Source organism: Streptomyces griseosporeus (assembly GCF_014656055.1).
GTDB classification, from domain to species: Bacteria; Actinomycetota; Actinomycetes; order Streptomycetales; family Streptomycetaceae; genus Streptomyces; species Streptomyces griseosporeus.
In genome coordinates this window covers 370,482-485,173 of the sequence record NZ_BNBR01000003.1, presented here as the reverse complement: position 1 = coordinate 485,173, position 114,692 = coordinate 370,482, and the positions used below count along the sequence as shown (strand labels likewise).

The following is a 114,692-nucleotide window of genomic DNA, read 5'->3' as shown; positions in this document are numbered from 1 at the left end:
GACGAGACCGTGCCCGAGCCGCTGCCCGGACACGTCACCGAACTCGTCAAGGAGTACAAGGCACTCGCCACCAGCTGGCTGAAGAAGCGCGGCGCCTGGCAGGTCGTGGACCGCGTCCAGGCCATCGACGACGTCTCCGCGCTCGCCGACAACTCCGGCTACTCGCCCTTCCTCACCACCGACCAGAAGGTGGCCCTGCTGGAGACCGCCGACCCGGTCGCCCGCCTCCGGCTCGCCACCCAGCAGCTGCGCGACCACCTCGCCGAGCAGGAGGTCGCCGAGACCATCGCCAAGGACGTCCAGGAAGGCGTCGACAAGCAGCAGCGCGAGTTCCTGCTGCGCCGTCAGCTGGAGGCCGTCCGCAAGGAGTTGCGCGAGCTGAACGGCGAGCAGGAGGGCGAGGAGTCCGACGACTACCGCGCCCGCGTCGAGGCCGCCGACCTGCCCGAGAAGGTCCGCGAGGCCGCCCTCAAGGAGGTCGACAAGCTGGAGCGCGCCTCCGACGCCTCACCCGAGGGCTCCTGGATCCGCACCTGGCTCGACACGGTCCTGGAGATGCCGTGGAACGAGCGCACCGAGGACGCCTACGACATCCAGGGCGCCAAGGCCGTCCTCGACGCCGAACACGCCGGCCTGGAGGACGTCAAGGAGCGCATCACCGAGTACCTGGCCGTGCGCAAGCGCCGCGCCGACCGCGGCCTCGGCGTGATCGGCGGCCGCCGCGGCGGTGCCGTACTCGCCCTGGTCGGTCCCCCTGGTGTCGGAAAGACCAGTCTGGGGGAGAGTGTCGCCCACGCCATGGGCCGCAAGTTCGTCCGCGTCGCGCTCGGCGGCGTCCGCGACGAGGCCGAGATCCGCGGCCACCGCCGTACCTACGTCGGCGCGCTGCCCGGCCGGATCGTCCGCGCCGTCAAGGAGGCCGGGTCGATGAACCCCGTCGTCCTCCTCGACGAGATCGACAAGGTCGGCTCCGACTTCCGCGGCGACCCCGCCGCCGCCCTCCTGGAGGTCCTGGACCCGGCGCAGAACCACACCTTCCGCGACCACTACCTGGAGGTCGAACTCGACCTCTCCGACGTCGTCTTCCTCGCCACCGCCAACGTCCTGGAGGCCATCCCGGAGGCGCTCGCCGACCGTATGGAGATCGTCCGCCTCGACGGCTACACCGAGGACGAGAAGATCGTCATCGCCCGCGACCACCTGCTCCCGCGCCAGCTGGAGCGGGCCGGCCTCGGCAGGGACGAGGTCACCATCGACGAGGGCGCCCTGCGCAAGCTCGCCGGCGAGTACACCCGCGAGGCCGGCGTGCGCACCCTGGAGCGGTCCGTCGCCCGGCTCCTGCGCAAGGTGGCGGCCAAGCACGAACTGGGCGAGCAGGAGCTGCCGTTCACCGTCACCGCCGACCACCTGCGCGACCTCATCGGCCGGCCGCACCACGTGCCCGAGTCCGCCCAGGACCCGGCCGAGCGCCGCACCTCGGTGCCCGGCGTGGCCACCGGCCTCGCGGTCACCGGCGCGGGCGGCGACGTGCTCTACGTCGAGGCGTCCCTGGCCGACCCGGAGACCGGCGCGGCGGGCCTGACCCTGACCGGGCAGCTCGGCGACGTGATGAAGGAGAGCGCGCAGATCGCCCTGTCCTTCCTGCGCAGCCACGGCGCCGAACTGGAGCTGCCCGTCGGCGACCTGAAGGACCGGGGCGTGCACATCCACTTCCCGGCGGGCGCAGTCCCCAAGGACGGCCCCAGCGCCGGCATCACCATGACGACCGCCCTGGCCTCGCTGCTCTCCGGCCGCCTGGTCCGCACCGACGTGGCGATGACCGGCGAGGTCTCGCTGACCGGCCGCGTGCTGCCCATCGGCGGCGTGAAGCAGAAGCTGCTCGCCGCCCACCGCGCCGGGGTCACCACGGTGATCATCCCCAAGCGCAACGAACCCGACCTGGACGACGTCCCCGCCGAGGTCCTGGACAAGCTCGACGTCCACACCGTCACCGACGTCCGCCAGGTCCTGGAACTGGCCCTCGCACCGGCGACGAACGAGGCGCCGGCGGAGGTTCCCGTGGCGGCGTGACGGACGCCATGGGGTGAGAGAAGGCCCGGGTCTCCCGCTGGGGAGCCCCGGGCCTTCCGCATGGGTGCGCCTGTGGATGAACCGATAGAATTCAGGCGTGACAGGGCAGGTGGGCCGCCCCTCCGCGCTCATCGGGATCGGGACGGAGATCGCCGGCTACCGCGTCGAGCGCGAGCTGGGCCGCGGCGGCATGGCCGTCGTCTACTGCGCCGCCGACCTCCGCCTCGGCCGCACCGTCGCCCTCAAGCTGCTCGCCCCCGAGTACACCCGCAACGACGCCTTCCGCCGCCGTTTCGCCCACGAGTCCCGGGTCGCCGCGAGCATCGAGCACCCCCACATCGTCCCGGTCTTCGAGGCCGGCGAGGCGGACGGCGTGCTGTACATCGCCATGTGCTACGTCCACGGGCTGGACCTCAGCGCCCTGCTCGACCGGGACGGACCGCTGCCCGTGCCGACCGTGCTGCGCATCGCCGCCCAGCTGGCGTCCGCGCTCGACGCGGCCCACGCGCACGAACTGGTCCACCGGGACGTCAAGCCCGGCAACGTCCTGGTCGCCAAGGGCATCGACAGCGACCACCCCGAGCACGTCTACCTCACCGACTTCGGACTGGCGAAGAAGTCCCTGTCGCTCACCGGGTTCACCACGGCCGGCGAGTTCGTCGGCACCCTCGACTACGTGGCCCCGGAGCGCATCGCGGGCCGTCCCGTCGACGGCCGGTCCGACCTCTACAGCCTCGCCTGCGTCGTCCACGAGCTGCTCACGGGCGCCCCGCCGTTCCAGCGCGAGGACGCCATGGACCTGCTCTGGGCGCACCAGTACGACCCGCCGCCCGCCCTCACCGCCGCCCGGCCGGACATTCCCGAGGCCGCCGACGAGGTGCTGCTGACGGCGCTGGCCAAGCTCCCCGACGACCGCCACGACTCCTGTCTGGAGTTCGTGGCCGCCCTGCGCGCCGCCACGGACGGCGCCGGTCCCCGCGGCCGCACCCCGACCGTCGTGGACTCCCGCGTCGCCGGTATCGCCCCGGCTCCCGCCCGGGTGCCCGAGCCGCCCGACTGGGCCGGGCCCGTGCTGCGCGGCCGCTTGTAACCCGCTGCCCTTCCTGTCGTCAAGTCCCGAGTCCTCGGAACGTGACCCTGTCGTCGCGTTCCGGCCTACTTGAAGCACGGGCCGAACCGGAAAGACCGGACAACGAAAAGGCCCCTCGGAAAGTAGGAGAGAAATCATGACCGGTATCGACGACAAGCGTTACGAGAACGGCGAGGAAATCCGCACCCGTCGTCCGAGGCGCGGAATCCGTATCGCGACGATCGTGGCGTCGACCGTGGTGGGGGCCGGAGGTGTGGTTCTGCCGGCGGCGGGAATGGCCTCGGCGACCTCGATGCCCGATTCCGCGGCGGTGACGATGGTCGCCACCCACAGCAAGCACGACCACGGTCACCACCACTGGCACAAGCACTGCTGGAAGCACTGGCACAAGAAGCACGGCCACTGGGAGAAGCACTGGCACTGCAAGTGGTACAAGGACGGCGGTCACGACCACGACCACGACCACTGGAACGACCACCACGACCACTGGAACGACGACTGGGACCACGACCACGGCAAGCACGACCACCACAAGAAGGACGACCACAAGAAGGACGACCACAAGAAGGACGACCACAAGAAGGACGACCCGAAGAAGGACGACCCCAAGAAGGACCCGAAGAAGGACGACCCGAAGAAGGACGACCCGAAGAAGGACGACCCGAAGAAGGACGACCCCAAGAAGGACGACCCCAAGAAGGACCCCAAGAAGGAGGAGCCCAAGAAGGGCGGTGACGGCGGAGCCGGCGGCGCGGGTGGCGTCAAGGGCGGCGACGGCGGCAAGGGCGGCAAGGGCAAGGACGAAGGCGGCAAGGGCGGCACCGGCGGTACCGGTGGCGTTCAGGGCGGCGACGGCGGTAAGGGCGGCGACGGCGGCAAGACCGGCGGCGACGGCGGCACGGGTGGTGCCGGTGGCGTCAAGGGTGGCGACGGCGGGACCGGCGGTACCGGCGGGACGACCGGCGGCGACGGCGGCACCGGTGGTGCCGGTGGCGTTCAGGGCGGCGACGGCGGCAAGGGCGGCACCGGCGGGACCACCGGCGGCGACGGCGGTGCCGGTGGCACCGGTGGCGTCGTGGGCGGCGACGGCGGCGACGGCGGCGACGCGGTCTGATCCGCGGCGGCGGGGGTGAGGGCCCGCACGGTCCTCACCCCCGCCGCTCCTTCCCACTCCGAGGAGCACCCCATGAGCACCACCCCCCTCTGGAAGATCTGGCGCCGCTCGCTCGCCCTCGCCGCCGCTGCGGTGGCGGTCTCCGCCGGCATCTCCTGCACCCCGGGCGCGGGGGCGGACGCCGGGCCGGACCACCGGACGCCCACCACGGCCACCGGGTCCGCGCAGCCCGCGCAGGGCACGGCCGGCACCTCCGAGTGCGGCACCGGCGGTGCCGGCGGCAAGGGCGGGGACAGCGGCGAGAACGGCAGCCCCGGAAAGCCGGGAGAGCCCGGAAAGTCCGGCACCCACGACTGCACCCGCTACAGCGACCTGCCGGACAAGCCCAAGGGCGAACTCACCCTGGCCGACAAGGTGCGGGTCGTCCTGGTCCTTCTCAACGGCGGCGCCACCGAGGCGCAGATAGCCGAGAAATACGACATGCCGAAATCCGAGGTCGGGTCCTGGAAAAAGGCCTATCTCGAAAAAGACTGGTCCGTCCTGGCAGGCAACTGATTCTCATGGAGACTCCGATGGAAAAGAACGCTCGTCCCTCCGCCCGTAAGAACACTCTGGCCGCCGCGGCGGTCTCCCTGTTCCTCGCCGTCGGCGGCGTTCTGATACCGGCGGGCGCGGTGCTCGCGGCGCCGACGGCTCACGGCCAGGTCCAGGAGCACGCGAAGCACGACGAGAAGAAGGACGACAAGAAGAACGACAAGAAGAACGACCACAAGAAGCACGACCACAAGAAGCACGAGGAAAAGAAGGATCACAAGGGACGCCATCACCACCGGAAACACCACCACCATCACCACCGTCACCACCACGGCGACGACGATTACTGTCAGCGCGGCGACGGCGGGAACGGCGGCAAGGGCGGCAACGGCACGGGCACCACCCCGCCGGTGTGCACGGAGCCCGGCCAGAGCGGCACCGGCGGCGCCGGCGGACGTGGCGGCCGGGGCAAGTGCGGCGGCCAGAACGGCCGGGACGGTCAGAACGGCACCGGCAGCGGCGGCGGCAACGGAAACCACTGCCCCGACGACCACGCCCCCGACTCCTCGACCCCGGAGAAGCCCTCGACGCCGGACAAGCCCTCGACCCCGGACAAGCCGCGGAAGCCGGGCGACCCGGACTCGAAGGGCTCGACGGACTCGACCGACTCGAAGGGCTCCACGGACTCGAAGGGCTCGACGGACTCCGGCAAGACCGATTCCACGGACCCGAAGGACTCTACGGACCCGAAGGACTCCACGGACCCGAAGGACTCCGGCAAGACCGACCCGGGCAAGACCGACTCCACCGGCACGACCGATTCCTCCGGGTCCTCCGGATCCACCGGGTCCACCGGAACGACCGGCACACCCCCGACCCCCGACCCGCAGGCGCCCCCCGCGGGCGGACACCCCGATGACGTGGTCGTCAAGTAAGGAGCCCACCGACCCGCCGCCCCGCCGTCCCTCCCCCGGCGGGGCGGCGCGCTGCCGTCACAGGCCCAGGCCCAGGCCCAGGGCTCCCAGGGCGCCCGGCCCCGACAGGGACTGTTCCGCCCAGACCGTCTTGCCGACCCGGTCGTGCCGGGTGCCCCAGCGGTCGGCCAGCTGGGCCACCAGCAGCAGGCCGCGCCCGCCCTCGTCGAAGATGCGGGCGCGCCGCATGTGCGGGGTGGTGCCGCTGGAGTCGTAGACCTCGCTGACCAGGGTGTCGTCCTGGTGGATGAGGCGGAGCCGGACGGGCGGGCGGCCGTAGCGGATGGCGTTGGTGACCAGCTCGCTGACGACCATCTCGGTGACGAAGGCGGCGTCGTCCAGCCCCCAGCTGGTCAGCTGCTCGGCGGCGGCGCGGCGGGCGCGGGAGACGATCGCCGGGTCGCTCTCCAGGTCCCAGGAGGCCACCCGGTCCTCGTGCAGGGCGCGGGTGCGGGCGACGAGCAGGGCGATGTCGTCGTCGGGGCGGTGGCTCAGCAGCTCGGCGAGGACCCGGTCGCAGACGGAGTCGAGTGAGGTGGCGGGCCGGCCGAGCGCGGCGAACAGCTTGTCCAGCGCCACGTCGATGTCGTGGTCGCGGGCCTCCAGCAGCCCGTCGGTGTAGAGGGCGAGCAGGCTGCCCTCGGGCAGTTCGGTCTCGAACACCTCGAAGGGCAGCCCGCCGAGCCCCAGGGGCGGTCCGGCGGGCACGTCGAGGAAGCGGACCGAGCCGTCGGGGGTGACGACGGCGGGCGGCGGATGGCCGGCCCGGGCCATGCTGCACCGGCGCGAGACGGGGTCGTAGACGGCGTACAGGCAGGTGGTGCCGATGCCGCCGGCGGTCTCGGCCGCCGGGTCCCCGCTGCCCTCGTCGGCGGCCAGGCGCAGCACGAGGTCGTCGAGGTGGGTGAGCAGCTCGTCGGCGGGCAGGTCGACGTCGGCGAGGGTGCGCACGGCGGTGCGCAGCCGGCCCATGGTGGCGGAGGCGCGGATGCCGTGGCCGACGACGTCGCCGACGACGAGGGCCACCCGGGCCGCGGACAGCGGGATCACGTCGAACCAGTCGCCGCCCACGCCGGCCCGGGTGGCCGCGGGCAGATAGCGGGTGGCGATCTCCAGGGCCGCCTGGTCGGGCAGGGTGTGCGGGAGCAGGCTGCGCTGCAGGGCCATCGTGGTGGTGCGGGACCAGGAGGAGCCGCGGGCCTTGTGCAGGGCGCCGGCGGCGCGTGCCGTGAGGTCCTCGGCGAGCCGCAGCTCCTGCGGGCCGAAGGGCTCCTGGCGGCGGTGGCGGCCGAAGAGGGCGACGCCGAGCCGGTTCCCCTCGGCGAGCAGCGGTACCACCATCAGGGACCGGGTGCCGTAGGCGCGCAGCCAGGCGGCGCCCGGGTCGCTCTCCGCCCAGGCGGCGACGGCCGGGTCGGTGGTGTCGTAGAGGACGGGACTTCCCGTGGCCAGGCACTCCGCGGGGGGCGACCCGGGTTCGTAGGCGGTCATCTCGCCCGCCGCGGCGCCGGGCGCGCGGCCGCCGTCGCCGGGGAGCGCCCGTACGGCGGCCCGGCGCAGCACGAGCATGCCGCCGGGCCCCGGGTCGGTGTGGCCCGCGGGCCGGGGGGAGTCGAGCAGGTCCACGGCGACGTAGTCGGCGAGGCCAGGCACGGTGTCCTCGGCGAGTTCCTGCGCGGCGCGGCCCGGGTCGTCGGTGCCGTCGCCGCGGGTGCCGGTGCCGCCGGGCCGGGACAGCACCCGCGCGGCGGTGTCCTGGTTCCAGGGGCGGACTGCGGAGTCCTGGGCGCGCCGGGGGGCGGTGAGGCAGACGGCCCGTACCCGCCCGGAGCCGTCCTTGAGCGGGGTGAGGACGGTGGGCCGGCCCAGTTCGGGGGAGAGGCGGGCCGCCGTCTCCGTGGGCTCGCCGCTCGCCACGGCCAGCCGCAGCTGCCGGCCGATCTCCTCGCCGGCGGCCCCGGGCGCGATGTCCGGCAGGGCCAGCCCGCGCATGGCCGCCTCCGGCAGGGACAGCGCCCGCTCCATCCGCCGGTTGGCGCGCAGCAGGCGCAGGTCGGTGCCGAAGACCGCGAGCGTGTAGGGGGACTGGGTGAAGGCCCACTCGGCGACCGGTTCCCGCCCGTCGTCCGGCGGCCCCTCGGGTACGGCGGTCACGACGAGCCAGTCGGCGGCCCCCTGCTCGGGGGTGCGGCGGTGGGCGAGGAGCCGCAGCTCCATGCGGCGTCCGTCCCGGTGGCGCAGGACCACGCTGCCGTGCCAGCGCCGCCGCCCGGCCAGGGCGCGCGCGGCGCCTTCCGGGCTGCCGGCCAGCAGTTCCGCGGCCGGCCGGCCGACGACCGCCGGGGCCTCGTGGCCGAGCAGCTGCCGGGCGCCCTCGCTCCATCCGGTCAGCACGCCCCGCTCGTCGATGGTGGCGGTCGCCGTGTACGTCACAGGACCAGCATCGTCCCGGGCGGCACGGAGCACCAACGCAGCGGCGGCCGCCGGAAGAATCTTGGCGCCGATGCAACCGGAGTCCGGCATTCCGGCGTGAAGGGGAGCACCTGCACTTATCCGGGCATTACGCCCGGTCAGTGGCGGGAGCCAGCAAAAACCGATCAGCGACAGGAGCCGGAGAACGTCCCATGTGGGTCAGCGCCCTTTCCCGAACCGAAGCACCCGTCCCCGCGCCGCGGCAGGAGCTGTCCCCGCGCGAGCTCGAGACGCTGCGGCACATCGCGGCCGGACGCACCTACCTGCAGACGGCCCGCGCGATGGGCGTCTCCCCGCACACGGTCGACACCTACCTGCGCCGCATCCGCGCCAAGCTCGGCCTCGCCGGCACGGCCGAGCTGACCCGCGTGGCGATCGCCCTGGGCCTGTGACACGCACGGCCGCCCCCGGGGGGAGCGGCCGTGCGGTGGGACGCCGTGCGTCAGCCGAGGGCGAGCGCCTGGAGGCGGTCGTAGGCCCCGTTGAACTTGTCGTGGTCGCCGACCGTCGGGCCGGAGGAGGTGTACTGCCACATCGTGTAGTACGCCCACCCGGCGGGCAGCTCGCCCACGTCGGTGGCGTAGCGGGCGATCCACAGCGGGTTGTACGAGGCGAAGCCGCCGTAGTTGCCGGTGCACTGCTTCCACCAGCTCGTCGCCGTGTAGATCACGGCGTCCCGGCCGGTGCGCGCCTTGTACTGGTTCAGGAAGTCACGGATCCAGGTGACCATCCCGCTCTGCGTCTTGCCGTAGCAGGCGGCCCCGTACGGGTTCCACTCGATGTCGAGCGCGCCCGGCAGCGTCTTGCCGTCCCCGGACCAGCCGCCGCCGTGGTCCACGAAGTAGTTGGCCTGCGTGGCGCCGCTGGTGGTGTCCGGGGTGGCGAAGTGGTACGAGCCGCGGATCATGCCGACGTTGTACGAGCCGTTGTACTGCTGGGCGAAGTAGGGGTTCGTGTAGTACGTCCCCTCCGTGGCCTTCACATAGGCCCACTTCACGCCGCTGCCCCACAGCGTGGACCAGGCGACGTTGCCCTGGTGGCCGGAGACGTCGACGCCCTCCGTCTGGGTGGCGTCGCCGGGGACGGGCGTGCCGGCCTGGCCGTCGTGCGCCAGGACGCCCATGCCCATGTAGGCGGAGCCGCGGGCCGGGGTGTCGGCGGCCCGGGCGGGCAGGGCGGACGAGAGCGCCGCGAGCAGGGCCGCGACGGCGGTGAGAGCGAGGCGGGCGCGGGGGAGCCGGCGGGGGGAGCCGGGTCTGTGCACGGGCATGACGTGCCTCCGGAAGCGTTGGTGGGGAACGCTGGTCGACGTGCTGCACGGGGCCCACGGCGATACTGGCGTGGGCATGCCATTCACTTTCCTGGTGAAGAAGCTACGCACGTAGACCCGCCGGCGGAAGGGGGGCTGGGAGCCGCCGTTGGTCTAGCCCTGCGAAATACTGGCGGAGCTGCGGAGATGACGGCGGCCGAAGGAAACTTTCAGGATCGGGAAACCGGATCAGGGGACTGACGTGCACGAGGACCAGAACGGCGGCGGACAGCGGGGCGAACGCCCCGCGCCGCCGAGTGGTGTGGACCAGGAATTCCTGGCGCTGGAACGCGAGTTGACGGTGTTCCTGCGGCGGGCCCGGGCCAACCAGGGCGAGATGGCCCGCGAGGTCCATCCGGACCTGGAGTCGGCGGCGTACGGCCTGCTCGTACGGCTCGACGAGTGCGGCCGTCAGCGCGCCACCGAGCTGGCCGCCTACATCGGCGTCGGCAAGGCCACCATGTCCCGCCAGCTGCGCGCCCTGGAGGAACTGGGCCTGGTGGCCCGCGAGCCCGACCCGGCGGACGGCCGCGCCTGGCTGGTCCACCTCACGGAGGAGGGCCACCGCCGCGTCGGCCGCGTCCGCGACGCCCGCCGCGCGCGGTACGTCAGCAAGCTCTCCCACTGGGACCGGCGGGAGGTCGCGGAACTGGCGCGGCTGCTGAACCAGTTGAACCGGGGGATGGAACAGAGGTGAGCTGACCTCTGCCGGGCGGTCAGGGGAGCTTGTCCTGGAAGGGGGCCAGGTCTCGGGCGGCGGCGAGCATACGGGCGGCCTCCTCGCGGACGTCCTCACTCCGGTCGCTGTCGATCCGTTCCCTGAGGAGCCGCAGGGTGTCCGGGTGCCCCGGCCAGGCGAAGGCGAGGATGCGGGCGGCGGCGATCCGCACCTCGGCCGCCACATCGCCGCTGAGCCGTCCGCCGACGAAGACGGCGGCCTCGTCGGTGGTGACCTCCCAGGCGTAGTGCTGCAGCGCGGTGGTGCGGATGCCGGGGTCGGGGTCGTGGAGCGCGCGGTCGCGGTACAGCTCGGGGAGGTCGGGGGTGGCGGGCCAGTGTTCGCCGAGCAGGTCCAGGGCGGCGGCCCGGACCTCCGCCCGCGCGTCGTGCACGGCGCGGTCGAGGACCGTGGGGCGGGTGCCGGGGTCGTCGGGCCAGTGCCGGGTCAGCAGGGTGAGCACAAAGGGGACGGCCCCGAAGTCCTCGTCGGCGCACACGGCGCGGACGAGCAGGTGGGTGCCCGGCTGATCGGCCCAGTGGGTGGCCAGCAACTGGAGTGCCGTCTGGCGCGTGCCGCCGGCGGTGCTGTCGTCGGCGGCCAGCTCATGGACGAGGCGATGCGTGGCCTGCGGTTTCATCCGCTGCTCGACCAGATGCCGCAGGGCCTCGTCGCGCGTGGCGGCATCGGTCGTGGCGGCGACCTTCCACAGCAGGGCGGCCGTGTCCGGGTGGTCGGGCCAGTGCTGGACGAGCAGACCGAGCGCCACGTGCTGGACGTACCAGTGCCTGTCGTGGACGAGGCGGTCGCGTACCAACTCCCGTGTGCCGGTGTCCTTCGCGCGGAGCTGCACGAGGAGTTGCAGGGCTCTGGCGCGGACGTCCTCGTCCTCGTCGTCCACCGCCCGGGACCTCAGCAGCGCGGCCGTCCGCTCGTCGTCGGGCCAGTGAAGGGTGAGGAAGGTGAGAGCACCGTCCTTGACGGCGACATGGGCGTCGGCGACGGCGCGGCTCCGGAGGAACGCACCGGTGTCCTCATCCTCCGCCCAGTGCCGCGCGAGCAGTTGCAGGGCGGTGTACCGCAGCGTCCAGTCCTCGTCCTCGACCGCCAGCCGGCGGACCATCGGGCGCGCCCGGGGGCTCGGAGGGTCCTGGTCGGCCTGATGGCGCAGGACCGTGCGGCGCACGCCCACGTCGGGGTCCGCAGCGGCCCGCTCCCACAGGGCGTCGGTCAGCTCGGGCGCCAGGAAGCGCAGGGCCGTGACCCGCACCAGCGCGCTGCCGTCCCGCACCGCGAGGTCATGGCAGGTCGCCGTCGTCTCCGGGTCCTGCGACCAGTGATCGGTCAGCACCCCGAGAGCGGCACCCCGCACGGCATCGTCCTCGTCCTGGGACAGCGCCCGGCGGACCAGGGCAAGCGTCTCTGGTGCGCTGCACCAGTGCCGGGCCAGCATCCCCAGGGCGGCTTCGCGCGCCCTTGGATCGGGGTCCTCGACGACGGCCTTGCGTACGAGCGCCTGTGTCTCCGGAAGGTCGGCCCACCGCTCGGCCAGCAGCTCCAGACAAGTGGCCCGTACCGGCGTGTCAGGGTCCGTCGCGGCGCGCTCGGCCAGCAGGTCGCGTACGCCCGGATCACCGGGCCGGCGCTCGGCCAGCAGACGGAGGGCGGCCGAGCGGACGGGGGAGGCCGGGGCGTGCCGCGCCAGTGCCGTCGGCAGCTCGGGAGCGTCGTACAGCTCGCAGGCCAGCGGGGCCGCCGCCATGGGCCGGCTGCCCCGGCGGAACTGCCCTCTGACGTGGAACCAGCGCAGGAGGTGGCAGCGGCCCCGCCAATGCTCGGGGAAGGTCGCCAGGGCGGGCCGGACGGCGGCGAGTTCGGCGACGCCGCCCGTCGATCCGTACCGCTCCAGGTAGTGGACGAGCCGGTCGACCGCCACCCGGCTCTGCCGGTCCAGCACCGCGATGCGCCGCACCTCGGCCAGCGCCCGCACCGCGAGCACCAGCAGTCCGGGCATCCACCGGGGGGACCGCGCGTCCCTCTCCAGCAACGCGTCCACCGCCCTCCCCGCCACCCCCACACTGATCTGCCGCTCCAGCAACCCCACCAGCAGCAACAGCACCTCGTGCCAGTTCGGGTCCTCGGCGCGGCGGACGAAGACCTGGTCGATCAGCTCGTCCTCCGTCCACTCCCGGGCCGCGTACCGCTGCGCGATGTCGATCGCCGCCAGGTACTCCAGAAACGCCCGGTGCACGAAGCCGTACACCTCGCCGCCGAACCGGCTCAGGATGAAGTTCCGCTCCTCGAACTGCCGCTTCATCTCCCGCGCCGCCACCGTCGCCTCCGGCAGCGGCAGCCCCCAGATCTCCCGGAGGTACTCCTTGAACACCTCCTCCAGCTCCGTGCCGTGGATCCGGTTGCCCGCGATGCCGCCCTCGCCGTCCTGCATCCGCCGGGCCAGCAGCCGCAGCAGCTCACGGCGGTCCTCGTCGTCCAGGTGCCGCAGCACCTCCGTCTCCGCCGTCGGCTTGAGGAGCTTCGCCTCCTGGTCCCAACGGGCCGTCAGGACGCGCACCGCGTGGTCGTACACGCCCTGCCGGTCACGCGGCAGCTCCTGCCGGCGGCCGATGATCGCGAGGATCGTCAGCAGCAGCGGATTGCCCGCCAGTTCACGCACCGGACGGGAGTGCGCGACCGCCGCCGTGATCCGCCCGGACAGCCGATCGCACTCCGCCGGATCACCCCCGCACACCGTGCCGTACCAGCGCCGCGCGAACTCGCCGATCTGCTCCCGCGTCAGGTCCTGGATCATGTGGTGCCCGAAGCCCGCACCGTCCAGCACCGCCCCCCGGTACCCGATCACCCGCGAGGTGACGATGATCCGCGCCCCGCCGTACCGCCCGGCGAAGCCCGCGATACGGCGGCTCACCTCGTCCCGCACCGCCGGGTCGAAGATCTCGTCCAGGCCGTCGAAGACCACCAGCACCCTGCCGTCCGTCAGGCACCTGCGCAGCACCTCCGACGGCACCGACATGCTCTCCATCCGGTGCAGATGGTCGAGGAAGTCCTCGAACGTCCGCTCCCGCCACCGCGGTTCCGCGTACTTGCGCAGCTCCACCACCACCGGCAGCCACCCCGCCAGCCGGGCCAGCTCGGCGGGCGGCCTCCCGGAGGTCAGGCCCAGCGCGAGATAGCGGCCCAGGGTCGACTTGCCCGCGCCCGGGTCGCCCAGCAGCACCAGCCGCCCGCACTTCGGGTCCGTGACGACGTCCAGCAGCGGCACCGGCGGGCGGTCCAGATAGGCCTGCCGCAGTCGCTCCAGCGCCTCCCTGCGCACCCCCGGCGGCAGCTCCTCGTCGGCCGGCAGATCACCGCTGAGCAGCAGCCGCTTGCGCAGCTCGGGCGGCAGCTCGGGCGGCGGCGGGTCCGCCCGCAGCAGCGGCGGCACGAACACCTCCCGCAACCGCACCGCCGGATGGCCGTCGCCCACGTCGCTCGGTATCAGCACCTCCAGGTCCAGCCGGCCGTAGCGCTGGCGCACCTGCGCCGCGTACGCGCCGATCGCCTCCGCGACCTCCCGCGGAGTCAGCGGCGCGCGGCCGTCGCCGGTCACCTCGAACCGCTGCACCAGCTGCTGGATGTACGTCACCGTGCTGTGCGGGCCGACGGCACTGCCGACCACGTCGCCCCCGACGCCGTACGCCTCCGCGCCGCGCACCCTGACGTCCACCGCCCCGGCCGTCTCCGTCCCCTCCGGCCGCGGCCGCCGCTTCAGCCAGGCGAACAGACTCACCGCGCACCGCCCCCGAGCACTGCCATGCGCCTGCCCCCTCAGCCGGCGTCTCGTCCCTCCGTCATACCGGAAGGCACTGACACCCGCCCCCGTTGTTCACAACTCCACGTACACCACCGTCGCGTCGTCGTGCGTCTTGCTGCGCCCCAGGAACACCCGCCGCCCCGCGTCGTCCGCCCGTTCCAGCGCCCGCACCCGGTCCACCAGGGCCCGCGCCCCCTCCTTGGCGATCAGGGTGAGGCAGTCCGCCCAGTCGCCCTCGCGGAATTTCTCCACCCAGCGGCCCGCCCCGTCCGTCAGCGCCGCCAGCGCGCGCACCTCGGCACGCGGCACCGAACCCGTCACCGCCAGGGCGGCCACGGACGGGTCGGCCGCGGCCGTGAAGAACCCGCCCTCCCTGTTGCGCAGGGTCGCGTCGATGACGTCGTCGCTCACCAGGGCCGACGGCGGCAGCAGCGCGAGCCGGTCGTCGAGGACCGGCGTGACCGTGCCGTCCGGGGACTCCAGCAGCAGGGCCGAGTCGGACAGCACCAGGTACTCCACCGACTCCGCCGACCAGCGGGCCACGACCACGGTTGCCTGCGGCGTGCGAGCGTGAGAAAGGTCACAGGTTCCCGCGTGCAGCTGAGCGGTACGGGCGATGGCGCGGGCAAGAGCGTCGGACAGGGGAACATCCGGGAGTGAAACGGTCAGTTCGGTCAGCGCGCCCCCGAGGCGAGCGGTGTACCAGGGGACCGAATGCAGACACCCCGTGCCGCCCCGCGGCGGCGTCACCCCGTCCAGGACCACCAGTGATCCACCCCGTCCGGAAGCGGGAACTCCGACACTCGCGAAGTCCTCGTTGTCGCGGTCGCGGCCGCCGGGCTCCGAGACAAGTTCCGTACGCATCCGGCCAGTCTGCACGACCCCTTCACATGCTCCGCAAACGGCTGGCAAACGTCGCGCCATCGCCGCACCCGCACAGGCCGGGCGCCGGGTTTGGGAGGGAATGGCGCACTCCGGGAAGCGGTGGCGGCGAATACTGCCAAAGCCCGCCGCCGACGTCCAACCGGCCCGCCGCGCAAGGCCGCTGCACGCGCCAGAGGAACTTGCCCGCCAACTCCCCTCCGATGTTCACTCCTTCGGGTGGCGGGTCAGGTGATGCGCGACCAGTGCCCACCGGCACTGGGAGGGTCGGAAACCGTACCAGGTGTGCACAGGGACTGACAGTGCGTCACCTGGGTCCATGGGTACACGAGTCAGGAATGCGAGCACCGGTGCAGAAGACGCGGCCTCGGCGCACAGGCAAGCAGTCGGCCTCCGAGGGGAGCGCGGAGCGCCCACCCGTCGGCAAGGGCCGCCCGACCCATGTGCGCAACCGGCTGATCGTCGCCGTCGCCGTGGTGGCCGCCGCCATCGCCGGCGCCGGCGCGCCCTCCGTGCTGGCCGCCTCCGGCCGGCTGAAGGACTCCCAGGATCTGGTCACGCTGGCCGAGCGCACCCAGGACGCGCTCGTGCTCGCCCACGCCCTCGCCGACGAACGCGACGACGTCACCTCGTACGTCGCCGCCGGCCGCCCCCGCGCCAAGGCACCCGACGAGCAGCGCAGCGCCCGCGTCGACCGCCAGATCGAGGAACTGCGCGCCGACACCGACCTGCCGGCCGCGCTGCGCCAGGACCTCGACGGCATCGCCGCCGTCCGCCGCGCCGCCCTCACCGGCAAGGACGGCCCCGTCGAAGCGCACCGGGCCTACACCGCCACCATCACCGAGCTGCACCGCCTCGCCGAGCAGCTCGCCGAACGGACGCCGTCCCGGGCCGGCTCCGGCGCCCACACCCTCGCCGAGCTGGACACGGCCGTCCAGCAGGCCGCCGCCGCCCGCGGCCTGCTCGTCGCCGCGCTGAACGTGCCGACCACCACCGAGACCGAGATCGACCCGATCACCGGCCTGCCGGAAGAGGTCACCGGCTCCTCCGACGCCGACACCAAGGCCCGCGGCGCGCTCACCGCCGCAGCCCAGCAGGCCCGGCTGCGCTCCGACGCCGCGCTCGCCGACTTCCACGAGAACGGCCCCCGCACGGCCGTCTCCTCCTACGACGCCACGGTCACCGGACCCGAGGTCGGCACCGCCGACCGCTACCTGGCCGGCCTCACCGACCAGCCCACCCTCGACGAGGACGAACTCGGCACCAGCGCCAAGAAGGTCGACGCCGCGCTCTCCGCCCGCGTCGACCTCATGCGCGGCGCCGAGGCCGCCCTCTACGACCACCGCGTCAAGGAACTCGAGCAACTGCGCGACGACGACGTCACCGCGCTGGAGATCCGCATCGCCGTACTCGGCGCGCTGATGCTGCTCGCCGTCGGCATCGCCACCGGCATGGCCCGCAGCCTCACCCGCCCGCTCGCCGTCCTCCGCCTCGGCTCGGCCCGCCTCGCGCAGGCCGAGGACCCGGCCGCCGAGGAGCCGGTCAAGTTCACCGGCCGCAACGACGAGTTCGCCCAGGTCGTCCGCTCCGTCAACGCCCTGCACGCGCACGCCGCCGCCCTCGCCGAACGCGTCGCCACCCTGGAGGCCGACCGCAAGCACCTCGTCGGGCAGCGGCAGAAGATGGCCGACGCCCGCGAGGAACTGCGCGCCGAACTCGCCGAGTCCGCCGCACAGCTCCAGCGGCTGCGCGGCAGCATCGGCTCCACCTTCGTCAACCTCGCCCTGCGCACGCTCGGACTGGTCGAGCGCCAACTGGCCGTCATCGAGAGCCTGGAGGAGCGGGAGCAGGACCCCGACCGCCTCGCCACGCTGTTCAAGCTCGACCACTTCGCCACGGTCATGCGCCGGCACAGCGAGAACCTGCTGGTCCTCGCCGGCACCGAACACGTCCAGCAGCACGCGAACCCCGTACCGCTGGTCGACGTCGTCCGCGCGGCGGTCAGCGAGATCGAACGGTACGAGCGCGTCCGCATCGCCGCGCTGCCCCCGCACGCGCACGTGGCGGGCTTCGCCGCCGACGACCTCTCGCACCTGCTCGCCGAACTCATGGAGAACGCCACCGCGTTCTCCCCGCCCGACGTGCCCGTCGAGGTCTCCGGCTGGCTGCTGGAGAGCGGCGAGGTGATGCTCTCCGTCCAGGACGAGGGCATCGGCATGACCGACGACCGCCTCACCCGCCTCAACGCCCGCCTCGCCGACTTCGACCCGAACACGCCGTACGACCAGGAGGGCGAGGACGGACTCGGGCTCGGCCTGTACGTCGTGGCCCGCCTCGCCCACCGGTACGGCGTCCGCGTGCAGCTGCGCGAGCAGAAGCAGGGCGGGGTCGCCGCGGTCGTCGTCCTCCCGGCCACGCTCCTGGCCGACGCTGCGCCCGCCGCGGTGCCGCCGGCGTCCCCCGCCTCGGCCGCCACCCACACCTTCTCCCTCCCCGGCGCCGACGCCGAGGCCAACTCCAACGAACTCCCCGGCCGCCCCAAGAACACCGACCCGGTGGTGGCCCTCGCGGAGCGCGCGGTACGCGCGGCGGAGGCGGAGGACCGGCCGGGGGGTACGACGCCCCACCCGGCCGAGTCCGCGACCGAAGCCGAGGCCGAGGCGGCGCCCCAGGCCGAGGCCGAGGCGGTGGCCCAGGCCGATGCCGAGCCCGAGTCCCAGGCCGATGCCGAGCCCGAGTCCCAGGCCGCGACGCCGGGGCCGGGCCAGGCGGCCCCCGCCGCGGGGGAGCAGGCCCGGGAGCCGGGCCAGGTCGCCCCTGTCATGGGGGAGCAGGCCCCGGAGCCGGGCCAGGTCGCCCCCGCCATCGGCGAGCATGTCCCGGAGCGGGGCTCAGCCCCCGCCATCGGCGAGTACGCCCCGGAGCGGGGCCAGACCGCCCCCGCCATCGGCGAGCACGCCCCGGAGCCCGGCCAGGCCACCCCTGTCAGGGAGCAGCCGGCCCCGGACGACAGGGCGGAGGCGCCGCGGCAGGAGACCGCCCCCGCCTCCGCCGACGAGGCGGCGCGGGACCACACGCGCGTGGCGGAGGCGGCGCGGCCGGACGCACGGCCGCTGGAGACCCCCGCCGAGACCACCATGGAACTCCTGCTCCCGCAGCAGCCGACCGGCCCCGCACCCACGCCCCCGGCGGAGCCGGCCGGACACGCACCCACGCCCCCGGCCGAGCCGGCCGGACACGCACCCACGACCCCCGAGCCGACCGCTCCCACGGAGCCCCGGGCAGAGCCCACCGCTCCCTACGCACCCCCGGTCAGCGCCGACCGGGACGCCCCCTCTGGGGCACCCGCCGAGAGCGACACCGACGACGAACACCAGCGCACCCCCGACGACGGCGAGGACCAGCTCACCGCCAAGGGGCTGCCCAAGCGCACCCCGAGGATCACCGCACCGACCGCCCGGGCCCCGCGCCAGCGGACCGGATCAGTGGACGCCGACGCCCTGCGCCGCAGGCTCGGCGGCTTCCGCCAGGGGGCGGTGGCCGGCTACCGCGACGCGGAGGCCGAGATCGCCGAGCAGACCGCCCAGAACCAGGCACCGTACGCAGGACAGACACACGCCGAAGAAGACACGGGGGGCACAGTCGAGGAGGCAAGCAGTTGACCGCGCCCAGTACCTTCGGACTGAGCAGTGAAGCCCGCAATCTGCACTGGCTGCTGACCAACCTGGTCGAGGAGGTGCCGGGCATCCAGTCCGTGGCCGTCGTCTCGTCCGACGGCCTGCTGCTGCTCTCCTCCGACCCGGGCCGCAACGAGGAGGCCAGGACCCAGCAGCAGCGCACCGGCCCCCGGGGCTCCGCCGCCGACCTCGCCACCATCGTCTCCGGCATCGGCAGCCTCACCGTCGGCGCCGCGAAGCTCATGGAGTACGGCGGCGTCAAGCACACCATGGTCGCCATGGACGAGGGCAGCCTGTTCGTCATGTCGATCAGCGACGGCTCACTGCTCGGCGTCCACGGCTCCGCCGACTGCGACATGAGCGTCGTGGCCTACCACATGGCCCTGTTCGTCGGCCGGGCCGGCCACGTGCTCACCCCCGAACTCCGCAGCGAGCTGAGGAAATCCCTGGAGACCGAGTCGACCGCGGCGGGGAGCAGCCGATGAGCAGCAGCAACGGTTCTCCGGCGCCGAAGGCGACCCGGCTGCCCATGCGCGGCGCCGACCGCAAACCCGCCCGCGTCCGCCCCTACTCCCTCACCGGCGGCCGTACCCGTTTCGGCCACGTCCTCCTCGTCGAGACCTTCGTCGCGGCGCTGGACGCCCCGGAGGAGCGCAAGGAACTGACGAACGGTACGCTCGCCACCCGCGGGATGCCGGAGATGCGGGCCATCGTCGAACTGTGCCGCCGTATGCGCACGGTGGCCGAGATCGCCGCGCTGCTGAAGATGCCGCTCGGCGTGGTCCGCGTCCTGCTGAGCGACCTCGCGGACCAGGGAAAGATCCGTGTGTACGGCACCGGAACCGGCCATGGCACGGGCCGTCCGGACCGCGCGCTGCTGGAAAGGGTGCTGAGTGGACTCCGCCGTCTCTGACGCCGCAGGCGTCTCCCCACTCGTCGAGCCCGACGACGACCTGAAGGCCTGGCAGACGGACCGCACCCGGGCCCCCATCGCCACGAAGATCGTCGTGGCCGGAGGCTTCGGCGTCGGCAAGACCACGCTGGTCGGCTCCGTCTCGGAGATCACGCCCCTGCAGACGGAGGCGCTGATGACCGAGGCGAGCGAGGAGACCGACGACCTCACCGCCACGCCGGAGAAGCAGACCACCACCGTGGCCATGGACTTCGGTCGCATCACGCTCGACGACGACCTCGTGCTGTACCTGTTCGGCACGCCGGGCCAGCAGCGGTTCTGGTTCATGTGGGACGACCTGGTGCGCGGCGCGATCGGCGCCGTCGTCATGGCCGACACCCGCCGGCTGAAGGACTGCTTCCCCGCGCTCGACTACTTCGAGAGCTGCGGGCTGCCGTACGTCGTCGCGGTCAACCACTTCGACGGCAGTGAGCTGTTCGAACCCGAGGACGTCCGCGAGGCCCTCACGATTCCCCCGCACATACCTGTCATGATCATGGATGCGCGGCGCCGGATCTCGGTCATCGAGACCCTCCTCGCCCTCGTGGCCCACGCGCTCGAGGAGACCCCGGAGTAGTCCCCGAGCGGTCCCGAGTGGTCCCGGGTCCCGAGTGGTCCCGGGTCCCGAGCGGTCCCGAGCAGCCCCCTGTAGTTCACCTAGGAGACGTTCCGCATGCGGAAGATACTCGTCGTAGGGGCCGGCCAGTCCGGCCTCCAGCTCGCCCTCGGCCTCCAGTCGCACGGCTACGAGGTCACCCTGATGTCGAACCGGACCGCGGACGAGATCCGCTCCGGCCGGGTCATGTCCACGCAGTGCATGTTCGACACCGCCCTGCAGCACGAGCGCGATCTCCAGCTGAACTTCTGGGAGTCCCAGGCCCCGAAGATCGAGGGACTCGGCGTCTCGGTGGCGGCCCCCGGCTCCTGGGCCGAGGGCCCCGCGGCCCGCGCCATCGACTGGGTGGGCCGGCTCGACGGGTACGCACAGTCCGTCGACCAGCGCGTGAAGATGGCCGGCTGGATGGAGACCTTCGCCCAGCGCGGCGGCCAGCTCGTCATCCACGGCGCCGCCGTCTCCGACCTCGACTACTTCTCCCGTACCTACGACCTCGTCCTCGTCTCGGCCGGCAAGGGCGAGCTGGTGTCGATGTTCGAGCGGGACGCGGCGAAGTCCCCCTACAACGAGCCGCAGCGCGCCCTCGCCGTGGCCTACGTCCACGGCCTCGGCCCGCGCCCGGAGCACCCGGAGTACGACGCGGTCCGCTGCAACCTCGTGCCCGGCGTCGGCGAGCTGTTCGTGATGCCGACGTTCACCACCTCCGGCCGCGCCGACATCCTCTTCTGGGAGGGCATACCCGGCGGCCCGCTCGACGTCTTCAAGGGCGTCAAGGACCCGGCGGAGCACCTCTCCCTGACCCTGGAACTCATGGAGCGGTACACCCCCTGGGAGTACGCCCGCGCGACCAAGGTCGAGCTGACCGACGCCGGCGGCACGCTGTCCGGCCGCTACGCGCCCACCGTGCGCAAGCCCATCGGCCGGCTGCCCTCCGGCGGCCTCGTCCTCGGCGTGGCCGACGTCGTCGTCGCCAACGACCCGATCACCGGCCAGGGCTCCAACTCCGCGTCCAAGTGCGCCGCGGCCTACCTCGCCTCGATCCTGGAGCACGGGGACCGGCCCTTCGACGAGGCGTGGATGCAGGCCACCTTCGAGCGGTACTGGGCCACCGCGCAGCACGTCACCAAGTGGACCAACGCGATGCTGGCGCCGCCGCCCGAGCACATCCTCAACCTCATCGGCGCGGCCGGGCAGCTCCAGCCGGTGGCGGATCGGTTCGCCAACGGGTTCGACAACCCCGCCGACTTCGAGGAGTACTTCTACGAGCCGGAGAAGGCGGAGGCCTATCTGGCGTCCGTGGCGGGTGCCGGGGCCGGTGCCGGTGCCTGAGCGGGTGTAGGTGCCTGACCCGGTGCCGGCGCAGGCGCCGGTGACTTGGCCGGGGCGTGGCCGGTGGCGGGGGAGCTGTCCGGTCGTACCGCCCCGAGGATCGGGTAGGCCGCGATGGGGGAGCGTTTGATCCGCTCCCCCGTGCGCGGGGCCTGGATCACCGTCCCCCCGCCCGCGTAGATCGCCACGTGCGTCGCCTCCGGGAAGTACAGCACCAGATCCCCCGGGCGCAGCTCGCGCAGCGGAATGTGCGGCAGCCGCGCCCACTGCTCCTGGCTGGTGCGGGGGATGGGCGCCCCCGCCGCCGCCCACGCCTGTTCCGTCAGGCCCGAGCAGTCGTACGACGCCGGGCCCTCCGCGCCCCACTCGTACGGCTTCCCGAGCTGCCGCTCGGCATAGCGCAGCGCCCGGTCGCCCCGGTCGGAGGGCTTGGCGTCGTCGGCGGCCAGCGCCCCGGACGCGGTCAGCTTCCGCTGGGCCTCGTCGACCTCGGTGCGCTCCAGCTCGGCCAGCTCGGTGAGCTGGTCCGCGGTGAGCGAGGCGAGCAGCTCCTCCACCTCGTGCAACCGCCTCTGTACGTCGTCGCGCTGCTTCTTCTGCCGTGCGGCGAGCGTGAGCTGGTCGTCCAGCGCCTTGCGGGCCGCGCGCGCCAGGTCCCGGCTGCGGCGTTCGCCGGCCGTCAGCCGTGCCACCGTCTCGGCCCGCTCCCGGGCCACCCTGCCGATCACATGCCCCTCGTCCAGGGCCTGCTGGGGGTCGCGGGCCAGCAGCAGCCGTACGTACGGGGAGAGGGTGCCGGCGCTCTGGTACTGCTGCCGGGCCAGCCGCCCCGCGGCGCCCCGGCTGTCGTGCAGACCGAGGCGGGCGCGGGCGAGCGCGGCGTCGAGCCGGTCCGCCTCCGCGCGGCGTTTCTTCAGCTCCTCCTCGGTCGCGTTGTACGTCTCCGTGGCCCGCTCGGCCTCCCGGTACAGCCGCTGAAGGTCCGTCAGCAGCTGTGCCGTGGACCGTTCACCGCCGTCCGGCTGCGGTACGGCCGCGGCGGGGACGGCCGCGGACAGGGGCAGGAGTACGAGCTGGGCGGCCGTCGCTGCCGTGCAGACCAGACGTACGAGGCGGCCGGGCAAGCTTCCTGACACGTCATCACCTCCGGTGTGGGCGGTGGGTTCCGCTCCGCACCGTGAGCATCAGGGCGCCGGGCCGATCCCGCGCGGCGGGCGTGCGCGGTTCGGCGCAACCGTGTCACTCGTTCGGTTCGGTGGGCGCCGGCGTGCGCGACCAGGGCCACCTCGGGCCGCGATGCGTCTCGCCCTCCGGGTCGTACGCGTACTTCCACCCCTGGGGCAGGCCGAGCCGCTTGCTGTGCCCCCGGGGCACGCGGCGGTAGACCAGGACCGTCGGGGGGCCGCCGGCCGGGTCCGGGACGGGGATGCGGTACGTCTTCGGGGGGTGACCGGTCGGGCCCAGCAGGACGGGGAGGACACGGCCGTCCATGGGGCCGCCCTCGAAGGGGGTGTCTTCGCTCTTCACGTCATCAGTGTCGGTGGTCGGCCCGTGCCGGCGTTCACGGGCCGTCGGCCGTGGCCGACATGTCGGCGATCACCGCGGCCGTCTGGGGGTCGCGGGCGGCGGTCACACCGAGGACGGCGACGAACTGTTCCACCAGCCAGTCCCGCAGCTCGTCGGCCGGGGGCTGCTTGTCCTCGTCCAGCCAGATCAGCGACGCCGCCTCCACCGCTGTGATCCACATCCGTACGGTCATCCGGAGGCGGGGGCCGGGGGACGCGACCTGGAGGTGGCTGAGGATGTGCTCGGCGGCGGCACGGCGCACCCCGTCGACGATCGCGCTCGTCCGGGACGTCTCCACGACGCTGCCGCCCTGGAGGAGGGCGCTGAAGCCGGCGTCGTGCTGGTCGACGAAGGCCAGGTAGCGGTCGAGGGCGCGGGAGAGGCGGGGGAGGAGGGGGCCGGTGCGGGGCTCGTCGAAGCAGTGCTGGAGCTCTTCCGCGGCGGAGCGGAGGGCGGCCTCGTACAACTGCTGCTTGCCTCCGGGGAAGTAGCGGTACACGAGGGGGCGGGAGACGCCGGCCGCCTCCGCGACGTCGTCCAGGGAGACCTCTTCCGGCGCCCGGTGCGCGAACAGACCGAGGGCGGCGGCGAGCAGCTGACTGCGACGCTCCTCGACACTGAGGCGGCGGTAGGCGGGGGTGGGGGCGGAGGGGGCCATGCTGGGCAGGGTAGCCCGTGCGGGTGCCTGCGGCGGCCTGTGCGGGTGGGTGGGGGCTGGTCGCGCAGTTCCCCGCGCCCCTATATGCCTGGCGGCGGCCCGTTTCTGTGGGTGGGTGGCTGGTGTAGCGCCTACGGCAGGTGGTGGGGTCGGGGCCGCGCCGGGGGGTATCCGTCCTCGGTGCGCCGCTGGGTACGGTCAAATTCGTGCCGTCTGTTTCCGGCGCCCGCTGCGGGCGGACACCCCCCGACACGTCCCCTTCCCGCCGTCGGCGGCTCTCCCACTCAGCCGACTTAGCTGCGGGCAGTCGTGCCGCTGGGGCGGCACGGGTGGGCGCAGCGGCACCCCGTCGCGCCGGGTTGCGCCTCCCACCCCCGCCCAGCAGCAGTGCCGGGCACCTGTCATCCCGGCCTGTGCTCACGCCCCGTACACCCCAAGCCGCCCGCAGGGGCTACGCCAGCAACCCCGACGACTTCCACAGCCGTCGCCCGACACCCCGCAGGACACCGATGTCGTCCAGGAAGTCCGTCAACCGCTTCGCACCGTTCTGCATGACCTCCCGCCGATGCCCGCTCGCCTTCACCTGCGCCATCGCCTCCCGCTTGTCCAGCCCCACGTTCGTGTACACCTCGGGGTTGATGAAGGCGACGGAGAAGACCCGGGCGAACTCACCGGACGTCACGCGCGTGAACTCCTGCGACCACTTCGGCGCGGTCAGCATCTGGCGGCGCAGCTCCTCACGGGCGTACCGCACGTGCCGTGCCTCCTCCACGACGTGGATGCGCGTCACGCCCCGGATCAGCGGCTGCACCCGCTCGTCGGGGAAGGTCAGCCGCTGCATCCAGTCGAGGACCTCCTCACCGAGCAGCGTGGCGGTGAAGGAGCCCGGCGTCGTCGAGATCGTCTTGAACAGGCGGCCCAGGTTCTGGTGGACGCGGCTGACCGGGTACCACGGGGTCCCGCCCCGGGAGATCACCCGCGCGAACATCTTCGAGTGCCGGCACTCGTCCTCGATCTCGGTGAGCGCATAGCGGACGTGCGCGCTCGTCGCCGCCTTGTCGTAGATGTGGCGGACCAGCAGCTGCATCAGGATCAGCTCGAACCAGATGCCCAGCGAGGCCAGCGCCGCCGCCTCGTGCTGCGACAGCAGGATCCGCTGCTCCTCGCTCATCCGCTTCCACAACGGCGTGTCGTACAGCGACACCAGCTCCGGCGGCCAGAACCACTTGCCCTCCTCGAAGGGCGCGTCCCAGTCCAGTTCCTTGTCCGGGTCGAAGGAGTGCTTGGCGGAGGAGGCGAGGAGGCGTTCGGCCACCTGTTCGCGGTCCTTGAGCAGGCCGAGCGCGTCGCGCAACCCGTCCAGCGCGTCGGCTTCCGTCAGGGTCGTCATGGCTGATCCACCTCGTCGTACGGGGGAATGTCGGAAAGAGGCAAGTCCCTCGGGGCCCAGCGGGGTTACCCACCGGTCATCTCTCTTATGAGACTGCTTGTCAGCAAGACCGTCAATCCCCCGCGCGGGACTTTGTTGACCCGGGAAGCGGTGCGTGTGAGCCTGCGGGGCATGCCGACCTACGACCTGTACGCCGACCACCCCGGCGACCCCCACTGGGAGGTGCCCGCGAGCGGCGCGGCCCGCTTCGGGTGGGAGTACGACGACGGACGCGAGCGCCTCCTCGCCCTCTACCAGAAGGGCAAGGACAAACAGTGGGACGGCGCCCGGCGCATCGACTGGGACATCGAGGTCGATCCGTACGATCCGCTCGGCACGCCGGACGAGGCCATGTCCGTGTACGGGACCCGGTACTGGGACAAGTTCGGCGACCGGGAGCGGGCCGAGCTGCGCCGGCACTACGCCTCCTGGCAGTTCAGCCAGTTCCTGCACGGCGAGCAGGGCGCCATGATCTGCGCGGCGCGGATCGTGGAGTCCGTGCCGGACCTGGACGCGAAGTTCTACTCCGCCACCCAGGTCATGGACGAGGCCCGGCACGCCGAGATCTACGGCCGCTTCCTGCACGAGAAGATCGGCCTGCTCTACCCGATCAACGACAATCTGCAGGCCCTGCTCGGCGACACGCTGCGCGACAGCCGCTGGGACATGCCCTACCTAGGGATGCAGGTGCTCATCGAGGGACTGGCGCTGGCCGCCTTCGGCATGATCCGCGACACGACGAACAAACCGCTTCCGAAGCAGATCCTCGCCTACGTGATGCAGGACGAGGCCCGGCACGTCGCCTTCGGGCGGATGGCCCTGCGCGACTACTACCGCCAGCTCACCGACGCCGAACTGCGCGAGCGCGAGGAGTTCGTCATCGAGGGCTGCTACCTCATGCGCGACCGGCTGCGCGGCACCGAGGTCCTGGAGAACTTCGGCATACCCAAGGCGGACGCCGAGGCCCTCAGCGAGCAGTCCGAGTTCCTCGCCCTCTTCCGCAAGCTGCTCTTCTCGCGGATCGTGCCCTGCGTGAAGGACATCGGCCTGTGGGGACCGCGCCTGCAGAGCGCCTACGCCGACCTGGGCGTCTTCGAGCTGGGCGACTCCGACCTGGACCTGCTGATGACCCAGGACGAGGAGATCGCCGAGAAGCTGGACGCGGAGCGGTTCGCGGCGGAGGAGCGGGAGCGGGTGGCCGAGGTGGCCCAGGCCGTCGAGGCCGGTGCCGACGACTCCTGACCGGCCGCCCCGGCCGGGGCCGTCACGACCGCAGTACGGCCTCCATCACCGCCCGCGCGATCGGCGCCGCGTCCCCGCCGCCGCTGATCTCCCCCCGGTCGGCGGCGGCGTCCTCCACCACGACCGCCACCGCCACCGACGGCTCCACGTCCCCAGCGCCCTTCGCCCAGGAGACGAACCAGGCGTACGGCGTCCCGGAGTTGCCCAGCCCGTGCTGCGCGGTGCCCGTCTTGCCACCCACGACCGCGCCAGGGATCGCCGCGTTGGTGCCCGTGCCCTCGCGCACGACGTCCGTCATCAGTTCGCGCAGGCGGTACGCGGTGGAGGGGTACATGACCTGCCGGGCGGGGCGGGAGCCGGCCGCGCCCACCGTGGCGCCGTTCGCCCGCGTGGTCCGCTCCACCAGGTACGGCGCCCGCAGCTGGCCGCCGTTGGCGACCGCCGCCGCCACCATCGCCATCTGCAGCGGCGTCGCACGGGTGTTGTACTGCCCGATCGACGACAGCGCCAGCTGCGCCTTGTCCACGCTGGTGTCGAAGGTGCTCTGCGCGACCGAGAACGGGATCCGTACGCCCGTGTCGTTGAAGCCGAAGCTCTGGGCCGTCGCCACCATCGCCTCCGCCCCCACCCGGACGCCCAGCTTCGCGAACACCGTGTTGCACGACCACATGAACGCGTCCCGCAGCGGCGCGTCCGCGCAGCCCTCGCCCTCGTTGGTCAGGCTCGTCGTCGTCCCCGGCAGCCGGTACGGGTCCGGCGAGTCGGTCGGCGCGTCCAGGTCCGTGACCACGCCGGCGTCCAGCGCCGCCGCCGCGGTGACCACCTTGAACGTCGACCCCGGCGGATACGTCTGCCGCACCGCCCGGTTCAGCATCGGCTTGTCCGGGTCCGCGTTCAGCCGCGCCCACGCCCGCTCCACCGACCGCCCGTTGCCCGACAGCAGCGACGGGTCGTACGACGGCGCCGACACCAGCGCCAGGATGCGGCCCGTCGCCGGCTCGATCGCGGCCACCGCGCCCTTGCGGCCCGCCAGCCCCGCGTACGCCGCCCGCTGCGCGGCCCGGTTCAGCGTCGTGACCACGTCACCGCCGGCGGCCCGGCCCCGGGTCAGGTCGTTCAGCAGCGGGAACGCCGTCAGCAGCGGGTCGGTGCCGGCGAGCACCCCGTCCTCGGTGTGCTCCAGCAGCGTCGTGCCGTAGACCTGCGAGGCGAAGCCGGTGACCGGCGCGTACAACGGGCCGTCGGTGTAGGTGCGCTCGTAACGCAGCTGCTCGCCGGTGTCCTTCGAGCCGGTGACCGGCCGGCCGTCGACCAGGATGTCGCCGCGGGGCTGGCCGTAGCGGGCGATGGTGGGGCGCCGGTTGGCCGGGTTGTCGTCGTAGGAGCCGGACTGCACGACCTGCACCCGGGCCGCGTTGACCAGCAGCGCGGCCAGCAGCAGGGCGCAGAAGACGGCGGCGTAGCGGATGTACCGGGTCACGGGGCCACCTGCCCGTCGTACTGGCGGCGGGCCGAGTGGCTGACCCGGATCAGCAGCGCGACGATCGCCCAGTTGGTGACCACGGAGGAGCCGCCCTGCGCGAGGAACGGCATCGCCATGCCGGTCAGCGGGATCAGCCCAGTGACGCCCCCCGCGATGACGAACACCTGCAACGCGATGATCGACGCCAGTCCGACCGCGAGCAGTCGGCCGAACGGCTCGCGCAGCGACAGGCCCGCCCGGTAGCCACGCTCCACCAGCAGCCCGTACAGCAGGAAGATCGCCGACAGCCCCGCCAGGCCCAGCTCCTCACCGGCCGTGGCCAGGATGAAGTCCGACTTCGCGGCGAACCCGATGAGGACCGAGTGGCCGAGCCCCAGACCGGTGCCGAGCATCCCGCCCGCGGCGAACGCGAACAGCGACTGCGCCAGCTGGTTGGGTCCCTGACCCGCCTCGATGGACGCGAAGGGGTGCAGCCAGTCCTCCACGCGCGCGTGCACATGCGGTTCCAGCCGTCCGACGGCGACCGCGCCGAGCGCGGCGAGCAGCAGGCCGACGGCGATCCAGCCGGTGCGCCCGGTGGCGACGTAGAGGAGCACGACGAACAGCCCGAAGAAGAGCAGCGAGGTGCCGAGGTCCCGCTCCAGGACCAGCACACCGACGCTCACCAGCCACACGGTGACGATCGGGCCGAGCACCCGCCCCGTCGGCAGCTGCACCCCCCACACCCTGCGGCCCGCGTAGGCCAGCGCGTTGCGGTTGGCGGCCAGGTAGGCGGCGAAGAAGACGGCGAGCAGCACCTTCGCGAACTCGCCCGGCTGGATGGAGAACCCGGCGATCCGGATCCAGATCCGGGCACCGTTGACGGCCGGGAAGAGGATCGGCAGCGTCAGCAGGGCGAGCGCGGCGGCCACGCACACATAGCTGTAGCGTTGCAGGACGCGGTGATCGCGCAGCGCGGCGACGACGAACGCGAACAGCGCCACGCCGAGCGCCGACCACACCAGCTGCGTGGGCGCGGCCCGGTCGTTCGGGGTCTCCAGGTCCAGCCGGTAGATGAGCACCAGCCCCAGCCCGTTGAGCAGCACCGCGATCGGCAGCAGCAGCGGATCGGCGTACGGCGCCCGCCACCGCACGGCCAGATGGGCGAGCAGCGCGAGCAGACCGAGCCCGGCGCCGTAACCGAAGGCGCCGGGCGGGAGGGTGCCGGTGCGGGCGAGACCGACGGCGCAGTAGCCGCACACCGACAGCAGCACGGCGACGACGAGGAGCGCGAGTTCGACGCCACGGCGCCGGGGGAGGCGGACCGCGGGAGCGGGGGCGTCGGCCGCCGCGACGGCGGTTCGGGTTCCGGCCTTGGTCATGTCCGGAACTTACCCAAATGTCTCAGCACCAGCGGGGTTCCGCACCGAGGGTGCGGATGTAGAAGGCCGAGCCCCACGCCCAGGTGCCGTCGGTGAGCAGGTACCAGCGGCGGTCGCCGTTGACGCTCTGGCCCTGCGTCTGGCAGAAGATGTTCACGACCTCACCGCGGTGGGCGGTACGGATGACCTGGCTCCCGCGGTTGGGCGCACTGCGCAGCAGCAGCGTGCTCGCGGTGACGACGCCCCGGGAAGTACGGGAGTTGCCGTGCTCGCCGTGCTCGCTGTTCTGTCCGTGCTCCTTCCACTCCCCTCCCTCGCCCCCGCCGCCGCCCCCTTGGAACTGGCCGGCCTGGGAGTCCTGGCCAGCCTGGGAGGCCTGGGGGTCGCTGCCCCACTCGTCGTCCGCAACGGCGGGAGTGACGAGAACGGCACCGACCAGGGCACCACCGGCACCGGCTATGGCAAGACGCGTGAGGACGGAGCGCAGGGACATGGCGTTACCTCCAGGAGGGGGCAGAGGTGTCAAAGCTGACTAATCGCCACATTAGGGGTGGGGGTTGGGGTGTGCGCGTGGCGTTGGGCCATCGGGGGTGGGGAGGGTGGAGCGGTGACGGGGTGGGGGGAGTGCTGACGGGGGTGCAGGGGGCGGAGCCCCCGCTGGGGTCCGGGGCGGAGCCCCGTGGCGGTGCCTCTTTTTCCGACCGAGTCGGGTGGGTGGGTGGGAAACGGGGGGTGCAGGGGGCGAAGCCCCCGCGGGGGGTCCGGGGCGGAGCCCCGTGGCGGTGCCTGTTGGGCCGACCGAGACGGGCGGGCGGGTGGGAAACACGGGGTCCGGGGCGAAGCCCCGCGACGGCACCTCCACCGACGGCACCCCACCGACCGCGCCCCCTCACCCCCCGTCAACCGCCGGCGCCTCCACAGGCAACGTAAGCCGAGCAACCGCACCCCCATCAGCAGCGTTGGCAAACGTCAGCCGCGCCCCCAACACCTCCGCCTGCCCCACGGCGATGGTCAGCCCCAGCCCATGCCCCTTCGCCCCACCCTCCGTACGGAACCGCTGCGGCCCGTGCGCGACGAGATACTCCGGATACCCGTCCCCATGGTCCCGCACGGTCACCGAGGGCCCGTCCACGGTCACCACCACCGGCCCCCGCCCATGCCGGTGCGCGTTGGCGACGAGATTGCCGAGCACCCGCTCCAGCCGACGCCGATCGGTCTCGACCCGCGCGTCACGCACGACGACGACCTCCGTCCGGGTCCCCGACGCCCGTACCACCCGCTCGGCCAGCGCCCCCAGCTCCTCGCTGTCCACGTCCAGCCGTTCCCGCCCGGTGTCCAGCCGGGAGATCTCCAGCAGGTCCTCGGTGAGGGTGCGCAGCGCCGCGACCCGGTCGCGCACCAGCTCCGTCGGCCGCCCCGGCGGCAGCAGCTCGGCCGCGGCGTGCAGCCCGGTCAGCGGCGTACGCAGCTCGTGGGCCACGTCCGCGGTGAACCGCTGCTCGGCGAGCAGCTTGCTCTGCAGCGAGGAGGCCATGGAGTCCAGCGCGGCGGCCACGGCGGCCACCTCGTCCTGCGGCCGGTCGGGATCCCGGGTCCGCGGATCGTCCACCCGGGCGTCGAGGTCACCGCCGCTGATCCGCCGCGCGACCTGCGCGGTGGCGTGCAGCCGCCGGGTCACCCGGGTCACCGCGAACGCCCCCACGAGCAGCGTCGCCCCGATCGCGAGGGCCGAGGACCACAGGATGGCGCTGTCCAGGGCCTCGATGGTGCGGGCCTGCTGGGCGTAGTCGACGTGGACGGCGATGGTCCGTCCGTGGTCCACCGGGCCGGCCGCCCACATGACGGGCCGTCCGCGGTGCTCGGCGACGACCGTGCCCCGGTCCCCGCCCACGGCCAGCGCCCGCAGGGACGCGGGCAGCCCGGGGGGATCGATGCCGGAGCCGGGAAAGAGGGGGTCGCCGGCCTCGTACGCCTCCGTGGCGTCCGCCAGCCGGTCCAGCGCGAGCTCGCGGGCCTGCCCGACGGTCTGGTCGGTCACCTGCACATGGACCAGTACGCCGAGCAGCGCGGCGAGCGCACAGCACATGACCGTGATGAACAGCGCCGCCTTGGCCGCGAGCGTCCCGGCCCACTGGGGCAGCGCGGGCCGTCTCACTGCGCCCCCGAAGCGCTGGACGACGCAGACCCGGAAACGCCGGCCGAACCCGACGGCGACGGCGACGGCGAAGGCGACGGCGACGGCGACCGAGAAGGCACCCGAGACGGCCCCCCGGTCCGCAGCATCTCGTCATGCGTGAGCAGCATGGTCTTCTGATCGGGATCCCACGTCCACTGCAGCCGGTAGTCGTACCCGGCGACATCCGACGGCGACCGGATGATCAGCGACCGCCCGGCCAGCTCGACCGCGCTCACCGCGTCGTCCCAGCTCATGACCAGCACCAGCCGGTGCTTCTCGACGGTGTACACGCGCACCGCCGTCAGCGGCCCGGGCAGCAGCCGGAACCCCAGCGCCAGCTCGTCGTGCCCGTCCCCGGTCAGGTCCCGGTAGTACGGCGTCAGCACCGGACACCGGCTCCGTTCACCGCCCGCCCCGCAGTCGGCCATCCGCGCGGCCGTCTCCCGGTACTGCGCCTTCGCCCCCCGGTAGTCCTTGGGGTGCGCCGCGATCTCGGCGCGGACGACGGCGACGGGGTCGACCCGGTGGATGTCGTCCCCGGGCACCGCGACCCCCTTGACCGCCTCGTGCTTGACCTCGTCGATGTCGAAGGCGGGCGTGGAGGCGGGCGGCAGCGACGGCCACAGCCGGACCGGCCCGTTCGCGGTCGGCGTCGCCCCGGCCCCGCGCAGCTCGCCGGTGTCACCGCAGGCCGTGGCGGTCGCCAGCAGCCCGGCGACGGCCAGGACGGCGAGAGCGGCACGCGAACGTCGGCTGCGGGGCACGGGGCTCCTGTGGTTCGTGGGGTACGACGGCCCCGTACACGATATTCGTAGGTAAGTCCTTTTTGCTGACCGACCGCGGCAGGCCCACCCCGACCGGCTGGTCGACGAAGCGGCCGACAGACCGACCGACCGGGCGACCGGTGGACCGACCGGCTGGCGAACCTACTCCGCCAGCTCCTCCAGCAGCCGCGCCGTCGGCAGCCCGGCCCGCAGGTACGCCACGAACAGCTCGTTGTGCAGGGCCCACGGCGAGCGACGGGACCGTATCAGCCGGATCGCCTCGTCGGGCGCGTGCCCCCGCCGGATCAGCGCGTGCGCGACGACCAGCGCCGACCGGTTGTACCCGTGCCAGCAGCGCACGAGCACCCGCCGCCCGCCGTCCAGCGCCTCGCACGCCGCCTCCGCGAGCCGGATCACGCCCGCCAGCTGGGTGCCGTCCAGCGGCCCGTCCGGGATGGGCCACACCTGGTGCTCCACCCCCGGGTCCGGCCCGTGCCCCGGCAGCCGCAGCAGCGTCTGCACCAGCTCGAACTCGTCCCGGACCACCGCGAACTCCACCTGCCCCGTGCGCCCCCGGAACTGGTGCCCGCCCATCCACAGGCCGGGCACGATCTCGTCCCAGGGACTGTCCGGGGCCGGTACGTCGGGTTGCTTCCTGCGGGTACGCAACCGCGCCTCCCCAACCGCCCGCCGCCGGCCACTGCGAAGCCCTCGAAGCCGCTCGAAGCCGTGCGACCTCCCTCGAAGTCCTCGAAGTCCTCAAAGTACTCGAAGCGCCTCGAAGTCCTTCCAAAGGTAGCCGCCTTCTTGCCCGTGCAGCACCCCGCCTGTTCCCATGGTCGAGGGGTGATGGTGCATGAGCCGACTGCGCGTCATACCGACCTGGCGGCACGGCCGCGAACGGCTGTACGTCTGCCGCACCGACGGCGGGAACGTCGCCTGGTACGACCGGGAGACCGCCCGGGTGAACCTGCTCAGCGAGGACCAGCGCGAGGAGGTGATGGCGGCGCTCGACCCCTTCCTCACCGGGCAGGTCACCGTGGGCCCGCCGCCCGTGCCGACCCCGGCGGAGCTGGCGCTGCTCGCCCTCCACCCGGACGACGACCTGGCGCCCAACCGCCCCGGCGAGGCCCTGCTCGTCGCCCTCGACCGCGACCCGGGCCCCGCCCACCGGCTGCGCCCCGACCCGCGCCGCCGCGCCCTCGCGGCCGAGCAGACCGTGGGGGAGGCCCTGGACGGGCTGGACGGCGCTGGCTGGCACGCCCTGCACTCCCTGCCGCTCCCGGGCGGCGACCGCATCCACCATCTGCTGATCGGCCCCGGCGGCCTGTTCGCCGTACACGCGCTGTACGCCCGTAAGCAGCGGGTCCGGGTCGCCGACCCCCTGGTGACGCTGGGCCGCCGCGAGGCCGGACCCCTGCTGCGCCGCGTCCGCGCCGACGCGGACCGCGCCTCCTACGCCCTGACCGCCGAGGTCCACCCGGTCCTGGCCCTGGTCGGCCCGGCGGACATCGGGTTCACCGCGCCGCCGCGCGAGGTCCGCGTCCTGCCCGACACGGACCTGCCGGCCTTGAGCCGCCTGGGCGGCGTACTGAAACCGGCGGACGTGGAGGCCCTGCACGGCATGGCCCGCGACCGGCACACCTGGGCGCGCCTCTGAGGCCACGGCACACCTCGCCGCGCCTCTGAGGCCACGGCCCGCCTGCGCGAGCCGGCCTACGGCAGCCGCCCCGCCCGCCCCTCGTCCAGCAGCGGCGCCAGCAGATCGCCGTAGTCCTGCAGCCGGGGGGCGAGGTCGGGCGCGGTGAAGGTCAGCTGGGCCGCGTCCCGGCAGTCCTCGATCTCCTCCCAGGTCACCGGCGCGGACACCCAGGGCCGGACGCGGGCGCGCAGCGTGTAGGGCGCGGCCGTGGTCTTGCGGGCCGCGTTCTGGCTCCAGTCGACGAAGACCTTCCCGGGCCGCAGGCTGCGCGTCATACGGTGCAGCGCGAGCCGCGGCATGGCCTTCTCCGCCTCCACCGCGAGCCGTTTGGCGTACTCCGACACCTGTTCGGAGGACGAGCCGCGCACCGCCGCCAGCAGGTGCAGCCCCTTGGACCCGGAGGTCTTCGCGTACGCCTCGATCCCGTCCGCCGCCAGCCGCTCCCGCAGCCACAGCGCGACCTCGCAGCACTCCACGACGGTCGCGGGCGCGCCCGGGTCGAGGTCGAAGACGATCCGGTCGGCCAGGTCCTGCGCCTGCACCACCCACTGGTGGGTGTGGAACTCGGTGACCAGGTTCGCCGCCCACATCAGGCTCGGCAGATCCTGGACGCACACCATCCGCGCCACCCCCGCCACCCGCCCCACCTCGGCGGTCGTGACCCAGTCGGGCGTACCCGGCGGAACGTTCTTGGCGAAGAACACCTGCCCGTCCGGGCCGTCCGGATAGCGCAGGAAGGAAACGGGCCGATCCCGCAGGTGGGGCAGGAGTGCCCCGGCGGTGGTGGCGTAGTAGTGCAGCACCTCGCCCTTGGTGAACCCGGTCGCCGGATACAGCACCTTCTCCAGGTTGCTCAGAGCGATCCGTCGCCCCTCCACCTCTGTGATCGGCGTCATACGATGAGAATCCCATGGAAGTCGTAACAAAACGGGACGAACCGACCGAAAGGATGTGCACGTGAGATCCATATGGAACGGCGCCATCTCGTTCGGCCTGGTCAGCATCCCGATCAAGCTCGTCAACGCCACCGAGAGCCACTCCATCTCCTTCCGCCAGATCCACACGGAGGACGGCGGCCGCATCCGCTACCGCAAGTTCTGCGAGCTGGAGGACCGCGAGGTCACCCAGTCGGAGATCGGCAAGGGGTACGAGGACGCGGACGGCTCGATCATCCCGATCACCGACGAGGACCTGTCCAGGCTGCCGCTGCCCACCGCGAAGACGATCGAGATCGTCGCCTTCGTGCCGGCCGACCGGATCGACCCGCTCCAGATGGACGCCGCGTACTACCTCGCCGCGAGCGGCGCGCCCGCAGCGAAGCCGTACACCCTGCTGCGCGAGGCCCTCAAACGCAGCAACAGGGTGGCGATCGCCAAGTACGCGCTGCGCGGCCGCGAGCGCCTCGGCATGCTGCGGGTGGTCGGCGACGCCATCGCCATGCACGGCCTGCTCTGGCCCGACGAGGTCCGCTCCCCGGAGGGCGTCGCCCCCGACGCCGGTGTCACCGTCCGGGACAAGGAGCTGGACCTGGCGGACGCCCTGATGGACACGCTCGGCGAGGTCGACCTGGACGACCTGCACGACGAGTACCGGGAGGCGGTGGAGGAGGTCATCGCCGCGAAGGTCGCAGGCCACGCCCCGCCCGAGGCCCCCGAGCCCGCCACGGGCGGCAAGGTCCTGGACCTGATGGCCGCCCTGGAGAACAGCGTCCGAGCGGCCCAGGAGTCCCGCGGCGAGACGGCGGGCGCCACCACGGCGGCCGCGAAGAAGACGCCCGCGAAGAAGACGGCGGCGTCGGAGAAGAAGCCGGCGGCGAAGAGCGCGGCGAAGAAGACCCCGGCGAAGACGACGGCCAAGAGCACGGCGAAGAAGTCGACGACGAAGAAGACGGCGGCTTCGGCGAAGAAGACGGCGCCCCGCAAACGCTCCGCCTGACCACCGAGTCCGGTCCCGGACCGAACTCGGCGATCGTCACACCCGCCGCAGCGCCAGTACGGCGTTGTGCCCGCCGAACCCGAAGGAGTTGCTGAGCACGAGATCCCCGTCGTCCGGCAGCTCCCGGGGCCCGCCGGTCACGACCTCCACCCCCAGCTCCCGTATGTCGTCGTCGACCTCCGCGCAGCCCACGGTCGGCGGGATCAGCCGGCGGTGCAGCGTGAGGACGGCGGCGACCGCCTCCACCCCGCCCGCGGCGCCCTGCAGATGCCCGAGGTGCCCCTTGAGCGCGGTCACCGGAACGGCCCGCTCCCCGAACACCCCGCGCAGCGCGGCGGCCTCGGCGAGATCGCCCTCGGTGGTGGCGGTGGCGTGCGCGTTGACGTGGACGACGTCCACGAGATGCCCGCCGGCGTCCCGCACCGCTCCGCGCAGCGCCCTCGCCACTCCCTTCCCGCTCGGATCCGGCGCCGCCATGTGATGCGCGTCGGCGGACAGCCCCCACCCCGCGGCCTCGCAGTAGATCCGCGCCCCCCGGGCCAGCGCGTGCTCCTCGGCCTCCAGCACGAGCACGCCGGCCCCCTCCCCGTTCACGAACCCGTCCCGGTCCTTGGCGAACGGCCGCGACGGCGACAGCGCGCCCTCGACCCCGTGCTGCGACAACGCCCGCATGGCGGCGAAGGAGGCCATGATCGCCGGAGTGACGACCGCCTCGGCGCCCCCGGCGAGGGCGACGTCGACCCGCCCGTACCGGATCCGGTCGATGGCCTCCCCGATCGCCTCGGTACCGGAGGCGCAGGCACTGGTCACGGTCCGCGCCTCGCCGGTGATGTGCAGGTCGAGAGAGACCTGGGAGGCGGCCTGGGACGGCACGGTCATGGGCGTGGTGAGCGGCGGCACACCCCGCGGCCCCCGCTCCCGCAGCCGCCGGTCCCCGCCCACGAGCACGGAGGCGTCCCCGAGAATGGCCCCGAGACTCACCCCGACCCGCTCGGGCGCAACGCCGGCAGCCTCGGTCCCACCCGCCTCGAACCCGGCGTCCCCCCAGGCCTCCCGAGCCGCGAGCACGGCGAACTGCGCGGCCCGGTTCATCCGCCGAGCGGCGGTACGGTCCAGCAACGAGACGGGATCCACGGGAACGGTCCCCGCCACCCGCACCGGCAGCCCCTCGAACTCTTCCCCCTCCAACTCCCGTATCCCATGCCGCCCTTCAACGAGCCCCTCCCACAACTCCCCGACGCCCACGCCCAGCGGCGTGACGGCCCCGAGCCCGGTGACGACGACCCGCCGCGCCCGCGGCACGGACGCCCCGCCGGCGTCGGGCCGCGGCAGATACCGCACGACGACCCCGTCCTCCTCGGCCCGCCGAGCCCACTCCCGCACATCACCGTCGGATGCAGATCCCGCATCACTCCCATCGAGATCCCGGTGCCACACCCCCCACCGCCGCACGTACGTCACCTCGACGGCACCCGGGTCGACGACCCGAAGCACACGCACCCGATCCCCGTCCCGGAACGTCACCGCCGCCAACTCCTCCGTCTCCAGCAGCGGAACACTCTCCGGATCGACCCGCCGCCCCCCGACGACGACCCGCTCCTCCCGCCCGACAACGAGCTCCCGCTCGGACCCCCCGAGCACGGGCCGGTACACCACCCGAATCGCCTCGGGCGACTCGGGAACGGTGTGCACGACCACATACCACCGCGACAGCTCGGCGTCCTCGGCGGACAGGGCGAGCAGATCACCGGGCACGACTTCCCCGGCACTGACGGCATGAGGACGGATCGGCACTTCGGGAACAGGGAACGAAGAGGACATACCTGACAGCCTCCTTGAGGCCCGAACGGTCACACAGCGGACGAACCGAGTGAACCGACCAAACCAGAAAAACGCCACGGTTGAACAAACAACCTGTCCGATATAGCCCGAACTGTCCGGGGAGCGGCTTTCCTGACACCCACTCAACCCCGATAAACAAGCCCACACTTACCCATGAGTCGCATTTCCTGTGCAAAAGGTCACGTCGGGACGCTTCTGACCCGAATGAAGGAGCCCTCTGGAACCGGCGGAAACGCCGCTGAGGCACCACGTCTAAGCGTTGTGCGACGCAGCTGCTAACTGACCCCGTCGCCCGATCCGCTGCGCTCGCGGGATCCGGCGCCCACACGGTGGCGCGGCACTACTTCTCACCCATGGCGCACGACGCAACCTGATGAGGGACTTCCGGTACGGACGCCTCCTGGCACGAGGTCCGGAATCCGGAAGCGGGGGGCGACGCACCCTGACTCCCGACTCACCTTCCGCGGCGAGTCGTTCACGATGATCCGCAAACACCAAGGCGCCAATGGCGCCTGCGATGCGCTACGTCTGCTTTCTGACCAGTTCGCATGCTGCGAGGGAAGATCTGTCAGGCGAACTCGTACCCCGGCCACTCGCCTGATGCCCCGAGTGTGACGAGGGCGTGTCCGCGGTGCAGACGACATGGCGCAACGGCCGCCGGGTAGGCAAGTACAAGCAGCAGTACGACTACCGCTGCCCCAACACCGCCTAACGCCACGCCTTGGTGGAGCCGTACGTGCGCCCGGCCGCGTCCATCATCGACTGGCGGAACCTGGGGGTGCGGATCGGCGACCGACCCGCGCACGGACTGCGGCCGCTCCCGGCGAACAGAGTCAAGCGCATCCGAGCCAGGCTCAGCCTGCTCGGCAGTGAGCGGATGCTGCTTGCAGTCAACCATTGCGGACACGACGGCCGCGCCTGCCCGCCGACAGCGCCCCGCTCGCCGCCCGCACCCTGAGCATCGGGGATGGGGTGCTGGTTCCGCCAGGCGGGACGTGCAGCCGACACACACGGGTGAGCCGATGCGGACCCAGCTGGCCAACCCCAAGGGATTCGAGGCCCTGCTGACTCCGCCGCAGGCCGATGACTCGTTCAGCGTCACCCTGCGCCGCAACGCCACCGCCCGCACGGCCTCCACCTCGGTCGACACGGTCACCGGGCAGGGACGGTATCACTGGCTGGTCATCTCCTACCGCATCGCAGGCACCAAGTCGGCCGGCGAGCCGCTGCACACACTCGGCACGAAGGACTCCGCTGCCCTGCGATGGGCTAGCTGCTGTGACACTGGCTCTGGTGGAGCAGGTACCGAAAATGCCGCTGCCGGAGGCGTTGCGTCTCTCCTTTCGGTGGGCGGTCATTCCAAAGAACGCCGAGCTTGACCCGCCGGAGTAACTTGAAGACGCCTACGGGTGATCTCCAAAAAGCCCCGTCTCCTCGGTGGAAGATCTGAAGATTCTTCGTGATCTTCAGTATCGGATCTCCAACAAACTCGATCTCGATGGCGTCCCTGCAGCGGGGGAAACCACCCTCGGCGTTGGCGCGCGTTCAACACCGCAGTTGAACACGCCATCGAGCGCAAACTTTGAAGAAGAACCCACTCACCGCCATCAAGAGGGTGAGGAGTTCTTCATCGGACCGTGTGGATCCCCATCTTCTCGTGAACAAGACGCCGACTGCTCAACTCCTCGCTGTGGTCTCCTACGTCCGGACATGGGACCGCAAGAAGGGCTGGCGCCTCGTGGGCTTCTACGCGGTCATGTACTTCGCGGCCCTCCGCCCGAGTGAGGCTGCAGGTCTCAAGAAGACGGATTGCTTCCTCCCAAAGAACGGGTGGGGCGTTCTGACACTCCACGAGACGAACCCTGTATCGGGCAAGCAGTGGACGGACAGCGGAGAGCGCCACGATAAGCGTGGCCTCAAGTCGAGGGAGGCCACGGAAGACCGGCCAATCCCGATCTCCCCACCACTCGTGGCCATGCTCCGCGCTCATCTGAAGGAGTTCGGTACAGCCAAGGACGGGCGGTTCTTCAAGATGGAGCGGGGCGGTCTCGTGGTCAGCAGCACCTATTGACGGGTATGGCGGGACGCTCGCGGGTATGCCCTTCCGTCGGAACTCCAGGCAAAAACAGCGGCAGCGGATACGTACAAGCGTCGCCGTCGCGGATTCAATACAGCCATGGAGTACGCGATTCAGGAGGGATACCTAGAAAGGAATCCGCTGGCGGGAGTGAAGCGGCCCACCTCTAATGGGGGCGATGCCGTCGATCCGCGGGTCCTGGTCAATGAGTTGCAGGGAAGGCAGCTACTTACGGCCGTCTCGTATGTCGGCTCCGTGCACCGCAACCGGGGGCGGCGCCTTGTGGCGTTCTTCGGCTGCATCCTGTACGCGGCGATGCGTCCGGCAGAAGTGGTCGGTCTCAGGCTCTCTGACTGCCATCTCCCCGAAAAGGGATGGGGGACACTCACTCTCTGGGAGACCCGCCCGATCTCCGGCAAGAAATGGACCGACTCAGGCGAGCGGCACGATACGCGGGGGTTGAAGTCACGGGAGCCTGGCACGGACCGGCCGGTGCCGATTCCGCCCGTGCTCGTGGCGATGCTCCGAGCACACCTGAAGGAGTTCGGCACCGCCAAAGACGGGCGGCTCTTCCCCAACGAACGGGGGGACCTGCTCGGCACCTCTAGCTACTGGCGCGTGTGGCAGGAGGCCAGGCCACTGGCTCTCCCACCAGACAAGGTGGCCTCTCCCTTGGCGCGAAAGCCCTATCACCTCCGGGCCACATGTATCACCAACTGGCTTCGTGCCGGGCTCCCTGTAGCCGAGGTTGCCCGGCGCGCCGGCAACTCCCCGGAGGTCATCCACCGTCGCTACGCGGGCTGTATCGACGATAGCGAGGAGGAGAACAACAAGAAGATCGAAGCAGCTATGGGATGGAGGTAGCTCGTGTGCATGGGTGAGCGATCTTGTATCGCTCACCCATCGGGCATTTATGGCATCAATTATTTGGATGTGCCCTTTTGAGGTCCAGCACGAAAAGTGACCATGAGAGTGACTTTCGCCTCTTTCTTTCCCTTATCCAGTCCAGGGCGGAAATAGAACCAGAGGCTACACTCCCGAGTGGGGGATGGATGGAGTTCCCGATCGTGCCGACGGCGATGCTTCCGGCCGTGAAAATCTTGCTCCTACCTACAAGGTACCTTTCTAGAACATCGCGAGCATGTTTCTCAGCCAGGGAAGATACTTCCGCGGCCAATCTCTGACCGTCTCCTTCTGGTTGCTCGGCTGTGGCTAGGAACTGTCGGAACTCTTTGATGTTCGGGTGGCTTCTCAGGTCTTCAAGGCTTTCGTGGTAGCTACCTTGCGGCCCGAGGTATGTAATGGATCGAACGGGGCTAAGAAATTCGACCGCGTCCCGGTGCCACCACAGTAGGCCGCCCTTTTCTCTAGGGCTCGATCCATCAGGAGACAGAAAAGCTGATGTGACGGTATTGCTGACTACATCAATCGGTTGACCATTTGCAGATCCCAGACTATCTGCTAGAGCGAGTGCCATGCCAGCGTCCACGAACGCATTCCCGACTCCCCATGAGCTATGGCCCAGATATTGGCCCCCTAGAGAAGTCCCTCGATTGTGATGATCTGGGATTAGTTCGAAATTCGCCGCGCTCATGATTTCGTCAAGCCTGGAACTTGCGCGTGGAGCCTCTGGGATAGGCTGATCGTTTTCGTTGAGGGCCTCGATGTATTGGTTCGCTGCCACGAGGCAGCGCTGTGTTAGGGCAGGATCATCCTCGATGAATTTCACATAAGGAAGGCTTTGCATGTCGACTGGGCAGAGGTCCCGTGTAAGGAACCAAACCTCGTCGTAGCACAGGAGCAGCCCTGTGGTGTTCTCAAGTATTGGGTTTGGCTGGAAGCCCTGGGAGTGATTGGGGAGCGGGACGGTAGACAGATTTGCGTAATCGAAGCCTATCGGGCCGGAAAGGCCTACCAAAGCACGCTTCATGGTTCCCCCCAGGGGTGCTGACGTCCGTCGGTGTGAACATATCGGACAGGCGTGGGGTGGGGGGCGCTTCGACGGGGTTCGCGGCAGTGGTGGACGTCGACCAGCCTTGGGTCACACGCTCCTCACACGCGATCAGAGCGAACCAACGACAAAGAGCGGGACCCAGTGAGACTGGTTCCCGCTCTTCATGCTTGGCATCTGCGCTGGTCAACCGCATCATCGTGCTGGTTGAGGCGAAGTGCCCCCGGCAGGATTCGAACCTGCGCACACGGCTCCGGAGGCCGTTGCTCTATCCCCTGAGCTACGGGGGCGTGTCGGTCGCGGTGTTCGCGGCGACGGGTAGAACCCTACCAGCTCTTTCGGGGTGGTCATCAACGGGTTTCCCGGCGGGTCACCGCCCTCCTCGGCGAGGGCGGCGGCTCGGCGGGCGGCCGCCGTCAGCGCGCCTCCTCGGCGAGGCCGCGCCAGGTGGGCCGCCGGGTCAGCACGCGTTGCGCCCCGTTCCCGGCCGCCCGGGGCAGCATGGGGTGCGACTGCTCCGGCCGCTCGGGTCAGCACGTGGCGCAGCTTGTCCCCCCGGAGGGTGGAAGTGGGGAAAACCCGGACGCGATGGCCGGTGCCGACCTACTCTCGAGTTGTGCCAGGCGCTTCGGGCCGGGTTCTTGTTGTGGACGACAACAAGGTGATCCGGCAGCTGATCAGGGTCAATCTCGAGCTCGAGGGGCTCGAGGTCGTGACCGCGGCCGATGGTGCCGAGTGTCTGGATGTCGTGCATCAGGTGCGGCCCGACGTGGTGACCCTCGATGTCGTCATGCCCCGTCTGGACGGGCTGCGGACCGCTGCCGAGCTGCGTTCCGACCCGCGGACCCGTGATCTCCCGGTCGCCATCGTCAGCGCTTGTACGCCGTACGAGCTCGACGCCGGGCTCGACGTCGGCGTCGACGCCTTCCTCTCCAAGCCCTTCGAGCCGGCCGAACTTGTACGGGTCGTCCGGCAGTTGATCGAGCGGGGGAGGGAAGAGCGCGGGCCCGGGATCGAGGGCCGTGAAGACGGTGACACCGAGGGCTCCGGCTCCGGCGATCCTGGCCTCGACGCCGGGACCGGCCCCGCCGCCGGGGACGAGGAGCCCGCCGGACGCGCCGGGGGATAGCCGGCGCTCGGCCCGCCTTCCGTCGCACCCCCCGTCCACATCCCGGGACCCCACCGAAACCGGCTCGCCTACCCACCCCCTACCTCCCCTACGCTTGTCCCGTGACCCCCGTCGAGCTCTCCCGCACCGTGCTGCACGCCGTGCGTCGCGCTGTCGACGAGGGGGAGCTGCGCGTGAGCGTTCCTGAGCGGGCCGTCGTCACCGTGCCGGGGCCCGGGGGATGCGGCGACTACGCCACCAACATCGCCCTCCAGCTCGCCCGCCCCGCCGGACAGCCCCCGCGCCGCGTCGCCGAGGTCATTCGTACCCGGCTCGCCCAGGCCGACGGTGTCGCCGGCGTCGAGATCACCGGGCCCGGGTTCCTCAACATCCGCCTCGCCGGTGCGACAGCGGCGGAGCTCGTCGCGCGGATCCTGCGTGAAGGGCTCGCCTACGGCCACGGCGACGCCCTCGCCGGCCAGGTCCTCGTGCTGCGCGTGCCGTACGAGATCCGCGCCGAAGTCGTCGCCGACGCCGTCGCTCGCATCGCCCGTTCCCAGGGCGCCCGCGCCGACGTCGAGCATGAGCCTGGGCCGCGCCGCAGCATGCGCCCCGCCCCCGCCCCCGCCGACGTCGAGCACGGTCACGGGCCGCCCGTGAACCTGCGCCCCACCATCGACGCCCCCGTCGAACACGACCCCGCCCCCCGGGTGACCCAGGCGACCCAGGTCACCCAGGTCACCCAGGTCACCCAGGTCACCCTCCGCCCCACCCCCACCCCCACCGACCCCACCCCCCTAGGCCCCGACGCCGCCCGCTGGGCCCTGCTTCACCCCGCCCCGCACGACCGCCCCCGGATCGGCGACGAGCACCTCGTGCAGCGGGAGAGCAATCCCCTCTTCCGCGTCCGGTACGCCCACGCCCGTACCCGCGCCCTGCACCGCAACGCCGCCGATCTCGGGTTCGACAGTCGGCCCGATGCCCTCAGCGACGAGGAACCGGTTCTGCTGCGGCTCCTCGCCGACCACCCCCGCATCCTCACCGCCGCGGCCACCCACCGCGCCCCCGACCGGCTCGCCCGGCACCTCGTCACCGTCGCGGATGCCGTCCTGCCGTTCCTGCCCACCGTGCTGCCGCGCGGTGCGGAGAAACCCTCGGCCGCCCACCGTGCCCGGCTCGCCCTCGCCGAAGCCGCCGGGACGGTGCTGGCCGGCGGCCTGACCCTGCTCGGCATCGACGCACCCGACCACCTCTGAGAAAGCCCACGAAGAGACATGAGCCGTTCCGCACACCCCGCCGGGCCCCGTCACGCCGACGTCCTCCCCGAGGGCCACTACTCCGCCCCGCCCGCGGACCTGAACGCCCTCGACGCCAAGGTGTGGTCCCAGACCGTCAGCCGTGACGAGGACGGTGTCGTGACCGTCGGCGGGATCTCCGTCACCGACCTCGCCGAGCAGTACGGCACCCCCGCCTACATCCTCGACGAGACCGACTTCCGGGCCCGTGCAAGGGCCTGGCGCACGGCCTTCGGCACCGACGCCGACGTCTTCTACGCCGGGAAGGCGTTCCTTTCCCGTGCCGTCGTGCGCTGGCTGCATGAGGAGGGGCTCAATCTCGATGTGTGCTCCGGTGGCGAGCTCGCCACCGCGCTGTCCGCCGGCATGCCCGCCGACCGCATCGCCTTCCACGGCAACAACAAGTCCACGGAAGAGATCCGGCGGGCCGTCGAGGCCGGGGTCGGGCGGATCGTCCTCGACTCCTTCCAGGAGATCGTGCGCGTGGCCCACATCGCGCAGGAGCTGGGCACCCGCCAGCGCGTGCAGATCCGCATCACCGTCGGCGTCGAGGCCCACACCCACGAGTTCATCGCCACCGCGCACGAAGACCAGAAGTTCGGGATTCCGCTGGCCGGGGGGCAGGCCGCCGAGGCCGTGCGGCGGGCGCTGCAGCTCGACGGGATCGAGCTGATCGGGATCCACTCCCACATCGGGTCGCAGATCTTCGACATGTCCGGGTTCGAGGTTGCCGCCCATCGCGTGGTCGGGCTGCTGAAGGACATCCGGGACGAGCACGGCGTCGAGCTGCCCGAGATCGACCTCGGCGGCGGGCTCGGGATCGCGTACACCAGTGACGACGACCCGCGCGAGCCGCACGAGATCGCCAAGGCGCTCACCGAGATCGTCACCCGGGAGTGCGAGGCCGCCCGGCTGACGACCCCGCGCATCTCCGTCGAGCCCGGGCGGGCGATCGTCGGGCCCACCGCCTTCACGCTGTACGAGGTCGGCACCGTCAAGGCCCTCGACGGGCTGCGCACCTACGTCTCCGTCGACGGCGGCATGTCGGACAACATCCGCACCGCGCTGTACGACGCCGAGTACAGCGTCGCCCTCGTCTCCCGCTCCTCCGACGCCGCGCCGATGCTCTCCCGTGTCGTCGGCAAGCACTGCGAGAGCGGCGACATCGTCGTGCGGGACGCGTTCCTGCCGGCCGACCTGGCACCGGGTGACCTCATCGCCGTACCGGCGACCGGGGCGTACTGCCGGTCCATGGCCAGCAACTACAACCACGTGCTGCGCCCGCCGGTCGTCGCGGTCAGGGACGGCGAGGCCCGGGTGATCGTCCGCCGCGAGACCGAGGAGGACCTGCTGCGGCTCGATGTCGGGTGAAGTACCGCACAGCGGGACAGGCGGAAGATCTCCTGTCTTTCCCCGCGAGATAATGAAATAGACGTCTCACCATCCGGACCGAGGGCAGAAACTCCGGTCCGGTGAGTGAGACTGGTCCAACCGTAGAGGGTATGAGGAAACGAGGTCGGATGATGCGTACGCGTCCGCTGAAGGTGGCGCTGCTGGGCTGTGGAGTGGTCGGCTCAGAGGTGGCGCGCATCATGACGACGCACGCCGACGACCTCACGGCCAGGATCGGCGCCCCCGTCGAGCTGGCGGGCGTGGCGGTACGGCGGCCCGACCGGGTCCGCGAGGGCATCGACCCGAGCCTCGTCACCACCGACGCCACCGCCCTCGTCAAACGCGGCGACATCGACGTCGTGGTCGAGGTCATCGGCGGCATCGAGCCCGCCCGCACCCTCATCACCACCGCCTTCGAGCACGGTGCGTCCGTGGTCTCCGCCAACAAGGCCCTGCTCGCCCAGGACGGGGCCGCCCTGCACGCCGCGGCGGAGGAGCACGGCCGGGACCTCTACTACGAGGCCGCCGTCGCCGGGGCCATTCCGCTGATCCGGCCGCTGCGCGAGTCCCTCGCCGGCGACAAGATCAACCGGGTGATGGGCATCGTCAACGGCACGACCAACTTCATCCTCGACAAGATGGACTCCACCGGCGCCGGCTACCAGGAGGCGCTCGACGAGGCCACCGCGCTCGGGTACGCCGAGGCCGACCCGACCGCCGACGTCGAGGGCTTCGACGCCGCCGCCAAGGCCGCCATCCTCGCCGGGATCGCCTTCCACACGCGCGTGCGCTTCGACGACGTCTACCGCGAGGGCATGACCGAGGTCACGGCCGCCGACTTCGCCTCGGCGAAGGAGATGGGCTGCACCATCAAGCTCCTCGCGATCTGCGAGCGCGCCGAGGACGGCGGGTCCGTCACCGCGCGCGTGCACCCCGCGATGATCCCCCTCAGCCACCCGCTCGCCTCCGTGCGCGGTGCCTACAACGCCGTCTTCGTCGAGTCCGACGCGGCCGGCCAGCTCATGTTCTACGGCCCTGGCGCGGGCGGCTCGCCCACCGCCTCGGCCGTGCTCGGCGACCTCGTCGCCGTGTGCCGCAACCGGCTCAGCGGGGCAACGGGGCCCGGCGAGTCGGCGTACGCCGCCCTGCCCGTGTCGCCGATGGGTGACGTCGTCACCCGGTACCACATCAGCCTGGACGTGGCCGACAAACCGGGCGTGCTCGCCCAGGTCGCCACCGTCTTCGCCGAGCACGGCGTGTCCATCGACACCGTGCGCCAGCAGGGCAAGGACGGCGAGGCCTCCCTCGTCGTCGTCACCCACCGCGCGTCCGACGCCGCCCTCACCGGGACCGTCGAGGCGCTGCGCAAGCTCGACACCGTGCGGGGTGTCGCCAGCATCATGCGGGTTGAAGGAGAGTAACCAGCAATGACCCACCAGTGGCGCGGAATCATCGAGGAGTACCGGGACCGGCTGCCGGTGTCCGACACCACGCCGGTCGTCACCCTCCGCGAGGGCGGTACGCCGCTCGTGCCCGCGCAGGTGCTCTCCGAGCGCACGGGCTGCGAGGTCCACCTGAAGGTGGAGGGCGCCAACCCGACCGGGTCCTTCAAGGACCGCGGTATGACGATGGCGATCAGCAAGGCCAAGGAGGAGGGCGCGAAGGCCGTCATCTGCGCCTCCACCGGCAACACCTCCGCCTCCGCGGCGGCCTACGGCGTGCGCGCCGGCATGGTCTCGGCCGTGCTTGTCCCGCAGGGCAAGATCGCGCTCGGCAAGATGGGCCAGGCCCTCGTGCACGGCGCGAAGATCCTGCAGGTCGACGGCAACTTCGACGACTGCCTCACCCTGGCCCGCGCGCTGAGCGACAACTACCCCGTCGCGCTGGTCAATTCGGTCAACCCGGTGCGGATCGAGGGCCAGAAGACGGCCGCGTTCGAGATCGTGGACATGCTGGGCGACGCGCCCGACATCCATGTCCTGCCGGTCGGCAACGCGGGCAACATCACCGCGTACTGGAAGGGCTACCGCGAGTACGCCGCCGACGGCGTGTCCTCCAGGACCCCCCGGATGTGGGGCTTCCAGGCCTCCGGCAGCGCCCCGATCGTGCGCGGCGAGGTCGTCAAGGACCCGTCCACCATCGCCACCGCCATCCGCATCGGCAACCCGGCCTCCTGGCAGTTCGCCCTGGCCGCGCGCGACGAATCCGGCGGCGCCATCGACGAGGTGACGGACCGTGAGATCCTGCGCGCCTACCGCCTGTTGGCCTCGCAGGAGGGCGTCTTCGTCGAGCCCGCCTCCGCCGCCTCCGTCGCCGGTCTGCTGAAGGCCGCCGAGCAGGGCAAGGTCGACCCGGGCCAGCGCATCGTCTGCACCGTCACCGGCAACGGCCTGAAGGACCCCGACTGGGCCGTCGCCGGCGCCCCGCAGCCGGTCACCGTCCCGGTCGACGCGGCCACCGCGGCCGAGCGGCTGGGCCTGGTGTAGACGGCCGTAAGCGGTCTGGTGCAGGCGGCCGTATCCGGTCCGGTGCACACGGCCGCGTCCGGTCGCGTAAACCGACCCTCACCTGGGGAAGTTCCCTACGGAGGGTGCACAGGGGGCTTGCGACACGCATCGTGCGCCTCCTGTGCGCCCTATGTCGCCACAGAACCTTCCTTCGATAGGCTGTACTGAACCCGCCCGCCGCATATGCCGCCCCCGGCGCATGCCGCAGTGCCGCGTCGACCGCGCGGCCGAGGGTCTCAGGCACGTATCGACTGTCATTCGACAATCACGCAGCTCAAGGAGAGTCATCGAGCGATGGCCGGTCCAGCGTTCCGCGCCGCCGCCGTCCGGGTGCGCGTCCCCGCCACCAGCGCCAACCTCGGCCCGGGCTTCGACGCCCTCGGCCTCGCGCTGGGGCTGTACGACGACGTCGTCGTCCGGGTGGCCGACTCCGGGCTGCACATCGACATCGCGGGTGAGGGCAGCGAGACCCTCCCGCGCGACGAGAAGCACCTCCTCGTCCGCTCCCTGCGCACCGCCTTCGACGCCCTCGGCGGCCAGCCCCGCGGCCTGGAGATCGTCTGCGCCAACCGCATCCCGCACGGCCGCGGCCTCGGCTCCTCCTCCGCCGCCATCTGCGCCGGCATCGTCGCCGCCCGGGCGGTGACCATAGGCGGCGAGTCCAAGCTCGACGACACCGCGCTGCTGGAACTGGCCACCGAGATCGAGGGCCACCCGGACAACGTGGCCCCGTGCCTGCTCGGCGGCTTCACCATCGCCTGGATGGAGAACGGCGCGGCCCGCGCCATCCGGCTCGACCCCGCCGATTCCATCGTTCCGGTGGTTTTCGTGCCCGGGAAGCCGGTCCTGACCGAGACCGCCCGCGGCCTGCTCCCGCGCACCGTCCCGCACGTCGACGCCGCCGCCAACGCCGGCCGCGCCGCCCTGCTCGTCGAGGCCCTGACCAGGAGCCCCGAGCTGCTGCTGCCGGCCACCGAGGACCGCCTGCACCAGGAGTACCGCGCCCCCGCCATGCCGGAGAGCGCCGCGCTGGTGGAGCGACTGCGGGCGGACGGCATCCCCGCGGTCATCTCCGGAGCCGGACCCACGGTCATGGCGCTGGTCGACGCGGCGTCCGCCGACAAGGTGGAGGCCCTGGCGGGCGAGGACTGGGCCGCCAACCGGCTGGGCCTGGACCTTCGGGGAGCGAGCGTGCTCCCGCTGGCGACCTGACACACGGTTGCCGGATTTGGAGAGGGGGAATGTTTGTTGGATCCGGTAGTGTTAATCTCAAGTCTGCACCCGACCCCACCATGGCGAGGTGCCTCGTGTCCCCGTCCGGGACAGACATTCTTCCGGGAGCTCCCCACGCCGCACTGTGTTCCGTACGTCGTACCTGGGCAGTACGCCGTATGCGGGCGCTGAGCGGGCCGGTGGGCACGCTCCGGAATCGGTGCGACCACGCCACGTGACACCGGGTGCCACGGCACGTCGAGGAAGCGCCATCACCAGTTATCTCTTCCGCCGCTTAGGCGGACCACCGCCCCGGCACGGTCCACAAGGATGGGACCGAAGCCGGACAGCACAACCGGTCGCCGAGCCAGACAGGCCGACGTCCGCTCCAGGGAAGGACCCTTCGTGAGCGACACCACCGATCTGATGGGCGCACGTGTCGAGGAGACCGCTGCCGCGCCCGCCACGGACGCCTCCGCGCCTGCCACCGGTGCCGGCTCCCGGCGGCGCCGCGGTACCGGCCTCGAGGGCATGGTGCTGGCCGAGCTGCAGCAGGTCGCCTCCGGCCTCGGCATCAGGGGCACGGCGCGGATGCGCAAGAGCCAGCTGATCGAGGTCATCAAGGAAGCGCAGGCCGGAGGGGGTGCCGCCCCGGCGAAGGCCGAGGCCGCCACCGACACCAAGCCGAAGCGCCGCGCCACCTCTCGGACGCGCACGGGTGACGAGACCCCCGCCGAGAAGAAGGCCGACAAGGGCGACAAGGCAGAGGCCCCCGCCGAGAAGGCGACGGCCCAGCAGCAGATCGAGATCCCCGGCCAGCCCGCCGCCTCCGACGACGCTCCGGGCGAGCGCCGTCGCCGTCGCGCCACCGCCGACGCCGGCAGCCCCTCCGCGGCCCCCGAGACGGTCGCCGCCGAGGCGAAGAACGAGCCGAAGGCCGAGAACCCGGCCCAGCAGTCGCAGCAGCAGGACGGCAAGTCCGAGTCCGGTGAGGGCGGCGAGGGCCGCCGCCGCGACCGCCGCGAGCGCGGCCGGGACCGTGACCGCGACCGCGACCGCGGGGACCGTGAGCGTGGGGACCGCGACCGCCGCGGCAAGGGCGACGACCAGCAGCAGGGCCAGCAGCGCGGTCAGCAGCAGGGCCAGCAGCAGGGCGGCGGCCGCCAGGACCGCCAGCAGCAGGACGACGACGACTTCGAGGGCGGCCGCCGCCGCGGCCGTGGCCGCTACCGCGACCGCCGGGGCCGCCGCGGCCGCGACGAGATCGCCTCCGAGCCGCAGATCAACGAGGACGACGTCCTGATCCCGGTCGCCGGCATCCTCGACATCCTCGACAACTACGCCTTCATCCGGACCTCCGGCTACCTGCCCGGCCCGAACGACGTGTACGTCTCCCTCGCCCAGGTCCGCAAGAACGGCCTGCGCAAGGGCGACCACATCACCGGTGCCGTCCGCCAGCCCAAGGAAGGCGAGCGCCGCGAGAAGTTCAACGCGCTGGTCCGCCTGGACTCCGTCAACGGCATGGCGCCCGAACACGGCCGCGGCCGCCCGGAGTTCAACAAGCTGACGCCGCTGTACCCGCAGGACCGCCTCCGCCTGGAGACGGACCCGGGCGTGCTCACCACCCGCATCATCGACCTCGTCTCGCCCATCGGTAAGGGCCAGCGCGGTCTGATCGTGGCCCCGCCGAAGACCGGCAAGACCATGATCATGCAGGCGATCGCCAACGCGATCACGCACAACAACCCCGAGTGCCACCTGATGGTCGTCCTCGTCGACGAGCGTCCGGAAGAGGTCACCGACATGCAGCGGTCGGTCAAGGGCGAGGTCATCTCCTCGACCTTCGACCGCCCGGCCGAGGACCACACCACCGTCGCCGAGCTGGCCATCGAGCGCGCCAAGCGCCTGGTGGAGCTGGGCCACGACGTGGTCGTGCTGCTCGACTCGATCACCCGCCTGGGCCGCGCCTACAACCTGGCCGCCCCGGCCTCCGGCCGCATCCTCTCCGGTGGTGTCGACTCGACCGCCCTGTACCCGCCGAAGCGCTTCTTCGGTGCGGCCCGCAACATCGAGGACGGCGGCTCGCTGACCATCCTCGCCACCGCCCTGGTGGACACCGGGTCCCGCATGGACGAGGTGATCTTCGAGGAGTTCAAGGGCACCGGCAACATGGAGCTCAAGCTCGACCGGAAGCTCGCCGACAAGCGCATCTTCCCGGCGGTGGACGTCGACGCGTCCGGCACCCGCAAGGAGGAGATCCTGCTCGGTGCCGAGGAACTGGGCATCGTGTGGAAGCTGCGCCGCGTCCTGCACGCGCTGGACCAGCAGCAGGCGATCGAGCTGCTTCTCGACAAGATGAAGCAGACGAAGTCGAACGTCGAGTTCCTGATGCAGATCCAGAAGACGACGCCGGCTCCGGGCAACGGAGACTGACCTCCGCCCGCAACCGTGTGAGGGCCGCCCCTTCCGAGGGGCGGCCCTTCGCGCGTTACCGGCGCCCTGGCGTTACCGGCGCGAGATCTTTCCCACAGGCGTCACCGTGCGCGACCACCCACGCACCGCCATGAATCACCAGGTGAGCGCCGTACGACGAGCCCCGTCGACCACCCATGGTGACCGGCTTTGTACACCTCGGCCACGGAGCGTTGTGCAACCCTTTCCCGAGTTTCCCCGTCTGACCCGTCGGGGTGACGATGAAACGGTACGGGTCCTTTCCGGACCGGGCCTGACCGTGACCGCAGGGGGTAACCGACCACCGACGAGCTGAGGAGACCATGTCCGCCGAGAGCACGCCGGAGCGTCCCGGCATACGGGGAACCGGCACCAGCGGCCCTCGCCGCGCCAAGGGCCGCCGCCGCAAGCCCCGCACCCGCAGCAAGGGCTTCCTCGTCGCGGCCTGGACCGCCGCGGGCATCGTCGTCCTGGGCGGCACCGGCGTCGGCTACGTCTACTTCAAGCTCAACGGCAACCTGCACAGCGTCGACATCAACCAGGCCCTCGGCACCGACCGGCCCGAGAAGGTCGACAACGGCTCGGAGAACATCCTGGTCCTCGGCTCCGACACCCGCTCCGGCACCAACCGGAAGCTGGGCGGCGGCGCCGACGACGGCAGCGCGCGCTCCGACACCGCGATGATCATCCACGTCTACGAGGGCCACAAGAAGGCCAGCGTGGTCTCCGTCCCGCGCGACACCCTCATCGACCGCCCCGCCTGCACCGACACCAAGGGCAACACGTACCCGGCGGCCCACGGCGTGATGTTCAACTCCGCCTACTCCACCGGCGGCGCGGCCTGCGCCGTGAAGACGGTCGAGACGCTCACCGGCATCCGCATGGACCACTACCTGGAGGTTGACTTCGCCGGCTTCCAGAAGCTCATCGACAAGCTCGGCGGCGTCAGCGTCACCACGACCAAGGACATCGACGACCCCGACAGCCACCTCAAGCTGAAAGCCGGCACCCACCGGCTGAACGGCGAGCAGGCCCTCGGCCTGGTCCGCACCCGGCACGGCGTCGGCGACGGCTCCGACCTCGGCCGCATCCAGCTCCAGCAGGCCTTCGTCAAGGCCCTCGTCGACCAGGTCAAGCACATCGGGGTCTTCACCAACCCCAAGAAGCTGTACGACCTCGCCGACACCGCCACCAAGGCCGTCACCACCGACTCCGACCTCGGCTCGGTGAACTCCCTGATGTCCTTCGCGGGCGGCCTCAAGGGCATCGGTGCCTCCGACATGCACATGGTGACCATGCCGGTGCAGTACGACCCCGCCGACCCCAACCGCGTCATCGTCGCCCGGGCCAAGGCCCAGCAGGTCTGGACCGCCCTGAAGAACGACCGGCCGATCCCCGCGGCGGCCACCGAGGGCACGGCCACCGGCGAGGCCAGGGGCGTGGTCAGCGGCTCCTGACGAGCCCGGCCGCCCCGGGAATAGATCATCCCGACCCCCGGTTTGGGGAGAAGGCGCCAGTCCTGGCAGACTGGTACGTCGGCCCCGGTTCACGCTTCCCGCATCCCGCGGCTGCGACCCGGAGCCCTCCCGATACCTAGGAGACACCTTGAAGCGCGACATCCACCCCGAGTACGTCGAGACGCAGGTCAGCTGCACCTGCGGCGCGTCGTTCACCACCCGTAGCACCATCGAGTCCGGCACCATCCGGGCCGAGGTGTGCTCCGAGTGCCACCCGTTCTACACGGGCAAGCAGAAGATCCTCGACACCGGTGGCCGTGTGGCCCGCTTCGAGGCCCGCTTCGGCAAGGCTGCCGCCGGCTCCAAGAAGTAGCGAGCCCCAATCCGCCGGTCCACGGCCGCGCCCCCGACCCCCGGGGGTGCGCCCTGGACCGGCGTTTTTGGTCGCACGCCCTTCCCCTTACACGCAGCCTTCCCACGCAGCAGCAGGAGCCCAAGATGTTCGAGGCCGTCGAGGAACTCGTCGCCGAGCACGCCGACCTGGAGAAGAAGCTCGCCGACCCGTCGGTCCACACCGACCAGGCGAACGCGCGCAAGCTGAACAAGCGCTACGCCGAGCTCACCCCGATCGTCACCACGTACCGCTCCTGGAAGCAGACCGGCGACGACATCGAGACCGCGCGTGAGTTCGCCGCCGACGACCCCGACTTCGTGGCCGAGGTCAAGGAGCTGGAGAAGCAGCGCGAGGAACTGACGGAGAAGCTCCGCCTCCTCCTCGTCCCGCGCGACCCCAGCGACGACAAGGACGTCATCCTGGAGATCAAGGCGGGCGCCGGCGGCGACGAGTCCGCGCTCTTCGCGGGCGACCTGCTGCGCATGTACCTGCGCTACGCCGAGCGCGTCGGCTGGAAGACCGAGATCATCGACGCCACCGAGTCGGAGCTGGGCGGCTACAAGGACGTCCAGGTCGCGGTGAAGGCCCGCGGGCAGATCGAGCCCGGCCAGGGCGTGTGGGCCCGCCTGAAGTACGAGGGCGGCGTGCACCGCGTCCAGCGCGTCCCCGCCACCGAGTCCCAGGGCCGTATCCACACCTCCGCCGCGGGCGTCCTGGTCACCCCGGAGGCCGAGGAGGTCGACGTGGAGATCAACCCCAACGACCTCCGCATCGACGTCTACCGCTCCTCGGGCCCCGGCGGCCAGTCCGTCAACACCACCGACTCCGCCGTGCGCATCACCCACCTGCCCACCGGCGTGGTCGCCTCCTGCCAGAACGAGAAGAGCCAGCTCCAGAACAAGGAGCAGGCGATGCGTATCCTGCGCTCCAGGCTGCTCGCGGCGGCGCAGGAGGAGGCGGAGCGGGAAGCCGCCGACGCCCGCCGCAGCCAGGTCCGCACGGTCGACCGCTCCGAGAAGATCCGCACGTACAACTACCCGGAGAACCGCATCTCGGACCACCGCGTCGGCTTCAAGGCGTACAACCTGGACCAGGTCCTCGACGGCGACCTCGACGCGGTGATCCAGGCCTGCGTCGACGCGGACTCGGCCGCCAAGCTCGCCGCCGCGTAAGCCGTCAGGCCCGTACGACGTACGACCAAGCACCGGAGGACTTGCGTGAACCTGCTGCTCGCGGAGGTGGCCCAGGCCACCCAGCGGCTCGCCGACGCCGGCGTGCCCTCGCCGCGCACCGACGCGGAGGAGCTCGCCGCGTTCGTGCACGGCGTGAAGCGGGGCGAGCTCCACTCCGTGCGGGACTCCGACTTCGACGCCCGGTACTGGGAGGTCATCGCCCGGCGTGAGCAGCGCGAGCCGCTCCAGCACATCACCGGCCGGGCCTTCTTCCGCTACCTGGAACTCCAGGTCGGCCCGGGCGTGTTCGTACCGCGCCCGGAGACGGAGTCCGTCGTCGGCTGGGCCATAGACGCCGTACGCGCCATGGACGTGGTCGAACCCTGCATCGTCGACCTGTGCACCGGCTCCGGGGCGATCGCCCTCGCCATGGCCCAGGAGGTCCCCCGCTCCCGCGTGTACGCGGTGGAACTCTCCGACGAGGCCCTGCACTGGACCCGCAAGAACATGGAGGGCTCCCGCGTCGAACTCCGCCAGGGCGACGCCCTGACGGCCTTCCCGGACCTCGACGGCCAGGTCGACCTGGTCATCTCCAACCCGCCGTACATCCCGCTCACCGAGTGGGAGTACGTCGCCCCCGAGGCCCGCGACTACGACCCGCAGCTGGCCCTCTTCTCCGGCGAGGACGGCCTCGACCTGATCCGGGGCCTGGAACGCACGGCACACCGGCTGCTGCGCCCCGGCGGGCTGGTCGTCATCGAGCACGCCGACACGCAGGGCGGGCAGGTCCCGTGGATCTTCACCGAGGAGAAGGGCTGGGCGGACGCGGCCGACCACCCCGACCTCAACAACCGGCCCCGGTTCGCCACGGCCCGCAAGGCGCTGCCGTGACCGCCCGCCCCACCACCACCCGCCCGAACGTGCACGAGGAGGCCCGCTAGCCATGGCACGGCGATACGACACCAACGACGCGACCGACCGCGTGACCGGTCTGCGTGAGGCAGCGTCCGCCGTCCGCCGTGGCGAGCTGGTGGTGCTGCCGACGGACACGGTGTACGGCATCGGCGCCGACGCCTTCTCCAAGGAGGCCGTCGGCGACCTGCTGGAGGCCAAGGGCCGGGGCCGCGCCATGCCCACGCCGGTCCTCATCGGCTCCCCGAACACGCTGCACGGCCTGGTCACCGACTTCTCCGAGCAGGCCTGGGAGCTGGTCGACGCGTTCTGGCCGGGCGCGCTGACCCTGGTCGCCCGGCACCAGCCGTCGCTGACCTGGGACCTGGGCGAGACCCGCGGCACGGTCGCCGTGCGCATGCCGCTGCACCCCGTCGCCATCGAGCTGCTCACCGAGGTCGGCCCGATGGCGGTCTCCTCCGCCAACCTGTCCGGGCACCCGGCGCCGGAGGACTGCGACGCCGCGCAGGACATGCTCGGCGACGCGGTCTCCGTCTACCTCGACGGCGGCCCGACCCCCGGCATCGTCCCGTCCTCGATCGTCGACGTCACCCGCGAGGTGCCGCTGCTGCTGCGGGAGGGCGCCCTGTCCGCCGAGGAGCTGCGGAAGGTCGTACCCGACCTCGAGGTGGCGAATTGACGGCCCCTGAAGCGGGGCGTGGCATAGGCAACGGGGAGAGCGCGGCGGAGATCACGACGACGTTCGTGGGTCTTCCGCGCGACACCTTCCGCATCCTCCACGTCAGCACCGGCAACGTGTGCCGCTCGCCCATCACCGAGCGGCTGACCCGCCATTTCGTGGCGCAGCGGCTCGGCATCCTGGGCCGCGGGCTGATCGTGGAGAGCGCGGGCACCTGGGGCCACGAGGGCGCGCCCATGGAAGCCCACGCGGAGACGGTGCTGTCGGACTTCGGCGCGGACGCCTCCGGCTTCGTCGGGCGTGAGCTGCTGGACGAGCACGTCATCACCGCCGACCTGGTCCTCACCGCGACCCGCGACCACCGGGCGCAGGTCATCTCGATGGGCCACTCGGCGGGCCTGCGCACCTTCACGCTGAAGGAGTTCACCCGCCTGGTCCGCGCGATCGACCCCGCCACGCTGCCGCCCCTGGAGGACGGCCTGGTCCCCCGCGCCCGCGCCCTGGTCCGCGCGGCGGCGGCTCTACGCGGGTGGCTGCTGGCGCCCACGGCGGAGGCGGACGAGGTGTACGACCCCTACGGCGCGCCGCTGACGTTCTTCCGCTCGATAGGCGAGGAGATACACGAGGCACTGGACCCCGTCGTCACGGCCCTGACAGGCGTCCCGGCGAGAACGTAACCCCGCGCCGGTTTTTCAGCCCCCGGCGTTGGTGCTGGCCGGGGGTGGAACGCGCAGCCCGGCGCTACGCGGGTGCCGCTGCGCCCACCCGTGCCGCCCCAGCGGCACGACTGCCCGCAGCTGAGTGGGCGTGCGGCTGCCCGCAGCAACCGAGTCGGGCCGCCGCAGGCATCAGGGGCGCGGGGAACTGCGCGACCAGCCCCCACCGGCCCGCACGCGCAAGACCACGGCACCGCGGGGAACTGCGCGACCAGCCCCCCACTCACCCGCACCACCACACCACCGCGCCCCAACCCCGCCCCGGGCCTACATTGGTGCTACGTCACCGTCGACGCCCCGCACAGCCGCCCGCCCGGAGTCCACCATGCCGGTCACCCGCATCCGTACGCCCGAGGCCGACGTCCTGCGCCGGCAGGACCCCGAGCTCGCCGACATCCTGCTCGGCGAGAGCGAGCGTCAGGCGAGCACGCTCCAGCTGATCGCCGCCGAGAACTTCACGTCCCCCGCCGTGCTGGCAGCCCTCGGCTCCCCCCTCGCCAACAAGTACGCCGAGGGCTACCCCGCCGCCCGCCACCACGGCGGCTGCGAGATCGTCGACGTCGCCGAACGCATCGCCATCGACCGGGCCAGGAGCCTCTTCGGCGCCGAGCACGCCAACGTGCAGCCGCACTCCGGCTCCTCCGCCGTCCTCGCCGCCTACGCCGCCCTGCTCCGCCCCGGCGACACCGTCCTCGCCCTCGGCCTGCCCCACGGCGGCCACCTCACCCACGGCTCCCCGGCCAACTTCTCCGGCCGCTGGTTCGACTTCGTCGGCTACGGCGTCGACGCCGAGACCGGCCTCATCGACCACGACCAGGTCCGCACCCTCGCCCGCACCCACCGCCCCAAGGCGATCGTCTGCGGCTCCATCGCCTACCCCCGCCACCTCGACTACGCCTTCTTCCGCGAGGTCGCGGACGAGACCGGCGCGTACCTCATCGCGGACGCCGCCCACCCCATCGGCCTCGTCGCGGGCGGGGCCGCGCCCAGCCCGGTGCCGTACGCCGACATCGTCTGCGCCACCACGCACAAGGTGCTGCGCGGCCCGCGCGGCGGCATGATCCTGTGCGGCGCGGAGCTGGCCGAGCGCGTGGACCGGGCGGTGTTCCCCTTCACGCAGGGCGGCGCCCAGATGCACACCATCGCCGCGAAGGCCGTCGCGTTCGGCGAGGCGGCAACTCCGGATTACCGGGCGTACACCCATCAGGTGGTCGCCAACGCGAAAGTCCTCGCCGCCGGTCTGGCGGCCGAAGGGCTGGTCGTCACCACCGGCGGCACCGACACCCACCTGATCACCGCCGACCCGTCACCCCTGGGCGTGGACGGCCGTACCGCCCGTGGCCGGCTGGCCGCCGCCGGACTGGTCCTGGACTGCTGCGCGCTGCCGCACGGCGAGACGCGCGGCCTGCGCCTGGGCACCGCGGCGCTGACCACGCAGGGGATGGGGGAGGAGGAGATGGCGTACGTCGCCGGGCTCCTCGCCCGGGTCCTGCGCGCCGACACCCAGCAGGGTCGCGCGGAGGCCCGCGAACTGGCGGGCCGCTTCCCGCCGTACCCCGACTGATCGGGGGTAGGCGCACGGACGTGACTGCCGCACCGACGTGACGGCCCGCACGCCACGCGCACAGCCACACGTGCAACCATCGTCGCTACCCGGATGTCCCTCACCGTATGCGTCCCACATGCGCGCAGTCGCTAGGGTGTGGGGCTGTGATGGCCAGCGAGACCTGTGGGGAAGCCCGTGCGTGAATACCTGCTGACGCTCTGCATCACGGCCGCGGTGACGTACCTGCTGACAGGGCCGGTACGGAAGTTCGCGATCGTGGCCGGGGCGATGCCGGAGATCCGGGCGCGGGACGTGCACCGGGAACCCACTCCGCGGCTCGGCGGGATCGCGATGTTCTTCGGCCTGTGCGCGGGCCTGCTGGTCGCGGACCATCTCACCAACCTCAACGAGGTGTTCGAGAAGTCCAACGAACCGCGGGCGCTGCTCTCGGGTGCCGCGCTGATCTGGCTGATCGGCGTGCTGGACGACAAGTTCGAGATCGACGCGCTCATCAAGCTCGGCGGGCAGATGATCGCCGCGGGCGTGATGGTCATGCAGGGTCTGACGATCCTGTGGCTGCCGATCCCGGGCGTCGGCAACTTCGCGCTGACCCAGTGGCAGGGCACGCTGCTGACGGTGGCGGTCGTCGTCATCACCATCAACGCGGTCAACTTCGTCGACGGCCTCGACGGCCTCGCGGCCGGCATGGTGTGCATCGCCGCGACGGCGTTCTTCCTGTACGCGTACCGGATCTGGTACTCGTACGGCATCGAGTCGGCCGCCCCGGCCACCCTGTTCTCGGCGATTCTGATCGGCATGTGCGTGGGCTTCCTGCCGCACAACATGCATCCGGCGCGGATCTTCATGGGCGACTCGGGCTCGATGCTGATCGGCCTGGTGCTCGCCGCGGGCGCGGTGTCGGTGACCGGGCAGGTCGACCCGGACGCGATGCGGCTGTTCGCCGGTTCGGAGAAGGAGGCCGTGCACCAGACGGTGCCGGTGTACATCCCGCTGCTGCTGCCGCTGACCATCATCGCGGTGCCGACGGCCGACTTCGTGCTGGCGATCGTACGGCGGACCTGGCGCGGTCAGTCGCCGTTCGCCGCGGACCGGGGGCATCTGCACCACCGGCTGCTGGAGATCGGCCACTCGCACAGCAGGGCCGTGCTGATCATGTACTTCTGGGCGGCGCTGATCGCGTTCGGGACGCTGGCGTACTCGGTGAACTCGGCGTCGATGTGGATCGTGCTGGGTGTGGTCGCGCTCAGCGCGATCGGGCTGGTGCTGCTTCTGCTGCCGCGGTTCACACCGCGGGCGCCGCGCTGGGCGGAGCGGTTCGTGCCGCCGCGCTACCGGCGCCGCAAGCCGGCCGCGGTGGCGCAGGAGGCCGCCGCGGCCGTCGAGGAGCCGCCCGCGATGGCCGGCGCGGCCGCGCCCGGGGCCAGTGCTGGTGCTGGTGCCCGGACGGTCAACGGAGCGACCGCTCTCGGCGCCCGTTCGAGCCGCCTGGACCGGCGTAAAGCGGGAACGTCGCGCTGACGGCAAGGTAAGAATCTGACTAGAGCATTGCCAAGTCGTGGGGGAACAAACCGCCCCTATACCAGACATAAGGGCGCGGTTTCTGCACAGACGCGCGCTGTCACTCTCATGTGTGACAGCGAGCACACCCAGCAGGTAAAGACTGCATCAAATAGTTTGTGATACCGTTCACGAGAACCCGGACAGAGCCGAGGGACCGTAGTGCGACGGTCCAGTGGCCGTGAGGTCTCCACCACTCAGACCGGGACTACGCTCGTCCATGACGACACCCTGCCCCCTGTGAAAGCGGAGTTGCCGCCATGCCGTCCAATGACGCCCGGAACCTTCTGCAGTGCGCCGTGCCCACGGCCGCTGCCGGTGTGGTCGCCGTCGCCGTCAGCGGTGCGGTGGCCGGCGGCAAGGGTGCGCTGGGAGCCGCCGTCGGCACGCTGATCGCCCTGCTGTTCATGGGGATCGGTCTCTACGTCCTGCAGTGGACGGCAAAAACGCTCCCGCAGCTGTTCCAGGCCATGGGGCTGATGCTCTATGTCGCCCAGCTCCTGCTGCTCCTGATCTTCGTCGCCGTCTTCAAGGGGACGTCGCTCTTCAACGCGAAGGCCTTCGCGGTCGCGCTCGTCGTGTCGACAGTCGTGTGGATGGCCGCCCAGGCGCGTGCGCACCTGAAGGCCAAGCTCTTCTACGTCGATCCGGACTCCTCGAAGAGTGACAAGCCCGAGAAGACGGGGCCGTCGACGTGAGGGGTAGGGGCGGGATAAAGAGCTGTGAGAACTCCTGCTATCGTCCGGTGCCAACTGCGGCATCGCGGGCGCGGGCATCTGAGCTGACGCCTGCTCGAACGCGAGGCTTGATGTCCCCCAGCCGCCCCCACATCCGTAACACCAGTCCGGTGCCGACCCGCGGCTGCGCGCCGCGCCGACACAACGAGGTTGCCGAACCCATGCGTCACGCCGAAGGAGCCCGCGGTGAGTGCTGACCCGACCCAGCTCGCCTTTGAGTGGGATTGCCGCATTCTGTCCGACAATGGCTGTGGCTTCCCGGCTCCGGGCCTGCACTCGTTCCTCTTCAAGCCGATCGCCACGGTCGGTGGCGTCGAGCTCAACAAGGTGATGCTGCTGGCGGCGATCACCACCGTCCTCGTCGTCGGCTTCTTCTGGGCGGCCTTCGGCAAGGCCAAGGTCGTGCCGGGCAAGCTGCAGATGATCGGCGAAGCCGGCTACGACTTCGTGCGCCGCGGCATCGTCTACGAGACCCTCGGCAAGCGGGAGGGCGAGAAGTACGTCCCGCTCATGGTCTCGCTGTTCTTCTTCATCTGGATCATGAACGTCTGGTCCGTGATCCCGCTGGCCCAGTTCCCGGTGTCGTCGATCATCGCCTACCCGATCGTGCTGGCGGCCATCGTCTACATCACGTGGGTGGCGCTGACCTTCAAGAAGCACGGCTTCGTCGGCTTCTTCAAGAACGTGACCGGCTACGACAAGTCCCTCGGCGCGGTGCTGCCGATGGTCATGATCATCGAGTTCTTCTCGAACCTGCTGGTCCGTCCGTTCACGCACGCCGTGCGACTGTTCGCCAACATGTTCGCCGGTCACCTCATGCTGGTGATGTTCACCGTCGCCTCCTGGTACCTGCTGAACAGCTACATGATCCCGGCGGCCGGCGTCTCCTTCATCATGACCGTGGTCATGATCGGCTTCGAGCTTTTCGTGCAGGCGGTCCAGGCGTACGTGTTCGTGCTCCTCGCCTGCTCCTACATTCAGGGCGCTCTCGCCGAGCACCACTGAGCCACACCACCCCGCCCGAAAACCCCCAGTCGTCCGGTGGCCAACCCCCACCGGTCCGCAAAGAGAAGGAAGTTACAGCATGTCCGCTGTGCAGCTTGCCGCTGAGGTCTCCGGTTCCCTCGGTTCCATCGGCTACGGTCTCGCCGCCATCGGTCCCGGCGTCGGCGTCGGCATCATCTTCGGTAACGGCACGCAGGCCCTCGCCCGCCAGCCCGAGGCTGCCGGCCTGATCCGCGCCAACCAGATCCTCGGCTTCGCCTTCTGTGAGGCGCTCGCCCTCATCGGCATCGTTATGCCGTTCGTGTTCGGTCAGTAATTCACCTCTTACCGACACGTATCGACGAAAGGCACTGATGTGATCGCCAACCTGGTGCAGCTGGCGGCCGAGGAGAAGCAGAACCCGCTGATCCCGCCGGGCCCCGAGCTGCTCGTCGGCACCATCGCCTTCGCCATCGTGTTCTTCTTCTTCTGGAAGAAGCTGCTTCCGAACATCAACAAGGTTCTGGAGGAGCGCCGCGCGGCGATCGAAGGCGGTATCGAAGAGGCCGAGGCCATGAAGGTCGAGGCCCAGAGCGTCCTTGAGCAGTACAAGGCCCAGCTCGCCGAGGCCCGGCACGAGGCCGCGCGTCTGCGCCAGGAGGCGCAGGAGCAGGGTGCCGCGCTCATCGCCGAGATGCGGGCCGAGGGCCAGCGTCAGCGCGAGGAGATCGTCGCCGCCGGTCACGCCCAGATCGAGGCCGACCGCAAGGCCGCCGCGTCCTCGCTGCGTCAGGACGTCGGCAAGCTCGCCACCGAGCTGGCCGGCAAGCTCGTCGGTGAGTCCCTTGAGGACCACGCCCGCCAGAGCCGCGTCATCGACCGCTTCCTCGACGAGCTCGAGGAGAAGGCCGAGGCCGCGCGATGAACGGAGCGAGCCGCGAGGCCCTGGCAGCCGCCCGTGAGCGTCTCGACGCGCTGACGGACGCAACGGCCGTCGACGCCGCGAAGCTCGCCGACGAGCTGGCGGCCGTCACCGCGCTGCTCCACCGCGAGGTGTCGCTGCGTCGGGTCCTGACCGACCCGGCGCAGGCCGGCGAGGCCAAGGCCGAGCTGGTCCAGCGCCTGCTCGGCACCCAGGTCAGCGGCGAGACCGCCGACCTGGTGTCCGGCATGGTGCGTTCGCGCTGGTCGCAGACGCGCGACCTGGTGGACGCGCTGGAGGAGCTGGCGAACACCGCCGACCTCACCGCCGCCCAGCGGACGGGCACGCTCGACGACGTCGAGGACGAGCTGTTCCGGTTCGGCCGGATCGTCGCCTCCTCCACCGAGCTGCGCGCCGCGCTCACCGACCGTGCCGCCACCACCTCGGCCAAGGGCGAGCTGCTGCGCAGCCTGCTCGGCGGCCGGGCCAAGCCGGCCACCGAGCGTCTGGTCACGCGCCTTGTGACCGCGCCGCGGGGTCGTAGCCTGGAGTCGGGACTCGAGTCCCTGTCCAAGCTGGCGGCCGAGCGCCGGGACCGCATGGTCGCCGTCGTCACGTCGGCGGTGCCGCTGAGCGACCCGCAGAAGCAGCGCCTGGGTGCGGCCCTGGCGAAGCTCTACGGCCGCCAGATGCACCTGAACCTCGACGTGGACCCCGAGGTCCTCGGCGGGATCCGGGTGCAGGTCGGCGACGAGGTCATCAACGGCTCCCTGGCGGACCGCATCGCGGACGCCGAGCGCCGGATGGCGAGCTGACCGCTTCGCACGAGGCGCGGCAACTGAACACGCAGTACGTACTTACGGCCCTGGTTGGGCCGTGCAGAGGATTCCTGGGGGTCGCCCCCAGACCCCCCAAGTGAAACTTCGGGCCCAACAAGGAGAGCAGGGAACCCAGATGGCGGAGCTCACGATCCGGCCGGAGGAGATCCGGGACGCACTGGAGACCTTCGTCCAGTCGTACAAGCCGGACGCGGCCTCGCGCGAGGAGGTCGGTACGGTCACCCTTGCCGGCGACGGCATCGCGAAGGTCGAGGGTCTTCCCTCGGCCATGGCCAACGAACTGCTGAAGTTCGAGGACGGCACCCTCGGCCTCGCCCTCAACCTCGAGGAGCGCGAGATCGGTGCCATCGTCCTCGGCGAGTTCAGCGGCATCGAAGAGGGCCAGCCGGTCACCCGCACCGGCGAGGTCCTGTCGGTCGCCGTGGGCGAGGGCTACCTCGGCCGCGTCGTCGACCCGCTCGGCAACCCGATCGACGGCCTCGGCGAGATCGAGACCGACGGCCGCCGCGCCCTCGAACTGCAGGCCCCCACGGTCATGCAGCGCAAGTCGGTGCACGAGCCGATGGAGACCGGCTACAAGGCCGTCGACGCGATGACCCCGATCGGCCGTGGTCAGCGTCAGCTGATCATCGGTGACCGCCAGACCGGCAAGACCGCCCTGGCCGTCGACACGATCATCAACCAGCGCGACAACTGGCGCACCGGCGACCCGAACAAGCAGGTCCGCTGCATCTACGTCGCCATCGGCCAGAAGGGCTCCACCATCGCGTCGGTCCGCCGCGCGCTGGAGGAGAACGGCGCGCTGGAGTACACGACCATCGTCGCCGCCCCGGCGTCCGACCCGGCCGGCTTCAAGTACCTGGCGCCGTACACCGGCTCGGCCATCGGCCAGCACTGGATGTACCAGGGCAAGCACGTCCTGATCGTCTTCGACGACCTGTCGAAGCAGGCCGACGCCTACCGCGCCGTGTCGCTGCTGCTGCGCCGCCCGCCGGGCCGTGAGGCCTACCCGGGTGACGTCTTCTACCTGCACTCCCGTCTGCTGGAGCGCTGCGCGAAGCTCTCCGACGACATGGGTGCCGGCTCGATGACCGGTCTGCCGATCGTCGAGACCAAGGCCAACGACGTCTCGGCGTTCATCCCGACCAACGTCATCTCCATCACCGACGGCCAGTGCTTCCTGGAGTCGGACCTGTTCAACGCCGGTCAGCGCCCCGCGCTGAACGTCGGTATCTCCGTCTCCCGAGTCGGTGGTTCCGCGCAGCACAAGGCGATGAAGCAGGTCTCCGGCCGTCTGCGCGTGGACCTGGCCCAGTTCCGTGAGCTGGAGGCGTTCGCCGCCTTCGGTTCCGACCTGGACGCCGCGTCGAAGGCGCAGCTGGAGCGCGGTCAGCGCATGGTCGAGCTGCTGAAGCAGGACCAGTACCAGCCGATGTCCACCGAGGACCAGGTCGTCTCCGTGTGGGCCGGCACCACCGGCAAGATGGACGACGTCCCCGTCAACGACATCCGCCGCTTCGAGAAGGAGCTGCTGGAGTACCTGCACCGCAAGGAGCAGGGCCTCATGACCTCCATCAAGGAGGGCGGCAAGATGTCGGACGACACCCTCACCGCTGTCGCCGACGCGATCGCCGACTTCAAGAAGCAGTTCGAGACCTCGGACGGCAAGCTTCTCGGCGAGGACGTTCCGGCCGCCGCCAAGTGACGTAAGGAAGGGACCTGACTCATGGGAGCCCAGCTCCGGGTCTACAAGCGTCGCATCCGATCCGTCACCGCGACCAAGAAGATCACCAAGGCGATGGAGATGATCGCCGCCTCGCGCGTCGTCAAGGCGCAGCGCAAGGTGGCGGCGTCCACGCCGTACGCGCAGGAACTGACCCGCGCGGTCACGGCGGTCGGTACGGGCTCGAACACCAAGCACCCGCTGACCACCCAGGCCGAGACGGTCACCCGGTCCGCGGTGCTGCTGCTGACCAGCGACCGCGGTCTGGCCGGCGCGTTCAACTCCAACGCCATCAAGGCGGCGGAGCAGCTCACCGAGCGGCTGGAGCGCGAGGGCAAGCAGGTCGACACGTACATCGTCGGCCGGCGCGGTGTCGCCCACTACAACTTCCGTGAGCGCAAGATCGCGGAGTCGTGGAGCGGCTTCACCGACGAGCCCACGTACGCGGACGCCAAGAAGGTCGCGGCTCCGCTGATCGAGGCCATCGAGAAGGACACGGCGGACGGCGGCGTGGACGAGATCCACATCGTGTACACCGAGTTCGTGTCGATGATGACGCAGACGGCGCTGGACGCGCGCCTGCTGCCGCTCAGCCTCGACGAGGTCAAGGAGGAGGCTCACCCCAAGGGCGAGATCCTTCCCCTGTACGACTTCGAGCCGTCGGCGGAGGACGTCCTCGACGCCCTGCTGCCGCGGTACGTGGAGAGCCGTGTCTACAACGCGCTGCTCCAGTCGGCCGCTTCGAAGCACGCCGCCACGCGGCGCGCGATGAAGTCGGCCACCGACAACGCCGGTGAGCTCATCGAGACGCTGTCCCGGCTTGCCAACCAGGCCCGCCAGGCCGAAATCACCCAGGAAATCAGCGAGATCGTCGGTGGCGCGAGTGCCCTCGCCGACGCGACCGCGGGGAGTGACTACTAATGACCACCACTGCTGAGACGGCCACGGCGACGGGCCGCGTCGCGCGGGTCATCGGCCCGGTCGTCGACGTGGAGTTCCCCGTCGACGCGATTCCGGAGATCTACAACGCGCTGCACGTCGAGGTCGCCGACCCGGCGAACGCGGGCGAGAAGAAGACGCTGACCCTGGAGGTCGCGCAGCACCTGGGCGACGGCCTGGTCCGTGCGATCTCCATGCAGCCCACCGACGGTCTGGTCCGCCAGGCCGTGGTGACCGACACGGGCTCCGCCATCTCGGTGCCGGTCGGTGACTTCACCAAGGGCAAGGTGTTCAACACCATCGGTGAGGTGCTCAACGTCGACGCGCAGTACGACGGCGAGCGCTGGCCGATCCACCGCAAGGCGCCCAACTTCGACCAGCTCGAGTCCAAGACCGAGATGTTCGAGACCGGCATCAAGGTCATCGACCTGCTGACCCCGTACGTCAAGGGCGGCAAGATCGGTCTGTTCGGTGGTGCCGGTGTCGGCAAGACCGTGCTGATCCAGGAGATGATCTACCGCGTCGCCAACAACCACGACGGTGTGTCGGTGTTCGCGGGCGTCGGTGAGCGCACCCGTGAGGGCAACGACCTCATCGACGAGATGAGCGACTCGGGCGTCATCGACAAGACCGCGCTGGTCTTCGGTCAGATGGACGAGCCCCCGGGCACCCGTCTGCGCGTCGCGCTGGCCGGCCTGACCATGGCCGAGTACTTCCGTGACGTCCAGAAGCAGGACGTGCTGTTCTTCATCGACAACATCTTCCGCTTCACGCAGGCCGGTTCCGAGGTCTCCACGCTGCTCGGCCGTATGCCGTCCGCGGTGGGTTACCAGCCGAACCTGGCCGACGAGATGGGTCTCCTCCAGGAGCGCATCACGTCGACCCGCGGTCACTCGATCACCTCGATGCAGGCGATCTACGTCCCCGCGGACGACCTGACCGACCCGGCCCCGGCGACCACCTTCGCCCACCTCGACGCGACGACGGTTCTGTCCCGTCCGATCTCCGAGAAGGGCATCTACCCGGCCGTGGACCCGCTGGACTCCACGTCCCGGATCCTGGACCCGCGCTACATCACGCAGGACCACTACAACACCGCCATGCGGGTCAAGAACATCCTGCAGAAGTACAAGGACCTCCAGGACATCATCGCGATCCTCGGTATCGACGAGCTGGGCGAGGAGGACAAGCTCGTCGTCCACCGTGCCCGTCGCGTGGAGCGCTTCCTGTCCCAGAACACCCACGTCGCCAAGCAGTTCACCGGCGTGGACGGTTCGGACGTGTCCCTCGACGAGTCGATCACCGCGTTCAACGCGATCTGCGACGGCGAGTACGACCACTTCCCGGAGCAGGCGTTCTTCATGTGCGGTGGCATCGAGGACCTGAAGAAGAACGCGAAGGAGCTGGGCGTCTCCTGAGCCCCGCGCTCTGACGGAGGGGGCGGGCACGTCCCGCCCCCTCCTTCACGCCCACTAGACTTGTAACCCACACCCGGCACCCCCGCCGGGTGGTGACCAGAGGAGCCACCCTTGGCTGCTGAGCTGCACGTCGCGCTGGTCGCGGCCGACCGAGAGGTCTGGTCCGGCGAGGCCACCCTGGTCGTCGCGCGCACCACGTCCGGCGACATCGGCGTCATGCCCGGTCACCAGCCGCTGCTCGGTGTGCTGGAGTCGGGCCCGGTGACCATCCGGACCAGCGACGGCGGGACGGTCGTCGCCGCGGTGCACGGCGGTTTCATCTCGTTCGCCGACGACAAGCTGTCGCTGCTGGCCGAGGTCGCCGAGCTGTCGGACGAGATCGACGTCCAGCGTGCGGAGCGGGAGCTGGAGCGCGCGAAGGCGGAGGGCGACGCCGTAGCCGAGCGCCGCGCCGACGTCCGCCTGCGTGCGGCGACGGCACGCTGACCGGGGAGCGTCACCCCGTAAGATGACCTACTCAGCCGCGGCCGGCACCGGAGTGATCCGGAGCCGGCCGCGGCTGAGGCAGATCTGGATGTTTTTTCCGTTCCGTTACCTGCCGCGCAGGCTGGATACAGAGAGACGAGGAGGTCGGTAGTCGATGGTCCTCGCTCTGACTGTGTGCGGAATCGTCGTCGCCCTCGTGGTGCTGGGGCTGTTCGTCTTCGGTCTGCGCCGCAGACTCATCCAGCGCTCCGGCGGCACGTTCGACTGTTCCCTGCGTTGGGACATCCCCGAGAAACCCGACACCAGCGGCAAGGGCTGGTCCTACGGGGTCGCCCGCTACAACGGCGACCGTGTGGAGTGGTTCCGGGTCTTCTCCTACGCCCCCCGCCCGCGCCGTGTCCTGGAGCGTTCCTCGATCGAGGTGGCCGGGCGCCGGCTGCCCGAGGGCGAGGAGGAACTGGCGCTGCTCTCCGACGCGGTGATCCTGGCCTGTCTGCACCGGGGCGTCCGGCTGGAGCTGGCGATGAGCGAAGACGCGCTGACCGGATTTCTCGCGTGGCTGGAAGCAGCCCCGCCCGGTCAGCGCGTCAATGTCGCTTAGCTCGCGGTGTAGCTCTTACAGGGTGTAGTTGTCACAGGTTGCTGCTGATCGCGTTCACCAGCTCGCCGTTGGCGGTGTCACCGCTGAACTCCCAGAAGAACGCGCCGCCGAGGCCCTGGGTCTTGGCCCAGCTCATCTTGGACGCGATGGTGGCGGGAGTGTCGTAGGACCACCAGTTGCTGCCGCAGTGCGCGTAGGCGGTGCCGGCGACGGTGCCGGTGGCCGGGCAGGACGTCTTGAGGACCTTGTAGTCCTCGATGCCCTGCTCGTAGGTGCCGGCGGCGGGGCCGGTGGCGGTGCCGCCGGGGGCGTCCTGGGTGACGCCGGTCCAGCCGCGGCCGTAGAAGCCGATGCCGATGAGGAGCTTGTTCGCGGGGACGCCGATCGCCTTGAACTTGGCCATCGCGTCGGCGGTGGTGAAGCCCGCCTTCGGGATGCCGCTGTACGAGGTGAGCGGGGAGTGCGGGGCGGTCGGGCCCTTGGCGTCCCAGGCGCCGAAGAAGTCGTACGTCATCACGTTGTACCAGTCGACGTACTGGGCGGCGCCCGCGTAGTCGGCGGCCTCGATCTTGCCGCCGGCCGAGCCGTCGGCGGTGGTGGCCGCGGTGACCAGGTTGCCCGCGCCGAACTTGGCGCGCAGCGCGGCCATCACGTTCTTGAAGGCGGCGGCGCCGGAGGTGTCACAGGTCAGACCGCAGGCGTTGGGGTACTCCCAGTCGATGTCGATGCCGTCGAAGACGTCGGCCCAGCGCGGGTCCTCGACCAGGTCGTAGCAGGACTGGGCGAAGGCCGCCGGGTTCTTCGCGGCGTCGGCGAAGCCGCCGGACCAGGTCCAGCCGCCGAACGACCACAGCACCTTGATGTGCGGGTACTTGGCCTTCAGCTGGCGCAGCTGGTTGAAGTTGCCGCGCAGCGGCTGGTCCCAGGTGTCGGCGACGCCGCTGACGGACTGGTCGGCGGTGAAGGCCTTGTCGTAGTCGGCGTAGGAGTCGCCGATGGCGCACTTGCCGCCGGTGACGTTGCCGAAGGCGTAGTTGATGTGGGTGATCTTGGCGGCGGAGCCGGACGTCACCAGGTTCTTGACGTTGTAGTTGCGGCCGTAGATGCCCCACTCGGTGAAATAGCCGAGCTTGACCTTGTCGCCGGTGGGCGGGGGAGTGGTGGTGCCGCCGGTGGTGTGGACCTTGACGGCGCCGCTGGCCGGGCCGGTCTGGTCGGCGGTGTCGCGGGCCTGCACGGTGTAGGAGTAGTCGGTGCCCGCGGTGAGGCCGGAGTCGCTGTACGAGGTGGTCGTCACCGTGGCGACCTTGGTGCCGTCGCGCAGGACGTCGTAGTTCTTGATGCCCTTGTCGTCGGTGGCGGCGCCCCAGCTGAGCTTCACCGAGGTGTCGGTGATGTTCGAGGCGGTGGGGGTGCCGGGCGCGGAGGGCGCCGCGTCGCCGGGGACGGAGGTGCCGTCGCAGCTGCCGCCGTTGAGCTTGCAGCCGGAGGGGGAGCCGGGGCCGGAGCCGTTGAAGCCGAAGGACACGGACGCGCCGGGGGCGATGGTGCCGTTCCAGCCGACGTTCTTGGCGGTCCAGTGGTCACCGGAGTTGGTGACGGTGGCGTCCCAGGCGGAGGTGACCTTGGTGCCGGAGGGGAAGTCCCACTCCACGGTCCAGGAGCTGATGCTGCTGGTGCCGGTGTTCTTGATGGTCCACTGACCGCCGAACCCGGTTCCCCAGTCGCTGGTCTTGCTGAAGGTGGCGGTGGCGGCGGTCGCGGCCTGGGCGGGGGCCGCGAGTCCGACCGCGCCGGCCAGGGGGAGCAACAGGGTCGCGAACCCTGCCGCGGCCCGGTGTCTGAAGCGCATGCTGCGCCTCCCTCGTCATTGGGGGTGTCAGGAGCATGACTGAGCCTTCATGCCCACGGTGCCGCGAGAATAGAAAGGTCTGGACCATAGGTCAATAGGTCTGGACCACTTGACGAGGGTCCCGGGTCAGAGACCCAACTCCTGCGCGAGTACGGCCGCTTGGACCCGGCTGCGCAGCTCCAGCTTCCCCAGCAGACGGCTGACGTGCGTCTTCACGGTGGCCTCGGCCATCTCCAGCCGCTCGGCGATCCCGGCGTTCGACAACCCCTCGCCGAGACAGGACAGCACCTCCCGCTCGCGCCGGGTGAGACCGTCCAGCACGGCCGGATCCGCCTTCGGTCCCCGCGCCGGGCCCGCGGCGAACTCCGCGATGAGCCGCCGGGTCACCGCCGGCGCGACGATCCCCTCGCCGCGCGCCACCGTGCGCACCGCCTCGACGAGATCGCGGGCCTCGGTGTTCTTCAGCAGGAACCCCGCCGCCCCCGCGCGCAGCGCGCCGAAGACGTACTCGTCCAGGTCGAAGGTGGTCAGCACCAGCACGTCGGCCAGACCCTCCGCCACCACCTGCCGGGTCGCCGCCACCCCGTCCAGCCGCGGCATCTGCACGTCCATCAGCACCACGTCCGGCCGCAGCTCCCGGGCGCGTGCCACCGCCTCCTCGCCGTCGGCCGCCTCGCCCACCACCTCGATGCCGGGCGCGCTGCGCAGGATCAGCACCAGCCCGGCGCGCACGGCGGACTGATCCTCGGCGACGAGGACCCTCACGGGGCGGGTCATGCGGGATCTCCTTCGGTCAGGGGAAGTTCGGCGCGTACGGTCCACAGCTCGCCGTCCGGTCCGGCGGTGAAGGTGCCGCCCAGCAGCGCCGCCCGCTCGCGCATGCCGACCAGACCGGCACCGGAGCCGGGCGCGCGCGGCCCGTCCCGGTCGCCGAAGGGGCTGGTCACGGTGACCGTCAGACAGTGGTCCCGGCGGGCCAGGGACACCGTGACCCGGCCGGGCGCGGCATGCTTGAGGGCGTTGGTGAGGGACTCCTGCACGATGCGGTAGGCGGCCAGCTCCACCGGCGCGGGCAGCGGCCCGTGCCCGGCGTCGACCTCGACGTCGAGTCCGTTGGCGCGGGCGCCGTCCACCAGCGCGCCGAGCCCGTCGAGGGTGGGCGCCACGGCCGGCTCCAGGTCGCCGCTGCTGTCCCGCAGGATGCCGATGAGCCGCCGCATCTCGGCCAGGCCCTCGACGCTGTTCTCCCGGATGACCTTCAGCGCGTCCCGGCTGGTGTCCGCGTCGTCCAGGGACAGGGCGGCGGTGGAGTGGATGGCGATCGCGGAGAGGCGGTTGGCGACCATGTCGTGCAACTCGCGCGCCACCCGGGCGCGTTCGGCGGTGACGGCCTGGCCGCGGTCCAGCTCGGCCAGCAGCGCGGTCTGCTCGGCGCGCAGCCGGGCGGCCTCGGCGGCGTCCCGGTGGTTGCGCACGAGGGCGCCGGTGGCGGCCGGGCCGAAGGAGACGATGCCCGTGCCGAGCCCGACGAGCAGCGCCTCCGGCTCGCGCCACCACAGCAGGAAACCCACCGTGACGCCGAGCGTGACCAGCCCGGTCGTCACCGGGATGCGGCGGGCGGCGGCGGGGGTGCCGTACAGGACGGCCGCGTAGGCCAGGTCCGTGTACATCAGGAGCGTCGCCGCGTTGCCCGGCGTGAACACGTCGAAGACGACGGCGAAGGTGCCGACGACGAGGGCGAACTGGGGGCGGGTGCGGCGCAGCAGCTCCAGAGCGGCCGTCACCGCCAGCGGCAGGAGCTGCCAGGCGGCGGGGAGCACACCGGTGCCGGACGTGGACAGGCCCAGCGCCCACATCGCGACCCCGCCGAGCAGCCCGCAGACGGCGAGCCACACGTCGAAGCGGTGGGGACGGGGGAGCGGTGCGGCCATGTCCCCCATCCAACACGGAGGCGCGGCCCGCCGCGTGCTTCCGCGGAAGGGTCCGGAACTGCATCTTTCGATGTACTCGCGGTTCGTCTGCGGCGACGACGCGATCGGCCGGGGGCGCCGGGAGCCTGGAAGGGTGACCGGAAGGAGCGAGCCGTGATCGTCGCGTTGATCGTCGCCTGCGAGGCGGGCTTCTGGGTGCTGCTGGCCCTGGGCCTCGCCGTCCGCTACCTGCTGGGGTGGCGGCGGACGAGCGTCGTCCTGCTGCTGTGCGAGCCGCTGCTGGAGCTGGTGCTGTTCGTGGTGACCGCCGTCGACCTGAAGAACGGCGCCGAGCCGGGCTGGGAGCACGGCCTGGCGGCGCTCTACATCGGCTTCACCGTCGGCTACGGCCACTACACGATCCGCCGGCTGGACGGCTGGGCCGCCCACCGCCTGGCCGGGGCGCCGAAGCGGCCGGGCCCGCCCCGCTACGGCATGGCCCGCGCCCGGTACGAGGGCGCGCTGTGGCTGCGGACGCTGCTCGCGTCGGCGGTGGCGGCGGCGCTGCTCCAGGGCGCCGTCCGGTACGTCGGCGGCGACGGGGACGTGTCGTCCCTGCGGGCCTTCCAGGCGACGGCGGCACGGATCGTCGCCGTCCACGGTCTGATCGCGCTGACGTACCTGATCTGGCCGAAGAAGGCCCCGGCCGGGACCGCGGAGCGGTCAGCGCTCGCCGCCCGGCACCCACAGGACGTCCCCGACGGCCTTGTTGGCGGTGCGCGCCAGGATGAAGAGCAGGTCCGATAGCCGGTTGAGGTAGGTGGCCGTCAGGGGGTTCATCGTCTCGCCGTGCACCTCCAGGGCCGCCCAGGTGGAGCGCTCGGCCCGCCGGACGACCGTGCAGGCCTGGTGCAGCAGGGCGGCGCCCGGGGTGCCGCCCGGCAGGATGAAGGAGCGCAGCTTCTCCAGCCGCTCGTTGAAGCGGTCGCAGTCCGCCTCCAGCCGGTCGATGTAGAACTGCTCGACCCTGAGCGGCGGGAACTCGGGGTTCTCCTTCACCGGCGTCGACAGGTCGGCGCCCACGTCGAACAGGTCGTTCTGGACGCGGGTGAGGACCTGCACGACCTCCTCGTCGAGACCGCCCAGGGCGAGCGCCGTGCCGATCACCGCGTTCGCCTCGTTGGCGTCGGCGTACGCGGCGATCCGCAGGTCGGTCTTGGGCACGCGGCTCATGTCGCCGAGGGCGGTGGTGCCCTGGTCGCCGGTCCGGGTGTAGATACGCGTCAGATTGACCATGTGGCCAGCGTAGTTACGCGCCGGCCGTCCGGAAGACCCGTGTGCCCACTGTCACGGCCAGCGCCGTGAAACCGACGGCGACCAGGGCGCCGTACAGCATGTGGGCGGTGGCGTACTCGCCGAGGTACGCGTCACGCATGGCGTCCACCAGGTAGCGGAACGGTACGAAGTGGGACAGGACGTCGAGCCAGGCCGGGGCCAGGCTCATCGGCAGCATCAGGCCGGACAGCAGCATCGACGGCAGGGAGACGGCGTTGACCAGCGGTCCGAACTCCTGCGGGGTGCGCACCTTCATCGCCACCGCGTACGACAGCGACGCCAGCGACACGGTCAGCAGCGCGACGAACCCGAAGCCGATCAGCACCCCGGGCACGGGCGCCCTGAGTCCCATGACCAGCGCCACGAGCACCACCAGTACGGCCTGGAAGACGAAGACGGTGGCGTCCCGCAGGACCCGGCCGAGCAGCAGCGCGAGCCGGCTGACGGGGGTGACCCGCATCCGCTCGACGACGCCCGCCCCGTTCTCCAGGATGACCATGAACCCGGCGAACAGCGCGCCGAAGAGGCCCAGTTGGAGCAGCAGGCCCGGCACCAGCACCTGCCAGGAGCTGCCCTGGCCGCCGAGCGGCAGACCGGTGAGCAGCGGCCCGAAGAACAGCAGGTACAGCAGCGGCATGAGCGCCCCGAAGAGCATCGCGAAGCGGGAGCGCAGGGTCTGGCGGAGATAGCGGCCGTAGATGAGGCCGGTGTCGTGCAACAGCATGGCGCGTCCTATACGGCTACGGGGGCGGCGTCGGCCGGGGCGGGCCGGCGCCCGGTGATGGCGAGGAAGGTGTCCTGGAGGGTGGCGTCGAGGGAGCCGCCGTAGCGCAGCTTGAGCGCGCCCGGCGTGCCCTCGGCGGCGACCGTGCCCTGGTCGACGACGACCAGGCGGTCGGCGAGGGCGTCGGCCTCGTCGAGGTAGTGCGTGGTGAGGAAGACGGTGGTGCCCTGCTCGTCGCGCAGCCGCCGGACCAGGTCCCACAGGTCGGCGCGGCTGCCGGGGTCGAGTCCGGTCGTCGGCTCGTCGAGGAAGAGGACGCGCGGGCGGTGGGTGAGCGCCATGGCGATGTCCAGCCGCCGCCGCTGCCCGCCGGAGAGGGCGCCGCAGGGGCGGTCGAGCAGGTCGGTGAGGTCGAGGTCGCGGGCGAGTTCACCGGCCCGGGCGAGGGCCTCGCTCTTGCCCAGCCGGTACATCCGCCCCTGGGTGACCAGCTCCTCCCGCACGCTGATCTGCGGATCGACGCCGCCGGACTGGGCGACGTACCCGCTGGCCCGGCGCACCCCCACCGGGTCGGTCGCCAGGTCGTGCCCGGCGACGGTGGCGGTGCCGCCGGTCGGCTTCAGCAGGGTGGTCAGCATGCGCAGGGTGGTGGTCTTGCCTGCGCCGTTGGGGCCGAGGAAGCCCAGGATCTCGCCTTCGTGGACGGTGAGGTCGATGCCGCGGACGGCTTCGACGGGGCCGCGTTTGGTCGTGAAGGTGCGCGCCAGTCCGGCTGCACTGATGACTGCTGGCATGCCGCCCAGAAAAACAGAGTCTATGAAATTTTGCAATGCCCCCAAGTTTTCAGCGGGCCCAGCGAAGTTAGGATGTGGGCATGGCAGAGGGGCTCAGGGAGCGGAAGAAGCGGCAGACCCGGCAGTACATCTCCGATGTCGCCACGGGTCTGTTCCTGGAGCGCGGCTTCGAGGCGGTCACGGTCGCGGAGATCGCCGAGGCGGCGAACGTCTCCGTCAACACCGTCTACAACTACTTCCCCGCCAAGGAGGACCTCTTCCTGGACCGCTCGGCCGGCGTCGTCGACCGGCTGGCCCGCTGGGTCCGCGGCCGGGACCTGGGGGAGTCCGCCGCCCGCGCCGTCCTGCGGGAACTGCGCGAGGAGGTCGAGGCCGTCTCGCCGCGCGTCGGCCTGATGGAGGGATACAGCCGCTTCATGCGCGTCATCCACGACGCACCCACGCTGCGCTCCCGCCTGTGGAGCCTCCGGCAGGACAGCCACGACAACCTCAGGGCAGCGCTGCGCGAGGAGACCGGCGCCCCCGAGGACGACCCGCTGCCGGACCTGATGGCCGGTCAGATCTGCTGGATCTACGACACCGTGTTCGCGTCCATCGGCCGCGAGATGCTCAAGGGGCGCCCCCCGGTGGAGGTGTCCCGGGAGACGCTTCAGCTCCTCGACGAGGTCGAGGAGCTGCTGAGCGAGCGGGTGCTGGAGTACGCGGTCCGCGCGGACTAGCGCAGCCCTGGCGCGCGCCTACCGGCGCGCCCCCGGCGGCAGCGCGATCGTGCCCATGAACACGCCCGTCGTCTCCGACGTCACCTCCTGGCTGTAGCGCATCTCCTGCCCGCCGTACGGGATGCGGAACACGCAGCGGAAGCGGTGGGCGGTCAGGCGGTACGTCGCCGGGTCCAGGGTGAGGACCTCCTCGGCGCTCTCCAGCCGGATCCGGCTGTCCGGCGCCGCGATGCCCGCCGCCCGCAACTGCTCCAGCGCCGGGGCGAGTTCGCGGACCGCCTTCCGCACCAGCGGCCGGTCGCGCACGGCGGACAGGGCGGCCGGGCCCGCCGCGGCGCGGAGTTCCACTCCGGCGCCCGTCCTCGTCACCGACAGGGGGCCGGAGGCGCCCTCGGCGTACCCCTCCAGCGCGGCCGCCGGATCCTCCACCGCGTTCGCCATCTCCGGGTCCGTCGGCGGGCCGCTCTTCCACCGCGCGTCGCGGCCGCCCTTCTTGACGTACACCGTCCCGTCGACGACGTAGACCTCCTCCGGCTTGTCCGCGCCCTTCGCGTGCGTGGTCCCGGAGGAGTGCAGGGCCGGCGGGAGCTGGGAGCGGTCCACCGTCGCCTCGTAACTCGCCGAGGAGGAACCGCCCGGCGAGGTCAGCGCCTCGCTGCCGCGCACCGCGAACGTCCAGCCCTGCTCCTCCGCCAGCACCGCCTTCGCCCGCGCCAGGTACTCCTCGGGCGTGCGCGGGCCGGGGGCGGCGGACGCCGCCGGCGCCTTGCCCTGCGCGGTCGGCGCGCTCGCCGGTGCGCCGCCGCCCCCGGTGCAGCCCGTCAGGGCGAGCAGGGCGAGGGGCGCCAGGGCGGCGGTACGGGGTCTCACGTGCGGTGCTCCTTCGGCAACGGGGACGGGCGGCGCCCGGTTGTACCGGACCCGCGTCCCTCCGCACCAGCGCACGGACAAGACGGACAGTCGGGAAGCTTCGCCCCGACGGCACTTGACGTGACCGGCGTCTCACCCCATGAGACGTGAAACGCGTTACTAACGCCGCCGCAGCGGCCCTCACGCCCGCTAGTGTCCGCCCGAGAACACAAGGAAACAGTGGGCGGACAGGGGAGTGGGAGTGGCACGGAAGCTTGCCGTCATCGGGGCCGGACTCATGGGATCCGGCATCGCGCAGGTGTCCGCCCAGGCGGGCTGGGACGTCGTCCTGCGGGACGTCACCGACGAGGCGCTGCGGCGCGGCACCGACGGCATCAAGGCGTCGTACGAGAAGTTCGTGAGCAAGGGGAAGCTGGCCGCGGAGGACGCCGAGGCCGCCCTCGGCCGCATCACCGCCACCACCGACCTGGACGCCGCCGCCGACGCCGACATCGTCGTCGAGGCCGTCTTCGAGAAGCTCGACGTCAAGCACGAGATCTTCCGCGCGCTCGACAAGGTCGTCCGCGAGGACGCCGTGCTCGCCTCCAACACCTCCGCCATCCCGATCACCAAGATCGCGGCGGTGACGGAGCGGCCCGAACGGGTCGTCGGCGTCCACTTCTTCTCGCCCGTGCCGATGATGCAGCTCGTCGAGCTGGTCCGCGGCTACAAGACGAGCGACGAAACCCTCGCCGCCGCCCGCGAGTTCGCCGAGTCCGTCGGCAAGACCTGCATCGTCGTCAACCGCGACGTCGCCGGCTTCGTGACGACCCGTCTCATCTCCGCGCTCGTCGTCGAGGCCACCAAGCTCTACGAGTCCGGCGTCGCCACCGCCGAGGACATCGACCTCGCCTGCAAGCTCGGCTTCGGACACGCCATGGGCCCGCTCGCCACCGCCGACCTCACCGGCGTGGACATCCTGCTGCACGCCACCGGCAACATCTACACCGAGACCCAGGACGAGAAGTTCGCCCCGCCCGAGCTGATGCGCCGGATGGTTGACGCCGGTGACATCGGCCGCAAGAGCGGGCAGGGCTTCTACAGCTACTGATCCGGGCGCCCGCCACCGCAGATCACCCTCCGGGGTGAATTCGGTATCGGTTCGCTTACAGGCAGCAACCGGACTGCCGCCGATGCAGTCAGACGTTGCACAGCCACCGTCATGTCGTACGCCACCGCACTCTCGGGGAGCGCATATGCACATCAGGGGCGACCACGTCGAGCTGGTCGTCGGGGGCCGCCTCGACGTCCGCAGCGCGGCGGACGCCCGTACGGTCCTGCACTCGGCCGTCGACGACGGAGTCGGCGACCTCGTGCTCGACCTGTCCGAACTGGACTCCTGGGACGCCACCGGACTCGGGGTGATCATGGGCGTCCACCGGCGGGCCGGCCGCTGCGGCCGGCGGCTGGTGCTGCGCGGCGTACCGCCGCAGATGCAGCGCCTGCTGGTGGCCACGCGCCTGCACCGCATCCTCGCCATCGAGGGCGGACTCGCCGTGGAGTCCCTGCCCCGGGTGTGACCCCCGGTGCGCGGGGGATCCCGGACCCCGCCCGAGACCGGCGAAACGCCCCCACACACGCAATCCTCACGAGACTGTGATGTCTCGGACCGCACGGCACCCCGGACTGTCGGAGATACTGAGCGAAGGTTTACGGTTCGACTGCCCGCCGCCCGCAACCCTCGAGCGGGCACCGGACCAGAAGCGACAGCGCAGTGTGCAGCAAGGCCGGGAGGGGCTACTCCACACGACGCTTTTGGGGGGCTTGAAACCTATGGACCCGAACACCCTGGGGCCCGAGGAGTACGGCCAGGACAGCGACGGCCACGCGCCGCGCCCGCGCCCCTCCAGGGATCCCCTCACACCCGACTTCGGCCAGCACGCGACGCCCGCCCCGGCCCGCACCGCGCAGCTGGTCTCCGGCGACTTCCTGCTCACCGTCAACCCCGTCGACGGCAGCGAGATCGAGCTGTGCCCGCCCGCGGAGCGCCCCGGCCGCCCGGTGAAGTCCACCCCGGCCGAGCGCGCCGAGGCGGACCGCGCCGCCCGGCCGCCCGTACCGCCCGGCCCCACCCCGCCCGCGCTGGGGCTGATCGGCCGCCAGGACGAGCGGGAGCAACTGGTCCGGCTGCTCGCCCGCGGCCGCTCCGTCCGCCTCACCGGCCCCGGCGGCTCCGGCCGCACCAGCCTCCTCGACCTCGTCGCCGAGGACTGCGCCGACCTCGCCCCCGACGGCGTCGTCCGCCTCAACGGCTGCCACCGCACCGCCGGCGAGCTGCTCCACGACCTGCTCTACGCCGTCCACACCGCACCCCGGTACCGCCCGGAACGGGACGAACTGCACGCCCTGGTCCGGGAGATCGGCGCGGTCGTCGTCGTCGACGACCTGGAGTTCGGCGGGACCGCGCTGGACGAGCTGCTGGAGGCCACCCCCGAGTGCGCCTTCCTGTTCGCCGCCACCCCCGACGTCCCCGCCCCCTCGGCCGCCTCCGGCGTCGAGGAGGTCGTCCTCGGCGGACTGGACCGGGCCGGCGGCATCGAGCTGATCGAGCGTTCCGTCGGCCGCGTCCTCACCGAGGACGAGGCCAACTGGGCCGGCGACCTGTGGTTCGAGTCCGAGGGACTGCCGCTGCGGTTCGTCCAGGCCGGCGCCCTGCTGCGGCAGCGCGACCGGCTGCTCGCCGACGCCGAGGCCGCCGACGACCTCGGTGTCTTCGAGGACGCCCGCCCCGCCGACGCCCCCGCCACCGACGCGGACACGGCCCTGCCCTCCCTCGGCGAGGCCGCCGCCCCCGCACCCCTGCTCGCCTCCCGGCTGAGCCCCTCCGCCCGCGCCACGCTGCGGTTCGCCGTCGCCCTCGGCGGTGAGGTGCCCCACCAGGCGCACCTGCCCGCCCTCGTCGGCGACACCCACGCCGACGCGGCCCTCGGCGAACTCGTCGACTGCGGACTGGTCTCCCCGGTCGGCTCCCGCTACCGCCTCGCCGCCGGTGTGCCGGCCCAGCTGGAGGCCGCCGGATACGCCGACGACCTCACCGACCAGGCCCGCAGCGCCGCCCGCCACTACACCTGGTGGGCCGGCCACCCCTCCGTCACCCCCGAACGGGTGTGCGCCGAGGCCGACGCCGTGCTCGCCGCGCTCACCGTCCTCGCGCCGCTCGCCACCGCCCTGCGCGAGGACGACGAGGACGACGACGGCGACATCGCCGTACGGCTCGCCCGCACCGCCGCGCCCGCCTTCGCCGCCGGACTGCACTGGGGCGCCTGGGAACGCGCCCTGCGCTCCGGGGCCGAGGCCTCCCGGCTCGCCGGCGAGGTCGCCGACCAGGCCTACTTCCACCACGAACTGGGCGTCCTCGCCCTGTGCGGCGGACAGCTGGACCGCGCCCGCGCCGAACTGGAGGCCTCCATCGGGCTGCGCGGCGCCCTCGCCGACAAGCGCGGCACCGTCGCCGGCCGCCGCGCCCTCGCCCTCGTCGCCGACCGCGCGGGCGATGTGCCCGGCGTGCCGGTGACCGGGCCGACGGCCGCGACCGCGGGCGAGGAGGTGCCGGATGCCCGGCACGACGAGTCGGCTTCGCCGCCCGGCGGCGTGCCCGCGCTCTACCCCTCGCTGCCGCGCCCCGCGGCCGACGCCACGGCCGTCGTCACCCACCAGGCCACGGGGCCGGACCGCAAGGACCGCGGCGGCCTGCGGGGCCTGGCCCGCCGCAACCTCGTCGCGGCCGGTGCCGGCGCCCTCCTCGTCGCCGTGCTCGGTACGGTCGTCACGCTCGGCGCCACCTCCAACAACGACGCGAACCCGCCCTCCGACCAGGTCGGCGTCAACCCGTCGGCCAGCCAGGGCGTGGACGACGGCAGCCTCGGCGCCGACGCCCCCGCCGACGACGACGCGGGCAACGGCGACACCGGCACCGCCACCAGCCGCCCCACCGACCCGGGCCCCGACGGCACGCTGGGCACCTCCGACGACCCGACCCCGACCGAGTCGGCCGTACCGTCGGACCAGCCGAGCGGGACGCGGGGGAGCGGCGGGGCCTCCACGACGCCGTCGAAGCCGACGACCTCGCAGAAGCCGCCGACGACCCCTACCTCGCCGAAGCCGACGACCTCGCCGACGCCCACCAAGCCGACGGAGACGCCGACGCAGACGCCGACCCAGACGCCCACCGAGACGCCGACGGAGACGCCGAGCACCACTCCGTCCACCACGGACACGGCCAGCGGCGCGGAGACCACCCCGGCCCAGACCACCAGCTCGGCCGGTGCCCCCCAGACCTCGGAGGCGGGCACCCCCAGTAGCTCCGGCGACGTCATCTGACGCCCCGTACAGCACGACAGGGCCGGGTCCGCCGCAGCGGGCCCGGCCCTGTCGTCGTAGCGCGTCGTAGCGGTCAGAACAGCCGCAGCTTGTCGTCCTCGATGCCGCGCAGCGCGTCGTAGTCCAGGACGACGCAGCCGATGCCGCGGTCGGTGGCGAGGACGCGGGCCTGGGGCTTGATCTCCTGGGCGGCGAAGACGCCGCGGACCGGGGCGAGATGCGGGTCGCGGTTGAGGAGTTCCAGGTAGCGGGTGAGCTGCTCCACGCCGTCGATCTCGCCGCGCCGCTTGATCTCGACCGCGACGGTCTGGCCCTCGGCGTCCCGGCAGAGGATGTCGACGGGCCCGATGGCGGTCATGTACTCGCGGCGGATCAGCGTGTAGCCCTCGCCGAGCGTCTCGATGCGGTCCGCGAGCAGCTCCTGGAGGTGCGCTTCCACGCCGTCCTTGATCAGGCCCGGGTCGACGCCCAGTTCGTGCGAGGAGTCGTGGAGGATATCCTCCATCGTGATGATCAGCTTCTCGCCCGCCTTGTTGACGACGGTCCAGACGCCTTCCTCCTCACCCGTGCCCTCCTTCAGCGTGCACGGCGGCGACATCCAGTTCAGGGGCTTGTAGGCCCGGTCGTCCGCGTGGATGGAGACGCTGCCGTCCGCCTTCACCAGGATCAGACGGGGCGCGGAGGGGAGGTGGGCGGTGAGCCGGCCCGCGTAGTCGACGGAGCATCGGGCAATGACGAGACGCATGGTCGGCAACGCTACTCGACGGGCCGGTGTGCACGCGATTCGCCCAGGAAAACGCATGTTCCGCGGTGGCCGATTGTATGCCCAACGCCAAGTCTCTTTGTCGGCATTCTCCTGGTGCCGTCACGGTCCGCGACCTACCGTAGAGAACGGGAGGTCGCGATGCATGTACTCAGCGTGTCCGGTGTTCCGGCATGGCGAACTCCCTTTCCCTGTCCGGCAACCCCTGCTGTGCGGGGGTGCGAGAGGAGAACCCATGTCGCTCGACGTCTCACCGGCCCTACTCGAACAGGCCGAGCGAGGCGAGGTCGACGAAGCTGACTTCGTCGACTGCGTCCGGACCTCCCTGCCCTATGCGTGGGAGATGATCAGCTCCCTGGTGGCACAGCTGAAGGTGGACGGCGGTGCGTTCGCCGACAACCAGACGCCCCCGCCGGACGAGCAGGCACGCGGTCAGCTCCTGCGTGCGCTCGCGAGTGACGCGATCCGCGGAGCGCTGCAGCGGCACTTCGGTGTGCGGCTGGCTTTCCAGAACTGCCATCGCGTGGCGGTGTTCCCGCTGGACGCCTCGGTCGACGAGACGCTGGCGCGCTTCACCTCGGTCCGCAGCCAGCTGCTGAACCAGTCTCCGGAGCTTCGGGACTGCTGAGCAGTGAGCCGCTTGCTTGCCGCTCCGTACGTGGGAGGTGCAGTCGGTACCGGAGCGGCAAGCTCCTCGCGCGGCACGGGTGTTCAGCGCAGCTGCGGCAGCACTTCGGCACCCAGCCGCCGTACGTTCTCCTCCGTCGCCGCGAGGTCTCCCGAGCCCTCCACGAGCAGGGCGAACCGGGAGATACCGGTGCGTTCGCTGGTCGCCGCGAGGCGGTCGGCGCACAGCCGCGGTGTGCCCACCGGGTGCAGCCCGCAGAGCAGTTCGGTGTACGCCAGCGGGTCGCGCATCTGCCGGATCCGGCCGTCGACCGTGACATGCGCGTCGAGACCCTGTTTCAGCCAACCCGGCATTGCCTTCGTCAAGGTCTCCACCGCGTCGGTACGCCGGTCCGCGATCTGGCAGACGCCCGCGGAGACGTGCGCCGCGGCGCGGATCTCGTCCCCGGACCGACCCGCCTCCCGGGCGCACCGCCGCCACAGGGCGACCATCTCCGCCTTCTCCTCGTCCCCCACGTGCATGCCGAGCAGCATCGGCAGTCCGCGCTCGGCGGCCAGCCGCACGCTCGCCGGCGAGGTGCACGCGAGGACCACCTCCGGGCCCTCGGTCTCCGTCAGCGCCTCCGACGGGCGCGGTACGACGGGGACTTCACGGAACCGGAACCGCTCGCCGTCCGCCGCCACCGACGGCTCGCGCAGCCAGCGCATCAGCAGATCGAGTGATTCGGGGAACCCCTTCTCGTACGCCGCGAGGCCCGCGCCGAACACCTCCAGGTCCACCCACGGCCCGCCCCGCCCGACGCCGAGCGAGAACCGCCCGCCGCTCGTCAGGTGCAGCAGCGCCGCCTGCTCGCCGACGGAGACCGGATGCTGGGTGGGCAGCACGCACACCGCCGTGCCCACCCGGATGCGCCGGGTGCGGCCCAGCAGTAACGCCGCCAGGGTGATCGCGGACGGGCAGGTGCCGTACGGCACGAAATGGTGCTCGGCCAGCCAGACCGTGTCCAGCCCGGCTTCCTCGGCGACCTCGGCGGAGCGCACCGCGCGGTGCAGCGCCTCTCCCTGGCCCTGACCCGGGAACTGGGCCGCCAACACGAAACTTCCAACGCGCATGTGCTTGTCCTGCCTTCTGGCTCCGACGCGGAGCTCCCCCACCCGGCATAACCGTCTGACACGTGCCGAGGACACGGCCTGTCGGGTTAATTTGCGGATTGTCTGGAGAATGCCGGGGAACGGGCGGCGGCGCCGGGCCACTTGTGGGGGGCCGGTGCCCTCCGCGTACCCGGCGGCCCGCCGCGTACGCTGGAGACGGCCCGTGCTTCCTGTATAGCTCCGTGAGGTGTCCCGTGTCCCCGCGTCGCAACCGTCCCAAGGGCTCCGGCGGATCGGGCCGGAGCACGGAGGAGGACCGCCCCGGCCGCTACGGCGGCTGGCAGTCCGGCGTGGAGTGGCAGGGCGAGGCGTGGAACGTGCGGCACGTGGCAGGGGCGAGCGCCCAGGGCAAGTCGTACCGCTGCCCGGGCTGCGACCAGCTGATCCCGGACGGCGTCCCGCATGTCGTGGCCTGGCCCGACCACTCGGGCGTGGACGACCGCCGGCACTGGCACAAGGCGTGCTGGAACGCACGGGACCGCCGCACCACGCGGGTGCAGCGGTCCCGTAACGCGCCGAAGTTCTAGCGGATCTCCCGGACTACACGTCCCGCTTCTGCAGCAGGGCGAACGCGCCGGCGAAGGCCGCCGCCGTCACGCCGAGGATGATCCACAGCGGGTCCCAGCCGGACGGGCCGGAGTCGGTGAGGGACGTGGCGTAGAAGACGCTGAGCTGGCTCGGGATCGAGTACTCGAACAGGGCCTCGCGCAGGTCCTGCAGCGACTCCGAGAACATGAACAGCGCGATCACCAGCGGGGCCAGCAGCAGGCCGATCATGATGGTGATGGCGCCCGCCGAGTGCCGGATGATCGAGCCGACGACCAGCGAGAGCAGCCCGAGCAGCGCGATGTACAGGGACACGCCGACCGTGGCCTTGAACCACTCGCCGCCGGACGGGTCCCGGGCGTCGCTGAGCATGCCGACCTGCGCGAAGGCGACGAACGACGACGACACCAGCGTCACCACGAAGGCCACGGCGAAGAAGACGACCGCCTTCGCCGCGAGCACCCGCCCGCGCGAGGGGCAGGCCACCATCGTGGTGCGGATCATGCCGGTGCCGTACTCGGAGGCCGTGGTCAGCACGCCCAGCGTGATGATGCACATGCTGCCGAGCAGCAGCCCGAAGAAGCCGAACGACAGCGGGTTCTCGCCGTTGAGGTCGCCCTCGGAGGCGTTCGCGGCGACCAGCGCGCCGGCCGCCAGACCGATGCCGACGACCAGCAGTACGAACACGCCCAGCGTCCACATCGTGGAGCGCACCGACCGGATCTTGGTCCATTCGGAGGCGAGGGCGTGCCCGAGGTGCGTGCGCACGACGGGGATCGGCGAGGTGTAACCGGGGTACGACGCTCCGGCCGCCGCCTGCCAGGTGGGCTGCGCGGCCTGCGGCGCGGGGGGCTGGTGGGTGGTCATCGGGCGTCCTCGGACTTCGGTTCGGCGTCGGTCAGCGGGGCGGGCGCGGCCGGAGCGGCCTGCGGAGCGGCAGCGGCGGGCTGCGCGGGCGGGGCCGCGGGCTGCGCGGGCGCGGCCGGGGCGGCCACGGGCGCCGCGGGGGCGGCCGGCTGGGCGTACGGGTTCGGCTGGCCCGCGGGGGCCGCACCCGGTGCGCCGTACGGACCCGCCGGCGGCTGACCGCCGTACGGGGCGCCCTGCGGGGCCGTGAAGGGCTGACCGCCCTGCTGGGGCGGCGGCGGGGCGTACCAGCCGGGCTGGCCCTGGCCGGGCACCGGCATGGGCGGCTGCGCGCCGGGCGGCAGCGGCTGCTGGAGGCCGGCCTTCTGGTCGGCGGTCGAGCGGTAGTCGACGGCGCCCTGCGTCATCCGCATGTACGCCTCCTCCAGCGAGGCCTGGTGCGGCGACAGCTCCCACAGCCGGACGTCGGCCTCGTGCGCGATGTCGGAGATACGGGGCAGCGGCAGGCCGGTGACGCGCAGCGCGCCGTCCTGCTCCGGCAGCACATGGCCGCCCGCCTCGGTCAGCGCCGAGGACAGCTTCTCCCGCAGCTGCGGCTCGGTGTCGGGGGTGCGCACCCGCGCGAAGTCGGCGGAGTTGGCCGAGATGAACTCCGTGACGCTCATGTCGGCCAGCAGCTGCCCGCGCCCGATCACGATCAGGTGGTCGGCGGTCAGCGCCATCTCGCTCATCAGGTGCGAGGAGACGAAGACCGTACGGCCCTCCGCCGCGAGCGCCTTCATCAGGTTCCGCACCCACAGGATGCCCTCGGGGTCGAGACCGTTGACCGGCTCGTCGAAGAGGAGCACCTGCGGGTCGCCGAGCAGCGCGGCGGCGATGCCGAGGCGCTGCCCCATGCCGAGGGAGAAGCCCTTGGACCGCTTGTTCGCCACGTCCTGCAGACCGACCACGCCGAGCACCTCGTCGACCCGGCGGGCCGGGATGCCGGAGAGCTGGGCCAGGCTCAGCAGGTGGTTGCGGGCGGACCGGCCGCCGTGCACGGCCTTGGCGTCCAGCAGGGCGCCGACCTGACGGGGCGCGTTCGGCAGCTTCCGGTAGGGGTGGCCGCCGATCGTCACCGTCCCCGAGGTCGGGTTGTCGAGCCCCAGGATCATCCGCATCGTCGTCGACTTGCCCGAGCCGTTGGGACCGAGGAAGCCGGTGACGGCACCGGGCCGCACCTGGAAGGACAGGTTGTACACAGCGGTCTTGTCGCCGTAGCGCTTGGTCAGGCCGACTGCTTCGATCATGCTCCGCACCCATCGAAAGGATCAGGACAGCGGGGCACACGCCCCCGTAAGGGTTAGGAGGATATCCAGGCGCTGACGGTTCCAGCCAAGGGAAAGTAAAACCGCCCGGGTGCCCGCGGGTTCGGCCCGGTCGGTCACGCGTCCCGCTTCTTCAGCAGGGCGTACCCGCCGGCGATCACCACGAGCACCCACAGCGCCATGATCCCGAGCCCGCCCCACGGCCCGTACGGCGTGTCGTCGTCCACCGGCGTGACCACCTGCATGATCTTGCTGCCGGCCTGGTCGGGCAGGAACCGGCCGACCTTCTTCGTGGCGTCGACGTTGCCGAGGATGTTGGAGATCAGGAAGAAGAACGGCATGAGGATGCCCAGAGAGAGCATGGGGGAGCGCAGCATCACGGCGACGCCCATCGAGAACATCGCGATCAGCGTCATATAGAGGCCGCCGCCGAGCACCGCGCGCAGCACCCCCGTGTCCGAGATGTGCGCCCGGTGCTCGCCCAGCATCGCCTGCCCCAGGAAGAACGCGGCGAAGCTGGTCGCCATACCCACGACCAGAGCGAGACCGGTGGCGACCGCGATCTTGCTGAACAGGAAGGTGCCGCGCTGCGGCACGGCCGCCAGCGAACTGCGGATCATGCCGGTGCTGTACTCGTTCGACACGACGAGCACCCCGAACACGATCATCGCCAGCTGCCCGAGACTCATCCCGGCGAAGCTGATGAAGGTCGGGTCGAAGTCGGTCCTGTCCCGCGCGCTCATCTTGTCGAACTCGTTCTTCGACAGCGCCGAGATGAGCATGCCGAGGGCGAGTGTGACCACCACGGCCAGCGACAGCGTCCACACCGTGGACGCCACCGACCGGATCTTGGTCCACTCGGAGCGGATGACCTGGGCCGCCGCCATGATCAGCTTCCCTTCTGCCAGTCGTCGCCCCACTGCCGAGCGGGCGCGTCGGCGTGCGCGTGGTACTCGACCGACTCCGCGGTCAGCCGCATGAACGCCTCCTCCAGCGAGGCCTGCTGCGGGCTCAGCTCGTGCAGCACGATCTGATGCTGCGCCGCCAGCTCGCCGATCCGCTCCGGCTTGCCCCCGTCGACCTCCAGCATCCCGCCGCCGGTCTCCACGACCGTGATCCCCGCCCCGTGCAGCACATCGAGCAGCCGCTCGCGCTGCGGGGTGCGGATACGGATGTACGAGCGGGAGTTCTGTGCGATGAAGTCGGCCATCGAGGTGTCCGCGAGCAGCCGGCCCTGCCCGATGACCACCAGATGGTCGGCGGTCAGCGCCATCTCGCTCATCAGATGACTCGACACGAACACCGTCCGCCCCTGCGCGGCGAGCGACTTCATCAGCGTGCGGATCCAGTGGATGCCCTCCGGGTCCAGCCCGTTGACCGGCTCGTCGAACATCACGATCCGCGGGTCGCCCAGCAGCGCCGCGGCGATGCCCAGCCGCTGCCCCATGCCCATCGAGAAGCCCTTGGTCTTCTTCCGGGCGACCCCCGAGAGCCCCACCGTCTCCAGCACCTCCCGCACCCGGCTCGCCGGGATGCCGTTGCTCTGGGCGAGGCACAGCAGGTGGTTGTAGGCACTGCGCCCCGGGTGCCAGGCCTTGGCCTCCAGCAGGGCGCCGATGTACGTCAGCGGGTCCTTCAGCCGGTCGTAGTGCTTGCCGTCGATGCGTACATCGCCCGCGGTCGGCCGGTCCAGGCCCAGGATCATCCGCATGGTCGTGGACTTGCCCGCGCCGTTCGGACCGAGGAACCCCGTGACGATCCCCGGTCTGACGGCGAAGGTGAGGTTGTTGACCGCGAGTTTCTCGCCGTACCGCTTGGTCAGCCCCTCCAGCTCGATCATGCAGGCCACGCTAGAACGAGGCGGAGCCCTCCGCCACCGCAGTGGCAGAGGGCTCCGCAGGTTTTCAGCCGCCGTACGCCGGGGCGTTACCGGGACTGCTGGGCCGGCACTCCGCGGGAGATCGGCTCGTCGTCCGTGGACGGCGTGCCCGCGGCGGCCACCGCCGCGCCGGTCAGCGTCGCGAGCATCTCGCGGACGTTCGTCAGCTGGGCGTTGATGGAGTCGCGGCGGTTGGTGAGGGCGGCCAGCTCGCGCTCGGACTCCGAGCGGATGCGGTCGGCCTTGGCGTTGGCGTCGGCCACGATGTCCTCGGCCTGACGCTGGGCAGTCTCCACCGTCTGGCGGGCGCGGCGCTCGGCGTCCGTGCGCAGCTTCTCCGCCTCCAGACGCAGCTGCTCGGCGCGGTGCTCGATCTCCGCGAGGCGCTTCTCGGCCTTGGCCTGACGCGAGGCCAGGTCGCGCTCCGACTGCTCGCGGCGCTTGGCCAGATTCGTCTCGAAGTCGGCGGCGGCCTGAGCGGCCTTGGCGCGCGTCTCCTCGAAGAGCGCGTCGGCCTCCTCACGCTTGGACTGCGCGTCCTTCTGCGCCTCGGAACGCAGCTGAGCGGCGTCGCTCTTGGCCTTCTCGACGATCCGGACGCCCTCGTCCTCGGCCTTTGCCTTGCGCTCGGCCGCGAACGCCTCCGCGTCGTTGCGCACCTGCTGCGCCGCCGACTCGGCCAGCTCGCGGTGCTGCTCGGCCGCGCGACGGGCCTCCTCGCGCAGATCCTTGGCCTCTTCCTCGGCCAGCCGCAGGATCTTCTCGACGCGCGCGCCGAGACCGGCGTAGGACGGCTCCGCGTCCGAGACCGCCGCCTGCGCGTTCTGCGTCTCGAGGTGCAGCTCCTCGATGCGCTTTTCCAGAGCGGTGATGCGGGCGAGAGCGCTGTCACGGTCGGAGACGAGCTTGGAGATACGTTCGTCCACCTGAGCGCGGTCGTACCCACGCCGCACAAGCTCGAAGCCGTAGGGGGAAGTGTCGCTCATGGGGTTCCTGTCGAATGAGACCGGTGAGGTGATAGGGGGAATCCTAGGGGCCGAAGCGGTGTGTCATCGAGCGGATACGTGTTTGATCTGGAGAATGACACCTCTTTTGGGTGGCTCACCTCCACAACGCTTGCCAAAGACCTGGGCAAAGGCCCCAGAAGACACCCGAACCCGCCCGGACGGCTAGCCGTCTGACGGCTTGCCACCCGAACGAGGGGCGCCCACGGTGGCGCCGGCCTTGACGGCGCCGTCCTTGCCCGCGGCCGGGGCCTCGAAGGACTCCAACGCCTCCAGGACGTCCTGGACACGGGAGATCTCGGCGTTGATGTCCTCGCGCCGGCGCACCAGGATCTCCAGCTCCCGCTTGCCCTCCTCGACCGTACGGCGAGCCTCGCGGATCGCCTCGGCCTTGAGCTCCTCGGCCTCCTTGACCAGCTTCGCCTTCTTCTGCTCGGCCTCCTTGAGCAGGCCCTCCGCCTTCTTCACGGCGGCGATGCGGACCTTGCCCGCCTCGGAGTTGGCCTCCGAGACGATCTCCTTGGCCTTCGCCTCCGCCTTGGCGAGCTGTTCCTCGGTGGCCTTGATGAGCGCGTCGCAGCGGTCGCCCGTCGACTTCATCGTCTCGGCGGCCTCGCGACGCGCCCGCTCGTGCAGCTCCTCGATCTCGGAGGTGATGCGGTCGCGCAGCTCCTCGGCGCGCTCCCTTATCTGCGTGGCGTCCCGGCGGGCGCCGACCAGCAACTCGTCGGCGTCCGTACGGGCCTTCTCCACGCGGGTGTTGCCCTCGACGGTGGCCTCGGCGACGATCCGGTCGGCCTCCTTGCGGGCCGCGCCGACCATCGTGTCCGCCTGGGCCTCCGCGTCCGCGGTGGTCTTCAGCGCCTGCTCCTGCGCCTCCGCGAGCAGCTTGTCGACCTCGGCCGTGGTCTCCGTGATGAGCGTGTCGACCTGCTCGGCGGCCTCGCTGCGCCGCTTGTTGGCGTCCTTGCGGGCCTCGTCCAGGGTGCGCTCGGCCTCCTCGCGGGCGGCCGACAGCAGCCGCTCCGCCTCCTCGGCCGCCTCCGCCCTGACCCGCTCCGACTCGATGCGGATCCGCTCGGCGTGCGCCTGCGCCGAGCCGACCGTCTCGGCGGCCTCGGCACGCAGCCGCTCCGCCTCGTCGGTGGCGTCCGCGAGCAGCTTGTCGGCCTTCGCGACGGACTCGGCACGGACCCGGTCGGCCTCCTCCAGCGCCTCGGTGCGGACCCGCTCCGCCTCGGCGACCGTCTCCTGGCGCAGCCGGTCGGTCTCGGTGACCGTCTCGGTGGTCAGGCGCTCGGCCTCGTTGCGCGCCTCGGTGATGAGGGTGTCGGCCTGGGCGGCGGCGTCGGAGCGGATGCGGTTGGCGTCCTCGCGGGCGTCCGCCCGGGTGCGGGTGGCGTCCTGGTCGGCCTGCGCCCGCAGATCGGACGCCTCCGTACGCAGCCGGTCGGCCTCCTCCCGCGCCTCGGTCCGCACCCGCTCCGCCTCGGCGGTCGTCTCCTGGCGCAGCCGGTCGGTCTCGGCGATCGTCTCGCTGGTGAGCCGCTCGGCCTCGTTGCGCGCCTCGGTGATGAGGGTGTCGGCCTGGGCGGCGGCGTCGGAGCGGATGCGGTTGGCGTCCTCGCGGGCGTCCGCCCGGGTGCGCGCCGCGTCCTGGTCGGCCTGCGCCAGCGTGTCCGAGGCCTCGGTACGCAGCCGCTGCGCGTGCTCGGACGCGTCCGAACGCAGCCGCTCCGCCTCCGCGAGGGCGTCCGCCATCGTGCGCTCGGCGAGCGCCTTGGCCGCCTCCGACTCCTCCCGCGCCTCCCGGCGCACCCGGCCGGCGTCCTCGCTCGCCCGCTCCCGCTCGGCGTAGGCGTCGGCGCGGACCCGGTCCGCCTCCTCCTCCGCCTCCCGGCGGGTACGCTCCGCCGCCACCTCGGCGGCCGAGCGCAGCCCGGCGATCTCCTCCTGCGCCTGCTCGTGCAGCCCGGCCACCGACTCACGCACCTGCTGGGCGTGCTGCTCCGCCGCGGAGACCATCTCGGTCGCGCGCCGGTCGGCCTCCTCCACCAGGCGGATCGCCTCGGCCTGCGCCTCCTCCACGCGCGTGCGCGCGCTCGCCAGCAGCTCCTCGCTCTGCTCGCGGGCCCGCTCGCGCTCCTGGTCGGCCTCCTGCCGGGCCGAGCCCAGCAGCTCCTCCGCCTCGCGGCGGCGCCGGGCGGCCTCCTCCTGCGCGGCGGCCAGCGTCTCGGACGCCTCCGCGGCCAGCCGCTCGGCGGCGGCCTGCGCCTCTGCCCGCATCCGGTCGGCGCTGTCCTGCGCCTCCGACTTCAGCCGCTCCGCCTCCGCCGCGGCCTCCGACCGCAGCCGCAGCGCCACCGACTCGCCCTCCGCGCGGGACGCGGCGGCGTCCGACGCGGCCTCGGTGCGCAGCCGGTCGGCCTCCTCCTCGGCCTGCTGCTGGAGCGCGCGGATCCGCTCCGCCGACTCCGCGCGCAGCCGCTCGGTCTCCTCGGCGGCCTCGCGGCGGATCCGCGCGGCCTCCTCCCGGGCCTCCGACAGCGCCTGCTCGGCCGCGGCGAGCCGCTCCTCGGCGTCCGTCTGGAGCCGCGTCAGCTCCTCGGCGGCCTCCGCACGCCGGGCCGTGACGGCCCGCTCGGCCTCCTCGCGCAGCTCCCGCGCCGCCCGCTCGGCGTCCGCCTTGACGCCCTCGGCCTGCTCCACGGCCTCGGCGCGGTGCCGCTCGGCCTCCTGCCGGGTGCGCTCCAGGGTCTCCTCGGCCTGCCGGCGCAGCGTCGTCGCCCGCTCGATCGCTTCGGTGCGGACCTTCTCGCTGTCCGCGGTCGCCTTCTGCCGCAGCTCGTCGGCGTCGGCCTTCGCCTTCGCCAGCAGCTCCTCGGCCGTCTTCGCGGCCTCCTCGATCTGCGCCACGGCCTCCTTGCGGGCCTCGGCGCGGATCTTGTCGCCCTCCGCGACCGCGTCGGAGCGCAGCTGCTCGGCCTCGCCGCGCAGCCGGCGGGCCTCTTCCTGCAGCTCGACCGTCTTGGCGCGGTACTCCTTGGTGTCGTCCTTCGCCGCGCCCTTGAGCTGCTCGGCGATGTCGTGCGCCTCGGCGCGCAGCCGGTCCGCCTCGGTCTCCGCCTCGGAGCGGATCCGCTCGGCCTCCTCGGCGGCGGCCTTCGTGGTCCGCCGGGCCTCCTCGGCGGCCTTGTTCAGCACGTCCTCGGCCGTCTTCGCGGCCTTCGACAGCTGGGTGGCGGCCTCCTCGGCGGTGACCGTACGGGCCTTCTCCGCGGCCTCCGTGACGATCTTCTCGGCCTCGGCGCGGGCCTCGGCGATGACCTGCTCGGCCTCCGCCTTCGTCGCCTCGGCCTCCTTGGTGGCCTCGCTGACCAGCCGGGCGACCTGCTCCTTCGCCGTACGCGTCCGCGTCTCGTTGGCCGCCTCGGCACCCGCCAGCGTCTTGGCGGCGGCCTCCTTGGCCTCGGTGACCAGCTTCTCCGCCTCGGACTGCGCCTTGCGCAGCGCCTCCTCGGCCTCCGCCATGCGCTGCTCGGCGGACCGGCTCAGCTCCTGCGCCTGCCGGCGCGCCGCCTCCGACTCCGACACCGTCGACGTACGCAGCTGCTCGGCGTGGTCGGTGGCCTCCTGGGCCTGCGTCGAGGCCGCGTTCAGCAGCCGCTCGGCGTCCGCGCGGGCCCGGCGCAGCAACTGCTCCGCCTCCGCGCGCGCCGCCTCCGCCTCCGACTGCAGCCGCTGGCGGGCCTCGGCGGTCACCCGCTCGGCCTCCGCACGGGCCGCGGCCATCGCCTGCTCGGCCTCCGCGCGGGACTCCTCAAGGAGGCGGCGGGCCTGTGCCTCCGTGCGGGCGCGCAGCTGTTCCGCCCACGCCACGTTCTCGTTGACGTGCGACTCCACGGTCGCCCGGCGCTCGGCCAGCTCCTGGTCCAGCTGCTGGCGGCGGGTCACCGCCTCCTGGTGCAGCTCCGCCTGGAGCCGGGCCGCCTGCTCGGCGTGCTCCTGGAGGATGCGCTGGGTCTGCGCCCGCGCCTGGCTCAGCTCGCGCTCGGCGTCCGCGCGCAGCTGGTCGGCCTGCATCTGGGCATTGCGCAGCAACTGCTCGGCCTGATAGCCGATGTCCGCCCCGTCGAACGCCGGCCGGGACATGATGGTGCGCCGCGCCTCGTGCAGCTTGGCGCGCAGCACCTCGACCTGGTAGCCGAGGTCCTCGGCGTGCTGGATCGCCTTTTCCCGCTCGGTCTTCAGCCGCTTCATCTCGGCTTCGAACCGAGTGAGGTGGTCGACGTCAGCCGCCGGCTCCCGCTCCTGGCTCTCGTAGCCCCGCACTGCGCGGTCCCATCCGTCCCCTGGTCGCATCTCTCCGAACGAGCACCGTCCATCCGCCGAACGGGGCCCCCGGGGAATGGTGTCAGATCGGCGGCGGACCCTGGGCTGCCGCCCCGGCGCTCCCTCCCCGAAACCAAGGCCCCGGCGGTCCCTCCGCCACAGGTGAAACGTGACGCAGGGACCTGGCGCCGCTTGGTTGGGCGGCGACCGCACCCAACCCTACCGGCCCTTATGTACGAGGGTCAGTGCTCGTCCGACTCAACAGGGGCCGAAGTGACCAGTTCCGTGAGGACGCCATGGCAGTCCTTGGGGTGCAGGAAGGTGATCCGGGACCCCATCGAACCGCGCCGGGGCTCCTCGTACAGCACGCGTACGCCCTTGTCGCGGATGGCCGCGGCGTCGCCGTCCACGTCCGCCGTGCCGAAGGCGATGTGGTGGACACCCTCGCCGTTCTTGGCGAGCCACTTCGCGACCGTGGAGTCCTCGCGGGTGGGTTCCAGCAGCTGGAGGTAGGAGGCGCCGCCGTCCGAGGTCTCGTTGATCTTGAGCATGGCCTCGCGCACGCCCTGCTCCTCGTTGACCTCGGTGTGGAACACCTCGAAGCCGTAGGTGGCCTTGTAGAACTCGACGGTGGCGTCGAGGTCGTGGCAGGCGATCCCGATGTGGTCGATTCGCGTCAGCATGCTGTTCAGTGCAGCGCCCCGGCGGTGGTTACGCAACGTGCGAGCGATCACACCGACGGCACGGTGACGGCACGGAGTGCCAGTCAGTACATTCGAAGTAAACCCTCGTTCACTCCTCGGCCTGGCAGGCCGGTAAGGGGATCGCAGCTCATGGCATCTGCAACGAACAGTTCGGTGATCGTCGCGGGCGCGCGCACGCCCATGGGACGACTGCTGGGCTCCCTCAAGTCCTTCTCCGGAGCCGACCTCGGCGGCTTCGCGATCAAGGCCGCCCTCGACCGTGCGGGGATCGGCGGCGACCAGGTGCAGTACGTGATCATGGGCCAGGTGCTCCAGGCCGGCGCGGGCCAGATCCCGGCCCGGCAGGCCGCGGTCAAGGCCGGCATCCCCATGAACGTCCCGGCGCTCACCATCAACAAGGTGTGTCTGTCCGGCCTCGACGCGATCGCGCTGGCGGACCAGCTGATCCGCGCGGGCGAGTTCGACATCGTCGTGGCCGGTGGTCAGGAGTCCATGACCAACGCCCCGCACCTGCTGCCGAAGTCCCGTGAGGGCTTCAAGTACGGCGCCGTGCAGATGCTCGACGCGATGGCCTACGACGGCCTCACCGACGCCTTCGAGAACATCGCCATGGGCGAGTCCACGGAGAAGCACAACCAGCGGCTCGGCATCGGCCGCGCCGAGCAGGACGAGATCGCCGCCCTGTCCCACCAGCGGGCCGCCGCCGCGCAGAAGAACGGCATCTTCGAGGCCGAGATCACCCCCGTGGAGATCCCGCAGCGCAAGGGCGACCCGGTCCTGTTCAGCAAGGACGAGGGCATCCGCGGCGACACGACCGCGGAGTCGCTCGGCAAGCTGCGTCCGGCGTTCTCGAAGGACGGCACCATCACCGCCGGTTCCTCGTCCCAGATCTCCGACGGTGCCGCCGCCGTCGTGGTGATGAGCAAGGCCAAGGCCGAGGAGCTGGGCCTGGACTGGATCGCCGAGATCGGCGCCCACGGCAACGTCGCCGGCCCGGACAACTCTTTGCAGTCGCAGCCGTCGAACGCGATCCTGCACGCCCTGAAGAAGGAGGGGCTGAGCGTCGAGGACCTCGACCTCATCGAGATCAACGAGGCCTTCGCGGCGGTCGCCGTGCAGTCAATGAAGGACCTCGGGGTGTCCACGGAAAAGGTGAACGTCAACGGCGGCGCCATCGCCCTCGGCCACCCGATCGGCATGTCCGGCGCACGGCTCGTGCTGCACCTGGCGCTGGAACTGAAGCGGCGGGGCGGCGGCGTGGGCGCGGCCGCGCTGTGCGGTGGCGGCGGTCAGGGTGACGCGCTGATCGTGCGGGTACCCAAGGCCTGACGCCGCGTTTTCCCGCTGTACGACGTCTGTACGACCTTGATGTGAACGGAGCTGTGATGCAGGACGTCTCCTCGCTGGTGGCCCAGGCCAGGGAAGGGCGGCCGCGGGCCGTGGCCCGGCTGATCTCCCTGGTGGAGGGGGCGTCCCCGCAGCTGCGGGAGGTCATGGCGGCGCTCGCCCCGCTGACCGGCAACGCGTACGTGGTCGGGCTGACCGGGTCGCCGGGCGTCGGCAAGTCGACGTCCACGTCGGCGCTGGTGACCGCGTACCGCAAGCAGGGCAAGCGGGTCGGGGTGCTCGCCGTCGACCCGTCCTCGCCGTTCTCGGGCGGTGCGCTGCTCGGGGACCGGGTGCGGATGTCGGAGCACGCGTCCGACCCGGGCGTCTACATCCGCTCCATGGCCACGCGCGGTCACCTGGGCGGACTCGCCTGGGCCGCGCCGCAGGCGATCCGGGTGCTGGACGCCGCCGGGTGCGACGTGATCCTGGTCGAGACGGTCGGTGTCGGGCAGTCCGAGGTGGAGATCGCCTCGCAGGCCGACACGTCGGTCGTGCTGCTCGCGCCGGGGATGGGCGACGGGATCCAGGCCGCCAAGGCGGGCATCCTGGAGATCGGCGACGTGTACGTCGTCAACAAGGCCGACCGCGACGGGGCCGACGCGACGGCGCGTGAGCTGAACCACATGCTGGGGCTGGGGGAGGCGCGGGCCGCCGGCGACTGGCGGCCGCCGATCGTGAAGACGGTGGCGGCGCGGGGTGAGGGCGTCGACGAGGTCGTCGAGGCGCTGGAGAAGCACCGGGCGTGGATGGAGGAGCGCGGGGTGCTGGCGGAGCGGCGGCTGGCGCGGGCGGCTCGGGAGGTCGAGACGATCGCGGTGACCGCGCTGCGGGAGCGGATCGGGGATCTGCACGGGGATCGGCATCTGCCGACGCTCGCGGAGCGGATTGTGGCGGGGGAGCTGGATCCTTATCGGGCTGCGGATGAGTTGGTGGCGGGGTTGACGGAGGGCTGAGCTGGTTCTTCGGCTGTGGGTGGGTGGGGGCTGGTCGCGCAGTTCCCCGCGCTGTGCCTGCGGCGGCCGGTGCGGGTGGGTGGGTGGTTGCTCGCGCAGTTCCCCGCGCCCCTGAATGCCTGCGGCGGCCCGTTCCTGTCCGTGGTTGGTTGCTGTAGCGCCTGCGGCCGGTGGGTGGGTCGGGGCCGCGCCGGGGGGTATCCGTCCTCGGTGCGCCGCTGCGTACGGTCAAATTCGTGCCGCTTCTTTCCGGCGCCCGCTGCGGGCGGACACCCCCCGACACGTCCCCTTTTCGCCGTACGCGTCTACCGGCCGCCGCGGCTGCGGCAGGGCCGCCCCGCTGGGGTAGCGGGTAGCCGGCGCCGCCTCGCGACTTAGCTGCGCGCAGCCGCACCGCTGGGCCGGCGCCCACCCGGCAGCGGCCGTCAGTCCGCTTAGCTGCGGGCAGTCGTGCCGCTGGGGCGGCACGGGTGGGCGCAGCGGCACCCCCGTAACGCCGGGTTGCGCCTCCCACCCCCGCCCAGCAGCAGTGCTGGGTGCCTGGGGAAGGGGGCGGGGAGGCCCTTGTGAGGCTCCCCGCCGAAGGGGGGATGCCTTACGGGCGGCCGCGGTGGTCGCGGAGGTGTTCCGCGATGGGCTTCAGGGCCTTGTCGAGTTCCGCCAGGGACTCGGGGCTGAGCAGGTCGATGAAGTGGCGGCGCACGGACGCCACATGATGCGGTGCGACCGTCTTCATCGTCTCCATGCCGTGCTCCGTGAGCACCGCGTACAGCCCGCGGCGGTCGGACTCGCAGTTCTCGCGGCGCACCAGGTTCGCGTTCTCCATACGCGTGATCTGGTGCGAGAGCCGGCTCTTGGACTGGAGGGTCGCGGAGGCGAGGTCGCTCATCCGCATCCGCAGGTCCTCGGACTCGGAGAGGTTCACCAGGATCTCGTAGTCGTTCATTGTCAGGCCGAACGGCTGCAGGTCCTTTTCGAGCTGGTACGTCAACAGCCTGTTGACCTCCAGGTGGGTGCGCCAGGCGCACTGCTCCGCATCGGTCAGCCAGCGCGTGGCCGTCTCGGTCTCCATGAATGAAGTCTACCTAAGAAGTTGAATGGCGAACTACTGAGGGTGGTGTGTGACTGTGCGCACGCGTTCGACGTCACACTCCGCAGACTACCGCTCACAGCCCGAAGCGACGCTGGAGGTCCCCCAGCTGTCCGGGAAGGCGCGGTACCCCCGACTGCGGTCCTTGTGTACTGTGCGCCCCTCCTGCGCCGGGTACCCCCGCCTGCTGCGGAACCGCCCCCGTGGCCTGCTCGGCCATCAGGGTCTCGGACGATTGCAGCAGCACCGTGCCGGCGCCGACGAACTCGAACTGATGCTCCTCTCCCGATGCCCCGCCGAGGCCTGTCATCGCACGTAGGCCGCCCATTACGCCCGTCATGTAGCCGTGGTCGTAGTGATGGCACGGCGACGGGCAGTCGGCCCAGCCGACGAGCGCCTGCGGGTCCACCCGGATCGGCGGTTCCATGAACACCACCGGACCGTTAGATGCCGCCACGAACTTTCCGGTTCCGATGAGTGTGAGAAAACCCGGCACGATTGATTGCTTCAGTGCCAGAGTTGGCTGAAAAGCAAGGAGGTTGCCCGAGCGAATGGTCAGGTTGCCGTCCTCGAGGTCATACGAATTGACATCGAAGGCCCGGTCGGCGAGGAGCATCTTGCCCGAGCCCTCCGCCACGACCCAGTCGCTCGCGTGCAGAGGCGAATGGAAGGAAGTGCGGACCAGGCGGTCCAGCCGGCCGTGTCCAATGCCGTTGAAGTCGATCGTCCCGTAGTAGGCGATCATCTTCCCCTTCTGGAGGAACCACTGGCTCCCCTTGAGTTCCACACAGAAGGTGTACGCGTTGACGTTGTCGTCGGCCGGCAGCGTCATGGGGTCGAAGACCGTGGGGCCACCGGGGGTGGGGTAGGGGGTGCTCACAGCTTCTCCTCCGACGCCTGGACGTACACCGCACCGCTGCCGCTCAGCTCCAGCTGGAACGCCTCGCCCGAGCCGCGGCCCACCATGTCCCGCCAGCCGAGCGCGGCCGAGAGCTTGTTGCGGACGTCGCCGTGGTGGGCGACGTAGGCCTGCGGGTCGACGTGGACCGGGCGCTGCGGAGTGATCGGGATCTCGAAGACGCCGCCGTGCGCCATGACCGCCACCGCGCCGTGGCCCTTGAGGGTGGTCGTGAACAGGCCCTGGCCGGTGACCTGGCCGCGGACCATGCCCATCACGCCGCCCTGCGAGCCCATGAACATCGTGCCCTGCTCCAGCGTGCCCTCGAAGGCGAGCAGGCGGTCCGCCTCCACGTACAGCGTGTCGCCGGTGAGCCGGATGACCTGGACGTGGTGGCCGCCGTGCCCGAAGAGGACCGTGCCGCTGCCCTCGACCGTCATCAGCGGGGTCGCCTCGCCCGCGACCCGGCGGCCGATCATCGACATCAGCCCGCCCTGGCCGCCCTGCATGTTCGGAGTGAAGGACACCTCGCCCTTGTAGGCGAGCATCGCGCCGCGCTGGCTGAACAGCCGCTGCCCGGGGACGACCGTCGCCTCCACCATCTTGGAGTTGATCTCGCGGAAGGCCATGTCAGACGTCCCCCGCGATCGTGTTCCGCTCGCTCGGCTGTACGTACACCAGACCGTCCCCCTCGAACCGGATCTGGAAGGCCTCGCCGCCGCCCTCCCCGAGCAGCGTGCGGAAGGTCACACCCGACTGGAAGGACTGCCGCAGGTTGCCCTGGTGCGCGATGTACGCCCCCGGGTCGACGGTCAGCGGGTACTGCGCGCTCACCCGCAGCACCACCGCCGGGCCGTCCGACATGATCGCCGCCTGGCCGTGTCCTTCTATCGTCGTCGTGAACAGCCCGTTGCCCTGTGAGGCGCCGCGCAGCCCCGTGAACGTCGTGCCCGTCCTGAGCCCCCCGTCGGTCGCGAGCAGATTGCTCGACTCCACATAGAGCTTGTCGCCCTGGAGGTTCACGAGGTTGATCTCGGACGCGCGGTCCGCGAACCAGCAGGTCCCCTGCCCCCTCACCTCCATCAACGTCATCTGCTCTCCGGTGAGCCGCCGGGTCACCATCCCCCTGAGCCCCTCACCGCCACCCGTCAGCTTCTTGAAGGCCATCTGCCCGTCGTACGCGACCATGGAGCCGTTCTTCGCCTTCACGGAGTCCCCGGTCATGTCGACGGCGAGCACCTTGCTGCCTTGCAGTCGGAACATCGCCACGCTGCGAAGGTAGCGGCCCCCCGGGTGGAGCCGACAGGGCCCGTGGGTGGAGAGGGACCCTGAGCGCACCCCTAGGGGCGCGGTTTGTCACAATGGATGAACGCTTGTGCGTCCGTTCACAAACCAGCGGACGATCGACGCCGACCATCGACGACGTACCCCCCGAAGGTGATCCGTGGACATCAAGACAGCCTCCGCCCTCCGCCGCCTGCGCCTGGTCTCGGCCCCCGAGGCCGTCTCCTTCATCATCTTGCTCGTCTGCTCGGTGCTGAAGCGGACCACGGACTTCAACGCGGTCCCCGTCATGGGCGCGGTGCACGGCGTCCTGTTCGTCCTCTACGTGATCTTCTGGGCGGACGCCTGGAACCGTGCCAAGTGGGACCTGAAGACCGCCGCCCTCTACTTCGTGCTCTCCGTGCTGCCCACCGGCGGTTTCTTCGCCGAGCGCAAGCTGCGGCGCGAGGCCGAGGACGCCGTCATCGCCGCCCGCGCCCGCAAGGAAGGGGTCGTCAACGCATGATCGTCGCTTTCTCCGTGACGCCCCTCGGGGTCGGTGAGGACGTCGGTGAGTACGTCGCCGACGCCGTCCGCGTCGTACGCGAGTCGGGTCTGCCCAACCGCACCGACGCGATGTTCACCTCCATCGAGGGCGAGTGGGACGAGGTCATGGACGTCGTCAAGCGCGCCGTCGCCGCCGTCGAGGCCCGCGCGCCGCGTGTCTCCCTCGTCCTCAAGGCCGACATCCGCCCCGGCGTGACCGACGGCCTCACCTCCAAGGTGGAGACGGTGGAACGGCACCTCGCCGAGCAGTAGAGCAGGCCCACCCACCCCACCGGCGACCCCGGCCCCACGCGGGCCGGGGTTTTTCCGTCCCATCCCTTTGAGCAGTCGCTCAAATCCATGTACCGTCCTCTCCAGATGATTTGAGCGACTGCTCAAACAATGAGCTCATCTGGGGGAACACATGGGGCTCTACATCGAGGCGCGCGTCCGCGCGGACCTCGACGACCTCTGGTCGCACACCCAGGACCCGGCCCACCACCAGCGCTGGGACCTGCGGTTCACCGAGATCGACTTCCTTCCGCGCGCAGATGGCGAACCACAGCGCTTCCGCTACGCCACGCGCGTGCTGCCCTTCCTCACCGTCTCCGGCACCGGCGTCTCCGCGGGGGAGAAGGAACGCCCGGACGGCACCCGCACCTCCGCCCTGCGCTTCGCCTCCCCGCACCCCCTGTCCCTGCTCGCCGAGGGCAGCGGCTACTGGCGGTACGTCCCCGACGGCGACGGCATCCGCTTCCTCACCGGCTACGACTACCGGCCCCGCTGGGGACTCTTCGGCGCCCTCGCCGACCGGTGGCTGTTCCGCCCCCTCATGGGCTGGGCGACGGCGTGGTCCTTCGACCGGCTGCGGCTGTGGCTGGAGCGCGGCATCACCCCCGAGCGGGCCCGCCGCAACTGGCTCCTGGAACTGCTGGTCCGCGCCCTCGTCCTGGCCGTCTGCGGCACCGGCCTCGCGGAGGGCTCCCCCCTGCGCCTGCTCGGCCCCTTCGCCGCGTCCACGGCGTACCTGTGCCCGCTGCTGCTGGCCGCCGGCGTCTGCCTGGCCCTGTTCGCCTCACCCCTGCCCGGCACCCCCGCGGCCCGGCGCTGCCTGCGCCAGCCACCGACACGCGCGCGTGCGCCCCGCCTGCTGCACACCCTGGAGACCCCGCGATGACGTCGATCTTCCGCACCGTCATGGGCGCCGACTTCGACCGCCTCCACCCGCAGTTGCAGCGCCGCTTCTCCGTCGGCCTGGCGAGCGGCGAGGCCTGCACCGGCCGCGGCGTCATGACCCGGATCTGGCACGGCCCGTCCTACATCAAGCCGTTCCTCCTCCTGGGCGCCACCCGCAACATCCTTCTCCCGCACACCGGCAGGAACGTCCCCTTCACCATCGAGAACGTGCCGTACACGGACTCGTTCGGACGTGAGACGGTGACCTTCGTGCGCACCTTCCACCTCCCCGGCCGCGCCCGCCGCTTCGACGCCCAGATGGTGCTCGGCTCCCGTGGCGACCGCATCGTCGACTACCTCGGCACCCACCAGCACCTCGCCAGCGAGCTGCACTTCCACGCCGAACCCGACGGCTCGCTCCTGATCCGCTCCGGCGAACACCGCTTCCGCGAGGGCCCGGTGGACGTACGGGTCCCCGAACTCATCGGCGCGACGGCGGAGGTGAGGGAGAGGTACGACGACGCGGCGGGCCGCTTCCGCATCCAGGTCCGGGTTGTGAACCGCCGCTTCGGCCCGCTCTTCGGCTACGAGGGCTCCTTCGTCGCGTCGTACACGGACGTACGGCGGTGCGGGGTGCGGGCCGGGCTGCGGCCCGTACGGGAGGAGCCGCGCGTATGAGCCCCGAGACGGCGAAGTCCCAGGAGACGAAGACCAAGCTGCTGGAGGGCGCGCTGCGGACGCTCACCGAGCAGGGCATCGCGAAGACGTCCGCGCGGACGGTGGCCGCGGCGGCCGGCGTCAACCAGGCGCTGGTCTTCTACCACTTCGGCTCCGTGGACGAACTCCTCGCTGCGGCCTGCCGGTACGGCGCGGAGAAGTCGGTCGCGGCGTACCGGCCGCGGCTGGCCGCGGTGTCCTCGCTGTCCGAACTCCTCGCGGTGGGGCGGCAGATCCACGAGCAGGAGCGGGCCGGGGGGCATGTGGCCCTCCTCGGCCAGCTCCTCGCCGGCGCCCCGACCCACGCGGCGGTCGGACCGGCGACGTCCGCGGGTCTCGACCTGTGGATCGCGGAGATCGAGGCGGTGCTGCGGAGGGTGCTGGCGGGTACGCCGTTCGGGGAGTTCGCGGATCCTGCGGGGCTGGCGCGGGCGGTGGCGGCGTCGTTCGTGGGGATCGAGCTGTACGAGCAGGTGGACGCGGTGGGGGCGGGGGCGGCGCTGGATGCGCTGGAGCAGCTGGGCGTACTGGTCGCCGCGCTGGAGGAGCTGGGGCCGGTGGCCCAACGGGCTGTACGACACCACCTCCGCCGCGTGGGCCGACGGTAGCCCTCCGGGCGGGGTCACTTGGCACCGTGGGGACGTGGTCGCCCGGCGCAGCGGTGCCGGGATGCCGTGCGGTGTTTGGTTGCCCGGCGCTGGTGCGGGCCGGGGGTGGGTGGCGCGGCCCGGCGCTGGCGGGGTGCCGCTGCGCCCACCCGTGCCGCCCCAGCGGCACGACTGCCCGCAGCTAAGTCGCGAGGCGGCGCCGACTACCGCTACCCCAGCGGGGCGGCCCTGCCGCAGCCATGGCGGCCGGTAGACGCGTACGGCGAGTAGGGGACGTGTCGGGGGGTGTCCGCCCGCAGCGGGCGGCGGAAAGTGGCGGTGCGGATTTGACCGACGTAGCGGCGCACCGAGGACGGATACCCCCCGGCGCGGCCCCGACCCCACCACCGGCACAACGCGCTACACCAGCCACCCACCCACAGGAACGGGCCGCCGCAGGCATATAGGGGCGCGGGGAACTGCGCGAGCAACCACCCACCCACCCGCACGGGCCGCCGCAGGCAGGGAGCGAGCACCCACCCCCCACCCCCCTACGCCCCCGCCAGCGCCATCCCCAACGGCGTCCGCTCGTAGTGGACCTGGTGCCCGTACCGCCGCCCCGCCAGCAGCCCCGCATCCCGCAGCACCGTCAGGTGTGCGGAGACCGACGACGGGGCCAGGCCCAGCCGGTGGGCGAGGGCGGTCGTGGTCGACGGTTCGTCCAGGGCGGCCAGCACCGCCGCCCGCCCCCGCCCCAGCAGCCGTACCAGCGTCTCGGGGGCACGGCCGGCGGGCTCGGCCCACAGCCCGCCGATCCCCCGCGCCGGATACACCACCGTCGGCTGCCACGGCGGATCGAAGCCGGACACGACGTCCGGCCAGGAGAACACGCTCGGCATCAGCACCAGTCCCTGCCCGCCCAGCTCCCGCACGTGCTCGCCCCGCCACTCGATGGTCAGCGTGCGGCCGTTCCACGACAGCCGCCGGTCCAGCTCGGGCAGCAGCCGCCCCAGCCCCACCTCCGCCAGCCGCCGCGAGTGGAACGCGACGTCGGCCTCCAGCAGGGCCCGCAGCCTGGGCCAGTCCGGCTCGACGAGGGTGTGCCAGGCGGCCTCCACCAGGTCGGCCAGCTCGCGCACCGCCCGCTCCGGATCCGCCAGCAGCCGCCTGCCGATGGGCGACTCCAGCGCGCCGGGGCTGTCGGCGAGCGCCCGCGCCATGTCCTCCCGGGCAGCCACGGGGTCGGCCGCGCGCACGGCCGCGATCTCCTCCTCGAAGCTCGCTGCGGGCCCGATCGGTGGCGGCCCGAGGAAGTCGGGGTTGTGCCCGCGCCGCGGCATCAGCAGCCGCAGCGGGGCCAGCTCCAGCGTCCCGGCGGCGTCGCGGATCCGCCGCAGCCAGGCCGCGTGGTAGCCGAGCCGGTCGGGCCGGCCCAGCGTCCGTACCGCCTCCTGGGTCTCCCAGAGCGGGGAGAGCGCGAACCGGCAGCGCAGCAGATCCTCATCGCCGAACAGCATGTGGTACGGCACCGGCGACCCCTCGAAGATTCGGCTTACGCCGAAACTTTACGGCCGCGTCCCCACTCCCGGCCACGCTCCTCCCATGCCAGCGGACACCCCGACCCCGCCCCCGCCCCCGCCCCCGACCCCACAGCCACCCCCGCCCCCACCCCCAACCCCGACCCCACCCCCAACCCCGACCCCACCCCCGCCCACCACCCCCACGGACAACGCCACCCGCTACACCGCCGTCTTCGCCGTAGCCGAGTTCCGTGCCGTCTTCGCCGCCCACGCCCTGTCCCTCCTCGGCGTGATCGTCAGCGAGATCGCCCTGTCCGTCCTCGTCTACGACCTCACCGGCTCGCCCCTGATGAGCGCGCTCGCGTTCGCGCTGGGCTTCCTGCCGTACCTGGTCGGCGGGACGCTGCTCGCCGGGCTCGCCGACCGGTTCCCGGCACGGCGGGTGCTGGTGGTGTGCGACCTGGCGTGCGCGGCGTGCGTGGCGCCGATGGCGGCGCCGGGCACCGGCATCGCCGTGCTGCTCGCGCTGCGCTCCTGCCTCGCGGTGATCTCGCCGGTGTTCCAGGGCACGCGGATGGCGACGCTCGCGGACATTCTCGGCGACGGTGACCTGTTCGTCCTCGGCCGCTCGCTGCTGCGGATCGTGTCGCAGACCGCGCTGCTCGCCGGGTTCGGGCTCGGCGGCCTGCTGCTGACCGTCGTATCGCCGCGGCACGCGCTGCTGATCACCGTCGGCACCTTCCTCGCCTCCGCGGCCCTGCTGCGCTTCGGCACCCGGCGCCGGCCCGCCCGGACGGCCACGGCGAGCGGGCCCGGGCAGGGCGGGGCCGAACCCGCAGGAACCCTGGTCGGTGACTCCCTGCGCGGCGCGCGCCAGGTGCTGGCCCACCCCCGGGTACGCGCCCTGCTGCTCCTCTTCTGGGTGCCGCCGATGTTCGCGGTCGTCCCCGAGGCGCTGGCGGCGCCGTACGCCGACGACCTCGGCACCGGCGCCGCGGGGCTCGGTCTGCTGATGTGCGCGCTGCCGGTCGGCACGATCGCCGGTGAGCTGTTCGCCGGCTCCCGGCTGCGCCCGGCGGCCCGGGAGCGGATCGCGCTGCCGCTGGTGTGCCTGACGGTGCTGCCGTACGCCGGGTACGCCCTGCACCCCGGCCTCGCCGTGTCGCTGGCGCTGCTGCTGCTCTCCGGCGCGGGGGGCGCGTACACGCTGGGCCTGGACCAGTGGCTGGTGCGGGCGGTGCCGGAGGAGCTGCGGGGGAGGACGATGACGCTGCTGCAGGCCGGGCTGATGACCTTGCAGGGTGTCGGGATGGCGGCGGCGGGCGTCGTGGCGCAGTTCACCGGGGTCGCGACGGCCGTCGCGGGCGCCGGGGTGCTCGGTACGGCGACCTGCGTGCTGCTGGCCGGGCAGGCCCGGCGGACCGAAAGGCGAGACAGGGCTGACCAGCATGTGACCGGCCGGTAAGGTCAGGGGCGTGCCGAAGCCGCTCAGCCTTCCCTTCGATCCCATCGCCCGCGCCGACGAGCTCTGGAAGCAGCGCTGGGGAAGCGTGCCGTCCATGGCCGCGATCACCTCGATCATGCGGGCGCACCAGATCCTGCTCGCCGAGGTCGACGCGGTGGTCAAGCCCTACGGGCTGACGTTCGCGCGCTACGAGGCGCTGGTGCTGCTCACCTTCTCCAAGCAGGGCGAGCTGCCGATGTCCAAGATCGGCGAGCGGCTGATGGTCCACCCCACGTCGGTCACCAACACCGTGGACCGCCTGGTGAAGTCGGGTCTGGTCGCCAAGCGCCCCAACCCCAACGACGGCCGCGGCACGCTCGCCTCCATCACCGACAAGGGCCGCGAGGTCGTCGAGGCGGCCACCCGCGACCTGATGGCGATGGACTTCGGCCTCGGGGTGTACGACGCGGAGGAGTGCGCGGAGATCTTCGCGATGCTGCGCCCGCTGAGGGTGGCGGCGCACGACTTCGACGAGGACTGAACCCCCCGGTCGGCCAGGGAACGACGCCCCGACCGGCCCCCGGGCAAGATCTCCCGGAACGTACGGTTACGCTCGAACGCATGAAGAAGAGCGTGCTGACCCGCTACCGCGTCATGGCCTACGTCACCGGCGTGCTGCTGGTCCTGCTGACCCTCGGCGTCATCGCCAAGTACCTGCTGGACATGGACGGCGCGGACGGCTTCACGAGCGTCGTCGGCATCGCGCACGGCTGGCTGTACGTCGTGTACCTGATCTTCGCCTTCGACCTGGGCTCCAAGGCGAAGTGGCCGGTCAAGAAGCAGCTGTGGGTCCTGCTGGCCGGGACCATCCCGACCGCCGCCTTCTTCGTGGAGCGCAAGGTCACCCATGAGCTGGAGGCCAGGATCGCGCAGGGCGAGCCCGCGGTCGCCAAGGCCTGAGCCCGGGCGCCGACGCCCCTAGACACCGCCGTACTCGCCGTGCGGCGGTTGTTCACCGCGCTGACCAGGGCATCTACGATTAACCGTCGTTAACCGTCGACATTTACTAGGACGTCCAAGTAAATTCGGGGGTATGGACGCTGACGCCATCGAGGAGGGCCGCCGTCGCTGGCAGGCCCGGTACGACGCCGCACGCAAGCGCGACGCAGACTTCACCACGCTCTCCGGCGACCCCGTGGAGCCGGTGTACGGGCCCAGGCCCGGAGACTCGTACGAGGGCTTCGAGCGGATCGGGTGGCCCGGGGAGTACCCCTTCACGCGCGGGCTGTACCCGACCGGCTACCGGGGGCGTACGTGGACCATCCGGCAGTTCGCCGGGTTCGGCAACGCCGAGCAGACCAACGAGCGCTACAAGATGATCCTCGGCAACGGCGGCGGCGGGCTGTCCGTCGCCTTCGACATGCCGACGCTCATGGGCCGCGACTCCGACGACCCGCGCTCCCTCGGCGAGGTCGGCCACTGCGGTGTGGCCATCGACTCCGCGGCCGACATGGAGGTGCTGTTCAAGGACATCCCCCTCGGGGACGTCACCACCTCCATGACCATCAGCGGGCCGGCCGTCCCCGTCTTCTGCATGTACCTCGTCGCCGCCGAGCGGCAGGGTGTCGACCCGTCGGTGCTCAACGGCACCCTGCAGACCGACATCTTCAAGGAGTACATCGCGCAGAAGGAGTGGCTCTTCCAGCCGGAGCCCCATCTGCGGCTCATCGGCGACCTGATGGAGTACACCAGCGCGCGCATCCCGGCGTACAAGCCGCTGTCCGTCTCCGGCTACCACATCCGTGAGGCCGGTGCCACGGCCGCGCAGGAGCTGGCGTACACGCTGGCGGACGGGTTCGGGTACGTCGAACTGGGGCTCAGCCGCGGGCTCGACGTCGACGTGTTCGCGCCCGGCCTGTCCTTCTTCTTCGACGCGCACGTCGACTTCTTCGAGGAGATCGCCAAGTTCCGCGCGGCGCGCCGCATCTGGGCGCGGTGGATGCGGGACGTGTACGGGGCGAAGAGCGAGAAGGCGCAGTGGCTGCGGTTCCACACCCAGACCGCCGGTGTCTCGCTGACCGCCCAGCAGCCGTACAACAACGTCGTGCGTACGGCCGTTGAGGCGCTCGCGGCGGTGCTCGGCGGCACCAACTCGCTGCACACCAACGCCCTGGACGAGACGCTGGCGCTGCCGAGCGAGCAGGCCGCGGAGATCGCGCTGCGGACGCAGCAGGTGCTGATGGAGGAGACCGGCGTCGCCAACGTGGCCGATCCGCTGGGTGGTTCGTGGTACGTCGAGCAGCTGACGGACCGGATCGAGGCGGACGCCGAGAAGATCTTCGACCAGATCAAGGAGCGCGGGCTGCGGGCGCACCCGGACGGGCAGCACCCGATCGGGCCGATCACCTCGGGCATCCTGCGGGGGATCGAGGACGGGTGGTTCACCGGGGAGATCGCCGAGTCGGCGTTCCGGTACCAGCAGGCCCTGGAGAAGGGTGAGAAGAAGGTCGTCGGCGTCAATGTGCACACCGGCTCCGTGACCGGGGATCTGGAGATCCTGCGGGTCAGCCATGAGGTGGAGCGGGAGCAGGTGCGGGTGCTCTCCGAGCGGAAGGCTGCGCGGGACGAGGGTGCGGTGCGTACGGCTCTGGACGGGATGCTCGCTGCCGCGCGGGACGGGTCCAACATGATCGAGCCGATGCTGGACGCGGTGCGGGCGGAGGCGACGCTCGGGGAGATCTGCGGGGTGCTGCGGGACGAGTGGGGCGTGTACACGGAGCCGGCCGGCTTCTAGGCACCGCTCCCCGGCGCGGGCGCACCAGGGGGCTCCGCCCCCTGGACCCCCGGCGCCGGCTTCTAGGCACCGCTCCCCGGCGCGGGCACACCAGGGGGCTCCGCCCCCTGGACCCCCGGCCTATGCCCACCCACCACCCGACTCGGTCGGCAAAGAGGTGACCGTCGCACCCCGGCTCGGTCGGTCGAGAGGCGGCCGCCGGGCACCGCCCGGTCCGACGCGAGGGACCGCCGGCCCCGCTCGGTCGGTCGGCTAGTGCCCGTCGACGCCCCGCTCGGTCCGCCGAGGAAGGGGCGTACCTCAGGCCGCTCCCCCCAGCGACCCCAACCCCAGCAGCAGTACCCGGGTGAAGCTGCGTACCCACTCCTCGTCCGCCGGTTCCGCGCTGACCAGGGTGCGGTGGACCACCGCACCCGCGACCACGTCGAAGATCAGGTCGGCCGTGCGGGCCGCGTCCGCGGGGTCCGTCTCCGGGGGGAGTTCACCGCGCGCCTGGGCGCGCGCCCGGCCCTCCACCACCAGGCGTTTCTGGCGCTCGACGATCGACTCGCGGATGCGTTCGCGCAGGGCGTCGTCCCGGGTGGACTCCGCGACCACCGCCATCAGCCCGCTCCGCGCCTCCGGGCGGGCCAGGATCGCGGCGAACTGCAGCACCACGCCCTCGATGTCCGCGGCCAGGCTGCCCCGGTCGGGCAGCCGCAGCTCGTCGAAGAGCTCGGCGACCGCGTCCACGACGAGTTCGTTTTTGCCGGACCAGCGGCGGTACAGGGTCGTCTTCGCCACCCCCGCCCGCGTCGCCACGTCCCCCAGCGTCAGCTTGGACCAGCCCAGCTCGACCAGGGCCGCCCGGGTCGCGGCCAGGATCGCGGTGTCCGCGGCGGCGCTGCGCGGGCGCCCGGGACGGCTGGCGGCGGGGCTGCGGCTCTGCATGCCACGACCATAACCGCGCAGGCCGGGACCGGCCGCCGCCGTGCGGGCGTGAGGCAGATCACCGGGGAGGGGGCCGGGAGGGGTGTCGTGGAGGCACCGCGTGCCATTACGCTACGACTCGTAGCGAAAGCTCGTGACGGACGTACACGAGCGGCGATCACCGGCGCGGGTGGGGACCCGGCGCCGAGCGGTACGCCCAGCGGCACAGACCAGTACGCACACAGACCGGTGCGCAGACAAGTACACAGCAGTCAGGCCGACTTTGGCAGCGCTTTTCGCGCACGCGCGGGAACGGGGGAGGATAGACGCATGCAGCCACGGAACATGTCCATGAGCGGCGTCGTCGACCTCGCCGCGGTGAAGGCGGCCCAGGAGGCCAAGGCCAAGGCCGAGCAGGCGCGCGCCGAAGCGGCCCGGCACGGCGGCGCCGGCGCGGTGTCGCCCGCCGATCTCGTCCTCGACGTCGACGAGGCCGGCTTCGAGCGCGATGTCCTGCAGCGCTCCGCCGAAGTACCCGTCGTCATCGACTTCTGGGCCGAGTGGTGCCAGCCCTGCAAGCAGCTGAGCCCCGTCCTGGAGCGGCTCGCCGTCGAGTACAACGGGCGGTTCCTGCTCGCCAAGATCGACGCCGACGCCAACCAGATGCTGATGCAGCAGTTCGGCATCCAGGGGATCCCGGCCGTCTTCGCCGTCGTCGCCGGCCAGGCGCTGCCGCTCTTCCAGGGCGCGGCGCCCGAGGCGCAGATCCGGCAGACCCTCGACCAGCTGATCCAGGTCGCCGAGCAGCGCTTCGGGCTGACCGGCCTGACCGTCGACCCGGAGGCCGAGCCGGGCGGTGCCGCCGCCCCGGCCGCGCCCGTGGGCCCGTACGAGGACCTGCTGAACGCCGCCGCGCAGGCGCTGGACGCCGGTGACCTGGGCGGTGCCGTCCAGGCGTACAAGAACGTGCTGGCCGACGACCCGGCCCACCCGGAGGCCAAACTGGGCCTGGCGCAGGCCGAGTTGCTCCAGCGCGTGCAGGGTCTCGACCCGCAGCGGGTGCGCAAGGAGGCCGCCGAGCAGCCGGCCGACGTGCGGGCGCAGATCGCCGCCGCCGACCTGGACCTGGTCGGCGGGCATGTCGAGGACGCCTTCGGGCGGCTGATCGACACCGTGCAGCGCACGGCGGGCGACGACCGGGACGCCGTACGGCTGCGGCTGCTGGAGTTGTTCGAGGTCGTGGGGGCCGACGACCCGCGGGTCACGGCCGCTCGGCGGGCCCTGGCGAGGGCGCTGTTCTGAGCCGTTCGCAGCCCTCGCGCTGACCTGTCGCCGGACGTCCGCGCATGTGGTGCCCGAGTGAAAGATTCGGCGAGGGAGCCTCACAGCGGCCGCGCTTTACCAAATCTTGGTAATCGCGGCCGCTGTTACTGCAAGTAAGACGAGGCCGTTGGTCTGTCGGGTTCTGTCCAACGATCAATAGTTTTGTCCACCCCTCAAGTGACACCGAGCGTCGCCAGCCGAGACCTCTGGGTCGTCGGCCGGTTATCCGGCCGTTACTAGCCAGTAACGAACCCCCTTGTGCGGGCGCCGAGAATGCACCACGATCGGCCACGCTCGGTCCATTGCCCCCGCCCCGACAGCCGGTCGGGTCAGGGGAGTTCCTGGGTCCCCACCGAGCAGAGCGGGCGGCAGTGGCGCCGGCTCTAGGACAGGGGGGTCTTCGCCCTTTCAGGTGAAGCCTGTCCGGCAAGGTTGTGCGTGATGTGTGTCAGGCGCGACCAGTGTGTCGCTCGGGGGTGATCGCCGGTGATTCGGGCGCGATGTGCGCCTTCGAGCGCGGGCGCTCTCCTTCCCGAGGACGTAGCACTTCTCCCATCTCTGTCCGGCCGAGCCGCCGACTGGGGCCGACCGGTCAGGAGATGTACGTCCGAGAAGGAGGAAATATGGAGTCCCAGGTGCGTGGCGGGACCAGATGGAAGCGGTTCGCTGTGGTCATGGTGCCCAGCGTCGCCGCGACGGCCGCGATAGGTGTCGCCCTGGCACAGGGTGCGCTCGCCGCGTCCTTCAGCGTGTCGGGGCAGTCGTTCAAGGTCACGGCGCAGGAGCTCAACGGAACGGGCTTCTCGCAGTACGGCGCGATCGACCAGGGCTACACCCTCAGCGGTGAGAAGACGGCACACCCCGTGGCCGTGTCGGTGTTCGACACCGCGCGGATCCAGAAGATGTGCCAGTCCGTCGTCACCCCGAACATCCCCCTGCTGGGGTCCGTCAGCCTCACGCTGACGGCGGGTGACAGCGCGGACCCGGAGAAGCAGGTCAACGCCAAGAACCTGTACATCGACGTCGAGGACCTCGGCGCCGACGCCGAGTTCACCAACATCGACATCGGTGTGGCCGGCAAGGACATCTCGCAGGGCCCGGGCATGAAGGCCGGCGAGGTCCAGAAGAAGCAGGCGAACCCGTACGGCTTCGCGCAGCAGGCCGAGAAGGCCAAGCTGACCGACGTGAAGCAGACGGCGTGGGCGACCACGGCCGGCACCTTCAAGCTGCCGGGTCTGAAGATGAAGCTCCAGACGGGCACCCACGAGTGCTACTAGGCACTCGGTGACGGGCGGGGGGAGGCCTGAGGCGCCCCCCGCCCGTGCGCTCTGCGGGCAGCTTCACACACCCCCCACACCGCACCACCACCCTCACCACAGCAACGCCGCACCAGGGAGCTTTTTTCCATGAGCGCCGAGACTCCTGCCGCACCCGGCCAGTTCACCCGCCGGAGGCTGCAGTTCCGCGCCTGGCGGGGCACGCGGCCGTTCTGGGCCGGACTGTTCGTCATCTTCGGCGGCGTGCCGATCATGTACTTCCCGTACGCACACCTGCAGCTCGGCCATCTGACGCTGGCGATGTCCACCACCGCCGGGGCGGGCTCTCTGATCATCGGCGTGCTGCTCGTCGTCCTCGGCGTCAGCCTGTGGGTGCAGAAGCACGTACGCGTCTTTGCGGGCGTCGCGGCGATCCTGCTGGCGCTGGTGTCCATCCCGGTGTCCAACTTCGGCGGCTTCGTCGTCGGCTTCCTGTTCGCCCTCATCGGCGGCGCGATGGCCGTGGCGTGGGCGCCGGGCGGGCCGCCCGAGGCGGAGCCCGCGCAGGACGGCACGGCAGGAGCGGGGGTCGCGCCCGCCGCGGCCGCCGGGCCCGTGGCCGCTCCCGTGGCGGGGGACGCGGACAACACCGTGCTGAAGCCGGTGGACGAGGTGGGCGAGCCGAACGATCTGTCAGGAACGAGCCCGGCCAACGGGGCGAACGGGAGGCACAGTGCCGGCTGACGAGGTGACTCACGGGACTGACGCGGACGCGTCCCGTGTGAGAACCGGGCCGCGCCACGCGGCACCCAAGAAGCCGCTGTTCACCAGGTTCCACATGCCGGCCGGCAAGGCCATCGCCACCGTGGCGATGCCGACCGCGGTCCTCATGGGGATGGGCTTCACGGCCTCGCTGGCCGTGGCCGACAACAACCCGTCGGCGACGCAGTCGTCGAAGCTGGCGGACGAGTACAAGGACTGCGTCGCGGCCCTGGACGAGGACGGCACGGACGCCTCGGCCACCCCGTCGCCCTCCGCGAGCGAGTCCGGGCAGTCCGGCCAGGAGGGCACGGACGGTACGGCCGAGCCGGAGCCGTCGGCGTCGTCGGAGCCGGCCGGGTCCTCGTCGGGTTCCTCGTCGTCCTCTTCGTCGGGTTCAGGTTCCGACGACAAGGCCGGCAGCGGAACCCAGGCCGAGCCCGCGCCGTCCGCCACGTCCGCGGCACCCGCCGGCACGACCGCCACCGGGACCTCCGGCACGACGACGGCGGCGTCCCCGTCGCCGTCCGAGACGGACAAGAACCTGCTGGAGTCCATCGGCGACACGATCACCGGCGTCTTCACCGGCGGCAGCGGCTCCACCGCGACCTCGCCGGCGCCCGCCCCGACCCCGTCGGCCTCCGCGACGCCGTCGGCGGGCGGCTCCACCGCGACCTCCGGCACGTCCGGCGGCTCCACCACCTCCGGCGGCTCCGGTACGTCCGACAAGGGCGGCGTCACCGACACCGTCAAGGACACCGCCGGCAAGGTCACCGGCACGGTGAAGGACACCGTCGAGGGCACCGCTGACAAGGTGACCGAGGCGGCCGGCGACGCCACCGAGGCGGCCGGGGAGGCCACCGCGACCCCCAGCCCGTCCGCGAGCTCCACCACGGCGCCGGAGGACTGCGAGGCGGCCACCGACGCCGAGGGCGGCGTCGACAACAAGATCCCGGTCGCCGACGACCCGTGGTACCTCCAGGCCAGCTCCCTGCTCCTCAAGGGCGCCGACTACCAGGGCGTCGTCGAGGTGCAGACCGCCAACGGCACCAAGAAGAAGGTGCTGAAGTACGTCATCAACGACGGCACCGACATCGGCGACCTGCACCAGACGGTCAAGGACAAGAACTCCGGCAAGACCTACCACGTGCAGGCCGGCAAGGGGACGACGTCCACGATCCGCAACGGTGACACGGTGATGTACACCGAGAGCATCTCCGGGAACCTCTTCGGCCTGATCCCGATCACGTTCAGCCCGGACAGCCCGCCGCCGCTGAACATCCCGCTGATCTACTTCACCAACGTGAAGGTCACCCAGGCCGCGCAGTTCGGCGGCACCCTGACCGTGCCCGGCATGCACCTCTACACCACCGACTGATGGTCACCACAAGCCCGTTCGGGAGCCGCAACAACGCCGAGGGCGCCCCCTGTCGCAGGGGGCGCCCTCGGGGCCTGTCCGACGATTCCCGTCTGCCGCGCGACGCCATGCACGCACTCTCGCCGCACCGGCCGGGCGGAC

General features: G+C 71.6%; 104 protein-coding genes and 1 tRNA gene (1 of these 105 only partly in view). 65 read left to right on the top strand and 40 right to left on the bottom strand.

Going from position 1 to position 114,692, the window contains the following annotated elements; translation table 11 throughout:
- From lon to IE308_RS16885, 5 genes are all read left to right on the top strand, one after another.
- Window positions 1-2,070, top strand: the 3' portion of a protein-coding gene (lon, locus tag IE308_RS16905; RefSeq protein ID WP_190218587.1) for an endopeptidase La. It extends 345 nt beyond the left edge of the window; 2,070 of the gene's 2,415 nt are visible here — the last part of the coding sequence; the start codon falls outside the window, past its left edge; the stop codon is at window positions 2,068-2,070.
- Window positions 2,071-2,167: 97 nt separating this feature from the next.
- Entirely contained in the window at window positions 2,168-3,160 is a 993-nt protein-coding gene (locus tag IE308_RS16900; RefSeq protein ID WP_110630527.1) for a serine/threonine-protein kinase, read from the top strand.
- Between the two features lie 136 nt (window positions 3,161-3,296).
- Window positions 3,297-4,274: a hypothetical protein gene (locus IE308_RS37235; protein ID WP_190218586.1), complete on the top strand. Its 978-nt coding sequence runs from the start codon at window positions 3,297-3,299 to the stop codon at window positions 4,272-4,274.
- Window positions 4,275-4,346: 72 nt separating this feature from the next.
- The gene (locus tag IE308_RS16890) at window positions 4,347-4,829 is read left to right on the top strand and encodes a hypothetical protein (RefSeq protein ID WP_190218585.1); all 483 of its coding nucleotides are present in this window, start codon (window positions 4,347-4,349) and stop codon (window positions 4,827-4,829) included.
- Window positions 4,830-4,846: 17 nt separating this feature from the next.
- Window positions 4,847-5,743, top strand: coding sequence for a hypothetical protein (locus IE308_RS16885; protein WP_190218584.1), 897 nt, complete (start codon window positions 4,847-4,849; stop codon window positions 5,741-5,743).
- A 57-nt stretch (window positions 5,744-5,800) separates the two neighbouring features.
- On the opposite strand, the gene IE308_RS16880 is transcribed toward IE308_RS16885, so the two are convergent.
- A complete protein-coding gene (locus IE308_RS16880) occupies window positions 5,801-8,215 on the bottom strand; it encodes a SpoIIE family protein phosphatase (protein ID WP_229908904.1) in 2,415 nt (804 codons plus the stop codon).
- A gap of 191 nt (window positions 8,216-8,406) precedes the next feature.
- Between IE308_RS16880 and IE308_RS16875 the strand changes: the two genes are divergently transcribed.
- Window positions 8,407-8,646 (top strand): response regulator transcription factor, encoded by a 240-nt coding sequence (locus tag IE308_RS16875; RefSeq protein WP_110630538.1) that lies wholly within the window; start codon window positions 8,407-8,409, stop codon window positions 8,644-8,646.
- A 50-nt stretch (window positions 8,647-8,696) separates the two neighbouring features.
- Here the strand turns inward: IE308_RS16875 and IE308_RS16870 are convergent, their stop codons facing one another.
- A complete protein-coding gene (locus IE308_RS16870; protein ID WP_190218582.1) occupies window positions 8,697-9,524 on the bottom strand; it encodes a lysozyme in 828 nt (275 codons plus the stop codon).
- A 241-nt stretch (window positions 9,525-9,765) separates the two neighbouring features.
- Here IE308_RS16870 and IE308_RS16865 point away from each other — a divergent pair, with 241 nt between their 5' ends.
- Window positions 9,766-10,260: a MarR family winged helix-turn-helix transcriptional regulator gene (locus IE308_RS16865; RefSeq protein WP_190218581.1), complete on the top strand. Its 495-nt coding sequence runs from the start codon at window positions 9,766-9,768 to the stop codon at window positions 10,258-10,260.
- A gap of 19 nt (window positions 10,261-10,279) precedes the next feature.
- Here the strand turns inward: IE308_RS16865 and IE308_RS37230 are convergent, their stop codons facing one another.
- Together IE308_RS37230 and IE308_RS16855 are read right to left on the bottom strand one after the other, a co-directional pair.
- Window positions 10,280-14,071 (bottom strand): HEAT repeat domain-containing protein, encoded by a 3,792-nt coding sequence (locus IE308_RS37230; protein WP_190218580.1) that lies wholly within the window; start codon window positions 14,069-14,071, stop codon window positions 10,280-10,282.
- Between the two features lie 96 nt (window positions 14,072-14,167).
- A complete protein-coding gene (locus IE308_RS16855; protein ID WP_190218579.1) occupies window positions 14,168-14,959 on the bottom strand; it encodes a protein phosphatase 2C domain-containing protein in 792 nt (263 codons plus the stop codon).
- Between the two features lie 356 nt (window positions 14,960-15,315).
- Between IE308_RS16855 and IE308_RS16850 the strand changes: the two genes are divergently transcribed.
- From IE308_RS16850 to IE308_RS16830, 5 genes are all read left to right on the top strand, one after another.
- Window positions 15,316-18,639, top strand: a complete 3,324-nt coding sequence (locus IE308_RS16850; RefSeq protein ID WP_444545354.1) for a sensor histidine kinase — start codon at window positions 15,316-15,318, stop codon at window positions 18,637-18,639.
- Complete coding sequence (locus tag IE308_RS16845; protein ID WP_110630551.1) at window positions 18,636-19,139, top strand: roadblock/LC7 domain-containing protein; 504 nt, start codon at window positions 18,636-18,638, stop codon at window positions 19,137-19,139. The genes IE308_RS16850 and IE308_RS16845 overlap by 4 nt, the downstream gene beginning before the upstream one ends.
- The gene (locus tag IE308_RS16840; protein WP_110630553.1) at window positions 19,136-19,567 is read left to right on the top strand and encodes a DUF742 domain-containing protein; all 432 of its coding nucleotides are present in this window, start codon (window positions 19,136-19,138) and stop codon (window positions 19,565-19,567) included. Before IE308_RS16845 ends, IE308_RS16840 begins: the two co-directional genes overlap by 4 nt.
- Window positions 19,548-20,183 (top strand): GTP-binding protein, encoded by a 636-nt coding sequence (locus tag IE308_RS16835; RefSeq protein WP_110630555.1) that lies wholly within the window; start codon window positions 19,548-19,550, stop codon window positions 20,181-20,183. The genes IE308_RS16840 and IE308_RS16835 overlap by 20 nt, the downstream gene beginning before the upstream one ends.
- A 96-nt stretch (window positions 20,184-20,279) precedes the next feature.
- Window positions 20,280-21,551: a styrene monooxygenase/indole monooxygenase family protein gene (locus IE308_RS16830; RefSeq protein WP_190218577.1), complete on the top strand. Its 1,272-nt coding sequence runs from the start codon at window positions 20,280-20,282 to the stop codon at window positions 21,549-21,551.
- Here IE308_RS16830 and IE308_RS16825 read toward each other — a convergent pair.
- The 4 genes from IE308_RS16825 to IE308_RS16810 form a co-directional block, all read right to left on the bottom strand.
- Window positions 21,506-22,675, bottom strand: coding sequence for a C40 family peptidase (locus IE308_RS16825; protein WP_190218834.1), 1,170 nt, complete (start codon window positions 22,673-22,675; stop codon window positions 21,506-21,508). The two genes, IE308_RS16830 and IE308_RS16825, sit on opposite strands and share 46 nt — an antisense overlap.
- Window positions 22,676-22,790: 115 nt before the next feature.
- The gene (locus IE308_RS16820) at window positions 22,791-23,078 is read right to left on the bottom strand and encodes a DUF8847 domain-containing protein (protein ID WP_190218576.1); all 288 of its coding nucleotides are present in this window, start codon (window positions 23,076-23,078) and stop codon (window positions 22,791-22,793) included.
- Window positions 23,079-23,112: 34 nt separating this feature from the next.
- On the bottom strand, window positions 23,113-23,775 hold the full coding sequence (locus tag IE308_RS16815; RefSeq protein WP_190218575.1) for a TetR/AcrR family transcriptional regulator: 663 nt from the start codon (window positions 23,773-23,775) through the stop codon (window positions 23,113-23,115).
- Window positions 23,776-24,226: 451 nt separating this feature from the next.
- A complete protein-coding gene (locus tag IE308_RS16810; protein ID WP_110630564.1) occupies window positions 24,227-25,165 on the bottom strand; it encodes an AurF N-oxygenase family protein in 939 nt (312 codons plus the stop codon).
- Window positions 25,166-25,336: 171 nt separating this feature from the next.
- On the opposite strand from IE308_RS16810, the gene IE308_RS16805 reads away from it, so the two are divergent.
- Complete coding sequence (locus IE308_RS16805; protein WP_190218574.1) at window positions 25,337-26,446, top strand: ferritin-like domain-containing protein; 1,110 nt, start codon at window positions 25,337-25,339, stop codon at window positions 26,444-26,446.
- A gap of 22 nt (window positions 26,447-26,468) precedes the next feature.
- Here IE308_RS16805 and IE308_RS16800 read toward each other — a convergent pair whose 3' ends face one another.
- The 6 genes from IE308_RS16800 to IE308_RS16775 form a co-directional block, all read right to left on the bottom strand.
- On the bottom strand, window positions 26,469-27,926 hold the full coding sequence (locus IE308_RS16800) for a penicillin-binding transpeptidase domain-containing protein (RefSeq protein WP_110630566.1): 1,458 nt from the start codon (window positions 27,924-27,926) through the stop codon (window positions 26,469-26,471).
- Window positions 27,923-29,290 (bottom strand): FtsW/RodA/SpoVE family cell cycle protein, encoded by a 1,368-nt coding sequence (locus tag IE308_RS16795; RefSeq protein ID WP_190218573.1) that lies wholly within the window; start codon window positions 29,288-29,290, stop codon window positions 27,923-27,925. Before IE308_RS16795 ends, IE308_RS16800 begins: the two co-directional genes overlap by 4 nt.
- Window positions 29,291-29,312: 22 nt before the next feature.
- The gene (locus tag IE308_RS16790; protein ID WP_190218572.1) at window positions 29,313-29,783 is read right to left on the bottom strand and encodes an SH3 domain-containing protein; all 471 of its coding nucleotides are present in this window, start codon (window positions 29,781-29,783) and stop codon (window positions 29,313-29,315) included.
- 396 nt (window positions 29,784-30,179) lie between these two features.
- On the bottom strand, window positions 30,180-31,445 hold the full coding sequence (locus IE308_RS16785; protein WP_229908903.1) for an ATP-binding protein: 1,266 nt from the start codon (window positions 31,443-31,445) through the stop codon (window positions 30,180-30,182).
- A complete protein-coding gene (locus IE308_RS16780; RefSeq protein WP_190218571.1) occupies window positions 31,442-32,230 on the bottom strand; it encodes a hypothetical protein in 789 nt (262 codons plus the stop codon). Before IE308_RS16780 ends, IE308_RS16785 begins: the two co-directional genes overlap by 4 nt.
- Window positions 32,231-32,392: 162 nt before the next feature.
- Window positions 32,393-32,899 (bottom strand): protein-tyrosine phosphatase family protein, encoded by a 507-nt coding sequence (locus IE308_RS16775; protein WP_190218570.1) that lies wholly within the window; start codon window positions 32,897-32,899, stop codon window positions 32,393-32,395.
- A gap of 187 nt (window positions 32,900-33,086) precedes the next feature.
- Between IE308_RS16775 and IE308_RS16770 the strand changes: the two genes are divergently transcribed.
- Complete coding sequence (locus tag IE308_RS16770; RefSeq protein ID WP_190218569.1) at window positions 33,087-33,890, top strand: nuclease-related domain-containing protein; 804 nt, start codon at window positions 33,087-33,089, stop codon at window positions 33,888-33,890.
- A gap of 56 nt (window positions 33,891-33,946) precedes the next feature.
- Here the strand turns inward: IE308_RS16770 and ligD are convergent, their stop codons facing one another.
- Window positions 33,947-34,828, bottom strand: coding sequence for a non-homologous end-joining DNA ligase (ligD, locus tag IE308_RS16765; protein ID WP_190218568.1), 882 nt, complete (start codon window positions 34,826-34,828; stop codon window positions 33,947-33,949).
- Between the two features lie 61 nt (window positions 34,829-34,889).
- Here ligD and ku point away from each other — a divergent pair, with 61 nt between their 5' ends.
- The gene (ku, locus tag IE308_RS16760; protein WP_110637108.1) at window positions 34,890-35,867 is read left to right on the top strand and encodes a non-homologous end joining protein Ku; all 978 of its coding nucleotides are present in this window, start codon (window positions 34,890-34,892) and stop codon (window positions 35,865-35,867) included.
- A 36-nt stretch (window positions 35,868-35,903) separates the two neighbouring features.
- On the opposite strand, the gene IE308_RS16755 is transcribed toward ku, so the two are convergent.
- Complete coding sequence (locus tag IE308_RS16755) at window positions 35,904-37,688, bottom strand: beta-ketoacyl-[acyl-carrier-protein] synthase family protein (protein ID WP_190218567.1); 1,785 nt, start codon at window positions 37,686-37,688, stop codon at window positions 35,904-35,906.
- Between the two features lie 1,043 nt (window positions 37,689-38,731).
- Here IE308_RS16755 and IE308_RS16750 point away from each other — a divergent pair.
- From IE308_RS16750 to IE308_RS16740, 3 genes are all read left to right on the top strand, one after another.
- On the top strand, window positions 38,732-39,088 hold the full coding sequence (locus tag IE308_RS16750; RefSeq protein WP_190218566.1) for a hypothetical protein: 357 nt from the start codon (window positions 38,732-38,734) through the stop codon (window positions 39,086-39,088).
- Between the two features lie 203 nt (window positions 39,089-39,291).
- Window positions 39,292-39,780 carry a site-specific integrase gene (locus tag IE308_RS16745; protein ID WP_190218565.1) on the top strand — a complete coding sequence of 163 codons (489 nt, stop codon included), beginning with the start codon at window positions 39,292-39,294 and terminating at the stop codon, window positions 39,778-39,780.
- Window positions 39,781-39,885: 105 nt separating this feature from the next.
- Window positions 39,886-40,650, top strand: coding sequence for a tyrosine-type recombinase/integrase (locus tag IE308_RS16740; RefSeq protein WP_308440109.1), 765 nt, complete (start codon window positions 39,886-39,888; stop codon window positions 40,648-40,650).
- A gap of 55 nt (window positions 40,651-40,705) precedes the next feature.
- Here IE308_RS16740 and IE308_RS16735 read toward each other — a convergent pair whose 3' ends face one another.
- Together IE308_RS16735 and IE308_RS16730 are read right to left on the bottom strand one after the other, a co-directional pair.
- Complete coding sequence (locus IE308_RS16735; RefSeq protein ID WP_190218564.1) at window positions 40,706-41,716, bottom strand: hypothetical protein; 1,011 nt, start codon at window positions 41,714-41,716, stop codon at window positions 40,706-40,708.
- Window positions 41,717-41,955: 239 nt separating this feature from the next.
- Window positions 41,956-42,027 (bottom strand) — tRNA-Arg (locus tag IE308_RS16730).
- A 356-nt stretch (window positions 42,028-42,383) separates the two neighbouring features.
- On the opposite strand from IE308_RS16730, the gene IE308_RS16725 reads away from it, so the two are divergent.
- From IE308_RS16725 to IE308_RS16605, 25 genes are all read left to right on the top strand, one after another.
- Window positions 42,384-42,866, top strand: a complete 483-nt coding sequence (locus IE308_RS16725; RefSeq protein WP_373314509.1) for a response regulator — start codon at window positions 42,384-42,386, stop codon at window positions 42,864-42,866.
- Window positions 42,867-42,967: 101 nt separating this feature from the next.
- Entirely contained in the window at window positions 42,968-44,101 is a 1,134-nt protein-coding gene (nrtL, locus tag IE308_RS16720) for an ArgS-related anticodon-binding protein NrtL (RefSeq protein WP_190218562.1), read from the top strand.
- 18 nt (window positions 44,102-44,119) lie between these two features.
- Entirely contained in the window at window positions 44,120-45,511 is a 1,392-nt protein-coding gene (gene lysA, locus IE308_RS16715; protein ID WP_110630594.1) for a diaminopimelate decarboxylase, read from the top strand.
- 149 nt (window positions 45,512-45,660) lie between these two features.
- Window positions 45,661-46,953 (top strand): homoserine dehydrogenase, encoded by a 1,293-nt coding sequence (locus IE308_RS16710; protein ID WP_190218561.1) that lies wholly within the window; start codon window positions 45,661-45,663, stop codon window positions 46,951-46,953.
- A gap of 6 nt (window positions 46,954-46,959) precedes the next feature.
- Window positions 46,960-48,018 (top strand): threonine synthase, encoded by a 1,059-nt coding sequence (thrC, locus tag IE308_RS16705; RefSeq protein ID WP_110630598.1) that lies wholly within the window; start codon window positions 46,960-46,962, stop codon window positions 48,016-48,018.
- Window positions 48,019-48,333: 315 nt separating this feature from the next.
- Window positions 48,334-49,251, top strand: a complete 918-nt coding sequence (gene thrB / locus IE308_RS16700) for a homoserine kinase (protein ID WP_110630600.1) — start codon at window positions 48,334-48,336, stop codon at window positions 49,249-49,251.
- Between the two features lie 405 nt (window positions 49,252-49,656).
- Window positions 49,657-51,684, top strand: a complete 2,028-nt coding sequence (gene rho / locus IE308_RS16695) for a transcription termination factor Rho (protein WP_190218560.1) — start codon at window positions 49,657-49,659, stop codon at window positions 51,682-51,684.
- A 341-nt stretch (window positions 51,685-52,025) separates the two neighbouring features.
- Window positions 52,026-53,159 (top strand): LCP family protein, encoded by a 1,134-nt coding sequence (locus tag IE308_RS16690; protein WP_190218559.1) that lies wholly within the window; start codon window positions 52,026-52,028, stop codon window positions 53,157-53,159.
- Window positions 53,160-53,307: 148 nt separating this feature from the next.
- On the top strand, window positions 53,308-53,532 hold the full coding sequence (gene rpmE / locus IE308_RS16685) for a 50S ribosomal protein L31 (RefSeq protein WP_019326867.1): 225 nt from the start codon (window positions 53,308-53,310) through the stop codon (window positions 53,530-53,532).
- A 125-nt stretch (window positions 53,533-53,657) separates the two neighbouring features.
- Window positions 53,658-54,725, top strand: coding sequence for a peptide chain release factor 1 (gene prfA / locus IE308_RS16680; RefSeq protein WP_110630606.1), 1,068 nt, complete (start codon window positions 53,658-53,660; stop codon window positions 54,723-54,725).
- Between the two features lie 45 nt (window positions 54,726-54,770).
- A complete protein-coding gene (gene prmC, locus IE308_RS16675) occupies window positions 54,771-55,616 on the top strand; it encodes a peptide chain release factor N(5)-glutamine methyltransferase (RefSeq protein WP_110630608.1) in 846 nt (281 codons plus the stop codon).
- A gap of 52 nt (window positions 55,617-55,668) precedes the next feature.
- On the top strand, window positions 55,669-56,316 hold the full coding sequence (locus IE308_RS16670; protein ID WP_190218558.1) for an L-threonylcarbamoyladenylate synthase: 648 nt from the start codon (window positions 55,669-55,671) through the stop codon (window positions 56,314-56,316).
- The gene (locus IE308_RS16665; protein ID WP_110630611.1) at window positions 56,313-56,993 is read left to right on the top strand and encodes an arsenate reductase/protein-tyrosine-phosphatase family protein; all 681 of its coding nucleotides are present in this window, start codon (window positions 56,313-56,315) and stop codon (window positions 56,991-56,993) included. The genes IE308_RS16670 and IE308_RS16665 overlap by 4 nt, the downstream gene beginning before the upstream one ends.
- Window positions 56,994-57,357: 364 nt before the next feature.
- A complete protein-coding gene (gene glyA, locus IE308_RS16660) occupies window positions 57,358-58,596 on the top strand; it encodes a serine hydroxymethyltransferase (RefSeq protein WP_190218557.1) in 1,239 nt (412 codons plus the stop codon).
- A gap of 177 nt (window positions 58,597-58,773) precedes the next feature.
- Window positions 58,774-60,117 (top strand): MraY family glycosyltransferase, encoded by a 1,344-nt coding sequence (locus IE308_RS16655; RefSeq protein ID WP_190218556.1) that lies wholly within the window; start codon window positions 58,774-58,776, stop codon window positions 60,115-60,117.
- Window positions 60,118-60,416: 299 nt separating this feature from the next.
- Window positions 60,417-60,854 carry a Cg1360 family ATP-synthase-associated protein gene (locus IE308_RS16650; RefSeq protein WP_110630619.1) on the top strand — a complete coding sequence of 146 codons (438 nt, stop codon included), beginning with the start codon at window positions 60,417-60,419 and terminating at the stop codon, window positions 60,852-60,854.
- A gap of 225 nt (window positions 60,855-61,079) precedes the next feature.
- The gene (atpB, locus tag IE308_RS16645) at window positions 61,080-61,898 is read left to right on the top strand and encodes a F0F1 ATP synthase subunit A (RefSeq protein ID WP_506005319.1); all 819 of its coding nucleotides are present in this window, start codon (window positions 61,080-61,082) and stop codon (window positions 61,896-61,898) included.
- 79 nt (window positions 61,899-61,977) lie between these two features.
- Window positions 61,978-62,214 (top strand): ATP synthase subunit C-like protein, encoded by a 237-nt coding sequence (locus tag IE308_RS16640; protein WP_110630621.1) that lies wholly within the window; start codon window positions 61,978-61,980, stop codon window positions 62,212-62,214.
- Between the two features lie 39 nt (window positions 62,215-62,253).
- Complete coding sequence (locus IE308_RS16635; RefSeq protein WP_110630623.1) at window positions 62,254-62,802, top strand: F0F1 ATP synthase subunit B; 549 nt, start codon at window positions 62,254-62,256, stop codon at window positions 62,800-62,802.
- Window positions 62,799-63,614 carry a F0F1 ATP synthase subunit delta gene (locus IE308_RS16630; protein ID WP_110630625.1) on the top strand — a complete coding sequence of 272 codons (816 nt, stop codon included), beginning with the start codon at window positions 62,799-62,801 and terminating at the stop codon, window positions 63,612-63,614. Before IE308_RS16635 ends, IE308_RS16630 begins: the two co-directional genes overlap by 4 nt.
- 139 nt (window positions 63,615-63,753) lie before the next feature.
- Window positions 63,754-65,343, top strand: a complete 1,590-nt coding sequence (gene atpA / locus IE308_RS16625; RefSeq protein ID WP_110630627.1) for a F0F1 ATP synthase subunit alpha — start codon at window positions 63,754-63,756, stop codon at window positions 65,341-65,343.
- Between the two features lie 21 nt (window positions 65,344-65,364).
- A complete protein-coding gene (locus IE308_RS16620) occupies window positions 65,365-66,282 on the top strand; it encodes a F0F1 ATP synthase subunit gamma (protein WP_190218555.1) in 918 nt (305 codons plus the stop codon).
- A complete protein-coding gene (gene atpD, locus IE308_RS16615) occupies window positions 66,282-67,718 on the top strand; it encodes a F0F1 ATP synthase subunit beta (RefSeq protein WP_110630631.1) in 1,437 nt (478 codons plus the stop codon). The genes IE308_RS16620 and atpD overlap by 1 nt, the downstream gene beginning before the upstream one ends.
- A gap of 111 nt (window positions 67,719-67,829) precedes the next feature.
- Entirely contained in the window at window positions 67,830-68,204 is a 375-nt protein-coding gene (locus IE308_RS16610) for a F0F1 ATP synthase subunit epsilon (protein ID WP_110630633.1), read from the top strand.
- Between the two features lie 154 nt (window positions 68,205-68,358).
- Entirely contained in the window at window positions 68,359-68,805 is a 447-nt protein-coding gene (locus tag IE308_RS16605) for a DUF2550 domain-containing protein (RefSeq protein ID WP_110630635.1), read from the top strand.
- A gap of 31 nt (window positions 68,806-68,836) precedes the next feature.
- Here the strand turns inward: IE308_RS16605 and IE308_RS16600 are convergent, their stop codons facing one another.
- From IE308_RS16600 to IE308_RS16590, 3 genes are all read right to left on the bottom strand, one after another.
- Window positions 68,837-70,657: a glycoside hydrolase family 18 chitinase gene (locus IE308_RS16600; protein WP_190218554.1), complete on the bottom strand. Its 1,821-nt coding sequence runs from the start codon at window positions 70,655-70,657 to the stop codon at window positions 68,837-68,839.
- A 126-nt stretch (window positions 70,658-70,783) separates the two neighbouring features.
- On the bottom strand, window positions 70,784-71,434 hold the full coding sequence (locus IE308_RS16595) for a response regulator (RefSeq protein ID WP_190218553.1): 651 nt from the start codon (window positions 71,432-71,434) through the stop codon (window positions 70,784-70,786).
- The gene (locus IE308_RS16590) at window positions 71,431-72,588 is read right to left on the bottom strand and encodes a sensor histidine kinase (protein ID WP_190218552.1); all 1,158 of its coding nucleotides are present in this window, start codon (window positions 72,586-72,588) and stop codon (window positions 71,431-71,433) included. Before IE308_RS16590 ends, IE308_RS16595 begins: the two co-directional genes overlap by 4 nt.
- A 153-nt stretch (window positions 72,589-72,741) precedes the next feature.
- Here IE308_RS16590 and IE308_RS16585 point away from each other — a divergent pair, with 153 nt between their 5' ends.
- Entirely contained in the window at window positions 72,742-73,374 is a 633-nt protein-coding gene (locus tag IE308_RS16585) for a hypothetical protein (protein ID WP_190218551.1), read from the top strand.
- Here the strand turns inward: IE308_RS16585 and IE308_RS16580 are convergent.
- Genes IE308_RS16580 through IE308_RS16570 form a run of 3 tightly spaced genes read right to left on the bottom strand, consistent with a single transcriptional unit; the run spans window position 73,291 to window position 75,420 of the window.
- On the bottom strand, window positions 73,291-73,863 hold the full coding sequence (locus IE308_RS16580; RefSeq protein ID WP_110630643.1) for a cob(I)yrinic acid a,c-diamide adenosyltransferase: 573 nt from the start codon (window positions 73,861-73,863) through the stop codon (window positions 73,291-73,293). The genes IE308_RS16585 and IE308_RS16580 overlap by 84 nt on opposite strands.
- Before the next feature lie 13 nt (window positions 73,864-73,876).
- Entirely contained in the window at window positions 73,877-74,626 is a 750-nt protein-coding gene (locus IE308_RS16575; protein WP_190218550.1) for an ABC transporter permease, read from the bottom strand.
- 8 nt (window positions 74,627-74,634) lie between these two features.
- Window positions 74,635-75,420: an ABC transporter ATP-binding protein gene (locus IE308_RS16570; protein WP_190218549.1), complete on the bottom strand. Its 786-nt coding sequence runs from the start codon at window positions 75,418-75,420 to the stop codon at window positions 74,635-74,637.
- Between the two features lie 80 nt (window positions 75,421-75,500).
- Here IE308_RS16570 and IE308_RS16565 point away from each other — a divergent pair, with 80 nt between their 5' ends.
- On the top strand, window positions 75,501-76,139 hold the full coding sequence (locus tag IE308_RS16565) for a TetR/AcrR family transcriptional regulator (RefSeq protein ID WP_190218548.1): 639 nt from the start codon (window positions 75,501-75,503) through the stop codon (window positions 76,137-76,139).
- Between the two features lie 18 nt (window positions 76,140-76,157).
- On the opposite strand, the gene IE308_RS16560 is transcribed toward IE308_RS16565, so the two are convergent.
- Window positions 76,158-77,009: a hypothetical protein gene (locus IE308_RS16560; protein ID WP_190218547.1), complete on the bottom strand. Its 852-nt coding sequence runs from the start codon at window positions 77,007-77,009 to the stop codon at window positions 76,158-76,160.
- Between the two features lie 241 nt (window positions 77,010-77,250).
- Here IE308_RS16560 and IE308_RS16555 point away from each other — a divergent pair, with 241 nt between their 5' ends.
- The 3 genes from IE308_RS16555 to IE308_RS16545 all read left to right on the top strand — a co-directional run bounded on the left by IE308_RS16555 (window position 77,251) and on the right by IE308_RS16545 (window position 81,368).
- Window positions 77,251-78,099, top strand: a complete 849-nt coding sequence (locus tag IE308_RS16555; RefSeq protein WP_110630653.1) for a 3-hydroxyacyl-CoA dehydrogenase family protein — start codon at window positions 77,251-77,253, stop codon at window positions 78,097-78,099.
- A 145-nt stretch (window positions 78,100-78,244) separates the two neighbouring features.
- Window positions 78,245-78,568: an STAS domain-containing protein gene (locus tag IE308_RS16550; protein ID WP_110630655.1), complete on the top strand. Its 324-nt coding sequence runs from the start codon at window positions 78,245-78,247 to the stop codon at window positions 78,566-78,568.
- Between the two features lie 253 nt (window positions 78,569-78,821).
- A complete protein-coding gene (locus IE308_RS16545; RefSeq protein WP_190218546.1) occupies window positions 78,822-81,368 on the top strand; it encodes a P-loop NTPase family protein in 2,547 nt (848 codons plus the stop codon).
- A gap of 73 nt (window positions 81,369-81,441) precedes the next feature.
- Here the strand turns inward: IE308_RS16545 and nucS are convergent, their stop codons facing one another.
- Window positions 81,442-82,113 carry an endonuclease NucS gene (nucS, locus tag IE308_RS16540; protein WP_190218545.1) on the bottom strand — a complete coding sequence of 224 codons (672 nt, stop codon included), beginning with the start codon at window positions 82,111-82,113 and terminating at the stop codon, window positions 81,442-81,444.
- 253 nt (window positions 82,114-82,366) lie between these two features.
- Here nucS and IE308_RS16535 point away from each other — a divergent pair, with 253 nt between their 5' ends.
- A complete protein-coding gene (locus tag IE308_RS16535; RefSeq protein WP_110630661.1) occupies window positions 82,367-82,759 on the top strand; it encodes an SCO5389 family protein in 393 nt (130 codons plus the stop codon).
- An 83-nt stretch (window positions 82,760-82,842) separates the two neighbouring features.
- Here the strand turns inward: IE308_RS16535 and IE308_RS16530 are convergent, their stop codons facing one another.
- On the bottom strand, window positions 82,843-83,871 hold the full coding sequence (locus tag IE308_RS16530; RefSeq protein ID WP_110630663.1) for an LLM class flavin-dependent oxidoreductase: 1,029 nt from the start codon (window positions 83,869-83,871) through the stop codon (window positions 82,843-82,845).
- Window positions 83,872-84,104: 233 nt separating this feature from the next.
- Here IE308_RS16530 and IE308_RS16525 point away from each other — a divergent pair, with 233 nt between their 5' ends.
- Window positions 84,105-84,437 carry an Rv1322 family protein gene (locus IE308_RS16525; protein WP_190218544.1) on the top strand — a complete coding sequence of 111 codons (333 nt, stop codon included), beginning with the start codon at window positions 84,105-84,107 and terminating at the stop codon, window positions 84,435-84,437.
- Window positions 84,438-84,450: 13 nt separating this feature from the next.
- Here IE308_RS16525 and IE308_RS16520 read toward each other — a convergent pair whose 3' ends face one another.
- The 7 genes from IE308_RS16520 to mce all read right to left on the bottom strand — a co-directional run bounded on the left by IE308_RS16520 (window position 84,451) and on the right by mce (window position 94,528).
- Window positions 84,451-85,323, bottom strand: a complete 873-nt coding sequence (locus IE308_RS16520; protein WP_110630667.1) for an ABC transporter permease — start codon at window positions 85,321-85,323, stop codon at window positions 84,451-84,453.
- Entirely contained in the window at window positions 85,320-86,612 is a 1,293-nt protein-coding gene (locus IE308_RS16515) for an ABC transporter ATP-binding protein (RefSeq protein ID WP_190218543.1), read from the bottom strand. Before IE308_RS16515 ends, IE308_RS16520 begins: the two co-directional genes overlap by 4 nt.
- A 134-nt stretch (window positions 86,613-86,746) precedes the next feature.
- Complete coding sequence (locus IE308_RS16510) at window positions 86,747-87,517, bottom strand: ABC transporter permease (protein WP_190218542.1); 771 nt, start codon at window positions 87,515-87,517, stop codon at window positions 86,747-86,749.
- Window positions 87,518-87,519: 2 nt separating this feature from the next.
- Window positions 87,520-88,470, bottom strand: coding sequence for an ABC transporter ATP-binding protein (locus IE308_RS16505; RefSeq protein WP_190218541.1), 951 nt, complete (start codon window positions 88,468-88,470; stop codon window positions 87,520-87,522).
- 86 nt (window positions 88,471-88,556) lie between these two features.
- Entirely contained in the window at window positions 88,557-89,495 is a 939-nt protein-coding gene (locus tag IE308_RS16500) for a coiled-coil domain-containing protein (protein ID WP_110630675.1), read from the bottom strand.
- 183 nt (window positions 89,496-89,678) lie between these two features.
- Window positions 89,679-93,845, bottom strand: a complete 4,167-nt coding sequence (gene scy, locus IE308_RS16495) for a polarized growth protein Scy (protein ID WP_190218540.1) — start codon at window positions 93,843-93,845, stop codon at window positions 89,679-89,681.
- A 242-nt stretch (window positions 93,846-94,087) separates the two neighbouring features.
- Complete coding sequence (gene mce / locus IE308_RS16490; RefSeq protein ID WP_110630679.1) at window positions 94,088-94,528, bottom strand: methylmalonyl-CoA epimerase; 441 nt, start codon at window positions 94,526-94,528, stop codon at window positions 94,088-94,090.
- 150 nt (window positions 94,529-94,678) lie between these two features.
- On the opposite strand from mce, the gene IE308_RS16485 reads away from it, so the two are divergent.
- Both IE308_RS16485 and meaB read left to right on the top strand, forming a co-directional pair.
- A complete protein-coding gene (locus IE308_RS16485) occupies window positions 94,679-95,878 on the top strand; it encodes an acetyl-CoA C-acetyltransferase (protein ID WP_190218539.1) in 1,200 nt (399 codons plus the stop codon).
- A 56-nt stretch (window positions 95,879-95,934) separates the two neighbouring features.
- Window positions 95,935-96,891: a methylmalonyl Co-A mutase-associated GTPase MeaB gene (gene meaB, locus IE308_RS16480; protein ID WP_110630683.1), complete on the top strand. Its 957-nt coding sequence runs from the start codon at window positions 95,935-95,937 to the stop codon at window positions 96,889-96,891.
- Window positions 96,892-97,486: 595 nt separating this feature from the next.
- Here the strand turns inward: meaB and IE308_RS16475 are convergent.
- The 4 genes from IE308_RS16475 to IE308_RS16460 form a co-directional block, all read right to left on the bottom strand.
- Window positions 97,487-97,963 (bottom strand): MarR family winged helix-turn-helix transcriptional regulator, encoded by a 477-nt coding sequence (locus tag IE308_RS16475; protein WP_110630685.1) that lies wholly within the window; start codon window positions 97,961-97,963, stop codon window positions 97,487-97,489.
- Between the two features lie 94 nt (window positions 97,964-98,057).
- The gene (locus IE308_RS16470) at window positions 98,058-98,813 is read right to left on the bottom strand and encodes an AIM24 family protein (RefSeq protein WP_110637114.1); all 756 of its coding nucleotides are present in this window, start codon (window positions 98,811-98,813) and stop codon (window positions 98,058-98,060) included.
- 44 nt (window positions 98,814-98,857) lie between these two features.
- Window positions 98,858-99,508: an AIM24 family protein gene (locus IE308_RS16465; protein WP_110630687.1), complete on the bottom strand. Its 651-nt coding sequence runs from the start codon at window positions 99,506-99,508 to the stop codon at window positions 98,858-98,860.
- 1 nt (window position 99,509) lies between these two features.
- Window positions 99,510-100,142, bottom strand: coding sequence for an AIM24 family protein (locus IE308_RS16460; RefSeq protein WP_110630689.1), 633 nt, complete (start codon window positions 100,140-100,142; stop codon window positions 99,510-99,512).
- Window positions 100,143-100,323: 181 nt separating this feature from the next.
- On the opposite strand from IE308_RS16460, the gene IE308_RS16455 reads away from it, so the two are divergent.
- From IE308_RS16455 to IE308_RS16435, 5 genes are all read left to right on the top strand, one after another.
- Window positions 100,324-100,668 (top strand): DUF3817 domain-containing protein, encoded by a 345-nt coding sequence (locus IE308_RS16455; protein WP_190218538.1) that lies wholly within the window; start codon window positions 100,324-100,326, stop codon window positions 100,666-100,668.
- Complete coding sequence (locus tag IE308_RS16450) at window positions 100,665-100,961, top strand: MTH1187 family thiamine-binding protein (RefSeq protein WP_110630693.1); 297 nt, start codon at window positions 100,665-100,667, stop codon at window positions 100,959-100,961. The genes IE308_RS16455 and IE308_RS16450 overlap by 4 nt, the downstream gene beginning before the upstream one ends.
- 151 nt (window positions 100,962-101,112) lie before the next feature.
- Complete coding sequence (locus tag IE308_RS16445; protein ID WP_190218537.1) at window positions 101,113-101,865, top strand: hypothetical protein; 753 nt, start codon at window positions 101,113-101,115, stop codon at window positions 101,863-101,865.
- Window positions 101,862-102,542, top strand: coding sequence for a DUF4166 domain-containing protein (locus tag IE308_RS16440; RefSeq protein WP_190218536.1), 681 nt, complete (start codon window positions 101,862-101,864; stop codon window positions 102,540-102,542). The genes IE308_RS16445 and IE308_RS16440 overlap by 4 nt, the downstream gene beginning before the upstream one ends.
- Complete coding sequence (locus tag IE308_RS16435) at window positions 102,539-103,189, top strand: TetR/AcrR family transcriptional regulator (RefSeq protein ID WP_190218535.1); 651 nt, start codon at window positions 102,539-102,541, stop codon at window positions 103,187-103,189. The genes IE308_RS16440 and IE308_RS16435 overlap by 4 nt, the downstream gene beginning before the upstream one ends.
- Window positions 103,190-103,719: 530 nt before the next feature.
- Here the strand turns inward: IE308_RS16435 and IE308_RS16430 are convergent.
- Window positions 103,720-104,685 carry an ArsR/SmtB family transcription factor gene (locus IE308_RS16430; protein ID WP_373314523.1) on the bottom strand — a complete coding sequence of 322 codons (966 nt, stop codon included), beginning with the start codon at window positions 104,683-104,685 and terminating at the stop codon, window positions 103,720-103,722.
- 85 nt (window positions 104,686-104,770) lie between these two features.
- On the opposite strand from IE308_RS16430, the gene IE308_RS16425 reads away from it, so the two are divergent.
- From IE308_RS16425 to icmA, 4 genes are all read left to right on the top strand, one after another.
- Window positions 104,771-106,153 carry an MFS transporter gene (locus tag IE308_RS16425; protein ID WP_190218533.1) on the top strand — a complete coding sequence of 461 codons (1,383 nt, stop codon included), beginning with the start codon at window positions 104,771-104,773 and terminating at the stop codon, window positions 106,151-106,153.
- Window positions 106,154-106,163: 10 nt separating this feature from the next.
- Complete coding sequence (locus IE308_RS16420) at window positions 106,164-106,673, top strand: MarR family winged helix-turn-helix transcriptional regulator (protein ID WP_110630705.1); 510 nt, start codon at window positions 106,164-106,166, stop codon at window positions 106,671-106,673.
- An 80-nt stretch (window positions 106,674-106,753) separates the two neighbouring features.
- Window positions 106,754-107,092 carry a DUF3817 domain-containing protein gene (locus IE308_RS16415; protein ID WP_110630708.1) on the top strand — a complete coding sequence of 113 codons (339 nt, stop codon included), beginning with the start codon at window positions 106,754-106,756 and terminating at the stop codon, window positions 107,090-107,092.
- Window positions 107,093-107,225: 133 nt separating this feature from the next.
- Complete coding sequence (gene icmA, locus IE308_RS16410; RefSeq protein ID WP_190218532.1) at window positions 107,226-108,926, top strand: coenzyme B12-dependent isobutyryl-CoA mutase large subunit; 1,701 nt, start codon at window positions 107,226-107,228, stop codon at window positions 108,924-108,926.
- A 300-nt stretch (window positions 108,927-109,226) separates the two neighbouring features.
- On the opposite strand, the gene IE308_RS16405 is transcribed toward icmA, so the two are convergent.
- Window positions 109,227-109,856 (bottom strand): TetR/AcrR family transcriptional regulator, encoded by a 630-nt coding sequence (locus IE308_RS16405; protein ID WP_110630712.1) that lies wholly within the window; start codon window positions 109,854-109,856, stop codon window positions 109,227-109,229.
- Between the two features lie 309 nt (window positions 109,857-110,165).
- Between IE308_RS16405 and IE308_RS16400 the strand changes: the two genes are divergently transcribed.
- The 4 genes from IE308_RS16400 (at window position 110,166) to IE308_RS16385 (ending at window position 114,551) form a co-directional block, all read left to right on the top strand.
- Window positions 110,166-111,137: a tetratricopeptide repeat protein gene (locus IE308_RS16400; RefSeq protein WP_190218531.1), complete on the top strand. Its 972-nt coding sequence runs from the start codon at window positions 110,166-110,168 to the stop codon at window positions 111,135-111,137.
- 644 nt (window positions 111,138-111,781) lie between these two features.
- Window positions 111,782-112,435, top strand: a complete 654-nt coding sequence (locus tag IE308_RS16395; RefSeq protein WP_190218530.1) for a DUF6230 family protein — start codon at window positions 111,782-111,784, stop codon at window positions 112,433-112,435.
- Window positions 112,436-112,564: 129 nt separating this feature from the next.
- Entirely contained in the window at window positions 112,565-113,158 is a 594-nt protein-coding gene (locus tag IE308_RS16390; RefSeq protein WP_190218529.1) for a DUF6114 domain-containing protein, read from the top strand.
- Window positions 113,148-114,551, top strand: a complete 1,404-nt coding sequence (locus IE308_RS16385; protein WP_190218528.1) for a hypothetical protein — start codon at window positions 113,148-113,150, stop codon at window positions 114,549-114,551. The genes IE308_RS16390 and IE308_RS16385 overlap by 11 nt, the downstream gene beginning before the upstream one ends.
- Window positions 114,552-114,692: the final 141 nt, after the last annotated feature.

Bases quoted from the DNA above. Each gene is read 5' to 3' on its own strand.
- IE308_RS37235 (WP_190218586.1), top strand. From the start codon at position 3,297: ATGACCGGTATCGACGACAAGCGTTACGAGAACGGCGAGGAAATCCGC.
- IE308_RS16890 (WP_190218585.1), top strand. From the start codon at position 4,347: ATGAGCACCACCCCCCTCTGGAAGATCTGGCGCCGCTCGCTCGCCCTC.
- IE308_RS16885 (WP_190218584.1), top strand. From the start codon at position 4,847: ATGGAAAAGAACGCTCGTCCCTCCGCCCGTAAGAACACTCTGGCCGCC.
- IE308_RS16875 (WP_110630538.1), top strand. From the start codon at position 8,407: ATGTGGGTCAGCGCCCTTTCCCGAACCGAAGCACCCGTCCCCGCGCCG.
- IE308_RS16870 (WP_190218582.1), bottom strand. From the start codon at position 9,524: ATGCCCGTGCACAGACCCGGCTCCCCCCGCCGGCTCCCCCGCGCCCGC.
- IE308_RS16855 (WP_190218579.1), bottom strand. From the start codon at position 14,959: ATGCGTACGGAACTTGTCTCGGAGCCCGGCGGCCGCGACCGCGACAAC.
- IE308_RS16850 (WP_444545354.1), top strand. From the start codon at position 15,316: ATGCGAGCACCGGTGCAGAAGACGCGGCCTCGGCGCACAGGCAAGCAG.
- IE308_RS16840 (WP_110630553.1), top strand. From the start codon at position 19,136: ATGAGCAGCAGCAACGGTTCTCCGGCGCCGAAGGCGACCCGGCTGCCC.
- IE308_RS16830 (WP_190218577.1), top strand. From the start codon at position 20,280: ATGCGGAAGATACTCGTCGTAGGGGCCGGCCAGTCCGGCCTCCAGCTC.
- IE308_RS16815 (WP_190218575.1), bottom strand. From the start codon at position 23,775: ATGGCCCCCTCCGCCCCCACCCCCGCCTACCGCCGCCTCAGTGTCGAG.
- IE308_RS16810 (WP_110630564.1), bottom strand. From the start codon at position 25,165: ATGACGACCCTGACGGAAGCCGACGCGCTGGACGGGTTGCGCGACGCG.
- IE308_RS16805 (WP_190218574.1), top strand. From the start codon at position 25,337: ATGCCGACCTACGACCTGTACGCCGACCACCCCGGCGACCCCCACTGG.
- IE308_RS16795 (WP_190218573.1), bottom strand. From the start codon at position 29,290: ATGACCAAGGCCGGAACCCGAACCGCCGTCGCGGCGGCCGACGCCCCC.
- IE308_RS16790 (WP_190218572.1), bottom strand. From the start codon at position 29,783: ATGTCCCTGCGCTCCGTCCTCACGCGTCTTGCCATAGCCGGTGCCGGT.
- IE308_RS16770 (WP_190218569.1), top strand. From the start codon at position 33,087: ATGAGCCGACTGCGCGTCATACCGACCTGGCGGCACGGCCGCGAACGG.
- ligD (WP_190218568.1), bottom strand. From the start codon at position 34,828: ATGACGCCGATCACAGAGGTGGAGGGGCGACGGATCGCTCTGAGCAAC.
- IE308_RS16755 (WP_190218567.1), bottom strand. From the start codon at position 37,688: ATGTCCTCTTCGTTCCCTGTTCCCGAAGTGCCGATCCGTCCTCATGCC.
- IE308_RS16750 (WP_190218566.1), top strand. From the start codon at position 38,732: ATGCGGACCCAGCTGGCCAACCCCAAGGGATTCGAGGCCCTGCTGACT.
- IE308_RS16740 (WP_308440109.1), top strand. From the start codon at position 39,886: ATGGAGTACGCGATTCAGGAGGGATACCTAGAAAGGAATCCGCTGGCG.
- IE308_RS16735 (WP_190218564.1), bottom strand. From the start codon at position 41,716: ATGAAGCGTGCTTTGGTAGGCCTTTCCGGCCCGATAGGCTTCGATTAC.
- lysA (WP_110630594.1), top strand. From the start codon at position 44,120: ATGAGCCGTTCCGCACACCCCGCCGGGCCCCGTCACGCCGACGTCCTC.
- IE308_RS16710 (WP_190218561.1), top strand. From the start codon at position 45,661: ATGATGCGTACGCGTCCGCTGAAGGTGGCGCTGCTGGGCTGTGGAGTG.
- thrC (WP_110630598.1), top strand. From the start codon at position 46,960: ATGACCCACCAGTGGCGCGGAATCATCGAGGAGTACCGGGACCGGCTG.
- thrB (WP_110630600.1), top strand. From the start codon at position 48,334: ATGGCCGGTCCAGCGTTCCGCGCCGCCGCCGTCCGGGTGCGCGTCCCC.
- IE308_RS16690 (WP_190218559.1), top strand. From the start codon at position 52,026: ATGTCCGCCGAGAGCACGCCGGAGCGTCCCGGCATACGGGGAACCGGC.
- prfA (WP_110630606.1), top strand. From the start codon at position 53,658: ATGTTCGAGGCCGTCGAGGAACTCGTCGCCGAGCACGCCGACCTGGAG.
- IE308_RS16670 (WP_190218558.1), top strand. From the start codon at position 55,669: ATGGCACGGCGATACGACACCAACGACGCGACCGACCGCGTGACCGGT.
- glyA (WP_190218557.1), top strand. From the start codon at position 57,358: ATGCCGGTCACCCGCATCCGTACGCCCGAGGCCGACGTCCTGCGCCGG.
- IE308_RS16650 (WP_110630619.1), top strand. From the start codon at position 60,417: ATGCCGTCCAATGACGCCCGGAACCTTCTGCAGTGCGCCGTGCCCACG.
- IE308_RS16640 (WP_110630621.1), top strand. From the start codon at position 61,978: ATGTCCGCTGTGCAGCTTGCCGCTGAGGTCTCCGGTTCCCTCGGTTCC.
- IE308_RS16630 (WP_110630625.1), top strand. From the start codon at position 62,799: ATGAACGGAGCGAGCCGCGAGGCCCTGGCAGCCGCCCGTGAGCGTCTC.
- atpA (WP_110630627.1), top strand. From the start codon at position 63,754: ATGGCGGAGCTCACGATCCGGCCGGAGGAGATCCGGGACGCACTGGAG.
- IE308_RS16620 (WP_190218555.1), top strand. From the start codon at position 65,365: ATGGGAGCCCAGCTCCGGGTCTACAAGCGTCGCATCCGATCCGTCACC.
- atpD (WP_110630631.1), top strand. From the start codon at position 66,282: ATGACCACCACTGCTGAGACGGCCACGGCGACGGGCCGCGTCGCGCGG.
- IE308_RS16605 (WP_110630635.1), top strand. From the start codon at position 68,359: ATGGTCCTCGCTCTGACTGTGTGCGGAATCGTCGTCGCCCTCGTGGTG.
- IE308_RS16600 (WP_190218554.1), bottom strand. From the start codon at position 70,657: ATGCGCTTCAGACACCGGGCCGCGGCAGGGTTCGCGACCCTGTTGCTC.
- IE308_RS16595 (WP_190218553.1), bottom strand. From the start codon at position 71,434: ATGACCCGCCCCGTGAGGGTCCTCGTCGCCGAGGATCAGTCCGCCGTG.
- IE308_RS16590 (WP_190218552.1), bottom strand. From the start codon at position 72,588: ATGGCCGCACCGCTCCCCCGTCCCCACCGCTTCGACGTGTGGCTCGCC.
- IE308_RS16580 (WP_110630643.1), bottom strand. From the start codon at position 73,863: ATGGTCAATCTGACGCGTATCTACACCCGGACCGGCGACCAGGGCACC.
- IE308_RS16575 (WP_190218550.1), bottom strand. From the start codon at position 74,626: ATGCTGTTGCACGACACCGGCCTCATCTACGGCCGCTATCTCCGCCAG.
- IE308_RS16570 (WP_190218549.1), bottom strand. From the start codon at position 75,420: ATGCCAGCAGTCATCAGTGCAGCCGGACTGGCGCGCACCTTCACGACC.
- IE308_RS16565 (WP_190218548.1), top strand. From the start codon at position 75,501: ATGGCAGAGGGGCTCAGGGAGCGGAAGAAGCGGCAGACCCGGCAGTAC.
- IE308_RS16550 (WP_110630655.1), top strand. From the start codon at position 78,245: ATGCACATCAGGGGCGACCACGTCGAGCTGGTCGTCGGGGGCCGCCTC.
- IE308_RS16545 (WP_190218546.1), top strand. From the start codon at position 78,822: ATGGACCCGAACACCCTGGGGCCCGAGGAGTACGGCCAGGACAGCGAC.
- nucS (WP_190218545.1), bottom strand. From the start codon at position 82,113: ATGCGTCTCGTCATTGCCCGATGCTCCGTCGACTACGCGGGCCGGCTC.
- IE308_RS16535 (WP_110630661.1), top strand. From the start codon at position 82,367: ATGTCGCTCGACGTCTCACCGGCCCTACTCGAACAGGCCGAGCGAGGC.
- IE308_RS16530 (WP_110630663.1), bottom strand. From the start codon at position 83,871: ATGCGCGTTGGAAGTTTCGTGTTGGCGGCCCAGTTCCCGGGTCAGGGC.
- IE308_RS16520 (WP_110630667.1), bottom strand. From the start codon at position 85,323: ATGACCACCCACCAGCCCCCCGCGCCGCAGGCCGCGCAGCCCACCTGG.
- IE308_RS16515 (WP_190218543.1), bottom strand. From the start codon at position 86,612: ATGATCGAAGCAGTCGGCCTGACCAAGCGCTACGGCGACAAGACCGCT.
- IE308_RS16510 (WP_190218542.1), bottom strand. From the start codon at position 87,517: ATGGCGGCGGCCCAGGTCATCCGCTCCGAGTGGACCAAGATCCGGTCG.
- IE308_RS16505 (WP_190218541.1), bottom strand. From the start codon at position 88,470: ATGATCGAGCTGGAGGGGCTGACCAAGCGGTACGGCGAGAAACTCGCG.
- IE308_RS16500 (WP_110630675.1), bottom strand. From the start codon at position 89,495: ATGAGCGACACTTCCCCCTACGGCTTCGAGCTTGTGCGGCGTGGGTAC.
- mce (WP_110630679.1), bottom strand. From the start codon at position 94,528: ATGCTGACGCGAATCGACCACATCGGGATCGCCTGCCACGACCTCGAC.
- IE308_RS16485 (WP_190218539.1), top strand. From the start codon at position 94,679: ATGGCATCTGCAACGAACAGTTCGGTGATCGTCGCGGGCGCGCGCACG.
- meaB (WP_110630683.1), top strand. From the start codon at position 95,935: ATGCAGGACGTCTCCTCGCTGGTGGCCCAGGCCAGGGAAGGGCGGCCG.
- IE308_RS16475 (WP_110630685.1), bottom strand. From the start codon at position 97,963: ATGGAGACCGAGACGGCCACGCGCTGGCTGACCGATGCGGAGCAGTGC.
- IE308_RS16470 (WP_110637114.1), bottom strand. From the start codon at position 98,813: ATGACGCTGCCGGCCGACGACAACGTCAACGCGTACACCTTCTGTGTG.
- IE308_RS16465 (WP_110630687.1), bottom strand. From the start codon at position 99,508: ATGGCCTTCCGCGAGATCAACTCCAAGATGGTGGAGGCGACGGTCGTC.
- IE308_RS16460 (WP_110630689.1), bottom strand. From the start codon at position 100,142: ATGTTCCGACTGCAAGGCAGCAAGGTGCTCGCCGTCGACATGACCGGG.
- IE308_RS16450 (WP_110630693.1), top strand. From the start codon at position 100,665: ATGATCGTCGCTTTCTCCGTGACGCCCCTCGGGGTCGGTGAGGACGTC.
- IE308_RS16445 (WP_190218537.1), top strand. From the start codon at position 101,113: ATGGGGCTCTACATCGAGGCGCGCGTCCGCGCGGACCTCGACGACCTC.
- IE308_RS16440 (WP_190218536.1), top strand. From the start codon at position 101,862: ATGACGTCGATCTTCCGCACCGTCATGGGCGCCGACTTCGACCGCCTC.
- IE308_RS16435 (WP_190218535.1), top strand. From the start codon at position 102,539: ATGAGCCCCGAGACGGCGAAGTCCCAGGAGACGAAGACCAAGCTGCTG.
- IE308_RS16430 (WP_373314523.1), bottom strand. From the start codon at position 104,685: ATGCTGTTCGGCGATGAGGATCTGCTGCGCTGCCGGTTCGCGCTCTCC.
- IE308_RS16425 (WP_190218533.1), top strand. From the start codon at position 104,771: ATGCCAGCGGACACCCCGACCCCGCCCCCGCCCCCGCCCCCGACCCCA.
- IE308_RS16415 (WP_110630708.1), top strand. From the start codon at position 106,754: ATGAAGAAGAGCGTGCTGACCCGCTACCGCGTCATGGCCTACGTCACC.
- icmA (WP_190218532.1), top strand. From the start codon at position 107,226: ATGGACGCTGACGCCATCGAGGAGGGCCGCCGTCGCTGGCAGGCCCGG.
- IE308_RS16405 (WP_110630712.1), bottom strand. From the start codon at position 109,856: ATGCAGAGCCGCAGCCCCGCCGCCAGCCGTCCCGGGCGCCCGCGCAGC.
- IE308_RS16400 (WP_190218531.1), top strand. From the start codon at position 110,166: ATGCAGCCACGGAACATGTCCATGAGCGGCGTCGTCGACCTCGCCGCG.
- IE308_RS16395 (WP_190218530.1), top strand. From the start codon at position 111,782: ATGGAGTCCCAGGTGCGTGGCGGGACCAGATGGAAGCGGTTCGCTGTG.
- IE308_RS16390 (WP_190218529.1), top strand. From the start codon at position 112,565: ATGAGCGCCGAGACTCCTGCCGCACCCGGCCAGTTCACCCGCCGGAGG.